This is a genomic window from Chitinophaga sp. MM2321 (assembly GCF_964033635.1).
Lineage (GTDB): Bacteria > Bacteroidota > Bacteroidia > Chitinophagales > Chitinophagaceae > Chitinophaga.
The window spans coordinates 346029-461371 of the sequence record NZ_OZ035533.1 but is presented as its reverse complement, the minus strand read 5'-3'; the positions used below and the strand labels follow the sequence as shown (position 1 = coordinate 461371).

Below are 115343 nucleotides of genomic sequence, written 5' to 3'. Positions count from 1 at the left end.
TGCGGCTACACGTAATGGAATGGTTTCTGTTTGCGGTGCATTACAGAAATTCGTATCTACGAGTGTAAGTGTTACGTTATAAATACCCGGGCTTGCAAATTGATGTGGGTAATCCATTTTTGGTGGTCCAACATATTGAGGTGGGGTACCATCTCCGAAATCCAGGATGAAAGAACTGTCTGTGAATACGCCGTCCGGCTGGTCTGGATGTGAGCTATTCGTAAAAATGTAGGACAGCGATTCGCAAGGTGGCTGCCTGTGCGGAGTAAACGCCAGCGTAGCCCTGTTGAGTCCCAGTTTCACTTCTGTATATACCGTATCGGTGCCATTACAACTGGCCGCATCAAACTTCACCAGCCGGACGGGATAAGTTCCTACTGCTGCGTAAGTGTGCGTCATGGTGGGCACTGTGGTGGTAATATTACCCGTGCCGTCTCCGAAATTCCATTCCCACTTATCACCATGCGTGCCGGTGGTATCTTCAAAAATAATCGCTTCCGGGAAGCAGTAATTCTTTCTGCGATCCTTTGTTTTAATACTGGCTTTCACACCATCCAGGTTGAACGCAATTTTCAGTGCACCGAAATTACATCCCTGCGGCGGCGTACTGGAATAGGCGCCCGGCGTGGTAGGATACCGTGGCTTGCTGCCATTGTTGCTAACATTACACCAGGCACAAATACCCTGGTAAATGATACCGTTACGGTCAAAGCGGCTAGTACCGCCATCCACGTGTTCGTATAAACCGGCGCCACCGAAATAGCTGCCGAATAAGATATCTGTTGCATCCCGTTGCAATACAAAAAAGTAAAAATCCATCCCGTCGGTAGTACGTTGCAGTGGATTTTTTATGGGCATACCCGCAGTACCTGAATTAGGATAATGCAGGGAAGTATTGATACCGCCCCCCCATCCGGATACATACACATTTTCGCAGCGGTCTACCAGGAAGGCCGTAGGTGAAATAGCCGGTGTTCCAGCCACATTACGGCTCTTGCCAAAAGTGGTGGAATATACCAGCGCAGAGAGGTCCGGTTGCAATTTGGTAATGAATTGTAGTGATTTATCATTATAAAAAGTGCTGGTACCGGCAGGCTGTTTTGAAGGCCAGGTACCTTCCGTAGTACCCATTACATATACAAACCCGTTTCTATCCAGCTGAATACCGTACACCTGGTCGGGAGACGGATCATCAGACCCGATGTAGGTACTTTGCAAAATGGAACTGCCATCGTTGGCAATATGCGCAATAAAGCCATCGCAAACACCACCACGGTAAGCCGGATATACTGAATTACCCTTCATCGGAAAATTTTCACTGGCCGTACCACCCGCTACGTATAATGTATTTAGACCGTTCAGCGCAATAACATAGGCAGCATCTTCTTTGGCACCGCCGAGGTAACTGGCCCATACAAGGCCCTGGCACATGGGGTTGATCTTCATCACCACGCCATCCTGTGAACCACCGGGAGCGGGTTGAAAAACCCCGGCTGTTACCGGAAAATCTGTTGAGCGGGTACAGCTGGCCACATAAATATAGCCGGCATTATCTATCACTACCTCGCTGCGGGCATCATCGCCGTAATTACGTAACAGCACCCAATCGCCACCTTCACGGTTATCTCTCATATTCACGCCATCATCCCCTGAACCGGCTATTACCAGCGAACCGATAATACCTGTACCGGTGGCATTCAGTTTGGTAACGATAATATCCCATCCTCCCCTGTTGCCAATAACATGATCATTGGGGAAATTGCTGGAGGTAGTTCTGCCTGAGATCACGAGGTTGCCCTGCGGATCTACAAACAGGCTATGCGGCTGCTCTACGCCGGTACCGCCCAGGTAAGTGGCATACAGCAAACGGCTTCCGTTTGGCGAAAATTTGGAGATGGCGATATCGAATTTGTCGCCACCAAAAACACTTTGTACGGCACCCGGTGTAACCGGGTAACCGTTATTGAATACGATACCGCCGCCATAAAAGTTGCCGGCATCGTCATAAGTAGCGGTAAAGCCCCAGTTATCTGCCCGGGAACCGGAAACGGTGGAAAAAACGTACACCGGGTCAATGACCAGCGGATAAGCAGGGTTGTAATCACCGGATATCTTAAAGCCCAGCCTGGTCCCGTTTAAACGATAGGAAACTTTCACCGGAACCCGCTGATTATTAACATACTGATAAGCAAAAGGCAGTTGTTCTATTACATCGCCAACGGATGTACGCACATACAGTTGTCCTTTTTTCAATTCCAGCCCTGTAGCGCCTTCATACGACAGTTGGATCTTATCGGGGTTGGCGCCGGGTTGTAAAATGAGGTCGTATTTCAACTGGGAAGCATCAGAATAAATGTGTGCATCAATACCGGGGTAAAGCGATTTATAGAACACTCCCTGGTAAGACTTAACGCCTGAAGCCCATTTGCTCCGGTCGTTTCCGATAAAGTAATTACTGATAACTTCCTGGGGTTTGTCCGGTGTTATTTCAGGGTTTTCATTGGCATTGAGAAACGTTACATTGTAGGCATGCCCTCTTACATTTGGTGCGGCGCCCGGCCTTGGTGGCGGTTTCTCTCCGGTAGAACGGGTGTCACCGCCTTTATATTTCTTTATTTCCACCAGGGTGGTATCGGTGCCGCCGTGAGAATGACCATGAACATATTCATTCAAAGCATACATATCATTCTTGTTAAAAACCAGGAAAGTAAACCCTGATTTTTTCAGATAGATAGCAGCGCCGTCAAGTTCTGTTTTGTATAAGACCTGCTGATCCCACTGTCCTTTATTTTCAACAAATTTCAATGGTGTAAAATTCGTTGATTGTTGCGCCAGAACGAGGTGTCCGGTGAACAACAGCAGGATAATCATTCCAATAAGGCCGGTCGGGAAAGTAAATTTCAACGGGATCAGATTTATTTTTATGCTTAAAAACTAATATACCATTATAAACGCAGAAGCCTGTCAAATTGTTACGGGTGCGCGCATAATAACACTGCTGTTATTGTACAGTTCAAGCGTTATACTAAAATATCAGACTGTATAAATTAATAAACGTTAAAAAGGTCAGGAAATTTTACTCCATTGAGATTTACTTCGCTGGGCAGCTAAAAAATCATTTAAGGCTTGATTCTCAGGCAACATGAGATCTGTATCCTCTTCCAGGATCTTTTCCGCGCTGGCACGGGCGGCATCCAGGATCGCCTTGTCATTGAGGATATCAGCCAGTTTAAAGTCCAGTATTCCACTCTGACGGGTACCTTCAATATCACCCGGCCCCCGGAGTTCCATATCTTTCTCAGAGATAATAAATCCGTTGTTGGTTTGTACCATTACATTAATGCGTTCTTTTGATACCTGGCCCAGCTTATTGCCGGTCAGGAGGATGCAAAAGGATTGTTCCGCCCCCCTGCCTACGCGGCCACGCAACTGGTGCAACTGGGAAAGCCCAAACCGCTCCGTGCTTTCTATCACCATAACAGACGCGTTCGGTACGTTCACCCCTACTTCAATCACCGTGGTAGCCACCATGATATTTGTATCGCCGGATACAAAACGTTGCATATTGGTTTCGCGCATCTCCGCCGGCTGACGACCATGCACCATGCTGATGTAATAGTGCGGTTCGGGGAAAAAAGCTTTTACTTCTTCATAGCCCTTCATCAGGTTTTCATAGTCCAGTTTTTCGCTCTCCTCAATGAGGGGATAAACGATATATGCCTGTCTGCCTTTCTTCACTTCTTCCTTAATAAAATCCATCACCTGCGGGCGCTGGTATTCTGTACGATGTACGGTAGTAATGGGTTTGCGGCCGGGCGGCATTTCATCTATCACAGAAACATCCAGGTCCCCGTAAATGGTCATGGCGAGTGTACGCGGAATAGGCGTTGCTGTCATTACCAGGATATGCGGTGGAATATCATTTTTTTCCCATAGTCGTGCCCGTTGTGCCACACCGAAACGGTGTTGTTCATCCACGATGGCCAGGCCCAGGTTGCGGAAGGCAACGCCTTTTTCCAGCACGGCATGCGTACCTACCAGGAAATGGATACTGCCATCGGCTACGCCTTCCAGTATCTTTTTGCGGGCCTTACCTTTGATGCTGCCGGTAAGTATGGCAATGCCTACCGGCATATGTTGCAATAATTCGGAAAGTCCTTTGAAATGTTGCTGGGCAAGGATTTCAGTAGGCGCCATCAGGCAGGCCTGGAAACCATTATCCATTGCCAGCAGCATGGCAAGCAGTGCTACCATGGTTTTACCGCTACCCACATCTCCCTGCAACAGGCGGTTCATTTGCCGGCCATGTACAGTGTCCATCCGTATTTCTTTCAACACACGCTTTTGTGCGCCGGTCAAACTGAAAGGAAGGTGGTTGTTATAGAAGTCATTGAATGATTCTCCGACCGCCCTGAAAATATAACCATGCGATTGTTTGTGTCTTTTGATTTTTAACCGGCAGATACGGATCTGTGCTATAAACAGTTCTTCAAATTTCAGTCGGCGTTGTGCCAGCTGTGCTTCTTCCTCGTTGCCGGGCTGGTGTATTTTAAAATATGCGGTAGACCTTAACATCAACCGGTACTGCTGTAATATGCCCACCGGAATATTTTCCCTGATTTCAAGGGGAGATAATTGTTCGAGTAATGTTTTGGTTAATTTTCCTATAGCCTTCGCCGTTAGTCCGCGCGCTTTCAGTTTTTCAGTAGTATAATAAACAGGTTCCAGGAATTGTTTGCCGGTAGCCAGTTCTTCTGTGAGCAGGTCCATTTCCGGGTGTGCCAGCTGCGGTATCCCGTTAAATACGGAGATCCGGCCAAACACCAGGTAGCCCACATTTTCGCGCAGTGATTTCTGCATCCATTGCCACCCCTGAAACCATACCAGGTCAATAGTGCCTGATTCATCTTTCAGCGTGGCCACTAATCTTTTCCCCCTGTTTTCACCCACTACATCCATGCGGATGATCCGTCCGCGGATCTGCACAAAGTCTTCGTTACCACTCAGGGAAGCAATCTTGTCTATCTTGGTTCTGTCTACATACCGGAAAGGGAAATATTGCAACAGGTCGCCGAACGTATGTACACCGATCTCTTTACGCAACAGTTCTCCCTTCTGCGGGCCTACGCCCTTCAGGTATTCTATCGGATTTGATAATATGGTCGTGAAAGTAGAAATAGGTGTTAAATTTTTGACCAGGATTAAATGGATTTAAATGATTCGCCTGATTGAACTTTTGTTATTCAGAGAAGATAAACTATCTATCCCAACAAAAGTTCAATCAGGCGAATCATTTAAATCCATTTAATCCTGGTTTTATTCGGCGATGGCATCCACCTTTCCTTCTACAAATTGTTTCATCCATTCGGTGGTAACAGATTTTGGTCTTTCCAGGGAAAGTCCCAAAGCTCTGTCCCAGCACAGGGAAGCCAATACACCTAAAGCACGGGATACGCCAAATAATACGGTATAGAATTCATATTCTACCATGCCATAATGCACCAGTAAGGAACCGGAATGTGCATCAACGTTAGGCCATGGATTTTTTACTTTTCCCAGTTCTTTCAAAATCGGGGGAACTGTTTCATACACCATCCACACAATTTTCACCAGTTCATCATTCGGCAGGTGTTTCTTTGCAAACTCCATCTGAGCGGTGAAGCGGGGATCTGTTTTACGCAGTACTGCGTGACCATATCCGGGTACTACTTTACCTTCAGACAATGTTTTGCGAACGTATGCTTCGATCTGTTCTTTGGTTGGCATTCCACCACCCAGTTCTTCGCGCATACTGAGTATCCATTTGATCACCTCCTGGTTGGCCAAACCGTGGAGAGGACCTGCCAGCCCATTCATACCGGCTGCGAATGACAGGTATACATCACTAAGGGCAGAACCTACGAGGTGCGTCGTGTGTGCGCTCACGTTACCACCTTCGTGGTCGGCGTGGATCACCATGTACAGGCGCATCAGTTCTTTGAAGCCTTCGTCGGAGTAACCCAGCATGTGTGCAAAGTTAGCACCCCAGTCCAGCATGCCATTAGGCTGAATATGTTGTCCACCTTTATATTTGCGGCGATATACGTAAGCAGCAATTCGGGGTAAGCGTGCAATGAGGTTCATCGTGTCCTCGTACGTATAACTCCAGTAATCTTTTTTATTTATTCCATTGGAATATGCCTGTGCAAAAGACGATTCTGTTTGCAATGCCATAATACCAACGTTGAACATCGTCATGGGGTGAGCAGTAATGGGCAAAGCCTCTATAGCAGCAAATACGTGGTTGGGTACATGAGAACGACGGCCCCACATGCTTGACAGATACTGCACATCCGCTTCGGTAGGCAGTTCTCCAATCAGCATCAGGTAAAACAAACCTTCCGGTAATGGTTCTGCGCCTCCCGGCGCCTTTGGCAGATGCTCTCTCAATTCAGGAATTGAATATCCGCGAAAACGGATACCCTCATTTGCATCCAGCAGGGAAGTTTCAGTTACCAGCCCGGTAATACCGCGCATACCCTGATACACCTGTGATACCGTAACGTCATCAACTTTTTTTGATCCGTGATTCTTTATCAGGTCCTTTACGTCAATGTTAAGTTCATCTGCTTTAACCTTGAATTTTTCTTTTATGTACCCCATTTTACTGCTATAGTTTATAAAAATGAAAACAAAATCGATCAATTGCCAAAAGTAATGATTTGTTAACGAAGTTACCACCATTTCGTGTTATTTAATGCCAATTTAACAACTTTTAAGGGGGTATCAACCAGTCAGATACACGTCACAACATACATATTAAATACCTGATCTGCAAATCATTAAATATGCAAATTAACAAATAACCACCTACCCTTTGTGGAACGTATTTTTTTCAGAATGAATTGAAAATATTGAAACCAGGATTATATGGATTATAAAGATTTATAGGATTTAACTGGAAGATTAGAGCGAAAATATTCGCATCATTCTTCCAGTTAAATCCTATAAATCTTTATAATCCATATAATCCTGGTCATTTGGGCGCACGTCTGTACAGGTACAGTGCCAATCCCCCGAAAAGGAAGTTGGGGATCCATACGGCCAGGAGTGGGTTCAGGTCTGCCTTTACGGAGAAAACGGTGGTAAACTGCATCAGGATGATATAGCTGGCGCTGATCACTATGCCTACAGCAAGATGCAGGCCGCTGCCACCCCGTACTTTTTTGGCCGCAATGATACCGCCGATGAGTGTAAGTATTACTACAGCCGCAGCAGCAGCGGTTCTACGATAATATTCAACCCAGTATGTATTTAGTCCTTCGGAACCGCGGATGGATTCACGTTTGATATATCTCCTCAGGTCGGGGGTGGTCATGGCTTCCTGGAGATTCTTAACATCTACCAGGTCTTTGGGCGACAGCGCCATTTTGAGCAGGGTATCCTGGCGGCTGACCCACGTTTCCTTTAACCCGTTCATGGTGCGCACCGACACATAATCCAGGCGCCACGATTTGGCTACAGAATCCCAGGTAACCCGGTCGGCCCTGATCTTCAACGTCATATTCTGTGCATCCACTTTCTCCAGCGTAAAATTGCTGCCACTCCTGTAATTCGGATCATAGGTACCAAAAGTGACGTAGGTAAAACTATCGATACGGCTGGTGCGGTCATATTGCGACTTCTGATCATCCGGTGTGCGGATCCGGGTATTTTCAAAAGTGGTCCGTATCCGGTTGGCATTGGGTACTACCCAGAAATTAGCCAGCCACAACAGGCCGCCAAACAAAAAAGCACCTATCCAGTAAGGGCGCAGAAACCGGCGAAAGCTCACGCCAGCACTGAGGATGGCAATGATCTCCGAACGGTAGGCCATTTTGGAGGTGAAAAATATAACGGAGATAAAAATAAATAACGGGAACAGCAACGCAGCGATATGCGGAATAAAACCAAAATAATAGTCCACGATTACATCATGCAGCGATATATGATACTTCAGGAAATCATCTATCTTCTCTGTAATGTCGATCACCACAGAAATGACCAGCAATATCATGAGCGAATAAATGAAAGTGCCAATGAGCTTGCGTAAAATGTACCAGTCTATTTTAGTCATGAACCCAAAGATATTCGTTTATTTTATAGTCTGAGTTTTTAGAGGCGTGTTTTCAACTGGTTCACCATACCGGTTTTCCAGGTAGCAAAGGTACCGGCCAGGATCTGACGGCGGGCTTCCTTCACCAGCTCCAGGTAAAAGGCCAGGTTATGGATACTCGCCAATGTCATGCCTAATATTTCACCGGCTACAAACAGGTGACGCAGGTATGCCCGGGAATAATCGCGGGTAGCAAAGCAGGGACTATTTTCATCGATCGGGTTGAAATCAGTTGCCCATCTCTTATTACGGATGTTGATCACTCCATTCCAGGTAAACAGCATCCCATTGCGGCCATTACGGGTAGGCATTACGCAGTCAAACATATCTACCCCCAGGGCAATATTTTCCAGGATATTCCAGGGTGTGCCCACTCCCATCAGGTAGCGGGGCTTTTCTTTGGGAAGGATATCACATACCAGTCCGCACATTTCATACATCTCTCCTTCCGGCTCTCCTACGCTCAAGCCACCAATGGCATTACCGGCGCAATCGCTGGAGGCGATGTACGCAGCAGAGGCCGCACGCAGATCTTTATAGGTACTACCCTGTATAATGGGGAACAGCGTTTGTTCATGGCCGTAAGCAGGCTGTGTGTCCTTTAACCGCTGAATACAGCGGTCCAGCCAACGGTGTGTCAGCTCCATGGACTTGCGGGCATAGCGGTATTCTGAAGGATAAGGCGGGCATTCATCAAAGGCCATAATGATATCGGCCCCGATGGTGCGCTGAATATCCATCACATTTTCGGGTGTAAACAGGTGGCGGGAGCCATCTATGTGCGACTGGAATACCACGCCTTCCTCTTTGATCTTGCGGTTGGCGGCCAGTGAAAACACCTGGTAACCACCACTATCCGTCAGGATAGGCTTGTTCCAGCCATTAAATTTATGCAGTCCGCCGGCAAGTGACAACACTTCCAGCCCGGGCCGTAAATACAGGTGATAGGTATTGCCAAGAATGATTTCTGCCTTCACCGCATCATGCAGCTGCTCCTGTGTAACAGCCTTTACGCTGCCCACCGTACCCACCGGCATAAAAATCGGCGTCTCTATTTCACCGTGGGCAGTGGTTATTTTTCCTGCCCTGGCATTGCTGCCACTATCTGTAGTAATCAGTTCAAAATTCAAAGTCGTAAATTCAGCGTGCAAAGATACCGGATTCATTTTGGGATTTTGGAATTTTGGTATTTAGTTATTTGAAATGCAGCGAAGATTTTCCGGTCTTCACTACATTTCAAAACCCAAAATCAAAAAATCGTAAATCGTACATCCCTAAATCATTATTTTATTTTACAGATAATAAAAATATTATATTTTTGCCAGCATTATGCTTGACCATCTGGGTGAAATTGCCTTATACTTTTTTGCTGCCGTAGCAGGGATTCAGACCATATACTTTCTATTTGTCTTTTCCCGGGTAGCCTTTTATCGTCGCAAATTTGACCTGGACCATGCGCCTGACGGCCCATTTTCTGTGATCATCTGCGCAAAAGACGAAGAGCTGAATCTACAGAAAAACCTGCCAGGCGTATTGCAGCAGCGATATCACAACCATCACACACCTGAATATGAGGTTATTGTGGTAAATGATAATTCTGAAGATGATACCAAATACTACCTGCGCTCTATTGAGCCAGGCTACCCTCATTATCGCCATATTGAGATAAAACAGGCGGCGAAATTCATTCCCGGCAAAAAATATCCGTTATCTATCGGGCTGAAAGGTGCGAAATATGAGCATGTACTGCTCACCGATGCGGATTGTAAGCCAGCCAGCACCTACTGGCTGTCGCTCATGAGCCAGGGATTTAATAATGATAAAAGGGAAATTGTGCTGGGCTACGGCGCCTATCATAAAAAGCCAGGCTTTTTGAACAAGCTCATCCGGTATGAAACATTTTTCAGTGCGTTGCAACATCTCTCCTTTGCCATGAGCGGCATGCCTTATATGGGTGTAGGCCGTAACCTGGCCTATAAAAGAGAACTGTTCTTCAAACACAAAGGCTTTACCGGCCACCAGCACATCGCCAGCGGAGATGATGACCTGTTTGTAAACGCGGCTGCCAACAGAAAAAATGTAGGCGTAGTCATTGATAAGCAGGCATTTACCTATTCTGAGCCCAAAATGAGCTGGAAAAGCTGGTTCCGGCAAAAGACCCGGCATATGTCTACCGGCAAACATTACCGTTTTATCCACAAATTTGTGCTGGGACTCTTTTCGCTCACACATTTCCTCTTTTATCCGGCATTTATACTGGCACTGTTCTTTCCACCGCCCATCCTTTGGTATGCATTAGCCATTTTTGGCGGTAAGCTGCTGGTACAAACCATCATCAATTTTGCCGCCATGCGCAAACTGGACGAACGCGATCTTTTCAAGTACAGCTGGCTGATGGATATATTCATGTTCCTGTACTACATTATATTTACGCCCGCACTGTTATTCCGCTCAAAGAACAAGTGGTAACTGACCAGGATTAAAGGATTAATAAGATTTACCGGATGGGTGTTTTGTTGTTTGATTTTTTTAAAGATTTTATAGAAAGAAGTCCTGCCGTAACAAAGCAGGACTTCTTCTTTCTTAATAATGAAATAAATTTTTAATCAGACAACAAAACACCCATCCGGTAAATCTTATTAATCCTTTAATCCTGGTTAATCTTGGTTATTTTTGCGCCATGGAAATTATTTTAAAGTATTTCAGCGACTTCTCTGATGTACAGCTGGCACAATTCACGGCATTAAAGGACTTATACCAGGAGTGGAACGAAAAGATCAATGTTATATCCCGCAAAGATATTGAGGCATTATATGAAAAACACGTTTTACACTCGCTCAGTATAGCTGCCATAGCCGATTTCCAGGCAGGCACCCAGATACTGGACCTGGGTACCGGTGGTGGGTTTCCCGGCATTCCACTCGCCATTTTCTTTCCTGAAGTACAATTCCATCTCGTAGATTCTATCGGTAAAAAAATAAAAGTAGTGCAGGGCGTGGCAGAAGCGTTGCAATTAAAGAACGTGACCACTGCACACAGCCGCGTGGAAGAGATCAAAAACCGTAAATTCGATATCGTGGTATCCCGTGCAGTGGCGCCTTTGGGCGATTTATGGCGCTGGAGTAAGCCGGTACTGAAGAAATCTGTTGTACCCGGCAAAAAATTCGAAAAGGGGCTGATCTGCCTGAAAGGTGGCGACCTCGCCCAGGAAATCTCCGATAGTGGCGTAAAGCCAAAACTGCTGGACATCTACGACATCTTCCCGGAAGAAAGCTTTAAAGAAAAATATATTGTAATGGCCAAAAGCTGAGCTGACAACCCTTCTCCCGGTGTTTTAGGATCTCTCCAGATATTTTTTTAAAAAAATAAAATATCCGCATCCCTGTTTCGTCATCCTTATTACGATGAAACAGTTGCTCCTCACAAACAGCATTATGGCCCAAGAGCAAAACGAGCGCATACAGGCAACCGTAAAGCAAGAACGTAAGCGTTTACTGCACTTTATCAGGCAGCGGGTAAATAATGCATCGGATGCAGAGGATATTTTACAGGATGTACTGTATCAGTTTACAGAATACCTGCGGCTGGGCAGTCAGATAGATTCTATCACCGGCTGGCTGTTTGCCGTAACCCGCAACCGGATCACCGACTGGTTCCGCAAGAAAAAGGAAACACCTTTCACTGATTACATCCGCGAAATAGAAGGCGAAGAAGTGCTTTTTTTGCCCGAAATCCTTTCTGATGACGCCTTACAGGCTGATACGCCCATGGTGCGCAAAATCATGTCTGAAGCCATCATGCAGGCAGTAGATGATTTACCGGCAGAACAACGGCAGGTATTTTTACAACATGAACTGGAAGGAAGATCTTTTAAAGAGATGAGCGAAGAAACAGGGGTCAGTGTAAATACCCTGCTCTCGCGCAAACGGTATGCAGTATTGTATTTGCGCGAACGGTTGGCAGAACTTTACCGCGAACTTTTAGATAACTGAGAAAATTAAAATATTAAGATATGAGACATCAAAGAGATAGTAAAAGGGTGCTTAAAAAAATCGGGTTCGCTTTCATGGGCCTGGCATTTTTTGCCCTGGTCATCTTCGTCACCATGCTGCTGTGGAACTGGCTGATCCCTGAAATTTTCCATGGCCCGGTGATCACTTACTGGCAGGCATTAGGACTGTTGTTGCTCGGCAAACTGCTTTTTGGCTGGCATAACCATCAACGCGGTTTTGGCCCCTGGGGACAGCGCGGACAGTGGAAAGAAAAGATCAAGGAACGCATGGCCAATATGTCGCCCGAACAGCGTGAAAGGATGAAAGAACACCTGAGGAATCATTGTGGTCCCGGCAGGTTCAACAGATGGAACAACCATGCAGATCCTTTTGATGAACAGGACGAAACGCACAAAAATGCGCCTGAAAAAGAAAAAGATTCACTTTAAAACTATCCTGCCATGATAGGTATCTTCAAAACCAATATAATCAGCCAACAGGAACGGCAACAGATGATCCATGCGATTGAAACCAATTTTGAGGTAGGCACCTGCCATGTAGATCTTGAAGATTGTGACAGGGTTTTACGCATTGCGGATCTGAATGTAGAAGAAAATACTATTATTAATTTCGTCAGAACACAAGGCTTTTTATGTGAAGTGCTGGAATAATTTCAAAAAAATCCAGCATAAATGACCTGACCCGATCATTTTTCACTATAATTTATATATATTTTTTTTCGATATATCTTTTTTTATTGGAAACGTCGCAAATCATACGTAACTTCAGTACGAATGCAATGGCCCGGGTATATTGATTATTAAAGCGCGAGGTTTTGTGTTTTCTGCACCCTTTAAATCATACTCCTATGTACCTGAACCAGCACGAGATCCAATCTTTGTTGAATAAGAGTTTCGATAATTTTGTTGATTTCATCCGTACACTACCGGATCACCGCTTTACAGCGTCGCCATATGGGAAATGGTCAGCAGGACAGCAACTTCACCATCTTATAAAAGCTGCCAGGCCCGTTAGCACTGCTATGAGCTATCCCCGGTTCATGCTGCACTACTTCGGTGCCGCAAAGCAACCCTCACGCCCATACGAAGCAGTGGTAACCCAATACCAGCTATTACTGGCAAAAGGAGCTAAATCCACCAAAGCATATCAGCCGGGTGTGGTATATCTCCCACAACGCCCCGTATTAGTACAGGACTTCATCAAACAAAAAAATAAATTAGAGAAATGCCTCTTGAGCTGGTCTGAAAATGAGCTGGATAAATATCGCTTACCGCATCCGTTGCTGGGCAAAATCACCATCCGGGAAATGCTTTATTTTACGGCCTATCACAACCAGCACCATTTGCAGCGTCTGAAAGACCATGAACTGCAAAGCCATACATGGGAAAATCAATTACAACAACTTATTTTCTAGCATAATTATATCATTGATAACGGATCAGGACTATAACCAGTTTTGATCCGTTTTTTTTATCACCGGATTTTGTAAATTGTAGGGAAGATATTGCCGGCACCTCATCTTTCACCAACCCGGCAATACATCTTTATAAACACCCCTAAACGATTGTCATGTCTAAAACTGCTTTATTGATCAGCGGTGGCGGAGTCCGTAGTGCCTTCACCGTTGGCGTACTTAAATATCTGCATGAAAAACGGCCCGATATACAATTTGATATGCTCGTTGGCACCGGCACCGGTTCATTAATTGTACTCCTGAATGCATTGAAGGAAACAGACCTGCTGGAAAAATTTTACACCTCGCTCAACACAGCCGATATCATCAACACAGGAAATCCTATTCAAAGATTTACCAACAATAACTCCCTCTATAACACCACCCCGCTCAAACATAAAATCAACTCCATCATTACGGAAGCCCGCTTTAAATCGTTTATGGAAACAGATAAAGCGGTTTTCATAGCAGGGAGATGCCTTCAAACAAAACGCACCACTTTTTTTTCCAACAAGCAAACAGTTACGCCGGATAAAGACTATGATGTAGTGCAACTATCCGGTACATCCGCTTTGCGGGAAGCAGTGGCAGCGTCTTTCAGTCAACCGGTATTTATGTCGCCCGTTGAGGTAACCGCCGCATCAACTGAACCGCTACAGTTCATGGATGGCGGAGGCCCCTCCTATACTCCAATACAACTGGCTATTGACAATGGCGCCACCGATATTTATGTGGTATTACTCACCCCCGAAATACCCGAAGCCAATAACTTTTTATTCAAGCGTGTAATAGATTCCCTGGAAAGAACCACAGACTGGGCCACCAGCGATATTGCCCTGCACGATATCCGGATTCCACAGTTATACAACAAGGCCCTGCATTACCTCGATGCGGTAAAAGATAATATGAAAGCTGCCGGTATTTCTCCTGCAGATATAGATCAATACTTTGAAACCCCCGATGCAAATCCTTTCAAAGGAAAAGTGAACCTTAATATTCACGTCATCCGGCCGGAGAGGCCGCTGGGTAGTACTATGGGGGGAATGGAATTTAATCCGCGAAATATGAAAGCGATGGTTGAAGCCGGCTTACAGATCAAATTATAACTGACGCGATCAAAATAATAATCCGGATGGCTTTTTTGAAACACCACCCGGATTATTACATAAAACGATGAAAACTAGCGTTTGTTATTGCTTCTGTCCACATCCGCCAGCCGCTGGCTTGGGTCTATTTCCATCTCTTTAATATCAGATAATGGCATATTCACTTCAACTTCGTATGTGGGATTTGTCCAGTACCAACCGGTATCGACTATACGTTTTATGGCCCGATACTCATTTGGTTTTTCTCCGAACATGATCGACAACGGGATGTAGTGCAGCACTTTATTTCCCTTGGTATCAGTGATCATGAAGTCGACCGGCATCGGCATCAAACCAATACGGCGCAGGCGCACAATTGTTTTATTATCCTTTTCATATACACTGTCGATACCATAATCCACATGTTTGGTGGAATTGATAAAATATTGTTTGTACCAGTCCAGTTGAATACCGCTTTCTTTCTCCATCACGCGAATAAAATCATTCATATTCGGATGTTTGAAACGCCATTCATTGTAGTAGCGTATCAGGCCACTATCACGGTTATCAGCCCCGATTACATAACCGAGTTGCTCCAGGAAAACGGCGCCTTTGGAATAAGCAGTAAGACTATATCCGTAGTTGGTATTGTAATGATCGGCATGCGTAGAAGCCGGTTCTTCAAACGGACTATTTACCAATGCAAAATATCCTGCGTAAGAGCTGGCATGTGGACTCTTCACATTTAGTGAATCGGTGGTATAGTGAATGATATTATTCTGTCCGAAGGTGGTAAAACCTTCATCCATCCAGGGATACAGGCTTTCATTGGTAGCCAGCACTCCCTGGTACCAGCTGTGCATCCATTCGTGGATAGCTACACTGTATAAGCCGCTCATAGAGCCGTTACCAACAATAAGTGTGGCCATCGGATATTCCATGCCACCATCTCCGCCCTGAATAAAGGAGTACTGTTTGTAAGGATAGGCGCCGTAATGCACTTTGATATAATCGTAAGCAGCAGGGATCATTTTAGCCAGCTTAGGCCATGTTTCGCGGGTGGTATCATTTTCGAGATACAGGAAATGCGCCGTAAAACCATCCACCTGCTGTGTAATGTGTTTATAGTCCGGATCAGCCGCCCACATGAAATCGTGTACTTTTGGCGCGATGAAATGCCAGGTGAGTGTTTTGCCTGCGGGCCTGTTTACTTTTGTACCGGGTGTTTCATAGCCATAACCGATCTGGTTAGGGTTTTGCAGGTAGCCGGTTCCGCCAAGAATATATTTTTTATCGATGGTGATCTTTACATCATAATCGCCCCATACACCATAAAATTCACGGGCGATGTAAGGAGTAGGATGCCAGCCTTCGTAGTCATATTCACACATTTTAGGATACCACTGCGCCATGGAGAAGTCAACCCCCTCGGCGTTACTTCGGCCACTGCGGCGGATCTGCACAGGTACCTGGGCTTCAAAGTCCATATCAAATACGGCTTTTGTATGCGGCAGGATCGGTTTATCCAGCGATACTTCCAGGATGGTTTCCACTACTTTATACTTTTGCGGTTTACCATCGCGTTTCAGTGAAAGCACTTTCTGGTAGCCTATTTCATCAGGCCCCAGTTGGGAGATCCTGTCACGTACACGGCTATCCCAGTCATAGCGGTCGTTTCCACCTTTATCTTTCCCCAGTAATATTTTCCCCAGTTCCCTGCTGCGCACATCCATCATGCTGTTAGGCTGAAAGGCGTTCCAGTACAGGTGATAAAATACTTTTTTGAGTGTATCGGGGGAGTTATTATAATATTCAAGATGTTGTTGACCGCTGAATTTATTGGCAGGTGCATCCACTGCCACATTCATGGTATATTTTACACTTTGTTGCCAGCGATCTGACTGTGCCTGTAGCTGTAACCAACTGCCCGCCAGCATAGTAATAGCGAAACAGCTTCCTAGTACCCAATACTTCATTTCCGTAAAAAAATTTGATTCAGGGTGCTAAATTAAGCTTTTAACTTTTAGTGGTGGATGTGGGGAAATATCAGGCTGCACCCTGCACGACTACAACGATTTCGCCTTTCACGCCTTTTTCTTTGAAATAGTCGTGGACCTCCTGTAAAGTACCGCGTTTATTTTCTTCAAACATTTTGGTGAGTTCACGGCTCACGGAACAGGGGCGGTCTGCACCGAAATACTGGATGAGGTCTGCCAGTGTTTTCACCAGCCGCATGGGGGATTCGTAAAAAACGATGGTACGTTCTTCTGTTGACAGTTGTGTAAAAAGTGTGTGGCGGCCTTTTTTAAGGGGTAGGAAGCCTTCAAAGATAAAGCGGTTCAGGGGAATGCCGCTGTTCACCAATGCGGGTACAAATGCGGTGGCGCCAGGCAGACATTCCACGGGTACGCCCGCACGAACGCATTCACGCACCAGTAAAAAACCAGGATCAGAAACACCGGGGGTACCGGCGTCTGTGAGCATAGCCATGCTTTTGCCACCCTGCAGCTGCTCCAGCAGGTGCTGTACTATTTTATGTTCGTTATGCTGATGATAGGGCGTAACTGGTTTATTGATCTGATAATGCCGTAAGAGTACACTCGATGTACGGGTATCTTCCGCCAGGATCAGGTCCGCTTCCTCCAGCACTTTTACAGCCCTGTAGGTCATATCGGCGAGATTGCCGATGGGAGAAGGAATGAGATATAATTTCATTTTGGAATTTTTTGATTTTGGAATTTTGGAATTCTGTTTCTAATAGTTATTCTCCTTGGAAGGAAGATGGCCATTTGAAACAAAATCTCAAAATTCCAAAATTCCAAAATTTATTATTGTATTTGTACTTCAAAAGATTCCATTACCTGGTTAGCCAACAGCTTCTGACAGGCGCTTTCAGCAATCTGTTGCGCATCTTCCTTGCTGGCGGCTTCAATTTGCAGGGTAATGTGTTTTCCAATCCGTACATCTTGTACCTGGCCCATGCCAAGGTTTTTGAGACCACTCATCACCGCTTTACCTTGCGGGTCCAATAATTCTTTCAGTGGCATCACATTGATATGTGCAGTAAAAGTCATTGTGCTAAAAATTTTGCCGCAAACCTACATCAAAAATTACGATTTACGAATTAGGCGGGGCGATTAATGATAATATTATATAAGAAATGAATACAAATGGTACGGTGGCAAAGCCCAGAAAAGGAATACTGACGAGTGTTACGGCAATCAACAAAAGCTTGGGCCAGTTTGATTTCAGTGTCTTGTCTTTAATCTTCAAGCTCATCATGGGTATTTCCGCCACCATGAGATAACAGAGTACTGCAATGATGGCATAAAGCATCCATATATTCTGTAACCAATGCGCCAGGTTATAAGGATTATACAGCACAATTAAAGGGAAAGACGCTACCAGCAAGCCTACTGCGGGAGTAGGCACCCCGATAAAACTAACCGTTTGCCTGGTATCCAGGTTGAATTTTGCCAGTCTGTATGCAGCAAAGCACGGAACCAGCAAAGCCGGCGCCAGGTTTACAATAGACACGTCAAACACATCAGGTTGCTGGAAATAAGCACTGCGCAACAGGCGATACAGCATCATACCGGGTACTACGCCAAAGGTCACCACATCAGCCAATGAGTCCAGCTCCTTACCCATAGGCGACTGCACTTTTAATAACCGGGCCACAAGGCCATCAAAAAAATCAAAAACTGCGGCCAGCACCACCAGCGCAGATGCCCAGTATACCGGTTCAGGACTCACAATCGTATAGTCGGTACCGTTAAACTCAGCCCGGAACTCCGGCGCATACAACACGCATATGATAGCCAGTGCTCCACAAAAAAGATTACATAGGGTAATAATATTGGGTAATTGTCGCATTCAAGTGATTTGTGAACAAAATAGACATCATTTTTTGATTTTGAGATTTTTTGATTTACGGATTTAGGGATTTGAAATGCAGCGGAGACCTGATCAGATAATCTCCGCTGCATTTCAAATCCCTAAATCAAAAAATCTCAAAATATTCCCTACTTCATCAGGGCTTCTATTTCATCCGCCGTAATAGGAATGTTTTTCATCAGGTCTACATTACCAGCGGCAGTGAGCCAGATATTATTTTCTATGCGGATACCCATTTTTTCTTCTTCAATATAAATGCCTGGTTCGATGGTCATTACTGCACCTTCAGGAACAGGTTTATGAAAAGAGGGACCCAAATCATGTACATCCACACCCAGGTGGTGGGAGATGCCATGGTACAGGTATTTGCGGTAAGCCGGTGTTTCAGGGTCCTGGTTTTTGATGTCGGCACCTGTGAGCAGGCCCAGCTTTACAAATTCTTTTCCGGCTTCCACGCCCACCATTTCGTGATATTTTGCAATAGTGATACCGGGACGGAGAATAGCTTTTGCATAGTTATGCAGGTGCAGACAGGCATCGTATACCTGGCGCTGACGGGCGCTGAACTTCCCGTTTACGGGCACTGTGCGGGTAAGATCGGCATTATAACCACCGTATTCCGCACCAAAATCCATCAGGATCAATTCACCATCTTTACACTCCTGGTTATTGGAAACATAATGCAGGGTGCGTGCACGGTCGCCGGAAGCGATGATAGAGCCATAAGCCTCACCGGCAGAGCGATTGCGCAGAAACTCGTGTACGATCTCTGCATGAATTTCATGCTCCCATACACCTGGTTTTATAAATTGCAGGATACGACGGAAAGCTTTCTCCGTAATATCCATCGCCACCTGCATCACAGCTATTTCTTCCGCCGTTTTTACGGCACGCAGTTCTTTAAAAAGAAGGGCCGCACGCACATAATTGTGTAATGGATAACGCGCTTTCATTTCCTGCACATAACGGTAATCCTTTACAGGTACCAGGCTGCCTTTGCGGTTATTTTCATTGGAATTAAGGTAGATGTTGGCAGCGTCATTGATCCATTGCTGGAGCAAAGCATCCAGGCTATCGAGCCATACTACCGTAGACATACCGGAAACAGCAAATGCTTCTTCCCTGCGCAACCGGTGTCCATCCCACTTTTCCTTTAACTCGTTGGGACGCACCAATACCAGCACTTCACGGTATTTGGGATCCGGGTTATCCGGAAACAATACCACCATCGTATCTTCCTGGTCAATACCTGTGAGCCAGTACAGGTCTGAGTTTTGTTTGAATTTATACAGCGCATCACCATTGCTCGGCAATTCATCATTGGAATTGATGATAGCTATAGATTGCGGCTGCATTTTAGCCACAAAACGCTGGCGGTTTTTAACAAACAGCTGCGGATCCAAGGGCAGATTCTTCATATCTTCTTGATTTCAAATGAGGCTTCAAACCTAGGTAAATTTTGGGATTTAGAAATGTGAGAGAAGGAGGAACTGCTAAATCGGTTAATTTCAACGGCACTAAATCGCAAGATCGTACTAATATCACATGATTAATACTTAATGTTATATTAACACATTTAGATTTTAATATCCTGCAAGGAAAAGTCCGCTAACTGTACATTCATCAAAAAAACACACTAATACTATCTCATTCATCTAAATTTTGCTGGTACAACACCGATAAAATTAGATAATATCAAAAAATCACTAGTTTTGCCTTTTACACCAAAACAATCTTGCGTTTATGCAAATGAGTAGCGTAAGGAACCCTGTTTCCGATTTACGGGAACTTGGCATAGAGAACACGACGAATGTATATTATCAGCTCTCGCCCGGGAAGCTGGAAGAACAGACGATAGCCAGAAAACAAGGCGTAATCGCGGATAGCGGCGCATTGGCTGTCAATACCGGTGAGTATACAGGCCGTTCCCCCAAAGACAGATTTATTGTGGAAGATGCTATGACGGCGACTACCATCAACTGGAATGACTTCAACCTTCCTATTTCAACAGCATTTTTTGATCGTTTATACCGCAGGATCACCGGTTATTTTGCCGGTAAAGATGTGTGGGTACGCGATTGTTATGCCTGTGCAGATGATGATTACCGTATCAACATCAAAGTGATCACGGAAACGCCCTGGTCAAGCCTGTTTGCATACAACATGTTTCTTCGCCCTACAGAAGAAGAACAGGATTATATGCATCCGGAATGGACCGTGATCCAGGCGCCCGGCTGCCTGGCAGATCCGACTACTGATGGAACCCGTCAGCAAAACTTCTCTGTCATCAACTTCTCCCGGAAAATTATCATCATAGGCGGCAGCGCCTATACCGGAGAAGTTAAAAAAGGCATTTTCACCATCCTGAACTATGTTTTACCGCATAACAAGCAGGTGCTGAGCATGCACTGTTCCGCCAACCAGGGCGATGATGGCGATACTGCTATATTTTTTGGTTTGAGTGGTACCGGCAAAACCACGCTGAGTGCAGATCCTTCCCGCAAACTCATTGGCGACGATGAACATGGCTGGACTGCTTCCGGTGTATTCAACTTTGAAGGTGGCTGCTATGCAAAATGTATTGACCTCAGTGAAGATAAAGAACCACAGATTTTTCATGCAGTACGCAAAGGCGCGCTGCTGGAGAATACCCGCTTCTTCCCCGGCACCAACACCGTTAACTACGCAGATAAAAGTATTACGGAAAACACCCGTGTATCTTATCCATTGCACTATATTGATAATGTACTGGAACCCGCTGTTGGCGGCATTCCTAAAAATATTTTCTTCCTGACCTGCGACGCTTACGGTGTATTGCCACCCGTTTCAAAGCTATCTCCCGGTCAGGCGATGTACCAGTTCATTTCCGGTTATACCGCCAAGGTAGCGGGTACAGAAGCCGGCGTTACCGAACCTAAATCCACTTTCAGCGCCTGCTTTGGCGCACCGTTCCTTCCGCTGCATCCTGCGCAGTATGCACAGATGTTGGGTGAAAGAATGCGCCTGCATAAAGTAAATGTGTGGCTGATCAATACCGGCTGGACAGGTGGCGCCTATGGTACCGGCAACCGTATCAAACTGGCGTATACCCGCGCTATGATTGCGGCGGCACTGAAAGGCGAACTGGATCATGCGGCTTTCCATCCGCATCCGGTATTCGGTTTTGCTATTCCGGATACCTGTCCCGGTGTACCGGAAAACATACTGAACCCACGCAATACCTGGGAAAATAAAGCCGCTTACGATGAACAAGCCAGGAATCTGGCCAACCAGTTTATCCTTAATTTCGAAAAATATGCTGCCGCTGCCGATGCTGAAATATTGGCCGCTGCCCCTAAACTATAATATAAAATATCATAATATCATGTGATCTGAGGCCGCTTGTTGCAAGTGTCAGCAAGATGACCTATATTTAAACCTTGCCTTATAACTTCCACTAAACGCAGGTTCTGACGGGCGCAATGCCTGAGCAAAACAAGAGCTCCCCAGAGAGCACTTGTTTTGCTGGACCAGCGACCATTAAACATTTAGGGATTTTTTGATTTACGAATTTAGAGATTTTGTTTCCGAGACAGACGTGCTGCTGAAACAAAATAGCTGAATACCAAAATCAAAAAATCCCCAAATGATTCTTACCTTTGCACATGCAAATTTTAGACGGTAAACTAGTTTCAGAGGCCATTAAGGCCCAATTAGCCGCTCAGGTGGCTGAATTAAAGGCCGCTGGTAAAAAATTGCCCCACCTGGCAGCTATACTGGTGGGTAACAATCCGGCGAGTGAAACCTACGTAGCATCCAAGGTTAAATCATGCGCGCAATGCGGATACAATTCTACCCTGCTCCGCTTTGATGCACAGATTTCAGAAAAACACCTGCTCGATCAGATCACCTTACTCAATGAGAATACGGATGTAGATGGTATATTGGTGCAATTACCCTTGCCTAAACACATCAACGAAGAACTGGTGATCAACACCATTGATCCAAGCAAGGATGTAGATGGTTTTCACCCGATGAATGTGGGTAAAATGGTAAGCGGGTTACCTGCTTTCATTCCGGCTACCCCATATGGTATTATGCTGATGCTGGAACATTACCAGATTCCTACCAAAGGCAAACACGCCGTGGTAATAGGTCGCAGCCATATTGTAGGTACGCCGATGAGCATTTTACTGAGCCGCAACACGTATCCCGGCAACTGTACCGTAACGCTTACACACTCACAAACACATAACCTGGCTGAAATCTGCCGGCAGGCGGATATTATTATCGCAGCTATCGGCAAACCTGATTTTGTGACCGCTGACATGGTGAAAGAAGGTGCTGTAATTGTGGATGTAGGGATCAACCGTGTAGAAGATGCCAGCAAAAAGAGCGGTTTCCGCCTCAAAGGTGATGTGAAATTTGATGAAGTAGCGCCCAAATGCAGCTACATATCACCGGTACCCGGTGGTGTAGGTCCTATGACCATCGCCGCATTGCTGAAGAATACCTATCATGCAAACATTGGCCTGAAAGGAAGTATGAATTAAAAAAAGTTCCGGCCAAAAACCGGATCTTTGTGAAGTAAGTCATGTCTGTAATAACAACAAATATTAATACCACTACCCTTCCGGTGATGGAACGCTTTTACACTATTCAGGGTGAAGGATTCCATCAGGGAAGGGCTGCCTATTTTGTAAGACTCGGCGGCTGCGATGTTGGCTGTCATTGGTGCGATGTGAAAGATAGCTGGGATGCTGATAAACATCCGCAGGTTGCTGTTGATAATATCATCGGTGAAGCAGCGAAATATCCGGCCCGCATTGCTGTCATCACTGGCGGTGAGCCACTGATGCACAACCTGGATCTCCTGACCAAAGCACTGCATAAACAAGGTTTTCAAACCCACATAGAAACTTCCGGCTCCTCTCCTCTCAGCGGAAACTGGGACTGGATCACCTTATCTCCCAAAAAATTTAAGGCGCCGCTCCCCGACATCTGTAAAGCAGCTCATGAGCTGAAAGTGGTCATCTTCAACAAAGCAGATTTTGCCTGGGCAGAAAAATATGCTGCGCTGGCAGGAAAGCACTGTAAATTATACCTCCAACCCGAATGGGACCGCAGTGCGCAAATGACACCACTGATCATTGATTATATCAAAGACAACCCACAGTGGACGTTATCGATGCAAATACATAAATACATCAATGTTCCCTGAGTAAAATATTTTGAGATTTAGGAATTTACGAATTTATGTATTCGGAACGCATTGTGCTATTAAATTGCCCCCTCCCAACCTCCCCCGAAGGGGGAGGAGAAAGGAAAGTGGTCTTATTTTGACCTTTGATTACAACCATTTTACGGATAATACGGGAGTATCTTATGTGGCCAGATGACATAATATTACCTACCTACATTAGATAGCCACCTCAACGACGAAAATAAGCCCTCGTTTTCTTTCTCCTCCCCCTTCGGGGGAGGTTGGGAGGGGGCAATTTAATAGCACAACGCGTTACATAAATAAACAAATGGCTATATATTTTATTCCGGGTTATATTTACATTGTGAATACATACTATGAAAAAAACCTTCCTGATAATATTGAGCTGTTTATTGTTTGCCAGCCTGCAAATGCGGGCACAGACCGTCACGTACGAAACCGCCCCTAAAAAGGCAAAAGCCAGCTTTGACCGTGCCGTGGATGCGGTACGTACGTATCATACCAAAGAAGCCATCGGTTTCCTTCAGGATGCATTGAAAACAGCCCCCACCTTTACAGATGCTTACGGACAAATGGGTTTATGCTATGTGGAACTGAAAGACTATGCCGCTGCTACCACCGCCTTCGATAAATTAAAACAGCTGGATAGCACCGCTATCAAACCTGTGATAATGGCCTACTCCAGGGCGATGGCCGGAACCGGAAATTTCGTAGGGGCGTTACAGTTAATCACTCAATATCTTTCTACCATAAAATCAAAAAATAATACTGCTGAAAAGCTCAGGGCCAACTATGACTTTGCCGTGAATAAAAGCCAGCAGAAAGTGCCCTTCCATCCGGAGAACCTGGGTGATCCTATCAACAGCAAGGACCCTGAATATTTCCCATCCCTTACCATCGACAGTAAAACACTCATCTTTACGCGGCGTGTAAATGGTCGCAACGAAGATTTTTATATTACCTACCGCGACAGCAGCGGCTGGTCGCCCGCACAAAACATGGGAGAACCGGTGAACACCTCCTTTAATGAAGGCGCGCAAAACATATCGCAGGATGGCACCATGCTCGTTTTTACCGGCTGTGAATTTCCGGAAGGAAAAGGGAGCTGCGATATTTATTTCTCCATGAAAACGCCATCCGGCTGGACAGCACCACAAAACATCGGCGCACCCATCAATACCCGCGACTGGGAATCACAACCCTGTTTAACAGCCGACAAACAAACACTTTATTTCGCAAGGGAAACACCTGACAACGGTGCGGATATATTCACCAGCAAACGCCTGGAAAACGGCCGCTGGAGCACTCCTGAGCGGATGGGACCCAATATCAATACCAGCGGCAGGGAAACAACACCTTTCATTCACGCCGACGGACAAACGCTGTATTTTTCTTCCAACGGACATCCCGGTTACGGCGGACTGGATATATTTTATTCCCGCCGCCAACCCGATGGCAGCTGGGGACCAGCCACCAACCTCGGCTACCCCATCAACACCATTGATGAAGATGCTTCACTCGTAGTGGAAGCCAATGGCAAAACCGCCTACTTCGCCTCCGACCGTTCCGATACCCGCGGAGGACTCGATATTTACAGCTTTGAATTGTACCCGGAAGCAAGACCCCTGCAAACGCTGTATGTAAAAGGATTCGTGTATGATACCATCACACATGATCGCCTGACAGCTAACATAGACGTCATTGATCTGCAAGGTGGCTATCATATTGCAGCCGTAAAAACCGACGACAACGGCGACTTCCTGGCGCCGCTACCCGTAGGAAAAGATTACGCCTTCCACGTCAATAAAAAAGGATACCTGTTCTACTCCGATAACTTCTCGCTGAAAGATCATAATCCGGGGCTGCCTTTTGAGAAAAATATACCCCTGCAACCACTGGCTGCAAACGCCAGTATCATCCTCCATAATATCTTCTTCAACAGTAAACAATACAACCTGGAACCCGCCTCTGTAGTGGAGTTGGACAAACTGGTCAAACTGTTGCAGGATAACCCGTCTGTAAAAATAGAAATCGCCGGACATACGGATAATGTAGGCAGTGATAAAGACAATCTACTGCTGTCAGAAAACCGGGCTAAATCCGTGGTGACTTATTTAACAGAAAAAGGGATCGACGCGAAACGTCTCACCGCCATAGGTTATGGCGAAACCCAACCCATTGTCACCAACGATACAGAAGACGGTCGTGCCGCAAACAGAAGAACCGTGTTTAAGATAATAAGCCTCTAAATATTTACGGATTTTTTGATTTACGAATTTAGAGATTTGAAATGCAGCGAAGATCTGATTTTTGATAATCTCCGCTGCATTTCAAATCTCTAAATTCGTAAATCAAAAAATCCGTAAATATTATTGTAATTTAATGGAAACATGTTTGTTATGCCCCAGGAATTAATGTATCAGATTGCATTAACCCGTATTCCATTGATTGGTGATGTAATTATTAAAAAACTGCTGGAAACATTTGGTAGTGCCGGCAATATTTTCCGTGCAAAAAAGTATGAACTGGAAAAAACAGAAACTGTTGGCGCTGTGAGAGCTGCCGCCATTCATCATTTCCGCGATTTTGCCGCAGTGGAAAAAGAAATAGCATTTATAGAGAAGTACAGGATCCGGCCTTTATTCCGGACAGATCCGGCTTATCCGCAACGGCTGCATCATTGTTATGATAGCCCGGCGCTGCTGTATTACAAGGGCAATGCTTCCCTGAATCCACCACGCATTTTGAATATTGTAGGTACACGTCATCCTTCTGTTTACGGGAAAACGGTTTGCGAGCAATTGGTAAAGGACCTCGCAATGGCCAATATTACCCTCGTAAGCGGCCTCGCCTACGGCATTGACATTCTGGCCCACAAAACAGCATTGGCGACCGGTATGCCTACCATAGGCGTCCTGGCGCATGGCCTGGACCGTATTTACCCACAGGCACACAAACAGGTAGCGGTACAAATGCTGGAACAGGGTGGCCTGTTAACGGAGTTTATGAGCCATACGGAACCGGACAGGCAGAATTTCCCCAAGCGGAACCGCATTGTAGCAGGCATTTGCGATGCTACGGTGGTCATTGAAAGCGGCATACAGGGTGGTTCTCTCATTACCGCCGACCTGGCATTTGGGTATAACCGGGATGTTTTCTGCATTCCGGGGCGTATTCATGATGCACATGCCGCCGGTTGTCATCACCTGATAAAAAATAATAAAGCGATGCTGGTAACAGGTGCAGCCGATATCCTGCAGGTAATGGGCTGGGACGAAGCTATTAAACCCGTCCCCACTGTACAAAGGGAGCTTTTTTTGCAGTTGACGGAAGACGAAAAACAGATCCTGGCCCTTTTCCGGGAAAAGACGCAGCGGCATCTGGAAGAATTGTATCTTCAAACCTGTTTATCCGGCAGCCAGGTGGCCACAGCGGTATTTAACCTGGAAATGCAAAGTGTGCTCAAAAGCTTACCCGGACAGCGTTACGAGCTGGTTTAACTACATTTAATGTTTTCTTAATTTTATTTATTGCGTAAATAAACCTAGATTTGCGTGCAATTATTTTTTCACTGATTAATAGTTGCATCATGCCTGCGGGAAAATCTAAACCCAAATTTGTAGCTGACGGACTTACATTTGATGATGTGCTCCTGGTTCCGGCCTACTCTGAAGTTCTGCCTAAAGAAGTAAATCTCTCTACGCAACTAACAAAAAACATACGGCTGAATATACCAATGGTATCCGCAGCGATGGACACTGTTACGGAAGCCACTTTGGCGATTGCGCTGGCGAGGGAAGGCGGCATAGGTATTCTCCACAAAAACATGAGCATCGAGCGACAAGCCGAAATGGTAAGACGCGTAAAACGTAGCGAAAGCGGTATGATCATAGATCCCGTTACGCTGAAAATAGACGCTACTATCGGTGAAGCACTCCGGCTCATGAAAGAAAACGGCATCGGTGGTATCCCTATCATTGATGACAACAACAAACTGGTAGGTATCCTGACCAACAGGGATCTGCGGTTTGAAAAAAATAAAAAACGCCTCGTAAAAGAAGTGATGACGAGCGAAAATCTCATCACAGCTCCCGAAGGTACCGATCTGAAAAAGGCGGAAAAAATTCTCCAGCAATATAAAATCGAAAAGTTACCGGTTGTTAACAAGCAAGGCAAACTGGCAGGACTAATCACTTACCGCGACATCCTTCAGCTGACCAGCTTCCCTAACGCTGTAAAGGACGAATTCGGCCGTTTACTGGTAGGGGCAGCACTTGGCATCACCCCCGACTTACTGGACCGCGCACAGGCGCTGATCAATGTAGGTGTGGATGTAGTTTGCCTGGATAGCTCACATGGTCATTCTATTGCGGTATTAAACAACCTGAAGAAATTAAAGAAAGCTTTCCCCAAACTACAGGTGATTGCCGGCAACGTAGCCACAGCAGAAGGTGCACTGGCACTGGCGCAGGCAGGTGCCGACGCGGTAAAAGTAGGTGTAGGCCCCGGCTCTATCTGTACTACCCGTATCGTAACAGGCGCTGGTTTCCCGCAACTGTCTGCTGTAATGGAAGCAGCCAGTGCACTGAAAAAACTGGGTATCCCGGTGATTGCAGATGGCGGTATCCGTTATACCGGTGATATGGTAAAAGCCCTGGCCGCAGGCGCTTCCACTATCATGGCCGGTTCCATCTTTGCAGGTGTGGAAGAAAGCCCCGGAGAAACGATCATCTACGAAGGCCGTAAATTCAAGTCATATCGTGGTATGGGTTCTATTGAAGCCATGCAGGAAGGTAGTAAAGACCGTTATTTCCAGGATGAAGATGATATCAAGAAACTGGTACCGGAAGGCATCGTAGGCCGTGTTCCTTACAAAGGCAACCTGTCTGAAATTATCCAGCAATTTGTAGGCGGTCTTCGTGCAGGTATGGGACTTACCGGTTCCAAAGATGTAAAAGCATTACAAGGAGCACAGTTTGTAAAAATCACTGCCGCCACCGTAAAAGAAAATCACCCGCATGATGTGGTGATCACCAAAGAAGCACCGAACTATAGCAGATAGGCCCCGGTTACAGATTAGGAATTACGAATTACAGTGTTGTGGGGAGATGTAAGTAGGTTATCTTATCTTCGCTCCTGTTCGCAATCTGCCATTCGTAATTCATAATTTTAGATGAAGATTTTATTTTTTCTGCTAAGCATACTCAGTAGTGTAGTTCTTTGGTTAGCCTGGCCTACCATGCCTTTCACGCCGCTTATATTTGTGGGATTTATACCCTTGCTATATCTCACAGAAAAAGTACATCACCGGCTGAAATATTTCGGGCTGATCTTCTTCTCTTTATTGCTATGGAATGTGGCCACCACCTGGTGGGTAGGCAATACTACTTTACCCGCCAGCGGCGTATTTGCCAACAGCTTCAACGCCCTGTTGATGAGCATTCCCTGGCTGGCATATAAAAACACCCGCCGGAAATTACCTGAAATAGTATCTTATTTTTCACTGATCGTATATTGGTTAACGTTTGAATATATTCATCAGACCTGGGAATTCAGCTGGCCCTGGCTGGTATTGGGAAATGCATTTGCATTAAGACCAGGATGGATACAGTGGTATGAAATCACCGGCGCCAGTGGTGGTACTTTATGGGTACTGCTGGGCAATATCACCATTTACCAGGTATGGAAACGGGCACGCATATACGATCTTACCTGGCCGCAGGTATTGCGTTATGAAATATGGAAACCAGCGGCTGTAATAGTACTTCCCTTAATATTATCTGTCTTCATTCGTCCAACACCCGACAATCCTGCACACAAAACAGGTATTGTGATTGTGCAACCCAATATTGATCCGTATGATGAGAAATTCAATTCCGGTTCCGCTATGCAGCAACTGGAAAAGTTTATGCAGCTCACCGAACAAAAAGCGGATAGTGATACCCGTTATATCATCTGGCCGGAAACAGCCCTGTTTCCGCAAGGCGCCTGGGAACATCAGCTGAACTACCAGCAGGAGGTGATCTCGATCCGGGAAATGCTGCGCAAATATCCCAAAGCAAAACTGATCACAGGTGCCGTTACCATGAAGCAATATACCGGCACCGATGAAGTACCGGTTACTTCCAGGCAAACAAATGACGGCGTCCGCTGGGATGCGTTTAATACCGCCTTGCAGATAGACACTTCCCAACACATCCAGATCTATCATAAATATGAGCTGGTGCCGGGTGCAGAACTGGTGCCCTATGTGCGCTACCTGGCGTTTATGCAAAGCGTGGCGCTCGATTTCGGCGGTATTACCGGCAGCTATGGCCGTACCCCCGGTGTTGAAATGTTTACCAATCCGGCAGACAGCATTAACATCTTCCCAACTATCTGTTACGAATCTGTTTTCAGCAATTATGTAGCGGGAGGCGTTAAACCGGGCGCTAATCTTTTAGTGATTATAACCAATGACGGCTGGTGGGGCAATACAGAAGGCCATCGCCAACACGTACAATACGCCCGGATCCGTGCCATTGAAACCAGGCGCTGGGTGGCCCGCAGCGCCAATACCGGCACCTCTGCAGTGATTGACCCCGCTGGTAATATTTATCAACCCCAACCTTACTGGCAAGAAGCTGTTATTAAGGCAACTGTAACACCGCGGTATGATATTACGTTCTACGTAAAAAATGGGGATCTCCTTTCAAAAGGAGCACTAATATTTTGTATCTTGTTATTGGTACATGCTTTTATTTCACGATTTATTCCCGGTTTAAGACATGCGGAACACAATCAATGACGGAACCCACGGATACCAGGATGAAGGACAAGGTCCGGTAGTAGTGTTGATTCACGGATTTTCAGAAAACGGTAGTTTATGGGAGATACAACAGGCTTATCTCAGGGATGAATACAGGATCATTACCCCCGATTTGCCAGGAACAGCGGCCGTTGCGTTTGCTACGCCGCTCACCGTTGAATCAATGGCTGACTACGTGTATGCGATACTGTTAGCCGAAAATATTGAACGCGCAGTCGTGATCGGCCACTCTATGGGAGGCTACGTTGCGCTGGCGCTGGCGGAAAAATACCCAACACTGATAGCAGGGTTGGGACTCTTTCATTCTACCGCAACAGCAGATAGCGAAGAGAAAAAAGAAGCCCGCCGCAAGTCCATAAAATTAATGCAGCAATATGGTGGAGAAACATTTCTAAGGCAAACATTGCCTAATATGTTCAGCCCCGTGTTCAAACCCCGGGAACCAGCCCGGGTAGAAGCTTATGTAGCAATGGGCATACAGTGCAGCACGGAAGCAGTAGTAGCCTGGTATGAAGCCATGATGCAACGCCCCGACCGTACAGCATTGCTGAAAAATTTGCATGTTCCTGTTTTGTTTGTAATAGGGAAAGATGATAATGCGGTTCCACTGGATGTCATATTACCACAGATTACATTACCCCGGGTAAGCAGCATTCAAATTTTTGAAGAAGTAGGCCACATGGGTATGTGGGAAGTATTTGAGGAAAGTAATATGATCTTAAAACAATTTATTTCTTTTTGTCAACTTTAATCTAATCTAAACCAAGGCCGCTTTGAAAAAGATCCTGTTCATCCTGGTATGCCTGGTATGCACTGCTTCAGTGTATGGTAGCCATATTATAGGTGGACAGATATACTATACGTTTAAGGGAAAAACTGGCAACATGTATACCTACCGGGTATCCATGAAACTATACCGCATCTGCGAAAGCGGCGAAAGGATCGCAGAAATGCCAAGCACTATCATCCTCGCATCATTTGACAAAAGTAATAACAGCAAGGTAAGCACCTATACGATCGGGAGAACAGACTTCCAGGTTAAGAACCTTGCACAGGTAGACCCTTGTATCGTGAATCCCCCACCCGTATGTTTCCAGGTAGGCTTGTTTGAAACAGACATCACACTCCCTCTCAATGCGGAAGGATATGTGATTGCCTTTCAGAGTTGCTGCCGCGATGCATTTATGGTGAATATCGTATCTGATCCTATTTCCGGCACCCCAAACGACCGCGGTACTGGTGCTACTTATTTTACAGAAATACCGGGTAGTAACAGCGGTGCAGCAGGTAATTCCAGCCCCATTTTTAATAAAGAAGAAGCCACCCTCGTATGTGCCGGCAAGAAGTTTACTTATGATTTTTCTGCCAAAGACCCTGATGTGGCAGACGAACTTAGCTACGAATTTTGTGATGCTTACAAAGGCGGATCAACAACAGACCAGTCAGGGATTCCACCTGCCGCAGTAAATCCGCCGTACAGCTTTGTACAATATACCAGTCCCTTTACCGGCCAGAGTCCATTGGGACCGGATGTGAAGATAGATCCCAAAACAGGTATCATATCAGGCATTGCACCAGCAGCCGGTAAATATGTGGTAACCGTTTGTGTAAATGAAATGCGTAACGGGAAAAAGATCGGCACATTGCGAAAAGATTTTCACATCAATGTAACCACCTGCGTGAAACAGGTAACCGCCGCCATGCCTGAAAAGTATGCCGACTGCTCCAGCAGGACGATCACTTTCACCAACACCAGTACGCCCGGAAAGCCTTACTTGTGGGACTTTGGCGATGGCACCACTTTGCCAACCAACAGTACCGCCCCTGTTAATCATACTTATGCCAATGATGGCACCTATACTGTAAAATTATATGTAGATAAAGAAAGTAACTGCGGCGATAGCGCCACCGCTATCGCTTACGTATATCCTGTATTCAATCCTGATTTTACCACATTAGGCGCATGTACGCAAAGACCAACCGTTTTCACTGATCGCTCCCGTGCTACCGTAGGATCAATTGAATATTATAAATGGGACTTTGGCAACGGAGACACCTCCAATGCCAAGGATACAATTTATCAGTACAAAGCACCGGGCACCTACGAAGTAAAGCTGTTTGCCCGTTCTACCGTTGGTTGTGAAAAAACGATTGCCCATTCACTGACGGTCTACGATAAGCCACCTTTCAATGCTACAGCAGATACGTTGCTTTGTTTAAAAGACAGTCTGCAGATGTGGGCTGCGAGCAGCTTACCCGGCACGTTTAAATGGACTCCCGACGACTATAAAATCCTCCGTCCCAATACGGCGGATCCAATTGTTTTCCCGACAACAGATACCAGCTATAACGTAACCTTTACGGATAGCCAGGGCTGTACGAATGATAAAAATATTTTGGTAGATGTAAAAGATACCCTGCTGCTTCATACCATCCCCGATAGTACGGTGTGTACCAATGATGAGATCCACCTGCTTTCACAGTCAGATGGCGCTTATGAATACCGTTGGACGAACCTGGATAACAGTGTGGTTGTAAGCAATAATGCAGATGCTTTTGTAACACCTGCACCACCCCGGCAATCATACGAGGTCAGGGCATCGCTGGGAAAATGTCATACAGCCGATACCGTTACCCTGAAAGTAGTAGATCCACCCATGGCCACAGCCGCACCTGATACAACGATCTGTTTTGGCACACCGGTAACGCTGCGGGCCGGTGGCGGCGCCTATTACCGCTGGTCGCCACCTTTTTATACAGATCATCCGTCGCAGGCAATTACCGTAGCACATCCTCCCGACACCACGCTTTACACAGTAACGGTAACGGATACACTGGGATGTCCCAAACCGATTACCGCTACAGCACTGGTGAAGGTAGTACCACCGGTACCCGCCTTTGCCGGCAACGATACCATTGTGATGCTGAACCAGCCATTCCAGTTGCATGCAACCGGCGGCGTACACTATACATGGTCGCCCGTGAGTGGCCTCGATAATGCAAACCTTCCCAATCCTGTTACCAATTATAACCGGGATATCACCTATACCGTTACCGCCTATACGCTGGAAGGTTGTTCAGGTCAGGACAATATTTTCGTGCGGTTCATCGTAGGACCGGACATCTACATACCTAACGCATTCTCTCCCAATGGAGATGGTTTAAATGATCTCTTCCGCCCATTGCCGGTGGGCATTGTAAAAATGGATTTCTTCCGGATATTTGACCGCTGGGGAAAAATGATGTACAGCACCACCGCCTATCTCCAGGGCTGGGACGGGCGCATAAATGGCGAACCCGCCGCCGTGGGTACCTATGTATGGGTAGTACAGGGGCAGGATATCCATAACAAAACCATCATCCGCAAAGGCACCGTTACACTCATAAGATGATTTAGAGATGTAGTTGTTTGATTGTTTGATCATTGCGTTTTTAGCCAAATAATCAGACAACAGACTGAACAGGATCTGCTCTTTATTTGTTAATTCAGGGAGCAGTACCACCCCGTCATGAAGAGAGCTGTTTTACTGGTATTGAGCTGCTGTTTGTTCAACCTCTTTGCAGCTGGATACCACATCATTGGTGGCGAAATTTATTATAAGACGATAGGAATGAATGGAGATAATACCCGCTACCGTTATCTCATCACACTAAAATTATACCGCGACGCAGACTTTACCTGCGGCGACCGCCAGGGTTGTATCGACAGGTTTGAGAATCCGGTAACTGCAAATGTGTATAGTGCCAGCGGAACAAAGATCCTGTCAGCAGTATATCTCTATATAAGTAATGTACAACCACTCATTGATACGCTAAAAAACCCCTGTCTTGCGCCACAGGCACAACACCTGGAAGTTGCTTTTTACACCGCTACCATAGAGCTGGAACCCGCTGCGGGCGGTTATTATGTATCATCACAACGATGCTGCCGCGGTGAAAAGCTGACGAATATCTACGATTCAGAACATGAAGGATCTACTTTCTACACCGTTATTCCCGGTATAGGATCACGGCCTAATAATAACAGTGCTTTCTTTGACAAGGATACTGCTATTGTTATCTGCAATAAACTGCCATTTGCTGTTGATTATGCCGCGTATGATGAAGATGGTGATAGTCTCACCTATAATTTATGCAGCGCACTCACGGATGGCACCATCACCAACGAAACCAATTCCAGCACACCACCGCCTTATACTTCCACCGTACGGTATATTCCGCCTTATTCGGGTAATAATCCCATGGGCGGCAGTCCGGCCATCTCCATTTCGCCCAGCGGCATGATCACCTGTACGCCGGACCGGCCGGGAAAGTATGTAGTCACGGTATGCGTAAATGAATATGACCGGCCCACCAAGCAATTTCTGGGCACACACAGCAAAGATATCCTGTTGACAGTTTTCGACTGCCAGACGAAAATCACAGCGGACTTTCCGTCTGTGCTGCGGAACTGCGGGGAAGATCCTTCGCTGGAGGTAGCGATGCCCAATTACAGTATTTCCGGCTTCACCTCTACTTACCGCTGGACGTTTGGCGACGGGACTGATACCATCACGGATAGCAAAACCATCTTCTTTCACCAATATCCTGATACCGGCGTATACCAGGTAAAACTGGTGGTAAATCCTTCGCTGACCTGTACCGACAGTATTACCGGCGAAGTACATAACTACCCGGGATTAAAAGCCGGTTTTATCAGCACCGGTTTTTGCAAAGGAGATCCTGTTGATTTTGAAGATACATCTTCCTATAAATACGGAAATATTACCAGCCGCACCTGGGATATCGGTCTCACAGACAGTATCGTGGCGCCCGGCAATACGCGCGACATCCGGTATACATTTCCTAAAGGGACGGTGTACACGGTTTCGCTGACACTTACCACAGACAAACAATGTGAGAAGACGGTCACGAAAAACATCCGCATCTATGAAGTAAATCCGTTTGCCGGCAATGATACCATACTGGCGAAAGGGCAACTGCTCACCTTGCAGGGTAGCGGCGGCGACTTCTATTCCTGGCAACCCTCCGATGGTTTGAGCAACCCCATGATTGCTAACCCGTTACTCAATTACAACAAAGACATCTCTTTTGTACTGCGTGTATCCAACCAGCAGGGATGCTTTGGCTTCGATACCATCAGTGTAAAATATTACACCGGCCCTGAAATGTACATCCCCAATGCCTTTACACCAAACGGAGATGGCGTGAATGACCGCTTCCGGTTTATCCCGGTAGGTATTACCACCTATAAATTTTTCCGGATCTTCAACCGCTGGGGCCAGGAAATTTATTCCTCCACCGATTTCCGGAATGGGTGGGACGGTACCTACAAAGGGATGCCAGCCCCAATAGACACTTACCTGTGGATATTGCAAGGCACTGACTTTACCGGAAAAGAGATGATGAAGAAGGGAACGGTAACATTAATCAGGTAAATCCTTAAAAATCATGTTAATCCTGGTCTGATTCGTAATTTTACAGCATTATCTTAAATCATTCTAATGGGTATAGTTCTTATTACAGGTGCTACTGCCGGTTTAGGCCAGGCATGCGCAGCAACATTCGCTGCCAAAGGTTATGATGTGATTATTACCGGTCGCCGGAAAGACAGGCTGGATGCACTGCAAACGCAATTGACACAGGAATATGGCGCGAATGTACTGCCATTGCATTTTGATGTGAGAGATGAAGCCGCTGTAAAGGCTGTACTGGGTAATATTCCTGAAGAATGGAAAAAAATAGATGTGCTGATAAATAATGCCGGGCTGGCTGCCGGTTTAAGCACTATTGACGAAGGCGATACCAGCGACTGGGATGCGATGATAGATACGAATGTAAAAGGGCTGCTATATGTATCCCATACCGTGATTCCCTGGATGCGCTCCCGGACTACCGGCCATATTATTAATATCGGCTCTACAGCGGCCAAACATGTATATGCCAAAGGCAATGTGTATTGCGCCACCAAAGCCGCCGTGGATGCTATTTCGCAAGGGATGCGTATAGATCTGCTTTCCTACCGGATCAAAGTAACTGCTATTCATCCGGGCGCCGCCGAAACCGAGTTTTCACTGATCCGCTTTAAAGGCGACGAAGCAAAGGCGAAAGAGGTGTACAAAGGGTTTATCCCTTTAAGCCCCCAGGATGTGGCTGACGTGGTATTCTATTGCACCTCCCTGCCGCCTCATGTATGTATTAATGACCTGGTGCTTACCCCCCTGCAACAGGCAAATGCCTACTATACGGATAAAAATTAACACTTAAATGTTATTACATAGTTAAAATTTTCAATCTATATTTGGAGACATTTATATCTTTTCTGCGCAACTTACCTCTTCGTTCGCAGAAAAGGTATACCGATGCCAGCTAACTAATTTAGAATACCTATACTATCCTTTAATGAAACCTTATCCCTATGCTTACATTCTTAACTATGTACTTACTGCGACTGTACTACCCAAGGTGGAAAGACCAGTGGCGCTATTATTTTGACAGCTCCCGCAGAGGCAACTACGGCCGGTGGGCAGCCCGTAAAAGCTGGAACGGCCAGAGTGGTTACTCTTTGGGTTACAGTTAAAAGATTTTTAAATGGCCGTCCACGGTGGACGGCCATTTCTTTTTAAAGTTCCACTAACTGATACAACACTTCTCCCACATTGCCGTTCCTTCCTGTATAGGCCACCAATACCTGTCCGTTGCGCAAAGCTCCCGTCACCGGGAAAGTAGCATATGTACTATCTGCAGTAAGATGACCGGTTTCCAATGTCTTTCCATCCGGCGATTTATGCAGGAATCCTATCCTGCTCATGAAATCCTGTTGCCATTTCACCGGTTCATCCCATACAATCACAATATCATTATTGGCGGCAGTAACTATCTGCGGATGCTTCGCCATCGGCGCTTTACTCAAAGACTCCTTTTGCGTATAGGTGTTGCCGTTATCAGCAGACCGGGCGTAAAAAACACCTTGTCCGCCGCCCATTGTAAACCAGGCAAAATGAAGCCCCTGGTTGTTAGCCGTCAATGCAGGGCCGGTATGCGGACAACCATTCACCACCCAGTTATCAGCACTGATGCGTACGGGTTTGCTAAACGATTTACCTCCGTCTACAGATACCTGGTGTACCATATCCCGGATTGAATCATTGATAATATCGCGGTAGGCCACATGGATATCCCCATTGTCTGCCACATACATTTTGGTGCGGCAACACTGACAAACTGTTTGCGCCAACGGCCTGGCTTCTCCGAAGCCCGCCCTGTCGGTAGTAACCGCAAAGTAAAGCGTAGATCCTTCGGCGTTCGTATTCTTTCTGTTGTCCAGCCAGATAGCCGCGGCTTCCCCATCAGGTAGCAATGCCAGGTCAAAATAACGCTGATCATAGCCGGCCGTATCGGTTACCAGCGGCAACGCCTCCGTCCATGTTTTACCATTATCCGGTGAGCGCGCATACATCACCTTCCCTGCATATTTATTGCGCAGGTCATGCTGCTCCACACCAAACAACGCGATCACTTCCCCATCCGGTTTAAACAGCAACTTGGGCATATTTTCCGCATGTGGAAAAACACCCTGGGTAACCGGTATAACTACCGGGTCCGAAAACGTATGCCCGTTATCGTTAGATACCGCGTAATACATCACACCGGTATCTGCCGCCGTATCCTTTTCCACCCAGCTGACCACAGTACCACCTGTTGCACTTTTTGTAATAAAAGGACAGGAAGCATCCGCACCTTTATGGGACAGCCGCGCTGGGATTCCCTGCTGCACGCCATTCTGGCGGCACGACAGCAGTCCTGTTATCATCATCATCAAAACAATTACCTGCTTCATGTCATTATTTTTTTCCTGTGAATGTATAGGCCACCCCGAAATTGAATGTTTGCCGCGGACCCACCCGATAGGATTTACCATAGGCAGATTTTTCAGCTGTAGTGGCATACAACTGATCCCCCACATTCAACCAGTTGATCCAGCATTCTATGTTTTTAAAAACATATCCTGCGCGGGCATTAAATAAATTATACCCCTTATACATGGCTGTATTGGCTGCATCCATAAAATAACTGCTGATATACTGCCATTCCCCAGCCAGCCGGAAACCCTTCAGGAACAAAGGTTTCCACACCACTTCTGTATTCGTGATCCATTTAGGTGCACCATTCATCTGGTTATTATTATAGGTCTTCCCATTCTCCGTATAGGCGTTGAAGATATGAGATGCATAGGTACCGCTGGTACGTACAAAAATACCCGGCAACGGTGTATATTTTACATTCCATTCTACACCCCGGTGCGTGGTGGCGCCGGCATTACGGTTCTCGTATGCACCATCCGCATCACGCACACTCACAATTTCATTGGTGCCTTTCATCTCATACACACTCACATCCACATAGCCTTTATCTTTTGCAAAGCCAAGCCAGCCACCCACTTCATAGTTATCATACGTAGCGGATTGCAATACCGGCACCTTTACACCTCTGTATAATTCAGAGATATTGGGTGGCGCAAACCCACGGCTGTAATTGGCATACAAGCCACGATTGTTACCCAACTTGTAAGTAAGGCCCAGCTTGGGTGTGAGCGCATTAAAATTATTGCGTTCACTCGGTGCACCGGTAAATGCCGACGGCGTAAGATGATTATCAAAATCATAATCCATCCTGTCGTAACGCAATGCGGCTACTACGCGCATATCTGCTATAGGCGAAAATTCAAACTGTGTATAAGCTGCTGTATTAAATAAACCGACGTGATAGCTTGTCAATACCGAATCTGTTTGTTGATAACCGGTATAATAACCGGCAGCATCCTTTGTAATATCAATATAGTCTGCTAAATAGGTAGCCGGACTATAGTCCGCACTCACGCCGGCTATCAGCGCCGCACGTTTCCAACCGAACTCTTTTTTATGCTGCGCTATCACACCATAACTCTGAAAGGCATCACTGTTTATTTCCCCCCTCGCTGTCAGGGTATTAGCCACATCTTTAATAGCATAAAAGGGATTTTGTCCGATAGTACTGTGACGAAAGAAAGCTGTCACGGTGGTGTGGCTGCTGCTATTCCATTCATGATCCAGCGTACTGCGGATCCGCAAAGCCTTTACCTCCCGGTAGCTGAACGTCTGAAAATTACGGTAGTCCTTTGCATAAAAGTGCGCACTGTCCAATCCTCCGGTCTGATCTGTTTTGTAGTTGACCAATGTTGCGGCAGTAGTCCATTTACTTTTTTCATTCAGTTGATAATCCACCCTGGCCGTAAGCGCCAGCTTGTGAAAGTCGCTGTGATCCATGTAACCATTACTTTGATTAGCATAATAACCACCAACGATAAACCCCGCTTTTCCGCTGGTATTAGACACACTGAAATCAGTGCGCTTATATCCCCAGTTACTTCCTTCCAGCTGTACTTTAGCGGTAGGTACCAGTGTTGGAGCAGCCGTAATAAAATTCACAGCACCGCCCACTGCTTCGCTACCATATAAAGAAGAAGCGGGACCCCGGATCACTTCAATATTCCGTAACGCAGCCATATTTATTTCTATCAGTGCATTATGATTGAAGTCGCCGATAGTGCGGATAGGAATACCATCTTCCAGGTAAAGAAACAAGCTCTTGTAGCCAATTGGCTGCCGGATGGCCATGGTATGTTGTTCATTGCCCAGATCCACCATATATACCCCGCTCACTTTGTTCAGCACCTTATCCAGTGTGGTGGCTTTTGTTTCCTGTAACGTTTGTGGTGAAATAGTACTGATGGCCATCGGGGCATCTGTACGGTATTGTTTATCCCGCGAAGAGGATACGATAATTTCATTCAGATTGGTAGCAGCAGGTTGCAGGTAGATGACCGGCATTTTTTGCGCAACTATTACTGCCACCTTTTTTGTTATATAACCGAGATAAGAAATTTGTAAGGAGTCCGATGTTATTGCCCGCAATTCGTAGCTGCCTTGCTTATTTGTAGTACATCCTTCCTGTGCCTGTAATAACTGTATATTCACACCTGGTAAAGCTTCCCGGGTTTGTGCATCTGCTATCCGTCCCTTTAACTGCTGGGCATGACCTATCTGCACAATCATACAGGCAATGATGAGTAAACAACATTGTTTCATGTATCAATTGTTTGTCGTTTGCCATTGGCAAACACATTGGTTCTTGTAGAAATAATAAGAAAGGAGAATCCGGAAAGATGAGGAACGCGCATAGCAATAGCATCTAACTGTAAACAGCTACGCATTATCATCTTTCAGAAAAATCTTAGTAAACCTATGCCTGTGGCGGGTGGAAGATAGAATGTACAGGGGTATCAAGGAAAGGGTCTCTATAAAATACTGTGAAAGAAACCTGATCAGGAGCAGGCGTGGTTAAAAAGGAATGCAGGTCTTCAACAAACATTACTTCAAAACGTTCCTTTCCACTATTAGTATTTTTTTCTTGTTGGGTATTCCTATCAAGTTCTTTTTTGAGATAACACTTTCCATCGCAATGCATTTCAGGCTTGCTTTTGTTTTCACAAAGCACCTTTGCAATGTAATCCTGATTCCTCCGGAACTGCATCACAATGAAGCTCTGGCTGAAGTTTTGCAGCAGGAGCCCAAGGAAAATGCATATGATGAGGAGATATTTCACGGAACAAAGGTAGAGAAAAATCTTTTTAGATTTTTTGATTTAGTTATTTAAAAATGCAGTGAAAATTTTCGTGAAGCTATTCCCACTATACCGGAAAATTTATATATTTAACATTTAACATTACCCCCTATATGAAAAGAAGTATTCCCCCGTGCCTATTAATCACGTTTTTGATTATTACCTCTCCCATGTACGCTTTTTCGCAGGGCGCAGGGTCATTCAGCAAGCTGTTTGAACCATCTTCCTTATTTACATTAGCAATTGTGATGGTGATTATCGGGATTTGCAATTACATTAAAAAACAGCAGCAACACCGGATCAATCAATCGCTACAGGATGTGGCCGCGGTTAACGGCATAAAAGTAATAGCTATAAAACCATACAGATATGTGACGCAAGCGTCTGCACTCAATGGTTATGACATTACTATAAAAAACAAGACAGTAACAGAGGTGAAGGAAAACAGAAGTTATTCCTACACCACCGCGCAGGCCTGGGAAATCACGCTCCGTAACGACAGCCAGGCGTCCTGGAACCAAATCTGGTTTCAGTATGGCGAATATGACCAACATGGCAGGATACGGGAAGGTGAATATAAACAGGAAGCAGTCAGCGACATTCGTCCGGGCGAAACCTTTACAGCAACTATTCAGGGGAGGAAGCAATACGACCTTGTACTGGAAAATTTATACTTCGTCCATTTTGGACAGTTCGGAGAAAATTCCCACCACGCTACCTTCCCGGTCAACCTTAACATGCCGAAAGGAAAAATCATACAGTTTCCGGTATGGATCATTACCGTCTGTATCGCCGCCGGTTTTTGCATGGTCGCATCAAATGTGTTTCTCATCGTGATGGCAGTAGTAGCTGTTATCACTGCGCTTTTAACTTTCATGTTAAGCACATTGGGAAGCACGATCATGCCATTGTTGCTATATGCCGCCTTGACGGAAGGTCTCACGGTGACGGCTATACTATGTGGTTTGTTTCTGGGACTCGACTGGTTCACCAAAAAATCCTGGAAAGACTATTTTGGCGCACATAGTGCATCATGAATAAACATTTGAATATACTCAGTAATTAAAATTCCTGTACGTTATGATTTATAATCTGTCGCTATCTTATTGGCAAGCACTTCTTATCGGCATTGGAATGGTCGCATTTGCCATTTACCGCAAAAGCGGGTATAACCAACGTCTGCGGGCCTGGCTTCAATCTTTGCCCGCCGTTAACGGCATTCACATAAAAAAAGTAAACGCGTACCAATACTTCGCATCCTATAAGGCTGTCAGCGGACATACTGCTACCATGCAACCAGGTATAGACGATATCTTTAACACCACAAGAAAAGTTACCATTGATCAGCACGAAACGCTAGGTTACACATCGAAACCTGTCTTTGAATTCAAAATAGAAAATACCGGGAATATAACTTATAAGCGGGTTACTTTTTTCTACCAGGAACATGACAAGCACGGACCTGTGCATGTAAACCAGCTGCTGGGTTACTTTATTGAAGACCTTCGCCCCAAAGAAAAAAAACAACTACTGGTGCCCCACCTGAATAGTAAGAACAGGCTTGTACTGGATAGCATTGAGCTAGTAGATACCAATAATCGGTTGGTAAACAGTATTAAACCGGATAAGGAAATGATGCCCCCACCCTATCGCGATATAATTCCTTTTTCATTAATTGTATTACTTGTCACCGTGCTGGCAGCGATAGAAACTTTCAGATTTGGTGTAAACGGAACATGGGCTGTTTTATTTCTGCTTTCCTTTTTTCTATTGACGAGAAGTATGGGGGGAGCCATTTTTACTTTGCTGGCATTAGGAATCGGTGTATTTTCCTTCCTACTTGGATCAAATATAGTATTCCTCCTGTGCATGCTATACGTGGCGCTGGCCTGGGGCAGGCTGAAATCGCCGGTCGCTTTGTTGAGTCCCAGTCTGGCCAATACACGCTTTTAAGCGGGCATCTTTATCCATGGCAAGGATCTTCATAGAAACTATAAGGGCTGATCTAATGATCAGCCCTTATTTATGTCAAAAAAACCTAAATATTTTCTACTGCGAAAGCACAAACCTGAACGTAATCCCTCCTCTCGTATTGGTGATTGGATAGGCCGTAGAAATAACCGGTATGGTTTGTCTGCGGTCATAGAAGAACCGGAGGTTCAGGCGATTATTCACCACATAGTCAATAGATGGCGCTATGCCTACTACTTTCTGTCCGCTGGTAGGAATAACCAGATCGGCATCCAGCCGGTTGTTGGCGGTTTTATCATCGCGGAGGCTCAGATCCAGCCGGAAGTTCAGGTCATTCTGTAATTTTTTGTTGCCGCTTTTATTGATAGCAAAAGGCAATTGCAATCCTCTCACACGATAACCGGCGCCCACCACAATTTCACTGGAACGCAACTCTGTAAGTTGGTAGTCAATGAGACTCAGGCTGAGTGAACGGCTTTTCCTGAATTCAAAACGCGCATTCAGACTGTTTGTAAATGTCAGATCAATACCAATTAAAGGCGAAAACTGTTCCGTAAGCGTGAGGTTAGGCACCAGGAAATACGGATAGTAGTTGCCTGATATCGTATCCCTGAACGCCGGATAACCTGCCAGTCTTGGGTCTTCGAAGTACATGGAAGTATTGTACGAGTTCATACTCAACGAACCAACATACGCGTGCGTAACTGTGAAGTTGGTCAGGAAACTACGGAATGGTTCCAGTTTTGTCAATCCGTTATAAGTAAGACGCCAGTTAGGTTTTGGGAAGAAGTTACTGAAAGGATTACTTTTCACATTATCATTTCCTTCCTTCAATAATCCAACCTTATCAGGACTCTTACCGGTGTAAGCTGCCAGGAATGCAGGTATCAGCACATCCTGTGCATATCGCGTATAGCCGTAACGGTAAGTAGGATCTTTAGGATCATACACTGGTACATTCGGATCATTATTATATGGATTGGCGGCACCCAGTCTTTTTGAAATTGAATTACGATAGGCTTCAAAATTGCGGAAGGTCTGGGAGATACCATCTCTGGTATTGATTTTCCCGAACATCGTTTTAATAGCGATATAAGTGATTTCAAAACCGCCTGCATCATAAGGGCTCAGGTGTTGGAAACCGGAAGTATCAGACAATGATTTAAACAGCTCCGTATGCGTTTTGGTAAACGATTTCGTCATGTTCAGATCAATACGCAGATCATTGAATGGCTCCAGCTGTGCCTGTGCATCCCACCGTTGTGTAAACTGCTGTTGCATTTGTATGTTAAACAACGTATCCGGTGTAACGAGTCCTTTTTTAGAGAAGTTGTCCAACCATTTTTTATCCGGCTGATAGCCAAATACGAAGTTAAGGCCCGGCGCCAGGGAAGCCCAGTTCATACCAAGTACTTTAGTACTGTCTATATAACCGGGTAAGCTGGTACCTGCATTTTCATTGTAGTTGAATCCTATACGTTTCAGCATCATGATAGGCTTCAGCAAGCCTTTCACCCACGGCGATATATCACTTGTAGCAGCGGCTTGCGACTGGTTCACCGCGGCTTTATTGTTGTTTGCATTGTCATTTTTATTCTGCTGGTTATTATTATTGTTTTGCGGTTTACGCGCATTTACTTGTCGCAGGAATTTAGATTTGTTATAGAGATCAACAAATTTAAATTCTGCTGTCAGCGTTTTCTGTTGTGTATTTTCTATTGCGTTACCGAGATAAATAGCCAGCCTGGAAGCACCTGTCCACCTGTATTCCGTGCTATAGCCGAAAGCGATGTTTGTCCAGCTTAAAGCCGGGAATTTAGCGGTAGGCAACGTATAGGTAAAGTTTGCATTGTGCATGTAATTGGTGGTACGTCCGCCTTTGAAGAAGTTGGTACGCACAGTATCTTTTTTATCGGCGTTGTTGATACGGCCATTCGGTTCATCAATGCGGGCATTGTTTACCGCATTAAATTCAATGTTGATACTACGGGTAAGATCCCATTTCAGTGTATAGTATCTATCGAACGTAAAGTACTTATCATACGTTTCCGGCAGCTGGAATTTAACATCCCCACCTACGTTGCGGATACGCGAAGCTCCGAACTGCCTGGTTATATCCGCCCGGAAACTCACGATGGCCGGTACGTAGTTTATATTCATGTCCCGGATCAGATCCAGCCAGTGCGTTTTACTTTTGAGCAGTTTCTTAAACGGCTCCAGGTAATGTGGCTGTCCGGCATAGTTGTATCCCAGGCCACCACGGTGTTTGGTGAGCTGATCATTTTGTATGAGCGGATTATGCCGGTTGATCTTGGAGAAGGAATAGCTGACATCAAAATTTTCGATATCCCATATATGTTTTTTACCAGGACGCAGATTGAGCTTACGCACATTGGTAAAATTAAGACTGGTGATAGATGTAAAATCCTGCGCATCTTTTCGGATAGAATCCTTTTCCCGCGTCGACCTTGCCAATGCAATTTTATCTTTCAACTTAATATCCAGATCATAAGGATCATATTCAGGATTGCTGGAAGACTGTGAATAACCGGCATATACAGGAATAGAGATACCTGCTTTTTTGGGTAACAGCTTTCCAAGATCAAGGTTGGCAGCTGCATCGTATTGCAGGAAGTTATCGCGGAAACGTTCATTTACACGCTGGTCAATATTTCCAAAGCCTGCGGTGTGCATATTTCCTGAAACCGATACCGTTCCCAGATCGGACAATTGGATATCCGCTCTCGCCAATGCTGCATAGCCGCCCTTTTCATCAAAATCAGATAACCGGAGTTCATCCAGCCATACTTCCGCACAACGGGGCTGTCCATCATCCTTTGGATTCAGGATACCAATCATCATGGTACGTGCATCACCCAGACTCGGGTTACCCACTACCGACATGAAATTACCAAATTCATCGGCTACTGCTGTTTGCGGATATGGTAACAACGGAGAACAGGAGTCGCACATGTTACGCAATTGTTTCAGCTGACTAAGCTTAGACATCACCAGTTGCAGGTTATTTCCTTCCGGCCATATTTCTGTAGCTGCCCTGGAATTCCATGGTGTTACTTTCAGGGGAATGCGGTATTCGTAGTAGTTGCTTACAAAATCGCTACCGATACGGATCACCGCCTGCACCTGTCCATCTTTCAGAGAGGTAGCCGATTCCACTGCTTCCGCGTGGATATACATCTCCATCTTTTTATACTGACGCAAATCCAGGTTCAGTGTTTTGTATAGCGCACGGATTTCACCATCTTTCAGGTTACAGAGCTGCAAGGATAATGATTGCTCATTTAGTTGCAGGGTGGTATTGTTGGTACTGATCGTTTGCTGACGCACAACACCTGCCGGCAGTACGTATGGAATAGGTGTGCGCGAAGAGTTTTCTTCAATATTTACAGCCGATGAATTGAAAGTAGTTGACTGATCCAATGGAATAGGATCACCCGGCCGCAACTCATACATATAACGGCGCCACTGGTTACGTACCAGCTCAAGCTTGGCAAAACGCACGACCACCGGATCAGTGAAATTAGTCAGGAACATACGCATGAAGCGGATAGATTTAAAATCCGGGATGTTGCCTACTTTATTATTAAACTGGTTCAGTGGTACTTTAAACTGGTACCATGCTTCCGTCGTTTTCTGTCCGTTTGGCAGATCTACTTTGGCATCTATCTTATCCACAATAAAGTTACTACCTACTACCATGTTAGGTTTGAGGTCTACCCGGTATTGAAAGTATTCCTCTGTTTCATTCATGGTATTATCTCTATTCAGATCTTCTGACTCAGGAATATTGGTGGCAGCAGTAGAGTATTGTGATTTAGGATCAGATACCGGTGAGTTGCCTTCGGGGTTGCTATAATTTTTATAACGGCCCAGGATGTCGGTATGTTGAACATCATAGCTGGAATTGCGGTAGTGTACATAATCATCCAGCGATGGATCTTTCCTGGCCTCATCCATTACCGGTGATCCGGCGAAGTTCATGTTCAGGGTATCCATATAGCTTTTGAAGAAGGCGGCTTCATCTGCTGATTTCAAACCATCATAACCTACGTCCTGGTAGTTGCGGATATTAGGGTCATTGTCGAATGCCTGGGTAATCTGCTGCTGGAACTTAGGCTGACGGCCCCATTTGGATGAATCGATCTTATTCGGGTCCTGGTTGGGATCGGGCATACCGTTTTCAAAAAACTTCTTGGAATCCTTGAGGATATCCTCAGAAACGTTACCCAGGTTGAAATAGAGCGATCCGCCGGTACTATTCGGTTGTTTGATAAAAGGATCCTGTATCCAGAATTCGATGTATTCGATATTAGCCGTTTCAAAATCACTGTTATCAATGGCGCGCATGATACCGCCCCATTTGGCCTGTGGTCTTGCCAGGACCCCATTACGATCCATTGCCGTAGGGCTGCTGGTAAAGTTGTAAGGACCTCTTTCAGTAGGATAATAGGCCAGATCGAGGGTGCTGAGCTGACTCTGTCCGAAATCAGTAGACCTGTTCTGGAATACTTCTTTCTGGTACACAAGCCTTACACGCGGATCTGACTGATCATCTATACTTATACCTGGTGGCAGGTTTGGCGATCTGGGTAATTGCAGCGTAGGCTCAATAATATACCACGCCAGTTTAGCCCTGTTTTTACCGTATTCAAGCAGGTTACTCAATTCTGCTTCAGGGAACATTACTGTTCCACTGGCGTTGGTAGCGCCTTTTGGCGTAGATGCCAATGCCCAGCTGGTAGCAGGGAATTTGAGATCGTATCCACTCTTCACGCCTTCAAAATCATCGATATAAGCTGTTCCCTGCTTGCTGCCCGGCTCGTTAATCAGCTTACTGTGACCCGGAAACAACCGCGCCACCTCACCGGTAAACAGGATACTGGAGGGAGATGCAGTGGTATAGTTGGGGAGCTTATCGAGTATGCGTGACAACCCTTTCCATTCGGAAGCATAGTTCGCATCCAGTCCTACCATGGTGTTCTTGATAGGATCTTCGCCGTAGTTCACCTTCTGATAATAAGGGCGCTCGCTCATCCGCACTACGGTACCGCCCAGGCTCAGTTTATCATTCACCAGATAATCCAGCCGCGTACCAAAATAGTTACGGACCTGCTGTCCGAACATCGCATTGTTTTCAAACTGCACATTGATGGGCACACCGGAGTTTAACACACCACTGTTAATAATTTTGAGACGGCCCAGGTTATAATCGATAATAAAATCCACGTTCTCCCGCAGTTGTTGACCTCCGGCGGTAACGGTTACTGATCCTGGTGGAATGGTAATACCACCGCCCAGGTTGATTTCAGAAGAGTTAGCCGATTTATAGGACCCGCGGATAACATAGCGGTTTAGCTGCGGAAACTGTTGCGCCACCACTTTGATGGAGTCATACAAAACATTGTAGAGATATTGTTTTTCCAGGTTGACATCGCCACCGAAAGCCTTTTTCAGGCCCTGGGAAAAGGGTTCCAGCACCGGGAACATGATCTTGCCCTGCAGGGAGTTGATCGTATAGCCTTCCACGTAGTCAAACACACCATCCGGTTGTGGATCGAGCTGGTTATTAAGCCGGTCCAGGTTCAGTACCGTGATGATAGGAGCGCCTTCGAATTCGCCTTTGGCATCGGGGAGGTAGCGTTTATCACTGGGGGGCCTGCTTTCAGCGCCGGGATCTTTATAAAATACGTCCATGCGGAAGTCTTCCTTATTGAGCTGGAAGCCGCCGGTGGAATATACGTTCTTCATCATCAGGTCCCACACCGGGAGTGTAGGGCGTGCAGAAGTAGCTTTCAGCAATTTCAGGAACAGCACCGGCTGATTGGCGCTGTTATTCTGATCCGGTGGTACATCCTGCGAAAACTCACCCACCTGGTAAGTCCTGCCGTTGCTGGTATATTGATAGGCTACGGCCAGTACTTCATCCGGTTGTAATTGTTGATTAAGGGAGATGAAGCCCAGTTGTTTATTGACATAATATTCTGTAGAATCCAGTTTGCGGGCGAATGTTTTCTCAAACTCCGATACCGGCTGCAATCCCAACGCCAGCAATCGGCTCACAACAGTACCGGTATTACGGCTGGCCGGATCGCTCACCAGGTTACCGTACAGGTCATTGGTTCCCCTGTCTGGCAGTTTCGAAGTGGTATTAACGTGAATATTAGGGTTATAGGGTTTGTATTCTGCCAGATCCATCAAACCTACGATATCACGGGTTTGGGTGGTAGCGCCGGTTTTATTGGTTACCCATACTTCCACCCGGTTGATATTGGTGAGGGAACGGATGATAGGCAGGTTAGACATGGCATAGTTAAATGTATCGCGGAAGAACTGTGCCAGCAGGAAATGCCTGTTGTCTTCATATTCATCGGCGCGGATATTATAATCCTGTACCATGGTACCACCTTTCAGCATGAGGTTTTGCTTCTGTGACTTCTGATTGGAGAGTACACTTGTTACCGTCAGGCGGCCAAACTGTAATTGTGTTTTTACCCCAAACAGCGACTGGATCCCCGATATGAGGGAACTGCGTAACGGGAAGCTCACATTACCGGCTTCAATTTTCTTGATAATTTCGTCGTTATAGCCGGTATATTCCAGTTTTACCTGGTTTTCAAAGTCGAAAGTTGACTGGGTATTGTAGTTGGTGATCAGTTTGAGCTTCTCCCCAATTTTACCGGTTACGTTCATGTTGATCCCCATATCAAAATTGAAGCCGCCGTTCTTACGCGCCTGTTCTACCAGCACGGGGTTTTTGATATTCTGTCCCTGGTAGCCGAAAGTGAGGTCCAGGCTACCTTGTGGCCGGATATCCACTTTGCTGCCACCGAAGATGCGGTCAAAGAGGTTATTACCGTTGTACAGGTTGGGACCATTGCCGCGCTGGTTGAGGTTACCCAACATGCTGGCCCTTTTCTGCCAGTAATCCTGTTCACTTTGAGTGGACTGCAACTTATAGAACTCGTCAAAGTTCATATAAGTAGGGTTACGATAATATTGATCGCCGATTTTTTCGGTAACGGTATATTGTTTGGTAATGGGATCGTATTCTACTGTTTTGTTGATATTTGACGGATCTTTCAGATCAATAGCATTCCTGGACGTTGGATCCGTAATGGTGGGGCCACGTCTGTCCTGGATGGGATATTTTAAGGTATCTTTTTTCCCGGAAGTATCGATTTTGGTATTACCCGTAATTGAGGTGTCTGCCTTCCAGCTCTGCTGATGTAATAACTTGCGATTTCCCGAACGATCCCTTGCGGCAGTGTCAACAATGATAAAAGATACAATTCCTATTACTGCAAAAGCACCATAGTAAGTCTTTCTTGCCAAGAAAAATAGGTTTTATAGAGGACATTTATAAATTATAAACTTTTCAAGGCCTTCTTTATCAGCTCTTCCAAGTTTTGTAATAATGGTTCGTTTTTCATAACTCTCCGGATCGCCGAATCCGCCATATTCCTGGCTATTCCAAGTGTTACCAGTGCATTTAACGCATCTTCATGAATTGTATTGTTTGATGCTACAGATAAATGTGTACCGGTATCCTTATGCTTTCCCAGTTTATCTTTCAGTTCCAGTATGATACGTTTGGCTGTTTTAGCCCCGATCCCTTTCACACTTTCCAACATCTTCTCATTTTCCATCATGATAGCCCGTTGAATATCTTCCGGTTGCAGAGAAGACAACATCATACGCGCTGTGCTGGCGCCTACACCTGATACCCCTAATAACAGGAGAAACAAACTTCTTTCTGCATCTTCAAAAAAACCATACAAAGTATGCGCGTCTTCCTTAATCTGAAGGAAGGTTAACAATTTACAGCTTTCCAGATCCTGGATACGGGAATAGGTATTCAGACTAATCTGTACTTCATATCCTATTCCATGCACGTCTATGTGAACAAGAGCCGGGGATTTGTAAGTTAATTTTCCATTCAAATAAGCGATCATAGAAGGTAAAAGGTTCGGTAAATTACTTAAACTTACGAAAAATGATTAAAAATGTATTTCATTTAACAGTCGCAAAGATGCTAACTTTTAGCGGATTGGCAATTCTTTAAGTGGATCATATGGGAGTTTTTTAGGAAATATTCGTTTATATCGTATTTTTACGCCTCGTTTTAAACACATATTAGTTCATATGAATAAAATAACGGCCGCCATTACTGCGGTGGGTGGGTATGTTCCCGATTACGTGTTAACTAACCAGGAACTAGAAAAATTAGTAGAAACAACAGATGACTGGATATTGACCCGTACCGGGATTTCTGAGAGAAGAATTCTGAAGGGAGAAGGGAAAGGTACCTCCGATCTGTGTGTTCCGGTAGCCCTCGAAATCTGCAAAAAAAGAGGCATTTCCCCGGAAGAAATTGACCTGCTGATTGTAGCTACTGTTACCCCGGACATGACATTTCCAGCTACAGCCAACGTTGTAACGGATAAGATCGGCGCTAAAAACGCTTTTGGCTTCGATATCAGTGCTGCCTGCTCCGGCTTCCTCTTCGCACTGGAAACAGGCGCCCGTTTCATTGAAAGTGGCCGTTACCAAAAAGTAATGGTAATAGGTGCCGATAAAATGAGCTCCATTATTGACTATACAGACAGAACTACCTGCATCATCTTTGGCGACGGCGCCGGCGGTGTATTGCTGGAACCAAATACAGAAGGTTACGGTCTTATCGACAGCATCCTGAAAAGTGATGGCCACGGCCGCGAATACCTGCACATGAAAGCTGGTGGCTCCGTAAAACCAGCCAACCTGGAAACGGTTAATAACCGGGAACACTATGTACACCAGGAAGGTAAAATGGTATTTAAATATGCCGTTGCCAACATGACCGAAGCCGCAAACGGTGTGCTACAACGCAATAACCTCCGCTCCGAAGATATTGCCTGGCTCGTTCCGCATCAGGCCAACAAACGCATTATCAGCGCCACTTCCCAATACATTAACCTCCCCGATGAAAAGGTAATGATGAATATCCACCGCTATGGTAACACCACTGCCGGTACTATTCCTTTATGCCTGTGGGATTATGAAAAGCAACTCAAAAAAGGCGACAACCTGATCATGGCAGCCTTTGGCGGTGGCTTCACCTGGGGTGCCAACTACATCAAGTGGGCATATGACGGGGATAAAGTGGGTAAATAAAATTTAGGGATTTCTTGATTTTTTGATTTAGAGATTTTGTTTCAGTAACAGATTTTGCGCTGAAATAAAATCTCTAAATCAAAAAATCGAAAATTCTTTCCCTTTCCGGACTATATCTCAAACACAAGTCCTTTTCTCATCAGGGTGGCGTATTTCTCTGAATCAAAACGATACAGGTGTGCCCCTTTCTTGGAAGAAGTTTTGTCTTTTTCTTCCAGTTTCTCCATTACATCCAGTGAAAGGATCTTTTTCCGGAAGTTACGCTTGTCAAGCGTTTTCTGATATATTTCTTCGTATAGGCTACGGAGTTGTGACAGCGTGAATTTCTCCGGCAATAATTCAAAACCAATAGGATGGAACTTGGCATTATTGCGGAGTTCTACCAGAGCGTCTTCTATCATGCGGTTATGATCAAAGATCAGGGCAGGAATTTCATGCAGCTCCAGCCAGTGCGCACCGTGTTCCTGGGCCAGCGGGCGGTCATGATCCCGGATACGTATCAGGGCGTAGTAGGCAACAGAAATAACCCTGGCGCCCGAATCACGGGCTACTTCGCCATAACAGTGCAACTGATCCATGTAGATATTTTCCAGGCCGGTGGTGTGGGTTAATACCCTTCCCGCTGCTTCATCCGTGCTTTCCTCCTCTTGCACAAAACCTCCTACCAGCGACCATTCGCCAGCCATGGGAGCGACTTTTCGCTTCATCACCAGTAACTTTAACCGGCCTTCATCGAAACCAAAGATGATACAATCTACTGCCACCAGGTGCCTGGGGGCTTTTGCATAAAAAGAAGCAGCATTCATAATGGAACTTTAGCAGGATCTACGGTAAAAATAATATAAAACAGCCTATTTTCTGGGTTTATAATGCCGGTAGTCCGTAGCCGGGAATTTATTGACCCCCAGCTGCCGCAGCATATGCACCAGTTGTCCGCGGTGAAAAGTACTGTGATTGAAAACATGCATCAACAATACCGACACCTCTATTTTATAGTGTTCACTTTTTTGGCGCGTGTAGGCAATTGTATGGTCCAACCTCGCCAGGGTGGCGCTCTGCGCCCATTCCCGGAATTGTAAAGACTGCTGTAGCCATGCCTCGCATGCAGCTGCAAAGGCCCCTGTAAAACCGGTGGCAGGATCTATGGGCCGCTCTATTAACAGCAACCGCTGGTACCAGATACTTTCCACAGTCCATAAATGAAGGACGGTATTCCGGAGTGTGGAAAAACTCCCGCCCAGGTCACGATCCGTTTGCTCCTCATTCAGCTTCAACAGCATCGCTACCAGTTGCTGGTTGGCCCAGTGGTTATAGGATGCATACCGCACCAGTATTTCTTTCATGTACAAAAAAGATTAGTGAGATTCTCCTGCAATCAGTAACAAATTACAATATTGTTTTTCAATTTACCTTGCGATCTTTGCGGGGGTAAGCACAATTTTAATTATTTTACTACTTGCCCGGAAAGCGGGTAAAAGACCGGCTTTGTTGAAATGTCAGGCCGGTTGACCAGATTTAAAATACAAAAACATGCAGGATATAACGTTAAGGGTTGCACGAAAAGAAGATTGTCCGCGGTTGCTGGAACTTATCCGGGAACTCGCTGAATTTGAAAAAGCACCGCAGGAAGTAACGGTGAGTCTCGCACATTTTGAAGATGCCGGTTTTGGTTCCAACCCGGTATGGAAAGCATTTGTTGTTACTGATAATAAGGAGATGATTGTTGGATTTGCCTTGTACTACATCCGCTACTCTACCTGGAAAGGAAGCCGGATGTACCTGGAAGATATTATCGTCACAGAAAGCTGGCGTGGTAAGGGTGTGGGCAAACTGCTGTTTGACCAGCTGATCGCGGAAGCAAAAGAAAAACATTTCAATGGCATCGTATTCCAGGTACTGGAATGGAATGAACCCGCGATAAAATTCTACAAAAAATATACAGATAAATTTGATGCAGAGTGGATCAATGTAAGTGTTGAATTACAATAACTTTTCCGCTCATAAAAATCTGTCGTGGTATGTCATCAATCATCATTAATATTGATGACATACTTTACGTTTATGATCATCCTCCACGATTTCCGTGATCTTCGCCACGTATCTACAGAAAGTATCTGCCATACTTTCAATGAAGCCTTCAGTGATTATATCGTACCGCTGCACCTGACACCTTCTATCCTGGAACAAAAGATCAAAGGCGAAAACCTGCAACGGGCCTACTCTGTTGGCGCTTTCCACGACGATACCCTCAGCGCATTTATGTTGCATGGAACAGATCATGATAAAAAGCCACGGGTATTATACAATGGTGGCACCGGCGTAATGCCGGCCTACCGCGGACAACATCTCGTACAAAAGATGTATGATAAATTCATCCCGGTTTATCAGCAAAAAGGTATCAGGAAGATCCTGCTGGAAGTGATCAGCACCAATCTGCCTGCTATCAAAGCGTATACGAACAGTGGTTTCCACAAAACACGCACGTTCCATGCTTACAAAGGCACTGTGCAGATAGATAAAGCAATGGCAGGCATCTCCATACAAAAAAATACAAATCCTGACTGGACTATCCTCTCTCCTTTCATGGATATGCAACCCGCCTGGTCTAATACACCCATGTCCATTCAGCGGGAACAGGCACTCACTATCACCTGGGAAGCCTTTATTGACGGGCAGTTAGCCGGATATATAAGCGTACACAAAGAAAGCCGGCGTATCCGGAACATCGCCATACATCCCCGTTTCCGCAGAAAAGGCATCGGCAGCGCACTGCTGCAACACGCCGCTGTTGCGCTTAACGGCCCTATGAGCATTATTAATATCGATGAAAAATTTCCGGAAATAGGACACTTCCTGGAACAGGCGGGATTAAAACAATACTTATCGCAGTACGAAATGGAATTAAATATTTAGGGATTTTTTGATTTACGAATTTAGGGATTTGAAATGCGGCGGAGATTTAATTGATCACTTCCGCTGCATTTCAAATCCCTAAATTCGTAAATCAAAAAATCCCTAAATATTAATTGATGCCGTTTACAACCGTTTCTTTATTGATTTTCTGGATGAGTCCTTGTAATACTTTACCAGGGCCCACTTCGGTAAATTCCTTACCGCCGTCTGCTACCATGGCCTGAACGGATTGCGTCCATTTTACAGCGCCGGTCAGCTGATCAATCAGGTTTTGTTTGATCTGTGCCGGATCAGTAACGGCGGTTGCCACCACGTTCTGATAAATGGGGCATAATGGTGTATTGAAAGTAGTTTCTTCAATAGCAGCTTTCAGCTCTTCTTTGGCAGGCGCCATCAGCGGAGAGTGGAATGCACCACCCACAGGCAATATCAGGGCTCTTTTTGCACCTGCTGCTTTCATTACTTCGCAGGCGATTTCTACACCTTTGAGGCTACCGGAAATAACCAGTTGACCGGGACAGTTATAATTAGCAGGAACAACAATCTCGCCGGTATCTGCTGTTACTTTTGCACACAGCTCTTCCACCTTTGCATCATCCAGCGCCAGTACAGCCGCCATAGTAGATGGTTGCACCTCACAGGCTTTCTGCATGGCATTAGCTCTGATAGCTACCAGCCGCAGGGCTGCTTCAAATGACAACACGCCATTGGCTACCAGTGCGGAAAATTCTCCCAGCGAATGACCAGCCACCATTTCAGGTTGCGCATGTTCTGTACACAGAAAAGCAATGACCGCATGCAGAAAAACAGCCGGCTGTGTAACTTTTGTTTGCTTCAGGTCCTCATCTGTACCCGTAAACATGATATCAGAAATGCGGAATCCTAAAATTTCGTTGGCTTGCTCAAACAGCTCTTTTGCTTTTGCATTGGTGTCATACAGGTTTTTGCCCATGCCCGGAAACTGAGATCCTTGTCCGGGAAATACATATGCATGCTTCATGTTGGTTATGTTGTATTGTTGATGTCAAATAAAAAACAATTCAAATATACAATCAATTAAATTTTAATATAAAAAAGATTGGTATTTCGAATGCAAATAAAAACAAAAATGGTTTAACCAGCAGCTGGCTAAACCATTTTTTATAATAACGGGTTCCCCCTACTTACTGATCAGTTTCATGAATTCACTCCGGGTTCTGCCATCTTCAAACTGGCCGCTGAAGGCAGAAGTGGTGGTCAGTGAGTTCTGTTTTTGTACGCCCCGCATCATCATACACAGATGCTGCGCTTCTATCACTACCGCCACCCCTAACGGTTGCAGCGTATCCTGGATAGCATCCAGCACCTGGTGCGTCATGCGTTCCTGCACCTGTAAACGGCGGGCAAACACTTCCACAACACGGGCTATCTTGCTCAGGCCAGTGATATAGCCATTGGGAATATAGGCCACGTGCGCCTTTCCGAAGAATGGTAACATATGATGCTCACACAACGAATACAATTCAATATCTTTTACAATCACCATCTCGCTATAAGCTTCTGTAAACTTTGCACCATTCAGGATCTCTTTCGCATCCTGTTGATAACCTTGTGTAAGGTACTGCATCGCTTTCGCTACGCGCTCAGGTGTTTTCAGCAGTCCTTCCCGCTCCGGATCCTCGCCCAACAATGCCAGACTGTCTTTGTAATTGGTAATAAGACCGGACGTGATCTCATCATCATAACTTTCAACCTTATTATACGCCATCCTTATATGATTTTATCAAATTCCAAATCTGATTAATGCACTTTTCTTCGGCACAACGTCATATCGATCTCCGTCACTGGCCGGATGAACGGCCTTCATCCTACCCCTTACCGTTTTTTATTTACCACCGTAGTATTCTACGTATATGCGTGGTGTTTCATACAACTTGATGCAATGCAACTGCACTTCTGCAGGCAGATGCGGGGCCAGCTGGTCCCATATGGCGATAGCCAGATTTTCAGCAGAGGTAAACTTACCTGCCATAAAATCCACATCCAGATTCAGGTTGCGGTGATCTATCTTTTCGATCACTACATCCTTTACAATTACACCCAGTGTTTTAGCATTGAATACAAAACCCGTTTCAGCATCGGGATTGCCTTTTATGGTAACGTGCAGTTCGTAGTTATGACCATGCCAGTTAGCATTGGCGCATTTTCCAAAAACTTCTTCATTCTTTTCTATGCTCCAGCCCGGATTAGATAACTTATGCGCTGCATTGAAGTTTTCTACGCGCGTTAAATAGATCATTATAACAAAAAATTTTTGCAAAAATACCATTATTCCATGAGTTCGTCCCTATTTATCCTTATTCCTGTCAATTGTTTTACACGGGGAACAACCATTTTTGATGTAATTTTGCCCCATGAAATTATTGGTTACCGCGGCTACCACACTGGAAATACAGCCATTTATGGACTTCCTGGACCAACATAGCCAAGCCGTATCTGCCCACCAATACCGCCTGGCCAACTGCGATATTGAAATACTCATTGCCGGTATCGGCATGATGCACACCGCGTTCAGCCTGGGAAGGTACCTGGCGGCCCACCGCCCGGATATGGCCATTCAGGCCGGCATTGGCGGCTGTTTTCGCCACGAATGGGAACTGGGCACGGTAGTGATGGTGGAAAAAGAATACCTCGCCGACCTCGGAGCGGAAGACCATGATCAGTTTAAAGATTTATTTGATATTCAGCTCTGGCAACCTTCACAGCCACCTTTCACGGGCGATAGTCTTGTAAACACCTTCGCCGGACTTCCCCACCAGCCTGCATTACAAAGGGCCACAGGCGTTAGCGTGAATATGGTCAGCGGCAGCCTGTCCACCATTGCCCGGCTGGAAAGCAAATACGCACCCGACATAGAAAGCATGGAAGGCGCCGCCTTTCACTACGCCTGCCTGCTGGAAAATATTCCCTTCCTCCAGCTCCGCAGCTTATCCAACTACGTGGAAGTAAGAGATAAAAGTAAGTGGAAGATCCCGGCTGCCATTAAGGCACTCAACAATGAATTGATCAAAACAGCAGAGACACTGTCTCTTATCTGATTATAAATAAAATTTTGATAGTATATGCATTTATCTATTGGCTTTTCACCTTGTCCGAATGATACTTTCATTTTTGACGCAATGGTAAATAACAAGATCGACACGCAGGGCTTTACATTCGACACACAACTGGAAGACGTGGAAACGCTCAACAGATGGGCGCTGGAAGGCAAGCTACCCATTACCAAACTGAGCTTCGCCGTATACCTGAAAGTAAGTGCGCAATACGACCTGCTCAACAGCGGCAGCGCACTTGGCCGGGGTTGCGGGCCACTGCTCATCGCTAAAAAAGATTACCCTAAAGAAGCTATCAAAAACCTGAGAATAGCAATCCCCGGTGAAAACACCACCGCCAATCTCCTCTTCTCTATTGCCTTTCCGGAAGCTCAGCACAAACAGGTGATGCTGTTTTCAGAAATAGAAAACGCCGTGCTCAACGGCGATGTAGATGCCGGCGTGATCATTCACGAAAACCGCTTCACCTACCAGCTGAAAGGACTCGTAAAACTGATGGACATGGGCGAATACTGGGAGCAAACCACCGGAAATCCTATTCCGTTAGGCGGCATCTTCATCCGCAAAGATATACCCGCCGAAACGCGCGCCCAGGTAGATACACTCATTCATAAAAGTTTGCAACACGCCTATAGCGAATATCCACAGCTGTCTGATTATGTAAAATCACACGCACAGGAAATGGATGAACAAGTGATGCGCCAGCATATTGATTTATATGTAAATGATTTTAGTCTCGACCTCGGCGCTGAAGGGGAAGCAGCCGTGAAGGCATTAATGGATGCCGCTACTTTGACAGCAGGGAGTAAAAATCGTATATAGGTCACCGTTACTTTCTATAACGTCTCTCTTTTCAAATATTTCCGGACCCATTTTTATAACATGCCTTCGTGAAGTATTTCGTGCAGGATAGCAGCAGTGGCGTTGCCATAGCTGCTATCGCGGAAGAGGCCCACCCAGCGTATACCGTAGATGGCATTGGTTAAAAAGATTTCATCTGCATTTTCCAGGTCTTCTACCGCAAGTGGTTTTTCTTCTACTTTAAAATTCAGTACTGTTTTAAGCAGGTATTTACGCATCACACCACATACACATCCTTCTGATAAAGGTGGTGTATAGATTGTTTTATGATGCACCACAAATATATTGGCGATTGTACTGTCTGCTACGCGGCCATATTGATTCAGCAGCACAGCTTCATTCAGCTGATGTTGTTTTGCATACATCGCAGCCATTACATAAGGCAAACAGTTATTGGATTTGATGGAAGACAATTTATCACAACTCTTTTTCACATCCGGAAAAATATCCATGACCAGGCCGTTTTCATTCAGCTCCAATACGCCGGGGCTCAGGTCCCACGACTGGATCACGAAGTTGGGTAAATTATTGATAGGGTCGTACAACCCGCCATCAGAGCGAAATACCGCAAACCTCACCCGCGCCATGGCAGACATGTTATTCTTGTTGCACAGATCAATAATGTGCCCGATAAAAAAAGCTTTGGTAAAACTGGCAGGGATATCAAAGTGCAGGAGGTTAAGACTGGCGAGTAATCGCTCAAAATGTAAATCCGCCAGCAGTACATTCCCCTGGTATACTTTCAGGGTTTCAAAACATCCATCTCCATAACGGAATGAACGATTATCTGCAGTAAAAATCGGGTCAGCAGCGGGGACATATTTACCGTTATAACAAAGAAAACCAACTTGCACCTCGGACATTTTTTAGCAAGTTGTAAGTTACCCAATAATTTTGTCATTTCTTTATTTATAGATGCAGATATTTTGTTTCAATGCAGCATGTATTATTGAAACAAAATATCTGCATCTATAAATAAAAAAACATCAAAATCATTTCCGTTTCTGCAGGCCACCAAACCTGATCCCAAGGAATCCATCGACCTGGTGAGAAGAACCGAACAGGGCGCTCAACACACTGCCCGAACCAAAGAACAACGGACCAACACGTACGCTGGCGCCGGCATTCATTTTAGTTAATGCATTGTAACTAACAGGCAGGAAGAAACCAAATATACGGCCATCATAACGTGGTGTAATACTGAATCCACTGTAATATTGGGTGTTGTAAGGTTTGTTTTCACCCGAAGTTAAAGCCAGTTGTACACCCACGTTTACATAAAATGAATGATGGATATGATAGTCGCCATCCAGTTGCAAAGTTGTAGGTAAACTGATGGAATAGCCGGTATTGCTGTTGTCGCTATCAGCTGTAAAATACTGTGGATACTTCGCCAGCTCAGTATTGTAATTATCCAGCTGTACACCTTCCAGGCTGCTCATATAAAAGTTCTGGTTGGCAGGAATGTTGATCGCATAGCTTCCACTGCGCGACATATCCTTTTCATATTTAATCTTGCCAAAATCTACCAGCGACAAGCCAAAGCGGAATTTATATTTGTTTAATCCTTTGTTGGCACTGATTTCACTGTCAGGACGATATTCATATACCAGACCCAGATCGGCGCCAAAACCGCGGCCTGTAGTGCGTGTAACATCTTCCACTTTGAAATCGGACATATTGATGCCGGAAAAATTCATACCAATGCGACCCGAAGCGTTGGTCAGGTAAGTATCCTGTTGTGCTTCATCTACATCCATGGTAGCGTGCAGCCGGTCAATATTTATACTACCGCTACCAGCGCCTGCCAGGTACTTCAGGGTAACGCCCGCTTTCAGGAAGTGTGGTCCTGCACTGATCACTTCACGCGCAGCAGACACGCCATACTCAGACCAGGCATTTAATGCAATGCGCATATTGCTGTTGGATGCAAGGGTGTAAGGAAACGCATCAGGATCTATATCGGAGAAGTCGTTCATTACTTTGTCCGCAAGTTTACCATCTATGTCCGTAACATTGGCTACCACGCGGGCACGGGAAGTAACAGCAAAAGACATCTTACCTACATTGAACATGAAAGATGGTACATTCACCGTTACATTTACCAGGGCGCGTGTCAACCCTTTGCTCTGACCAAAGAGCTGGCTCTTAAGGGTGTCTTCACCAAAAGCGTTGCCCACATCTCCCAGGCTATATTTCAGCTGGTTGTTGGATACACCCACGTTTAAGGAAACCAGGTTTACATCCCAGCGGTAACGGCTGTCGGCGATGTTGGCCGGGTTGGAAAAAACACTGTTTACCCCGGCATAATTACTGGTACGGAACCCGGCAAAATCCTGGGCATACAACGACAGTGTACTGCATGACAGTAACAGGAAGGTAGAAATTCTCTTCATAGGTTGTGTTTAGTTATAAGGATCTGTTTGGAATTAACGATTTATTATGCAAGATTATAAATATTTAATTTATAACGCAAGCGTAAAAGTACGTTTCCTTAAAAAATAAACACCTCGATAAGAATTTATCACAAAACCATTTCAGGAATTTCTCCTGCTATGATCAGTTTTCCGGCAGTTTTTGATTTGATTTCTTCTACGCTCACACCCGGCGCACGCTCCAACAGCTTAAAGCCATCCGGCGTAACTTCCAGTACTGCGAGCTCGGTGACTATTTTCTTTACGCAGTTAACGCCGGTCAGCGGCAGCGTACATTGGGGTAATAGTTTGCTTTCACCTTTGGGGTTGGTATGCATCATGGCTACAATGATGTTCCGGGCAGAAGCTACGAGGTCCATAGCGCCGCCCATTCCTTTCACCATCTTACCAGGAATTTTCCAGTTGGCAATATCACCACGCTGAGATACTTCCATAGCACCGAGTACGGTGAGGTCTACCTTACCGGCGCGGATCATTCCAAAACTTTCGGCAGAGTCGAAGAAGCTGCCACCAGGTAATAAAGTAACCGTTTCTTTGCCGGCATTGATCAGGTCAGCATCGATGTCTTCTTCCAACGGATAAGGACCCATGCCCAACATCCCGTTTTCAGACTGCATCATAATAGAAATACCTGCGGGAATATAATTGGCTACCAGGGTAGGAATACCGATGCCCAGGTTTACATACATACCATCCTGTAATTCCTGCGCGATTCTTTTGGCGATACCATATTTATCAAGCGACATAAAAACTGATTTTGAGAGATGGAAATTGGTGGACTTTTGCTGCATTGTAATAGTGCGCTATTACATCTTCACGGTTTTACGTTCTATCCGTTTTTCATAATTACTTCCCTGGAAGATGCGGTGCACATAGATCCCGGCCACATGGATCTGATCCGGGTCCAGCTCACCGGGTTGTACCAGCTGTTCCACTTCAACAATAGTAACCTGCCCTGCTTTGGCCATGGAGGTACTGAAGTTGCGGGTAGCCTTCCGGAATTGCAGGTTTCCCATGGTATCGCCTTTCCAGGCTTTCACAATGGCGAAGTCTGCGTGCAGCGCCATTTCCATCAGGTATTGCTTGCCATCAAATTCACGTGTCTCTTTGCCTTCGGCAATTTCGGTTCCATAACCGGCGGGGGTAAAAAAAGCGGGGATGCCCATTGCGGCCATCTGGATACGGGTGGCTAAAGTACCTTGTGGAATCAGGTCTACTTCCAGTTCTCCGGCCAGTAACTGCCGTTCAAATTCGGCGTTTTCTCCTACATACGATGACATCATCTTCCTGATCTGCCGGGTCTTTAAAAGAAGGCCCAGTCCAAAGTCATCCACACCTGCGTTATTGGAAATACAGATAAGATCTTTCGAACCTTTATCTACCAGTGCATGGATACTGTTTTCAGGAATACCACATAAACCAAATCCTCCCAGCATTATCACCGCGCCATCTTGTATATCATGTATGGCTTCAGCTGCATTTGCGAATACTTTGTTCATGTTTCGGTGTTTTTATTTTACAAGCGCCCGTTTCACGAAAGGCCGTATAGTATCGGTTCTCGGCAGGGCGATAACTTTTTCTGCATATGGGAATATACTTTTCAAACGGAATAGTAATGGTGCGTTTTCGTCGATTGGATTGCCCAGTTTATTTTTTCTTGCGCTGATATCTGCCTGTACCACCTGGAATACATCTCTCAATTTATCCGGATGACTTTCATAGTAAGCATAGCTGGTTGTAAATTCTTTTATACTTACTTTATGAAGATCCAGGATCTGTTTGTAAAACACCTTTACCTTTTCCTGCCGCAATGAATCAGGAAGTCGCAGGGCCTGCACCATTAATTCGTTGCTATAGGCGTCTGCCAGCGTCATATCCACCAGGATCGCGCTCATCTTTTCTTTGCCGATGATGTTGCGTGGCACACTATCTCCCTCACCACAGGAAAATAAAAACAATAATAAGCCTGTGAGGAGCCTTGTTATATTCTTCATCTTTTTCTCTTTTGGCAGCTATTAGCTTTTAGTAGCCGTTTGTTGTTTCCTGATGATCGTTATTATTTTTTACTAAAAGACAAAAAGCTTTACTTCATTTGCTGGTACTTCTGCGCATTGGGTACATCCATCTGTGACAGCAATTCCGCCGCCCTGCTCTTTTCCTGCGGCATTGCTTTGGAAAATATCTTCTGTAATTCATCTGCCTTGGCAGAAAAAAATGTCTGTAACAGCATGGAGTTCGGAATATCCTGGTGAATAGCGAACAACAGGTTCAGACAATTCATGATAGTAGCGCGGCCTTTGTTCACATCGTCATACATCACGTCCATTCCCATGCGGTGATACTGGTACATTACATCATGGAAGTTATTGAATTTTACATTCAGTAAATTATCCTGCAGCCAGTAGCGGTTACGCTGGCCTTCAAATGCTTTCCAGCCGGAAATATCTTTCCCATCCGGTGCATTACTTACAATATTAAGCGCCTTTTTGTAATAGGGATCGCCACCACGTGGTGCAAAAGAGTCATAGTCCAGGCCCAGGATAATGTACACATAATAGGCCATGATGGCGGTGAGATTGGATGCCAGCGGATCATTGCCTACTACCCTGTTATCGCTGAATTCCAGCGGCTGGAACTCCGCATACCGGAACAGGACATTATTATCCTGTGTATTCAGCAGGCTGGTGACATAGCTGCTGTTATAAACCGGGCGGGTGGCCTGTATCGTGAGCGTAGCTCTAAAAGTATTTTCAGCGGTTTGCCCGGTTACATTCAACAGAAAATTACACTCAATCCTTTCTGCCGGGGTAAAGGCATCATTTGCCCAGTGTCGGTTGTTCAGAAATTCTTTGAGGGAAGTCTGCAGCGTCGTGAATATTTTTTTATCCACGCCCTGCACCTGGCTGGCGACCACGGTTACGTTGGCCCTGATCTCCTGGGCATGGGCAGGACGGCAGCACAATAAAATAATGGCGCCTGCCAGCAGCACCACGTAAGGGAAACGGTTATGCATGTTGCAGTTCGATTATAGCAGAAACAATATCCTTGGCAACAGCCTGTTTTGACTTCAGCGGAAGACTGTTTTCATTTCCTTTGCTGTCAAACAGGGTTACTTTGTTGGTATCATAGTTAAAGCCGGCGCCGGCATCTGCCAGGGAGTTCATAACAATCATGTCGAGATGTTTTTCGCGCAGCTTTTTCAGGGCGTATTCCTTTTCATTATTTGTTTCCAGGGAAAAACCGATCAGTAGTTGATGCGGCTTTTTGTTATTACCGAGGGTACGTAATATATCGGTTGTTTTTTCCAGGGAGATGCTGAGTGCCTGTTCCGCTTTCTTGATCTTCTTATCTGCCACCTGAGCCGGGCGATAGTCTGCCACGGCAGCGGCGGCCACCACGATGTCTGTCTGCGGGAATATTGCCAGCACACTGTTATACATATCTTCGGCTGATTTTACCGGTATAATGGTAATGCCGGGATGTTGCGTAGTGAGGTGGGTAGGCCCGAGTACAAGCTGTACCTGTGCACCGGCATCTGCGAGGGCTTCTGCCAGGGCGATGCCCATTTTACCACTGGAGTGGTTGCTGATAAAGCGTACCGGATCAATATGTTCGATGGTGGGACCAGCGGTAACCACAGCGGTTTTCCCGTTCAGTGGTCTGTTAGTTCCGCCGGCCTGGCTGAAATGTTGTTGCAGCAGGGTGATGATATCTTCAGGTTCCGCCATGCGGCCTTCGCCGACGAGGCCACTAGCCAGTTCACCGGAAGCTACCGGGATTTGCTGGTGCCCGTAGCTGCGGAGCTTTTCCAGGTTAGCGCGGGTAGCGGGATGATGCCACATGTCTTCATCCATGGCCGGTGCAAATAAAACCGGGCAGGTGGCAGACAGGTATACGGCCAACAGCAGGTTATCACATAAGCCCAGGGCCATTTTAGCCATGGTATTGGCAGAAGCGGGTGCAATCACCATCACGTCGGCCCACCGGCCCAGCATGACGTGGTTGTTCCAGCTGTTATGATCACTGATATTCAGGGGAACCTCATTTTTGGAGAGGGTGGCGAGGGTGAGCGGGGTGATAAAACCGGTCGCTGCCGGTGTCATCACTACTTTTACAATCGCTCCTTCCTTCACCAGCAGGCGGGTCAGGGTAGCGGCCTTGTAGGCGGCAATGCTGCCGGAAACTCCCAGCAGGACCTTTTTTCCTTGTAGCATCTTGGTAGCGTCCATGGATATATAAAAACAAAAGCGGCAGAAATGCTTCTGCCGCCATGAAATTAATATTTTTATTTTTCGCAATCGCGTACCTCACAAAATAATGTGTGGCGGGATTAGCTAAACAGATCGTCGTCGTTCTTGCGGTGATAAATCTTGTTGTCCAGGAATTCCTGTGTGGCCTGGATAGCAGGATTTGCCAGTCTTTCGTAAAAACGGGAAATCTCTATCTGTTCTTTATTTTCGTGTACTTCTTCGAGGTTGTCAGTATGACTGGCAAACTCTTCCAGCTTGGAATGGAGCTCCTCTTTCACGGAAATATTGATCTGATTGGCACGTTTGGCTATGATGGCAATAGATTCATATAAATTACCGGTACGGTTCTTAATATCGGTAGTGTTTCTTGTTTCTACCCAGGGATTAAGACTACTGGTTAGACTTCGCTTTATTTTGCTCATTATCCAGGGATTTTATATTGTTTTGCGCTAAGGTATAAAATTTTTCGGCTTCAGGCTTCAATTTGCTGGTCGGATAGTGGTCTGCAAAGTCCAGATATTCGCTCAGAACGGTTTCGTAGCGTTCTTTCTGCTTGCCTTCCACACTATTCCGGGCATAATTAAAATAAGACCTGATGGCCATTATCTTGTAACCATCGCTTTTATCAGAGTCGGGGTAATTGCGCATCAGGTTTTTGAAGGCAATACCCGCGGCTTTATAAAAGCCCAGGTTATAATACAGTTCAGCACTGGTAAATTCTTTTTTCTCCAGTTTGCGGCGGCACAGTTCTATTACCAGGTTGGCTTCCGCTACTTTTTCCGCCTGGGGGTAGTTGTTAATGAAGGTTTGCATGGCAGCGATCGCCTTCATGGTATTGGTTTGATCCAATGACACTTTGGGTGACAGCTTATAATAGCAATAGGCCTGCATGTAATCAATTTCCACCGCTCTCGGGCTGTTGGGGAATACGTCCAGGTAGTTTTTAAAATGAAAGCCTGCCTGCGTATAATCCTTTACATAATAGGAACAGTATGCGTAATTGTAATACAGGGCCTCAAACTTCTCCGTTCCCTTATACACCTGTAACAGGTCCTGGTAAAGTGTTTGCGCCGTATTGTATTTTTTCTTCTGATACAACTGATCGGCATATGCCAGCTTCTTTTCGAAGTTGTTGCTTTTTTCTATCCTCCTCAGCTCCTTATTACAGGAAGTGGACACTATAAGCGCAAGAACACTGATGTACAATAAAAATTTCCGCATAAAAGAGTGGCAAAATTAAGAATTAAATGTAAATGTAAGGCAGAGAGATTTTCATTGCTGTTAAAATTTTGTAAAAGAGGCAATTAAATCGGCGAAGCCCGCATTTTTATCCAGCAACCGGTTTTTCCCTTTTCTGTGTTGCCAAACCTTTGAAACAGATGCGCTGCGGGACTTTCCCGGTGATAGGCTCCCCTATCTGTTACGGTATCCCATTGAAAACAGCTGCCGTCAAAAATAAAGAAATGACAGCAGAAAGGCAAAAAAGGTACAAAGAAGTTGGGGCGGCAGCCCGAATCTGAAAAGGTAAAACGGGGAAAAAGTGTCAAACGATGCTAAAAAGGTCATCAAATTAAAATATTTATTCACATATAATTTTTTCTCCGGTAAAATTCCTCACCCGGCTATAGCTGCCGGGCAGCGGTACAAATAACAGATATGACAGATACACACATTCACTCCGCTTATATTAACACATTATCAACATATATCCATACGCAATACACATAGCAGGTGAATAAATGGCAGTCAAACTCCCTCCATTGGCTCTTTTCTTTCTGTGGAAAAAATTTATAAAGTATTTTTTCGTTAAAAAGTGGGAAAAAGTGTTATTTTGTGTTAGAAAATGGATTTTCATTTACTTTGCCCCATGGTATGACAGGTTTTTTAGGTGAATATGAAGCAACGCTGGACGCAAAAGGACGCTTTTTACTACCTGCCGGATTCAAAAAGCAGTTAGTCGAAGGGGCCGGAGGACAGTTTGTGATAAACCGTGGATTTGAGAAATGCCTGTCATTGTACCCCATGAATGAGTGGCAGCCCATTTTTGAACGTGTCAGCAAGCTGAATGATTTTGACCCGAAAGTTAGGGAATTTAGGCGCTACTTCTTAAACGGTGCTACGATACTGGAATTAGATAGCGCGGGAAGACTGCTGGTACCGAAAAACCTGCTGTCGTACGCCAATCTGGAAAAAGATATTGTGCTGGCAGCAGCATCCAATAAAATCGAGATCTGGGATATAGGTAAATACCAGGAGTTCTTTGAAAATTTCTCACCGGGAGCCTTCAGTGATCTGGCTCAACAGGTAATGGGAGGAGGAGATAATAATATTTCAATTTAAACTGGAGCACATGGGCGAACAACAATATCACCTACCCGTTCTGCTGCAGGAAACAATAACATTGCTAAACATCCACCCGGAAGGGATTTATGTAGATGCAACGTTTGGAGGCGGAGGTCATGCGAAAGCCATACTGGAGAAACTGGGCGAAAAAGGACGGCTGATCGTATTTGATCAGGATGAAGATGCATATCGTAACAGGATTATAGATGAACGCGTAACATTTGTGCAACAAAATTTCCGGCATCTGCAACGCTTTCTGAAATTTCATAAAGCAGAACAGGTTGACGGCATACTGGCAGACCTGGGCGTTTCATCGCACCAGTTTGATACAGCAGAAAGAGGTTTCAGTACCCGCTTCGAAGGCGATCTGGACATGCGGATGGATACGAGAACAACACTTACGGCTGCACAAATACTGGCAACCTGGGGTGAAGCAAGGTTACAACTGATTTTCCAGGAATACGGAGAAGTAACCAATGCCAAAACCCTGGCACAAACCATTGTAAAGCTGCGGAAAGCACACCCCATGCGCACCATCACAGATTTTAAAGCTGTGATCCAGCCCATCGTAAAAGGTAATCCGCAGAAATATCTTGCACAGGTTTTCCAGGCTTTACGTATAGCCGTTAACGATGAACTGGGCGCCTTAAAAGATTTACTGACCCAGTCTGCCAATGTATTAAAACCAGGAGGACGACTGGCCACGATCACCTTTCATTCGCTGGAAGACAGACTGGTAAAAGGTTTTATGAAGACAGGCAGTTTCGAGGAAGCACAGGAAGATCCGTTTGCAATGGAAACACCCCCTAAATTGTTCAGATTAATCACAAAAAAACCGGTTACCGCCAGTGATGCAGAATTAAAGATCAACAGCAGATCGAGAAGCGCAAAACTGCGGGTAGCCGAAAAAACATCGTGATACGGTATTACGCCGCCTCACAAGATCCTATCCTTATCCTATATACACATCTGTTGTGATTGGCTTCAATTTTATATTGTAAGATTTTTAAAAGGCATTGCGCGTGTTGAAGGAAGAAAATATAGAGACAATCCAGGAATCGCCGGCAGCAGAAACAACTGCTCCCCGGGAACCGAAAAGAGAATGGCGGTTACGCATCAACTACAGCGCGTTGGTACAAAACATGCCCTTCATCGGATTCCTGTCGGTACTGGCTTTGATTTATATCGCCAATAGTCACCTCGCTGAAAAGAAAATCCGCCGTATTAATAAGCTTGGCAAAGAAATAAAAGAGCTGAAATGGGAATACATCAACGTGAAAAGTGAGCTCATGTTTCAAAGTAAGATGAGTGAAGTCAGCAAGTCTGTAGAGCCGCTGGGCCTTAAACAACTCAGCTCCCCTCCACAAAAGATTGTGTTGAAAAAGGAAACTGACAAATGATTTTAACATTGATACCTGATGCTGCCCGCCTGCATATCATGGCAGGACGGGGATGCTGCTAAATTCAACATGGCAAGCATCTCATAAAAAACGCAGCCAGTATCAGGTATCTCTTTATAAAGCCTTTAGCTAAACATACGTGGATGTAAAAAAGGACATATTGTGGCGGGTTTATCTATGCGTAATTGGCATGGTACTGTTTGGCGTCGCCATCCTGGCAAAGGTATTTTATATACAGAACGTAAAAGGAAACTACTGGCGTAGTATGGCTGACAGTCTCCATACCGGCTACGTAGCCCTGGACGCTGAAAGAGGCACCATCTATTCGGAGGAAGGCAGAATGCTGTCTACCTCCATTCCGTATTTCGATATCCGGATAGATTTTGCCGCCGATGGCCTCCGTGATAAAGGTGGAAAAGCATTTAAAGAAAATGTCGACTCACTGGCGCTGAACCTTTCACAATTGTTTGGTGACCGCAGTAAAGCCGGCTATAAACAAATGTTGCAGGAAGGATACAAATCAAAGGACCGCTACTTCTTATTAAAAAGAGATGTACCCTTTAACCAGTATCAGCAACTACGCAACTTCCCGATGTTCAGACTGGGGAAAAATAAAGGCGGTATGATCGCGGAAACAAAAAGTAAGCGCATCAATCCCTTTAAACTGCTCGCCAACAGAACAATAGGACTGGCACGCGAGAACTCCCAGAGCGTTGGACTGGAAAGAACATACAACGAATACCTGAAAGGCGTTACCGGTAAAAGACTGATGCGCCGCATCGCCGGAGGTACCTACGTACCGGTGGAAGGATATGATATAGAACCGGAAAATGGCCGCGACGTGATCACCACCATCGATGTAAATATGCAGGACATCGTGGAAACCGCCCTCATGAACATGATGGTGCAAAACGAAGCAGACCATGGTACCTGTATCCTCATGGAAGTGAAAACAGGCAAAATAAAAGCAGTAGCCAACCTCGGACGACAATCCGATGGCGGATACTGGGAAGATATGAACTACGCATTGCAGGTAGGCGAGCCCGGATCAACATTCAAGCTCGCCACCGTTATTGCAGTACTGGAAGATAAATATGCTACCATGAATTCCATGGTGAACATGGATGGTGGCCGCTGGCAGGTAGGACGCAGAACGGTATTCGATTCCGAACCGCATCCGGGCCCGCAGAATGTAACGATCAAACATGCATTCGAACTCAGTTCAAATGTAGGCATGGCCAAACTGGCCGTGCAGTTTTATGGAAAACAACCCAACAAATTTGTATCCCATCTCAAAAGACTGAGACTGGATCAAAGTACGGGGATCGACCTGGTAGGCGAAGGACGCCCGGTGATTAAAACCACCAGCTCCAAAACCTGGAGCAATACTACGCTACCCTGGATGGCATTCGGGTACGAAGTGCTGATAAGCCCGCTGCAAACGTGCATGTTGTACAATGCAGTGGCTAACAACGGTAAAATGATGAAACCCTACCTCGTCAATTCTGTCATGGAATATGGCCAGGTAGTTAAACAGTTTGAGCCCACCGTATTGCTGGACAGCATTTGTTCAAACAATACACTCAAACAGGTACAGGCGATGCTGGAAGGTGTACCCATAGATGGTACTGCAAGAAAATTGCGTACCCCCTACTACAACTTCGCAGGTAAAACAGGTACCGCCCTGGTTGCAAACGGCAACCGCGGTTATGCAGACAAGATCTACCAGGCCTCATTTGCCGGTTATTTTCCGACAAATGATCCGCAGTATACCTGCGTGGTAGTGATTAAAAACAAACCCCACGCCTTGCGCTTTTATGGCGCAAACGTGGCCGGACCGGTGTTCCGCGAAGTAGCAGATAAACTGTTTGCCACTGCTGTGGAAAAACAACAACCCATGCAGGCAACCATGCAACTGGATACCATGCTGGCACTGAAAAACGGAAGAGGACAGGAATGGAAACAAATCCTCGGCACCTTACAACTGCCCTGGAATGGCACTGTTGCCAATAACAGCTGGGTAAGCGCCAAAGTAACCGACCGGAAAATTGATTTCCAACCGGTTGCCCAAACAAAAGGCGCCGTACCGGATGTAACAGGAATGGGATTGAAAGATGCGCTGTACCTGCTCGAAAATGCAGGACTGCGCGTAGTGGTAAAAGGAGCCGGCAAAGTGAAAGTACAATCACTTCCCGGCGGAACTAAAATAGGAAACGAACAAACGATAGTAATAGAACTGAGTTAGATGAAGACGCTGCGTGACATATTGTATAATGTAAGCATCATAGCTGTTCATGGTAATACAAGCATTACCGTAAACGCATTGAGCATTGATTCCAGGTCCGTAGGATCCGGAGATGCTTTCATTGCGGTGAAAGGCGTACATGTGGATGGCCACCTGTACATAGAAAAAGCGGTAGCACAAGGCGCTGCGGCGATCATATGCGAAACATTACCGGCACAGTTATCAGATGAGGTATGCTATATCCAGGTAGATAACAGCGCCAATGCCAGCGGTATTATGGCAGGTAACTATTATGATAACCCTTCGCATAAAATGCAACTGGTAGGGGTTACCGGCACCAATGGTAAAACCACCATTGCTACCCTGCTGTTCCGTTTATTTACCAGGCTCGGTTATCAATGTGGATTATTATCTACCGTACAAAACCAGATAGGCGACAACGTTATACCGGCCACGCATACAACACCGGACCCTATCAACCTGAATGCCCTGCTGGCAAAAATGGTAGACGAAGGTTGCCTCTATGCATTTATGGAGGTTAGCTCCCATGCTATCCACCAGCAACGTATTGCAGGTTTAAAATTCGCGGGAGGCATCTTCAGTAATATCACACACGATCACCTGGATTATCACAAAACATTTGATGAATATATCCGGGTGAAGAAATCATTTTTTGATAACCTGACAGCACCGGCATTTGCCCTCACCAACCTCGATGATAAACGTGGTAACGTGATGCTGCAAAATACCAAAGCGAAGAAAGCCACCTATAGCCTCCGCACCCTGGCCGATTTCAAGGGTAAGATCCTGGAAAATAATCTTACCGGTCTGGTAATGCAGATAGGCGATGTAGAAGTACACTTCCGCCTGATAGGTGAGTTTAATGCCTACAACCTGCTGGCTGTTTATGGCGCCGCCATATTGCTGGGCAAAGAAAAAGCGAAAGTATTGCAGGCGCTCAGTGACATACAAGGCGCTGAAGGCAGGTTTGATTACATCGTTTCAGACCAGGAGCAGATTATCGCTATCGTGGACTACGCACATACGCCGGATGCATTAAAAAATGTACTGGCTACGATTAAAAACCTGCGCAAAGGATACGAAAAGGTGATCACCGTAGTGGGCTGCGGTGGCGACAGAGATACAGCGAAACGCCCTGTAATGGCGGATGTAGCCGCAGAAAATAGTGACCGTGTAATCCTGACTTCCGATAATCCCCGCTCAGAAGACCCGGCGGCGATCATTCATGAAATGGAAGCAGGCGTTCCCGTTCACCTTAAAAAGAAAGTGATATCCATTACCGATAGGAAAGAAGCGATTAAAACCGCAGTCACCCTCGCCGGCAAAGAAGATATCATCCTCGTGGCAGGAAAAGGCCACGAAAAATACCAGGATATAAATGGGGTGAAACATCCCTTCGACGATAAACAGGTGCTGCTGGAGATGATGAAGATGATGGATAAATAATTTTTCGAAGAACTGATACTTAATAACTCAATGACTTAACAGCTACGATCCGCATATGGCGGGCCGGACAGCTTCGACTAAAACGTATGTTATATTATTTTTTAAATTACCTGAAAACAGAATTTAACTACAGCATCGTTGGTGGTGGAATGTTTCAGTTTATCACCTTCCGCGTAACGATGGCACTCCTGCTCTCGCTGGTTATCTCCTTGTTATTGGGTAAACGTATTATAAAACTCCTGCAACGCAAACAGATCGGTGAAACGATCCGTGAGCTGGGCCTTCAGGGTGAAAACACCAAGAAGGGCACACCTACTATGGGGGGGCTTATTATACTCGCTGCTATCATCATCCCTACTTTACTTTTTGCGCAGATCGCCAATGTATATATCTGGCTGGTTTTATTATGTACCGTTTGGCTGGGGCTGATCGGATTCCTGGACGATTATATCAAAGTATTTAAAAAGAATAAAGAAGGATTGGCCGGCAGGTTCAAAATACTGGGACAGGTTGGTCTTGGTTTGATCGTAGGATCTACCCTCTATTTCAATACCGATGTGGTAGTATCCCGCGAGGTAATTGGCGCCAAGAAACTGGCCCCCTACGAAAGACAGATGACCAATCATCCGGAACGCGTTACTAAAGACGGACACCGGTTTGTGGATGTGAAAACGCCCATCACCACTATTCCTTTTGTAAAAAATCATGAGTTCAATTATTCCAAACTGATCTCCTGGATACCCGGCGCAGAAAAATATACGTTCGTCATCTATATACTGATCGTCATCTTTATCATCACCGCCGTATCCAACGGCGCAAATATAACGGATGGATTGGATGGCCTGGCAACAGGAGTGTCGGGCATAATCGGAGTATGTCTCGGCATTTTTGCTTATGTATCGGGCAACATCCAGTTTGCAGAATACCTGAACATCATGTACATCCCTAACCTGGGAGAGCTGTCTATTTTCATTGCGGCTTTCGTAGGTGCCTGTGTAGGTTTCCTCTGGTACAATGCTTATCCGGCGCAGGTGTTCATGGGAGATACCGGCAGCCTGGCACTGGGAGGCATCATTGCTGCACTGGCCTTCATTGTGCGGAAGGAATTGCTGATCCCGATTTTCTGCGGCGTATTCCTGGTGGAACTGTTGTCTGTGATGTTGCAGGTGTCTTACTTTAAATACACAAAGAAGAAATATGGTGAAGGCAGACGTATACTGAAAATGTCGCCGCTGCATCACCACTATCAGAAGATTGGCTATCATGAAAGTAAAATATCCGTACGCTTCTGGATCGTGACCGTGATGTGCGTGGTATTTGCTATTGCAACATTTAAAATGAGATAATCACAAATATTCATAACGAAGAAAAAAAATGAAACACAAACTCATCATATTAGGAGCCGGTGAAAGTGGAATAGGCGCGGCCTTGCTGGGAAAACAGCAGGGGTATGATGTGTTCGTATCCGATGGCAGCATTATAAAAGATAACTATAAACAGGAACTGGCGGTAAACCACATCTCTTTTGAAGAAGGACATCATTCCTGGGATGTGATCCTGGGGGCAGACGAAATAGTAAAAAGCCCCGGCATCCCCGAAAAATCGGAACTGATGAAAAAGGTACGCGAAAAAGGTGTACCCGTGATTTCCGAGATAGAGTTGGCCTACCGTTTCTCGACAGGTAAAAAGATTATTGCCATCACCGGCAGCAACGGCAAAAGCACTACTACGGCCCTCACCTACCACATCTTTAAGTCTGCAGGACTCGATGTGGCCATGGTTGGCAATATTGGTGTAAGCTATGCCAGGCAGGTGGCGACCGCACCAGCGGAGTATTATGTGATTGAAATCAGCAGCTTCCAGCTGGATGACATAAAGGAGTTTAAACCCAATGTGGCCATCCTGCTGAACATTACGCCTGATCATCTGGACCGCTACGAGTACAAAATGGAAAACTATGCAGCGGCCAAATTCAGAATCGCCATGAACCAGACGAAGGAGGATTACTTCATCTATTGCATGGACGACCATGAGATCATGCAGCATTTAGCGCAGCAACCCATTTATTCAACATTAATACCTTTTACCATCATGAAACCACTGAAAGAAGGCGGCTTTATTGCCAACGACCAGGTGCACATCGAGGTCGATGGAGAACCGGTAATCATGTCCATGTATGATCTGTCATTAAAAGGCAAACACAATTTATATAATTCGATGGCAGCAGGAATTGCAGGCAGAACCATGGATATACGAAAAGAAAAGATCCGAGAGAGCCTTACGTCATTCAAAAGCCTCGAGCACCGGATGGAATATGTGGCTACCGTGAAAGGCGTTGATTTTATCAACGACAGCAAAGCCACCAATGTTAATTCCGTATGGTTCGCCCTCGAAAGTTTCGACAAGCCGATCGTACTGATCATGGGCGGTGTAGACAAAGGCAATGACTACAATGCTATCCGTGATCTGGTGAAGGAAAAAGTAAAAGCCATTATTTGCCTGGGCATAGATAACACACCGATAGCAGCAGCGTTATCGAAAGATACGCCTGTCATGATCAACACCAGTAGCATGGAAGAAGCCGTAAAGGCCGCTTTCGAACAGGCTACCAAAGGTGATATCGTGATGCTTTCACCGGCTTGTGCCAGCTTCGACCTGTTTAAAAATTATGAAGACAGGGGACGCAAGTTCAAAGAAGCAGTGATAGCATTGTAGTAAAAGGTAACAGGTTGAATAACGGGTAAGAATAAACGAAAAGTTGACAGCCATTAGCTGAAGACTAAAAACAAATAAATGAACTCATTGCTCTATAGGACAAAAGGCGATAAAGTTATCTGGACGATAGTATTTTTTCTATCGCTGGTTAGCTTGCTGGCTGTATATAGCGCCACCGGTTCACTGGCCTACCGCGAACGTGGTGGCCACACAGAATATTATCTGCTGAAACAGCTCACGGTACTGGTAATGGGTTTGCTGATCATCTACTTTGCACACCGCGTAAATTATACCATTTACGCCCGTGTGGCACAGATAGGCTTCCTGGTATCCATACCGCTGCTGATATATACACTGGCATTCGGTTCGAATATCAATGAAGCCAGCAGATGGATCAGGCTACCGATCATCAACCTTACCTTCCAAACATCGGATGTGGCCAAACTGGCCTTATTCATGTATGTAAGCAGGCAGTTGTCAAAAAAACAACACGTGATCAACGATTTTAGAAAAGGATTCCTACCGATCATTATTCCGGTAGGTATCATCTGTGTACTGATCATGCCCGCCAATATGAGTACCGCATTACTGCTGGGCGCCAGCTGTATGTTGCTGTGTTTCATCGGCAGGGTACCCGTAAGGTTCCTCGCTTCCATGGTTGCAGCAGGAATGGTACTGATAGTGCTCATGTTCTTTGTAGCAAAAATGACAGGCATGGAGATGCGTACCAAAACATGGGAAAAACGTATCGACAACTTTGTAAATAATGAACACAGTGAGATGCCCTACCAGGTACAACAGGCCAACATCGCGATTGCCGGTGGTGGTGTGCTGGGTAAAGGCCCCGGTAACAGTACGCAACGCAACTTTTTGCCACACGCCTACTCTGATTATATCTACGCAACAATCATTGAAGAGTATGGCATGTTTGGCGCATTCCTGATCCTGGCCGCCTATATGCTGTTGCTGCTGCGGAGTATCAGGATCTATAGAAAATGTCCTTATGCTTTTGGTGCATTCCTGGCAGTAGGATTAAGTGTAACACTGGTGATACAGGCGTTAACCAATATGGCGGTAAACGTACAACTGTTCCCGGTTACAGGAGTTACCCTTCCACTGGTAAGTATGGGTGGCTCTTCTGTATTATTTACCAGTATGGCCATCGGTATCATCCTCAGTGTAGCACGTAATGTGGAAGAGATGGAAGGTAAACAGGCAGAAAAAGAACGTTTGGAAAAAGTAATTGCGCAGACAGAAAACGCTGCAGTCGCTTAATACGTATTTATAATAATCAATAACAACAGGTACAACATGCAACGCAAAGTGATAATAGCAGGTGGCGGCACAGGAGGACATATCTTCCCTGCGATAGCTATTGCTAATGCGTTGAAAAAAATTGAACCGGATATAGAAATTCTCTTTGTAGGTGCCCTCGGTAAAATGGAAATGGAGAAAGTGCCACAAGCGGGTTATCCTATCAAAGGACTGGAAATAGCCGGCTTCAATCGCAGTAATATCTTCAAAAATATACTGCTGCCTTTCAAAATCTGGAAAAGCCTGAGACAGGCAAAAGCAATACTGGAAAGCTTCCGGCCGGATGCTGTAGTAGGTGTAGGTGGCTACGCCAGCTTTCCTATGTTGAGAAAAGCACAACGGAATGGTATCCCGACATTGATACAGGAACAGAACTCTTTTGCCGGTAAAACCAATAAGATACTGGGTAAGAAAGCAAAAAAGATCTGCGTGGCATATGATGGTATGGATAAGTTTTTTCCTGCCGGCAAACTGGTGTTCACCGGCAACCCGGTGAGGAACAACATCACACAGTCTGCCGTGAGCCGGGAAGATGCCCTGCAACATTTTGGACTAAGCCATACAAAGAAAACAATATTCGCCGTAGGCGGAAGCCTCGGTGCGAAATCGATCAACGAAGCATTACAACCTTTGCTGGAAACAATTGTGCAGAAAGATCTGCAACTGATCTGGCAAACAGGCAAACCATATTACGAAACGGCAAAAGCAGCAGCAGCGCCTTTTGCGGCAAATATAAAGGTGCATGAATTTATTAATGTCATGGACTTTGCCTACAAAGCTGCTGATGTAGTGCTGTCGCGCGCAGGCGCGCTGGCCATCGCAGAATTATGCGTAGTGAAAAAGCCGGTGATCTTTGTGCCCTACCCTTTTGCGGCAGAAGATCATCAAACTTCCAACGCGATGAACCTGGTAAATAAAAAAGCAGGACTCATCATTAAGGATGAAGAAGTAAGGACGCAACTGGGCAACGTATTATTTAACCTGTTACAAAACAGGGCGCTGATGGAACAATTGGAGCAACATATCGGCAGTTTGGGGAATCCAAACGCAGACATGATGATCGCGAAAGAAGTGATCAGCATTTTTTGAAACAGGCATATTGAGAAGAAGTTATTGTAGATAGATATATGGATTTGAACAACATACAACGGGTTTATTTCATCGGCATCGGTGGTATTGGCATGAGCGCCATTGCACGCTTTTTCAACGAAAAGGGCGTGCAGGTAAGCGGTTATGACCGTACTTCCACCCCACTCACCAGGCAACTGGAAGCGGAAGGTATGCAGATCCATTATACAGACGACATCAATATATTAGATCAGGCAACTAACCTGGTCGTATATACGCCGGCTATCCCGACCACACATACAGAACTGCAATGGTACCGTGGTCATAACTTTGAAGTGGTAAAACGCAGCGACGTATTGCAGGAAATTACCCGGTCCATGTTTGCCATTACGGTAGCAGGCACCCACGGTAAAACAACCGTTTCCACCATGATAGCACACCTGCTCACCGACAGTGGATATGGCTGTAATGCTTTCCTGGGCGGGATCAGCGTGAACTACAACAAGAATTTCTGGAGTAGTGAAAAAGCGGTAGCAGTGATTGAAGCAGATGAATACGACCGTTCTTTTCTGAAATTAAGTCCGGATATAGCGGTGTTGACTGCCATGGATGCAGACCACCTGGATATTTATGGTACAGCAACGGCTATGGAAGATGCTTTTATTGAATATACACACAATATCAAACCTAATGGCACGCTGATTGCCAGGTTCGGCCTACATCGCAATAATGAGCTGAATGCAACAAATAAATTGTTGTATAGTATACAGAACGATGTTGCCAATGCATATGCAGCCAACATACGCATGATAAACGGTGGATATGAGTTTGATGTGATGCAGCAGGATTGGATGATCGATAACATTCAAATGCACCTCGGCGGCATGCACAATGTGGAGAATGCAGTAGCTGCCATCACGGTAGCACACCTGCTGGGAATAGGCGCAGATAAGATAAAAGCGGCCATGGCCAGCTTTAAAGGTATCAAACGGAGGTTTGAATACGTCATCAAAAATGAGCAACAGGTATATATAGACGACTACGCGCATCATCCGGAAGAACTGCGTGCACTGATCACCAGCGCAAAAGCATTATTCCCCGGTAAAAAATGTACGGTAATATTTCAACCGCATTTATTTACCCGCACCCGTGATCTGGCAGATGGTTTTGCAGAAAGTCTTTCCCTGGCCGATGAAGTGATCTTACTCCCGATCTACCCGGCACGTGAACTGCCTATTGAAGGAGTAACCAGCGAAATACTCGCTGCAAAGATTACAGTGCCGGTACAGATCTTACAAAAAGAGGAAGTGCTGGAATGGATAAAGAAAAATGATGTGTCATTACTTATCACCGCCGGCGCCGGAGATATTGATCAGTTAAAAGAACCGATCAGTCATCTACTTAAATAAAACAAACAACAAAACACAATAAAATAAAAAAATAACTAAATAAAAGAATGTCTAAAACCAGCACCATATTAAAAAAGCTTGCTACCGTCCTGTTGTGGGGATTGGTTATGACAGGCTTTGTGGTATTGCTGGCAGCGGCTATCCAGGATAAAGATGCAGGCAAATGCAAAAGTATCCAGGTAAAATTTGATGGAAAGGATGATAATTTTTTTATTGAAGCGAATGATATTAAATCACTGATTACGAAAGATAAAAAACTGAATCCCGTTGGCAAACCTGTTGGTGAGATCAACATCGGTGCGCTGGAAAATATTGTAGACCAGGACCCATGGGTAAAGAATGCAGAGATCTATTTTGACAATCAGCAAAACCTGCATGTCAAAGTGACGCAACGGGAACCTGTTGCGCGTGTGTTTACTTTTTCAGGTAATAGTTTTTACCTGGACGAAACAGCAGACCGCATTCCGGTGTCGTCCCGCTATGCAGCCAGGGTGCCTGTTTTCACCAGCTTCCCCACTGATGCGGAAAAGCTGCAACAAACAGACAGCCTGTTAACTGCACAGATAGTGGATATGGGAACTTTCATCGGCAAGAACCCTTTCTGGATGGCACAGGTAGAACAGCTGATGATTACCGGTGATCGCAGGTTTGAATTTATTCCTAAAATGGGTGACCAGGTGATCGCATTCGGAGAAGGAACTGATATTGAAAAAAAATTTACAAAACTGTTGGCTTTTTATAAAGAAGGATTGAATAGAGTAGGCTGGAACAATTACACGCGCATCAACATCGCATTTGAAAACGAAGTAGTGTGCACGCGTAAAGATGGCGTAACTCCTTTGCAACCAGAGATCCGGCGCGACAGCCTGAAACTGGCCATTGCAGATGAGCCACCCATTGCAGACAGCGAGGACCCCCCGGAAAAACCGCCCGAAACGAAAGCGGAGCAACCGGTAGCTGTGAAACCGGTAGCAAAACCGGTGGCTACAGTAAAAGCAAAGGCTAAAACGCAAAAAGAAAAACACGTGACGAAAGAAAAAGCAGCAGCGCCGCCTAAGCAACAACCTAAAGCAGTATATAAGCCAGGGAATAAATCTGTTAACACATCAAAAAAACAAAAAACGCCATGAATCAGGAAGCTCCCATCATTGTAGGCCTCGACATAGGAACTACGAAGATTGCTGCGATTGCAGGACGGAAGAATGAATACGGGAAACTGGAAATCCTGGGATTCGGTAAAGCTACATCGTTTGGTGTGCAGCACGGTATGGTGCTGAACATTGATCAAACGATCAAGGCTATCAGGCAAGCCCTGGAAAATTGTTATGCATCCAACCCCAACCTGGAGATTAACGAAGTATACGTAGGCATAGCCGGTCACCATATCAAAAGTTTGCAAACCCGCGGAGATATTGTACGCAACGACACCGATGCGGAAATATCCCAGAAAGATATTGATCAGTTAATCAACGATCAGTACAAGACCGTTATCCCTGCCAGTGATCAAATCATTGATGTCATCCCGCAGCAATACATTGTGGACAGTTTGCAGAATATCACCTACCCCATTGGTATGTCGGGGGTGAAGGTGGGTGCAAATTTCCACATCATTACCGGCGATAAAAATGCCATCCGCAACATTAACCGCAGCGTAGAAAAATCAGGTCTCAAGATCCGCGACCTGGTGCTTCAACCCCTGGCATCTGCCGCCGCTGTTATGTGCGACATGGACTTTGAAGCAGGTGTAGCCATTGTAGATATAGGTGGTGGTACCACTGATCTGGCAGTGTTTTACGAAGGTATCCTCAAGCATACTGCGGTGATCCCCTACGGAGGCGAAAATATCACCAACGATATCAAGAACGGCCTGGGTGTATTGAAAACACAGGCGGAACAGATGAAGGTACAATTCGGTTACGCACTGGCAGATGAAGCCAAAAGCAACGCTTATATTACCATCCCCGGTTTACGCGGTCAAAGTCCCAAGGAAATCTCTGTGAAAAACCTGGCCCATATCATCCAGGCGCGCATGAGCGAAATCCTCGATTTTGTTGTGTATCATCTCAAACAGATCGGCATGGATAATAAAATGCTGAATGGTGGTATTATCCTTACCGGTGGCGGTTCCCAGCTGAAACACCTCATTCAGCTGACAGAATATACTACCGGCGCCAGCGCACGTATCGGTTTCCCGAATGAACACCTCGCAAGTGGTCACATAGATGAATTAACCAAACCTATGTATGCTACCTGTGTCGGCCTGATCCTGAAAGGCTACAACGATTTCGAAAATGATCGTACAGCACTGGAAGAAAATTATGTAAAAATTAATACAAGCTACCTGGCTAAAGAACAGGCCTCCCAAACGTTTTCCCAACAGGAAGGCTGGTCAGATGAAGACATCCCCTCAAGCCAGGAAATTCAGGACAGGAAAGCAAAAGAAAGGAATGCATCGCTCAAGAATTTCCTTGACAAAATGAAAACAAAGATCATCGACATGTTTACAGAAGAAGAAGATGCAAAACTGTAAATACGAAGTGGCGCAATTGTTGCAAAAAACAAACGTTTATTAAACAAGTAAGAATTAAGACGATAATTAATAATGACAGGACAAATGAACCATAATAACAGTAAAGCATACACGCACTTAATTCTTAATCGTTCATTATTAATTATTCGTACTAACCCATAAAAGTATAGAGTCATGATACACTTTGATCTTCCTAAGGAAAAATCTTCTATCATCAAAGTCATTGGTATTGGTGGCGGTGGAAGTAATGCGGTGAATCATATGTATAACCAGCGCATTGAAGGGGTGAATTTTATCATCTGCAATACTGATGCTCAGTCTATTGCTAATAGTCCTGTGCCCAACAAAATACAGTTGGGGCCACACCTTACGCAGGGACTGGGAGCCGGCGCCAATCCAGAGATTGGTAAACAGGCAACGGAAGAATCCTTTGAGGAAATCAAAAAGATACTGGAGGTGAATACCAAAATGGCATTCATTACAGCTGGTATGGGTGGTGGTACCGGTACAGGTGGCGCTCCTATTATCGCGAAGATCTGTAAGGAGCTCGGTATTCTCACTGTGGGTATTGTTACCACCCCGTTTTCTTACGAAGGCAAGAAAAGGATGCTACAGGCCGATGAAGGCGTAAGCCGTCTGAAAGAGTATGTAGATACCCTGCTGATTATTTCCAACGATAAATTAAGGCAGAAATTCGGTGACCTGAAATTCAAGGCCGCCTTCGAAAAAGCAGATAATGTCCTCGCTACCGCCGCTAAATGTATCACTGATGTGATCAACTCTACCGGTCAGATCAACGTCGATTTTGCGGACGTTTGTACCGTTATGCGTAACGGTGGTGTGGCTATCCTCGGTGCTTCCCTCGCTGAAGGTGAAAACCGCGCACAAAGAGCAATCGAAGATGCACTGACTTCTCCATTACTGAACGACAACGATATCCGCGGCGCCAAATGGATCCTGATCAACATCTCTTCTTCTGAAGGTGAGTTCGAACACACACTGGATGAAATGGATGTTATCCAGGCATACGTGCAAAGCCAGGCCGGCGAAGATTGCGATGTAATCCTCGGTGTGGGCTACGATCCAACACTGGACAGAATGCTGGGCGTTACAATTATTGCCACCGGTTTTGAACAAAAACCCATTCAGCAACAAAAGCTAACGTCTACTAACACTGAAAACTCGGAACCTAAAATTGTGATGCAATTAGGTAAGGATGGTGACGAAAAAAAAATGAGCGCACAACAGGCCCAGGGACTTTTGTTCCAGGAGCCACAGGACCTGATGGCCCCACGCCTGATGGAACCGGTGATCGTTCATCCTGAGCCTATCATGGCTTATACACCACCCCAGCAATCGTATCAGCCACAACAGCAGGCGCCCATAGCACCTGCCCGTCAGAACTATGTGCTGAACATTCAACAGTTGCCGGCAGAACCGCAATCACAACCGCAGCCACAGCCGCAACCGCAACCAATGACAGCGGAGCAACTGCTGCAACAGCAACAACAACAGATCCAGCAGCAAATGCACCAGATGCAGCAGCAACAACTGCAACAACAGCAGCTGCCGCAACAGCCATCTGTTCATCAACCACAACAACCCAACGTAAACGTGATTCAGCCACAAGCTGGTAACGGTGCAGGCGGTTACCTCAACAGACCAGCACATATTTATGTGGAACCAGGCAGCACACCGCCGCCACCTGAAATGAAAATGGTGTACAAGGAAGAGGAAGAAGAAGTAACGCCGCCACCACCACCACCCGCACCACCTGAAGTGTCTATGCAGCATTCATATGAAGAGCTAGAAGAACAGAAACGCAAACAGGCGGAAAGAGTGGCAAAACTGCGCAGCATCAGCTTCAATGTGAAGAACATGGATAACAACACAGAAATAGAAAATGTGCCTGCTTATCTGCGTCGCAATATAAACCTGGACAATGGTGCCGGCTCTGCCGAACACCTGTATTCCAACTATACAGTAAGCGATCCGGGTCAGAACAGTCACACCGAAATAAATACTATCAATACCTTTTTAGATGGGAAAAAGCCCGATTGACGAACTTGATTGTTTTTTAGTTGTGTTAAAAAAAAGTCCTCCGGTTCTCCGGAGGACTTTTTTTATGCGGAAGTATTTTAGAATTTGTTCAGTGTTTCTTTTGCTTCACTCAGCATAGCCGCTGCCGGCGTTGTTTTCAGGGCATCTATATCAAAAGGTGCCAGCATTTTATCCAGTCTCTTCAACGCCGCTGTATTATTCGTTTTGGAGAATTCAGCGCGCAATATCCTGATTTTCTCATAGTCCTGGATACCTTCCACCAGTCTCTCAAAACGGATAGAAGATCTCGGTCCCGGATATACGAAATAGGTATCGCCGGCTGCCCAGGCACGGAACCGGGAATCCTGCAATGGTGCTTTTACCCAACAGTTATATGCCCAACGCAGATAACCCGTATAGCCTTTGGAGGCCGAATGCCATCCCATCCACGCAGCTTCCGCAGTTGGAGAGAAAGTGAATGTATTCGGAAAACCTTCTGTACAGCAGGTATAAAAAGTAGTTGGCAATCCCTTTTCTACACGGGCTTTCATCACATCCGCAGGAAATGCTTCTTTGGAGGCAATACTGTAATCATAAATTTCAGTAGCAAGTGGTTCGTGATAGCTGCCTGCCAGAGATACTTTAAAGTCCTTATCCGCTTTTCTGATAATGGTTAATGCCTGTTGCATATCTTTCATAGGTCTTTCATCCATTGCGATGGCAGTGATGTTGAACCAGCCTTTTGCTTTCAGGTGCTTTACAAAATCAGACAGCATAGGCTGCCAGTGTGCAGTATATTCAGGTGTGCCTGGTTTTGCTACAATAAATGTATCTTTTCCGGCAGCTTCATCGTAATAATAAAACTTCAGATTCCATGGAATCATGCTGTAGCAGTTGATTCCCTTGTTAATACCAAGGTCCATCATGAACTGCACCCATTTATCAAAAACAGTATAGTCGTAGGTCCAGGTACCATTTTTCTTTTTGGTCCATTTCACCATCGTACCATAAACATCTTCTGTCTGGCTGTTCCATGGATCATAAATAATAGCCGCAGTAATAGCTTTTTGTCCGGCAGCTGCCAGCATTTCCATGTAAGGCTTCATGGCCTTGAAATGAGCATCGCTCCAGGGTTTTACATTGTACATACGTGCCACTGCGTCAGGACTCTGCCACAGATCAAGATGGAACTGCCAGTCTTTAGGAGCCGGAAGGGTACGATTAAGCACCTCTATTGAATAAGGCATGTTAATGGTAACCGCACCTTTTTTCACCTGTATATCGCCTTTATAAACCCCCGCAGGCGTATTGGCTGGCACCTGTATACTAAGCCATACCGGTTGGGTAGTACGGGCAGCGAGTTCTCTTTTGTTGATGATATCAATACCATCTGCAACGAGAGAAGAGTCGAAATCACCTGGTTTACGGAAACCACAGCCACTGCCATCTTTATTCAGTTCATCTGTTAGCACATATCTCACAAAACCGGTAGTTACTGCACTGGCAGCAATCCTGTCGCCTTTGCTGTTTACCAGCGGTGTTGTCTCTAAACTGAGAGCCGTTTGTGGTTGTTTACTCCAGATGACTAGTTGTGTATGCACCCGTTCACCTTTCCAGGCTTTGGTCGTCCATGTTTTTGAGAGACCGTTATTATCGGGAGCGTTCCTTTTTTCATAACGGGTATCAGCAGTACCAAAAGCTACACGAAGCTGGTTGTCTTTTACAGCATCCCAGGAAGCCTGATTAACAGGCCGTGGGTCGGGCAGTTCCTGGTAGTCGCGGGCAGGAATAGATTGTGCCCATAGGTTTTGTTGCAGTGCCAGCAGTACCAGCATGCCAAAAAATTTGTTCACCATACGAAAATTTAGAGATTCAGATATTTTGGAATTTAGCTGATAAATCCCAATTCCTTAAACCTCAATATCTATAAAAAAAATGGATTTTCGGAACAGAAACAAAATTCCTGCATCTCTGAATAACCAAATTCCTACATTAATGTACGATTCTTTTTAGTTGAAGATTTGTTACGGGTGCTACTACCAGCGGGTATTTCTCGATGGTCACATAACTGGAGTCCAGTCCGAAACCACGTTCTTCCGATAAGCTGATTTTTTTCAGGAAGAAATACATTTTCATGATCATCCTTTCGTACAGGGGTAAATCATTATCGTGCGAGAGGAATTTCTCCATTACAATAAACTGGAAATCGCCTACCACATTGTTTTTACTCAGCGATTCATAGCGGCTGGTGATATTCACTTCCTTGTTGCGCACCATATCTTCCACCACCATCCTGAACATCAGGTTGATACGCTGTTCCACTTTAAAGCCAAGGCGGAACTCCACCCGGATCACTTCATTGGGGATGATCGTTTGCACGGAATATTCACTTAAATAAGGTTCATCTACCACATCTACGTGTACAAACCAGTAAATATCTGCCCGTTTGGGTTTTTTGTTGAGGATAGAATAAATGATCTTATGTTCTATTTCTTTCGGGTTGTCGGCACTGCTCATGTACACAAGGTGTGTAGCATATTTGGGGATAGTGGTATCATTGCTCAGCTCCTGGATAATAGGCAGATAATCTTCCAGCCGTACAAATTCCACGTACCGGTTCTTGATTTTCCGGGATTTAAACCAGGCTATCATAACGATGAACAGTCCTCCTGCTACCACTACTGTTACATAACCACCGTGCATAAATTTCACCAGGTTAGCAAAGAGGAAAGAAAATTCTATGGAGAAATAAACCACCAGGTAGAGCAGGATCCACCCTACCCATACCCTTCGGGTATATAGATAAAAAGCAAACAGACAGGAAGTCATGAGCATACAAATGGTAATAGAAAGGCCGTAGGCAGCCTCCATATGCGACGATTCCTGGAAGAGGAGTACGATGGCCGTGCATCCTACAAATAACATGGTGTTGATGCCGGGAATATATAACTGACCCCGCATTTCAGTAGGGTAATTCACCCGCATCTTAGGCCAGAGGTTGAGCCGCATGGCTTCTGCAATCAGGGTAAATGATCCGGAGATCAATGCCTGGCTGGCAATGATAGATGCCATCGTGGCTATTAATACACCAAAGATGACGAACCACTCCGGCATAATGGTAAAGAACGGATTCTGGTCTTTTGGAAGAATCTGTCCTTTTTGGGTAAGTAACCAGGCGCCCTGTCCGAGATAATTCAAAACAAGACAAGATTTAACGAAGATCCAGGAAACCCGGATATTGCCTCTGCCACAGTGGCCAAGGTCAGAATATAGTGCCTCCGCTCCCGTTGTACAGAGAAATACGGCGCCCAGGATTAAAAAGCCTTTAGGGTAGGTTGTCAGCAGTTCTATGGCATAATGGGGGCTGAATGCCTTGAATATGCTGATATCGTCGGCAATGTGCGAAATACCGAGAATACCAAGCATAGAGAACCAGAGTACCATGATAGGGCCAAACATACGGCCGATAGACACCGTACCGAATTGCTGCATGATAAAGAGGCCACTGATAATCGTAAGAACGATTTTTACAATGGTTATCTGGCTGAGATCTTTAAAAACTTCCAGGGTACGAAGCCCTTCAATGGCGGAAGTAACGGTAATGGGAGGAGTAATGATGCCGTCTGCCAGCAGAGCAGCGCCGCCGATCATACCGAATATAACGGTCCATCTGGCGTGGCGGCGAACGAGCGCATAGAGGGAGAAGATACCACCTTCTCCTTTATTATCTGCCCGTAAGGTCAGAATTACATACTTAACCGTGGTTTGTAGGGTAAGTGTCCATATAATACAGGAGATACCGCCGATAACGAGTAGGTCACTGATGGGGTTTCCGCCTACAATGGCTTTGAAAACGTAGAGCGGAGAAGTTCCGATATCGCCGTAAATAATACCCAGGGCTACAACTAAACCTGCCAGGGATACCCTGTTAATGTTTATTCGCACGTTAAAGTAATTGATTAAAAAGCCTCCAAAATTAGGGGTAAATATTGAGAACAACAATAAATCATATAACAGCCATTTTCGTTGTTGTCAATAAAAAAAGCCCTCTCCCGGCTAAGCGCGGGAGAGGGCCAGAATTATCATCTCAATGAGGGATACTTATTAGTTAGCAGGAGCTAAGTCAACAGTACCAGACTCACCAGGAGTATTTTGTTTGATGAAACGACCGCGATCGATTCCTTGTTTGTCGGCCAGGTAGTCGATAACTGAATCAACACGACGGCTGCTCAGATCAACACCACCTTTTTTACCTTTAGCACCTGCGTGACCGGTAACCAGTACGTTGCAGGAAGGATTGGTTTTCAGGGTAGCAGCAACACTTGACAGGATAGCTTCCTGATCTTTTGAAATTTTAGTGGAGCTACCTTTGAAAGATACGCTTGGCAGAACCAGGGTAGCACAAGAAGCTTGTACACGGTCCTTGCAGCATTCAGGATCCGGGCATTTACCAACACCATCAGCATCAACTGGCTGGCAATAAGTAGGCGTGATCAGCTGTTTGTCTTTGTAGTCAGGAACACCATCGCCATCAGTATCTTTAGCTACACCATGAACATCAACAGGAGCACCTGCTGGTGTGTTAGGCTCGCGATCGAACTGGTCAGTAACGCCATCACCGTCAGCATCAGGCAGAACAGGAGTAGGCAGTTTCATGTGACGTGGGTTGCTCAGCTCGCTGTAAGCATATTCCAGTGGGTTGATCCACCATAATGGCTGTACGCGTTTAGCTGGGTTACCCAGGTTGAAGTTCAGACGAACACTGGTGTAAGAATAGAAGTCTTTGCTAGCACCGCCGGGACCAGCAAGGCCGTCCAGGTATGCGTCGAAAGGCATAGTAACTTTTTCTTCAATACCGATGTTGAAACGTTTTGACACTTTGAATGCAACGCCGGTACCCAGATCCAGTGCGTGACGGAGCAGCTGGTTGTCGTTGTTACGACCGATAGCAATTCTGTTACCCTGAGAAGGAGCATTCTGTTCGTACTTCTTGTCTCTCAGATTGTTCAGTTGTTTTCTGATGTCACTACGTTTAGCACCAAAATTGATGGAGCTGTAGTCATAACCGTTACCGCTAGCATTTAACGCATCAACGTCAACGTCAGCCATTACGATAGAATAACCACCCAGTAAGTACCAGTTAACTTTAGGTTCTGCTCTGTAGAACAGGATGTTGCTTAAAGATGCGATTACATCCAAAGACAACTGGTGGTTCTGAGATTTGTAATTAGGTACAATCATACCACCATTGAGTGCTGCAGTCTTAGCCCATGGGTTAATCCCACCTACTAATCCTGGACTAGGGCGTTTTTTGTAGTCCTGACCTTTATCAATGGAACCGATGTATTCAGCTCTTAATGAAAAAGTGTGTCCCAGTGCTTTTCTCAGGGAGATACCGCCACCAAAACCTGGTTGAGCCGGAACAGTTCCGCTGATCACATGTAAACCGCCGCTGAAACCGAGTTCCCACTGATCCCTAGGTTTAGCAGGGAAATTCGACTGGTGGTTCAGGAAGTTATTTTGTTGTACCAACCGCTTGCCTGACACTTTGGATGAATCCAGCGCATCATAGCCGGTGGGTTGAACCTGTGCAAAACCAGAAGATGCTGCTAGTAAACTCACAGCGCCTGCCAGTAATAAGTACTTTTTGCTTGCCATAATTGTGTTTTTATTTAAAAACTGTTAAAAATTTACTAATAACCCGTTTTTTACCTAGCAAAGGTAAATATCATAAATGAATATACAAATTTTTCTTGCAATATTATTTTCATTGATAAGTCCTTCAATATGAAAGCTTAACTGAAAGTATTTATATACCTTATTTACCGGTTACGTTAAGGGTTTCTATAAGTCCTGTTAAAGGATCCTTTAAATCCTGTTAAGAGAATGTTATACTCTCTATACAAATTAAAGGCCAAAATGTTAAAATATGCCATTTATACCCTAGCTTAGCAAACCTTTTTATTTAATACATGGACGATATAAAGCACCTGATAGGTAAGGAATTACAGGATTTTGAAAATAAGTTTGCGGATTCAGTAAAAAGTCATGTACCGCTGCTCGACCGGATCATGCATTACATCGTGAAGCGTAAGGGAAAGCAGATAAGACCCATGTTTGTTTTATTGTCCGCCAGACTTTTCAGCGAAGAAATCCAGGAAAGCACCTACCGTGCCGCCGCATTGGTAGAATTACTACATACTGCCACCCTGGTGCACGACGATGTGGTGGATGACGCCAATCAACGCCGTGGCCTCTTTTCCATCAATGCCCTGTGGAAGAACAAGATAGCTGTACTCGTAGGTGATTATTTACTATCTAAAGGTCTGTTGCTGTCCCTTAACAATAATGACTTCCGATCTTTACAGATATTATCCGAAGCCGTAAAGGAAATGAGTGAAGGAGAACTGATGCAGATTGAAAAAACCCGTAAACTGAATATCACGGAAGCCGTTTACTTTGAGATCATTCGCCGCAAAACCGCATCACTGCTGGCTTCCGCCTGCGCTGCCGGCGCATGGAGCGCCAGCAACGACGAAAACTCCACCGAACAAATGCGCCTTTTTGGCGAAAAAGTAGGGGTGGCCTTCCAGATTAAAGATGACCTTTTCGATTATGGGGCTGCCAAAATTGGTAAACCGACAGGAATTGACATCCGGGAAAAAAAGATGACACTACCGCTTATTTACACCCTGGAACATGCCACACCCGAAATCCGTAGAAAAATCATCAACATAGTAAAAAATCATAATACTGATAAGGACCGTGTAGAAGAAGTCATTCAATTAGTGAAATCCTCCGGAGGAATTGATTACACCAAACAAAAAATGTTAGCATACCGCGACGAAGCACTTACCATCTTACACCGCTTCCCGGAAAATGAGATCAGAAACGGATTGGAATCACTGGTCCGATTTACTACAGACAGGACGTTTTAAAAAGAAAAAAATGTAAAATGTAAAATAATAAATGTAAAATGTAAAAGTAAAATGCAGCAGCAACGCAAAACTACCTTTACATTTTACGCTTATCATTTTACATTTTTAATCTGTTTCTCCTTACCTGAAAAAATATAATGCAAAAACGCTGGACAGTAAAAGCACATCAACCGAATCAGGAAAAATTACTTCAGTCGTCCCTCCGCATACACCCTTTGTTATGCAGACTGCTGGTGCAACGTAGTATACAAACCTTTGAGGGTGCCCGGCAGTTTTTTCGCCCTACCCTGGCCGATTTACATGATCCATGGCTAATGAAAGACATGGACAAGGCTATTTCCCGTATTGAACTGGCTTTATTCCGGCATGAAAAAATACTGATATATGGTGATTATGATGTAGATGGCACAACGGCAGTAGCTACTGTGTACGCTTTTCTACATAACTTCTACACCAACATCGAATTCTATATTCCCCATCGCTACCGGGAAGGATACGGGATCTCTATACAAGGCATTGATTATGCCAGGGATCACGATTTCAGCCTGGTTATTGCACTGGACTGCGGCATAAAATCAATCGATCATATTGCCCGCGCAAAAGAACTGGGCATAGATTTCATTATCTGCGATCATCACCTCCCCGATGCCATACTGCCACCGGCTGTAGCCATCCTGAACCCAAAACAATATGACTGCCCCTACCCCTACAAGGAACTAAGCGGCTGCGGTATTGGCTATAAGCTGATCTGCGCCTTTGCACAAAAGAGAGGCATCCCCGCAACTGCAGCCAATAAATACCTCGATCTGGTAGCTACCAGTATCGCTGCGGATATTGTACCCATGACAGGGGAAAACAGGATACTGGCTTTCCACGGACTTATAAAAGTAAATGACGACCCTTTACCGGGCATCAAAGCACTGATCACACTCAGCGCCCTGAAAGAAAGGCTCACCATCGCCAACCTCGTATTTGTGATTGCGCCCCGTGTAAATGCGGCCGGCCGCATGGATGATGCCAGAAAAGCAGTAAATCTCTTTATTGAAAATGACCTGGAAAAAGCAGCGGCCATCGCCGAAGTGTTGCATGCAGATAATTTTGACCGCAAAGAAATAGACAGTACCATTACCCAGGAAGCCATCCTGCTGCTGCAAAATGACGCAGCCATCGGTGAGAAAAAATCTACAGTATTGTACCAGGCCCACTGGCATAAAGGCGTAGTGGGAATTGTTGCTTCCAGATTAATAGATAAACATTATTATCGTCCTACTATTATTCTTACGCAGTCAAACGATAAGGTGGCGGGATCTGCACGTTCTGTGATGGGTTTCAATGTATATGAAGCCATTCATCAGTGCAGGGATCTGCTGGAAAACTATGGCGGACACTTCTATGCTGCCGGTATGACACTCAAAACAGAAAATGTAAAGGCCTTCCAGGAAAGATTTGAAGAAGTGGTTGCCAACTCTATTCTCCCCGATCAACTCATCCCGGAAATAGTGATTGACTCCGAAATTTACTTCTCTGATATTACCCCTGCTTTTTATAATATCCTGAAACAATTTGAACCATTGGGACCGGATAACCTCCGCCCCGTCTTCCTCGCCAGAAACCTCACTGACACCGGCTATTCAAAACTTGTAAAGGATGATCATATCAAGTTTTCGGTTAAACAAGGCCGGTCGGGTCCAACCATGTCCGGTATCGGTTTTTATATGGCAGAGAAATTCCCCATCATCGCCAGTAAAAAGCCATTTGATATCGTTTTTAATCTCGATGAAAACGAGTGGAACGGTCAAACCACCCTGCAAATGAAAGTGATTGATATAAGAGCAAATAGCAACTAGTTTTCAGTCGCTGACCAAAAACCAATTGCTATTTACGAATATTGTTATTTGTTTATTTTGTTATTTACTTATGCTGTTGCAATAACCAGGTATACAGTTCCGGGGTAGCATAAGCCCTTGTCCATGAATCATGACCACCATCAGGATATTCTGTATATTTTACATTGCCTCCGATTGCTTTCAGTGCATTCACCATATCACGTGAACCATTTACGCTTACGGTACCATCATTTGCAGAATGGAAAGCCCATACCGGTGTATTCTTTATCTTGCTAACCTGTTTCACATCTCCGTTGCCGGCAATCGGGATAATAGCTGCAAAATGTTCCGGATGCGCTTCTGCCCAGGACCATGTCAGCATTCCGCCCATACTTAAACCAGTAAGATATACCCTGCTTGGATCAATACGATACTTAGCCATGATGGCTTTGTAAAACACTTCCAGTGCATCGGCATTCCACCAGTTGCTGCGGCATTGCGGCGCTACCATAATAAACGGTTTACCCTTTACTACTTTTGGTAATCCAGTGTTTCTTACAACATTAATGTCAGAACCTATTTCCCCTACTCCATGCAGAGATATAACAATAGGCCATTTGTCCTGGTTCTCATTATATCCATCAGGGATATACAGGAGATAGTTGGTAATATTGGCCCCTCCCGAGTTAACATCCTGCACCGTGATTCCGTTCGTTTGCGACGGAAGGGTGTCTTTAACCGGTGGCGGCGTTGGCTTTGCCACGGTATCAATTGGTGTTGCCGGTGGGACAACAGGAATAAGTTCACCTGTTTTAGAACAGGAGAAAAGTGCTAGTGTGCTCAGCACAAAAACATGGCTAAAAAGTTTAATTGCTCTTTTTTTCATATAACTACTATAAACTAAAAAGTCCTCCAGCTTCATGCCGGAGGACAGGTTTCTCAATATTTTTCTCCTGCGTCTTGGTTAGAGTCCGCAGCTAGGGGGTGCTGCAAATAAAAACTAAAAAACAGGAAAAGGAAAATATTTTTTTATTGTGTAGTTACATTATTTTATTTTTTTCCTGCAGATAGCAATTCCACGCTTCTGTTTACAAATGCGGTAAGATCTGCACCTGTTAAAAGATTCTGCGATAATAATGCCAGATCCGCGAGATTCTTTATTTGCTTCTGTTGCAATCCGTTATCTTTTTCATCCAGGATCTGCAGGTACACAGGATGGTTCGCATTTACCGTCATGTTTATTTCATCAGGCATAGCTGCATACCAGTTCATTCCGCCACCGCCCATAGCTACCATATCTTTCATACGACGCATTAATTCAGGACGGGTAACGATCACTGGTTGCGCATCTGCACTCAATCCTTTCAACTCTACTTTTATATTGGGCTGCGTGATCTGTGTACCAAAAATTTCTTTCAATACACCTTCCTGCTCTGCTGATAATACGGTAGTGGCGTTTTCATCTTTATTAATCAGGTTATCAGCGATATCCGCATCCACGCGGGTAAATTGTGCCTTCTCCCACTTCACTTCTATATTGTTGATGAAAGCTGCATCTACCAGTGTTTCCATTTTCACCACAATGAAACCTTTACTTTTTGCAGCCTGTACATAGCTGTCCTGCTGCACCGGGTTGGTAGCATAAAGGATTACCAGCTTTTCTTCACTGTTGGTTTGCAATGGAGCCGCGGCGGCGCGGTATTCTTCCTGGGTATAGAATTTACCACCATCCACATCTTCCAGCAACAGGAACTTATTCGCCTTGTCCATGAACTTGTCGTCTGTCATCATGCCGTACTTCACGAACAATCCGATGGATTCCCATTTCTCTTCAAATTCTTTGCGGTCATTGCGGAATATTTCGTCCAGTTTGTCTGCCACCTTTTTCGTGATATGGGCGTTGATCTTCTTCACATTAGGATCACCCTGTAAATAGCTGCGGCTCACGTTCAGCGGAATATCCGGACTATCAATCACGCCATGCAGTAACATCAGAAATTCCGGTACGATATCTTTTACTTCGTCCGTTACATATACCTGGTTGGAATACAGGTTGATTTTATCTTTCTGTATTTCATGACTCTTGCTGATCTTGGGGAAATAAAGAATACCGGTGAGACTGAACGGATAATCCACATTGAGATGTATCCAGAACAACGGCGCTTCTGCAAACGGATATAATTCTTTATAAAAATTCTGATAATCTTCTGTTGTCAGTTCGCTGGGCTTTTTAGTCCAGGCCGGGTTGGTATTGTTAATCTGCTGATCTTCAAATTTTACGGGTACCGGCAGGAACTTACAGAATTTTTCCAGGATGGTACGTATGCGGCCTTCGTCCAGGAACTCTTCACTTTCTTCATTGATATGCATCACGATTTCAGTGCCTCTTTCTTCCTTGGTTACCTCTTCCAGCTGGTATTCGGGGCTTCCATCGCATTCCCAGCGAACAGCGGTTGCATCTTCTTTCCAGGACTTCGAAAATATTTCCACTTCACTGCTCACCATAAATGATGAATAGAAACCAAGCCCGAAGTGCCCGATTATATTGGTGCCGTTTTCCTGTCCTTTATATTTTTTCAGAAACTCTTCCGCACCTGAAAATGCAACCTGGTTAATGTATTTGTCAACTTCTTCCGCCGTCATTCCTACACCATGATCGGCAATGGTGATCGTCTTTTTCTCTTTATCCAGTCTTACTTCAATATCAATATTGCCCAGTTCTCCTTTGTACTCACCTACACTGGCCAATGTTTTCAGTTTCTGCGTAGCATCTACTGCGTTGCTTACCAGTTCACGGATAAAAATTTCATGGTCTGAATAAAGGAATTTCTTGATGATTGGAAAGATATTTTCCGTTTGAACACGTATTGCGCCTTTTTGCATTGGTTATCTGATTTTTTTATGTTTTTTTTCAAAGTGTGTGCCAGCAGGGTTTAGCTGACAAGATGACAAGCCATCATCTCTAAAAATATAGCATATAAAGTTATCACTCAAACAATTTAAATGACATTAAGTTAAAACACAATATCAACAACCCTGTTAAATTAACAAATAGTTCATATAAAACAGCTGGCGATCTGCTACAATTCAGTAGATTTATTTAACCAAAATACTGAACACCCCACCCATCTAAAACCATACTATGAAGAAAATCCTACTCTCCTTATCATTGCTATGTATTACAGGCTGGTACGAGGTTTCGGCGCAAACAAATCCTGCTGCCCGGCCACTGCCTTTTCAGCAGGACTTTGATGACCTGCCTGCAGCTGCCACTGCCTACCCGGATGGCTGGCAGGGCTGGTTGTTAGATGGCGCTCCTTCCGGCAATTTTAACACGTTGCCGCCGGCAGCAGATAAAGCGTTGATAGCCAATGGCAGCGCATCTTCCACGGGTAACGGCGTATACAACTATAGTGGCAAAACCGGATTCCTCAACAGTGGCAGCGCAGACAATGCACTGGTACTGGCGCTTAACACCAGCGGTCAACTGAATGTAACAATCAGCTATGATGTAATGACGATCAGGAATCCTTACGATAGTACCTCCAATACACGCATTAATGAAGTAATATTACAGTATCGTATAGGCGACACCGGTAGTTTCATAAATATCGGCGAAACAGCATATCAGAATAACCTGGTGAAGCAAACCGGTTCCGGTATCACTTTACCACAAAACACGGTTAACAAATCAACGATGCTGCCATCAGATTGCAACAACCAGTTGCTGGTGCAACTCCGGTGGGTAAACAGGCAAATCAGCGGTGCCGGCTCCAGACCCGGCTTTGCCATAGACAATGTAAAGGCCGCCGGTTCGGGAAAAGACAGCACCGCACCGGTTATCAGCAGCCTCGTTCCGGCCGCAGCAGCCACCGGTGTTTCTCCTGTAACACAGATCAGCGCCATCTTCAGCGAAAACATACAGGCAGGCAGTGGTCACATTATTCTGCACAACAGCAGCAACGGCGCAACGGATACGTTTGCCGTAAACAGCGCGGTAGTACAGATCAACAACAATATGCTTTCACTAAAAAAGATACTACAACCCCATCAACAGTACTTTATTACAGCCGATAGCGCCGTGGTGAAAGACTTCTCAGGTAATGATTTTGCGGGTATTGCAGACAGCTTGCAGTGGTATTTCAGCACCGGCAGCCAGGAGCTGAATGTGAACTTTAACGACTGCACACCCAATGGCAGCAGTGAATTGAGCGGCGGTTTTACACAATACAGCGTGAGCGGCTCACAACTATGGGGCTGCACTACCTTCGGACAAAATAACAGTAATGCCGTACAGATAAACGGTTTCAGTGGCGGCGCCGTTGAAAATGAGGATTGGCTCATCTCTCCTGCCTTTGATCTTACCGGCTTGCAGTTTCCGCTGTTGCACTTCAGCAGCAGAACCGCTTTCACGGGTCCGGCGCTGTCCCTGCGGGTATCCGATGACTATACCGGCGTAGGCGATCCCCGCCTGGCTACCTGGCATACCATCAATGGCCGCTTCCCGGATGCAGCCAGCGATATATGGACAACCACGGATCAGGTCAACCTCGCAGCGTTTAAACAGGCTAATGTGTACATCGCATTTGTGTATACCTCTTCGCCTGCCCAGCAAGCGGCAAGATGGACCATTGACGATTTCGGTATAACAGATACCACCGCAGCACCGGCGCCTTCACTAACCAGTAGTCCGGCAGCACTGGACTTTGACTATGTGAAAAACATGCAGCAATCAGCGCCACAGGGCATCCGTTTCTGGGGCAATGATTTCACCGGCGACCTGCACATCACCGCCCCGGCGGGTTTCCTCCTGTCGCGTGATAGCAGCAGTTATGGCAGTAACGTAAGTTTCTCCCTGGCAGAAATAAATGAAGGTCCGCAACAAGTATGGGTGAAATTTGCCCCCACAGCCGCAAACCAGGCTTACAACGGCGCCCTTGTCTTCAACGCTCCCGGCTTTGCAGACAGTCATATTATACTCTCCGGCACCTCTCTCCGTTCGCTGAAAGTTGTAAACTGGAATATAGAATGGTTTGGCAGTCCCGCGCAAAACCCCGCCAATGACAGCTTGCAGCAGGCCAACGTGACCACCATCCTGCAAACACTGGATGCCGATATTTTTGCACTGGCAGAAGTAGTGGACACCGCCCGGTTCCGCGCAGTGGTGAGTCAACTGCCCGGCTACAGTTATGTGATGTCAGACTTCGGCTCCTATGCCGATAGCTTAACAGATGCGGACTACGTGAGTGCACAGAAGCTGGCCTTTGTATACAAAACATCGGTGATCCGTAAAATCCGCACCTATGGCGTACTACGGCAGGGAGGTAGTACTACCTCCTATTACAACTGGTCGTCCGGAAGGTTCCCTTACCTGCTGGAAGCCACGGCACGGCTGAACAACGACTCCGCCCGGATTCAGTTTGTATTGCTGCATGCCAAGGCCAACACGGGTACCAAACCGGAAAAGATCACGTCATGGAACCGGCGTAAAGATGGTTTGAAAGAGCTGAAAGACTCGCTGGATCTGCAATACCCATACAGTAATATTATTATGTTGGGCGATTTTAACGATGATCTCTCGAAAACCATTACCACAGAACTGGCGCCCGATACTACGACCTCCTACATAGATTTTATGAACGACAGTACGGATTACAGACCATTAACACTGCCACTGAGCCTGGCCGGTCAAAGATCTACCGCCAGTTATGCTTCTGTAATAGATAATGTGATCGCATCCAACGAAGTGGGCGTGGCTTACGTGCCGGCATCTGCGCGGATACAAACGCAGGTGGAAAGGCTGGTGAGCAGCTACAGCAGCACTACTACAGACCATTACCCGGTGATGAGCCGTTACAACCTGTCAGTCCTGAGCACCCCCTTGCCCTTGTCAGGATTTGACGCCAAAGCCGATGGCGGCAAGGTGCAGCTGACATGGCATACCCCTTATGAAATTAACAGCGCCTCTTTTGTGATAGAGCGTTCCCGTAATTTCCGGACTTTTGAGGCGGTGGACACCATACCTGCCCATGGCAGCACCAGTGAGGCTTCCAGCTATATGGCGTATGATGAGCGGCCGTGGCCGGGATTTGCACAATATCGCCTGAAGCTAACGGCGCTGGATGGCGGTATTAAATACAGTGCAGTAAAAACGGTGCTTTTAACGGATAAAGACTATTGGCTGAAGCTACTCTGGACGATACTGGGGCATCAGCTGCAGTTTTGGGTGGATTGGGCCAGGAGTGGGCCTGCCAGTGTACAGTTAATAGATGTACAGGGACGGATCCGTTACCAGGGTAAAACAGATCTGATCAAGGGAAGGAACTACAAAACATTAGATATTAACAACCTGCCGATGGGTATTTATTTCCTGAGAGTGCAGTCCGGCGATCAGGTACGGGTTAGCAAAGTGCTTATTAATCATTAAAACTGTCTGAAAATGTTGATAATATATCACTGATAATCAATATGATATATATCATCAGCTAGAAAAGACGAGATATTTAAGGTTTTATGGGTATTGGGAAGTGGAAATTGGGAATAGTTCTGTATCTTTGCGATCCAATTTTTTTTAATTAAAACCATTTAAAACAGGGAATTTATGAACTACGAATTGATGGTGATCTTTACCCCTGTGCTTTCTGAGGATGACTACAAAGCCGCTCAGAAGAAATTCGCCGATATCATTAAAGATAACGGTGGAGAAATCACGCACGAAAATCCCTGGGGATTAAGATCACTGGCGTATCCGATCCGGAAAAAGACTACAGGAATGTATGTTGTTCTGGAGTACAATGCGCCATCCGACCTCAATGAGAAGCTGAAAATCCAGCTGAACCGCGATGAAAACGTATTACGCCACATGGTAACTGCTCTCGACAAGCATGCTGTAGCGTATAACGGTCGCAAGAAACACGGTGTAAACGCTGAATCTAAAACCACTGAAGCTTAAAATTATGGCAGTTAAACCAAAAAAACAGGAAATTAAGTACTTAACAGCCGTAAAAACTGAGAAACGTCAGAAGAAATACTGTCGTTTCAAGAAAATGGGCATCAGGTACATAGATTACAAAGACGGTGAGTTTTTGAAGAAATTTCTGAACGATCAGGGTAAAATGTTACCCCGTCGTATCACAGGCAACTCCCTGAAATTTCAGCGTAAAGTAGCCCAGGCTATTAAGAAAGCTCGTCAAATGGCTTTATTGCCTTATGTTACTGACCTTTTAAAGTAAGAAGTTATGCAAATTATCTTAATACAAGACGTAGATAACCTGGGTCAAAAGAATGAACTGGTTAACGTAAAAAATGGTTACGCCAGGAACTTTCTGATTCCCCAGAAAGTTGCAGTAGAAGCTAGCCCTTCCAACATGAAGCAACTGCAGGAACGCCTGAAAGTGCAGAAAGTAAGAGAAGAAAAACTGCTGGCTGAAATTGCGAAAGTAGTGGAAGTGCTGAGTGCATCTCCTGTTAGAATTGGCGCTAAAACCGGTACTTCCGGTAAGATCTTCGGTAGCGTAACTGGTGTTCAGATTGCCCGTGCAATTAAAGAACAGAAAGGTTACGAAATTGACCGTCGCCGTATTCACATCCTTGATGATGTTAAAGAATTAGGTACTTACAGAGCTCGCCTGGATTTCGGTAAAGGCAACGAAACCGAACTGCAGTTTGAAGTAGTAGCTGAATAATATTTCAACGTTGTTGAATAAAAGAATTTCCCGGGCTGATTCAGTCCGGGATTTTTTTTGAAAAAAAACCGGGCGTTTAGAAGCTGTTAACAAAAGCCATTTTTTACGTAGTTATTTTTGGGGTATATTTGTAATGTAACACAATGAAACCACAAGAAAACATATCAAAGCCTGATCCTAAAATCGTCGCGATTCTGAAGAAGATGATAGAGGATAAGAAATTGATTCATGATTACATTACGAACGGTCGTGATTTATCTGAATTAAAATCTAAAGGCATTAAGTTTGTTCAACCTCTATAAACTTTCTGAGCTAAAAAGCGGATTTTATGAATTCACAACGGAGCAAAACGTTGTGTATGCTGTCTATTTTGGAGATGGGCAAAGCTATTTTCATGATTATCCCGAATTCTCCGGAGAAGTACTCACTTTCGGGTTCGATAGAATCACGGAAACCGGAAAACCCAGGCTGGATATAAATGTAAGATTTACTATCACCTGGCTTATCATTCATTACCTGCAAAACAATCAGGACAAAATACTATTTTTTGTTTGTGACAGTGCCGACAGCAGAGGAGCAGGTAGAAAGAAAATATTTGAACAATGGTACAGGCATCTCAAAGTTGATTATATAGAAATGCACAACGAATCCATTTATACCGGGGATATGGACATCCATTGTTCTATCCTGCTCCACTCCCATAACAGCATGAAGGAGTACATCATTTCCTCCTTCCGGGACCTCAGCCATGCTACTACACAAAAACTCAAATCTTATTAGTATTTTCATACTCATATTATACCGCCGTATGAAAAAATATTTTTATTGTTTGCTGATACCTGTACTCATCACCGCATGCAGTACCAATAAAAACAAACAGGCCGGGCCCCTGCGTTTAACGACCATCACCATACATGGTGATACGATTCCGCAATACACTTTCCGGTACGATAGCGACGGACATCTCGTAGAACTGGTAAAACACAACCAGGAAAATGATACAAACACCACCACTTTCACCTACGACAGCTCCAACCGTATTACAGGTATGGTAGCCACTCACCAGGATAACAGGCGTCAACAGATACAGCAACGTGCCACCGTAAAAACATGGGATAAACACGGCAATGTTGAAGAAGTACAATATTATGATGGCACCGACAAACCCGTAAGGACAGCTAAGATCAGCTGGCAGAAAGGATTACCGGTAGCTATGAAGTACTCTGATTCCACACAGGCCATCAGTTGGGATTATACAGATGGAAATCCCAATTGGAAAAACCTCTGTACTGACTCTGTAACCGGCGGAAATAAAGATACCAGCATCTTTGTACGCAGCGCCAATTATGAATGGGATACTTCTACCAACCCCTTACGCCCGCTTGTCAACCAACTCCTGTTGGGCCCAGGAATTTCTCCGGTACCCGTTGCTGGCCCCTTTGCCGATATTACTTACATGTTGCTGCACATCAGTGCCAATAATCCTACCCTCATTAAAGTAGCCGAAAAGGAAAAATCGGTGTACAAACAATATGCACAGGAATACCAGCGACAAACAACCATCCAGTTCTTTTATGCATATAACAGAAATGGTTATCCCGAAAATGCAAGGGTACACCTGCATACAGAAGGATATACGAAGTTGGGGACGGATACACAGCTCACACTCGATTACTTATACCAATAACACAACGCCCCTTTCGCTTTCAGGAATAATCCGTAACTTTTAGTGAATGGATTTCAGTGCCCGACTCAAAACAATGCCCATAACTCTCCTGCTGATTGGGATGAATGTGATCGTATTCCTGCTCACTACATTAACGGGTATGGATATATGGTGGGGAAACGGCGAACAATTGCTCCACTGGGGGGCCAACTATTGGCCGCTTACCATGCATAGCCAGTACTGGCGCCTGCTTACCAGTATGTTCCTGCATGCAGGATTATGGCACCTCTTTACCAATATGCTGGGGTTATTTATAGTCGGCATGTTCTTGGAACCGGTGCTGCGCCGATATAGATTTGTAATTACCTATCTATTGACGGGTATCCTGGCAGATTATGCCAGCATCTGGTATCATAAAAGTGCAGTGGGCGTAGGCGCATCCGGCGCTATTTTCGGGCTCTATGGCGTGTTTCTCGCATTATTAACCACCTCTCTTTTCCGGCCTTCCGCACGTAAAACCCTCCTGGTTAGTATCAGCCTGTTCGTGGCATTGAATTTTGTAGCTGCCCTCTTTGCGGTAGGAATAGACAATGCTGCACATCTCACCGGATTTCTGAGCGGCATCGTAGCCGGATATATTCTCTTCTTCACTCTCACCAAAGCAGATGGGGCCAGGCTACCAGGGTAATCATCTCCCCATATCATTATTACTTACATTTTTGGCCCTAAATATCATTATACAATGATGAAAAACTATTGCCGGATGATGCAGCGCCAATGGATTGTTTATGGCTATTTAGTATATTTAGATAGCAGTAAACTAACATAAATCCACACCACATATGAAAAAACTGATCGTATCTCTGTTGCTATTATCAGCCATTTGTTCCGTGGTATATGCTGCGAAGATCAGCACGGAATGGCAGGCTCCTACCATGAACATAGAAGGCACCGCTAATTCCATTCTCAGCAAACTGGATAAATCACTTTTTCTGACAGACAAACAAAAACCAAAACTGCTCCCCATCATTAGCCGTTACCTCCAACAAAAAATAGCCCTCCAGCCATTACAACACAGCAATGAAACCGCCTATAAAACCAAGGTAAACAGCATGCAACACGGGCTACAGACAAAACTAAAAGCACTGCTCACCCCCACACAATACACGGAGTTCATGGGATTAAAGCCCAAAACATACGATGAAACCAACGTGTTATCGCAATTGTATTATTAGACCAGGATTAAAGGATAATAGGATTTTTAGGATGGGCGTTATATAATGATCGCGAAGATTATTCGCTAATATCACATATATAACGCCCATCCTAAAAATCCTATTATTCTTTAATCCTGGTTAAATACTAAGTTGTCTGTCCCTCGCTACAATCCGCCAGGTGCCGATGCAGGAATTATTTTCAGCCACATACGCCCTTTCATATAAGGCTACTGTCGGACAAATATGCAGCGGTACCCCATAGAACACAGTGCCTACAGGATATTGCGAAGCGTCTGTTACTTCCACCACCAGGTGTTCTTCACTTTGCGATACTGGTTGCGCCGCTGGTACATTCAGAAAATATACACGCGGTTGCGGGCTCTCGGCAGCGATGGATTTATGTCCAAGGTCAAGGCATAAGTGGTGTTCATCAATAACAGAAATCACTCTCGTAATAACTACGGCGGCCCAGTTAAAGGGTTGTTCCGGTAGGTTGTTGGCATATCCCCAGTCCCAGAATACGAATGTGCCGGGGCTGCACTGAATGCCTGCCCGCTGCGCATGTATAGGAAATGTAGGTGAGCCTCCTGCAATGATCTGCGGTTGTGGCAGGCCACTGTCAAGAATAGCACGGGACAATTCCGCTACAGGTGCGTATGCTTCGTCGCAATGTTGTTTTCGTATAGCCATATCCGTTTCATGCAGATGGCCATCGTATGCATGCAGTCCGGCCGGTGTAATACCCGGTAAGGTGTGCAGGTATTGATACAATGCCAGTGCATCCTTTCCCGGTTTGATACCGGTGCGGTTCATGCCTACATTCAGGTCTATGTAAACAGGCAGCCGACGGGACTGTGCTGCAAACACTTTACTGATAGCCTCCGCAGTGGTGCGGTTATCTACCAGGCAGGAAAAAGCAGTACCCGGATATTTTTGTACCAACTCCAGCAAACGCACCACCTTGGGGCCTACGGGTTGATACGCCAGCAATACATCTGCCGCTGCCAACATCCCCAGCATTTCAGCCTCCGCAATGGTGGCACATTTGAAACGTTGAATACCTGCATCCTGCATCATTTTCACTACTTCCGCAGTCTTATTCGTTTTTACGTGGGGGCGTAACCGTTGTACATCATCTATCATCGTCGTTAAAAGACGGATGTTTTCTGCTACCCTGTCCTTATACATAACAATAGCCGGAGAATCAATCTGGTCTATGTTTGTAAGCTGATACCACTCCATGCTGTTTTGTATTTTTATGATGGAAGATGGATAATTACGCCAGTTCAAACAAGGCTTCTATTTCTACCGGGATATTATCCGGCAAAGAACCAAAACCCACTGCACTGCGCACGCCTATTCCATTCTCTTCTCCCCATACCTGGGCAAACAGCTCGCTGCAACCATTGATAATATACGGATGACGTTCAAACTCAGGAACACAGTTTACCATGCCCAATACTTTGATCACACGTTTTATTTTATCCAGGCTACCGAGGTTGGCTACCAACGTAGACAGGATGGTCAGGCCCACCTGACGGGCGGCCAGCTTGCCTTCCTCCATGGACAGTTCCCTTCCTATACGGCCGATGATCAGACTTTTATCATCCTGCACAGGGCCATGACCCGATGCATACACATGTTTGCCGTCTATCAGCACCGGCTTGTATACGCCTGATGGAGCGGGTGCTGGTGGCAGCTTCAGCCCTAAAGCCTGGAATCTTTCTGTTGGTGTCATATTATTCGTTTATATGTTTACGTTATACAATCATACTTAAAAGTAAAGTACCTGCCAGCCCCGTTACAGAAACGATGGTTTCCATTACCGACCAGGTTTTGATGGTGTCTTTCACCGACAAGTTAAAATATTCCTTGAACATCCAGAAACCGCCGTCATTCACGTGCGAAAACATGAGACTGCCGGCACCGGTAGCCAGCACCATCAAATTGGGGTTTACACCGGAAGAAATAATCATGGGCGCCACAATTCCTGCGGTAGTAAGACCCGCTACCGTAGCGGAACCAATACATACCCGGATGATTGCCGCTATGCCCCAGGCCAGCAACAACGGATGCAGGTGCATATTCTGTAAAGTAACGGCTATATAATCACTTACCTTACTGTCGTGCAACAGTTGTGTCAATGCACCGGAGCCACCTATCACCAGGATGATCACGGCAACATCGCGTACCGCATCATCCATGATCCCCATTACTTTTTTCACCGGCATCTTTCTTCTCAGGCCCAACAGGTACATCCCGTTTAATACCGCCAGCAGCATCACGATCAACGGATCGCCCAGCCAGTTGGCAATACTATAAAAAATACTGGCTTCCGGAATAAGCATTTTAGCAATAGCAGTGAATGCCAGCAACAATACAGGCAACAATGCCGCAAAAAGACTTACACCCATGCCCGGCAACTGATCTTCCGGCATGGGTTCCACCACAAACATTTTTGACGGTGAAGTATTATAATGTTTGAGAAAACGTGAAAACACAGGCCCCGCCAGGATAATCGCCGGAACAGCAACGATAAAACCATACAGCAACGTGAGCCCCATACTGGCATGAAACTGTTGCACCAGTGCTGTAGGCGAAGGATGTGGCGGCAAATAACCATGTGTTACGGATAAAGATGCCAGCATAGGAATACCGAGATATACCACCGGCAGCTTGGTTTGTGCAGCCACCGTAAAGATCAGCGGTACCATCAATACAAAACCGATGTTGTAAAACAACGGAATACCTACAATAAAACCTGTCAACATTAATGACCACTGAATATAACGCGGCCCAAACATATTCATGAGCACACCCGCAATCTTCTGTCCCGCACCGCTTTCTGCCACTAACTTTCCCAGCATACTGCCAAAAACGATGACCACAATAAGCGACCCCAGTATTTTACCGATACCGGTGGTGATGGATTGCGTAATATCCATGATATTCATGCGCAACGCAAGGCCCATGAGCAATGACACAATCAGGAAAGACAGGAAAGTATTCAGGCGGCACCAGGTAACCAATATTACCAATAACAGAATAGCCGCAATAACAATCAATAAGGGCATATAACTTGTCTTTTACATAACGATGGAAAAGAACAAGATAATAAATTGATTTTGGGATTTTATCATTTAGCGGTTTATTCGTACCGCAATGCGATGATAGGGTCGAGTTTAGATGCCTTATAGGCGGGGTAAATACCGGAGACTAAGCCAACAGCTGCGCAAAGACTTACGCCGATAAGAATCCATAGCCAGGGGATTATAAACGAGGATTTAAGCAATGCAGATACAATGTTGCCCAGTAACATTCCCATGAATACACCTATCAATCCGCCCATTACACTAATGATAATGGCTTCATACAGGAACTGGGTACGGATAGTATGGCTGGTGGCGCCTAATGCTTTGGTAACGCCTATTTCACGGGTTCGCTCCGCTACAGATACCAGCATAATATTCATCAGTCCGATAGCAGAACCAAAGAGTGTGATAAAGGCAATAGCGATGGCAAAAAGGTTTACTTTACTCAGGCTGGCAAACAACATTTCTGCGATGCTGTCACTTTTACTGATCACAAAATTATCTTCTTCATTAATAGCCAGTCCCCTGATAATACGGAAAGCGCCGGTGGCTTCTCCCTGTGCCGCATCCATCTGCTTGATATCTTTAACGGCCACACCTATCTGATAACTGGCATTGGGTCGGTCAAAGACCCGCCGGGTGTTATTCACGGTAGTGATCACCACATTGTCCGCACTCATAATGTTGCTGCTGCCTTTGGTAGCCAGCACCCCCACCACGCGGTAACGGATATCCCCTACCCGGATGGTATTATTGACGACATCTTTCAATTTCTTCCCGAATAGTTTTTCGGCCACATCCTTACCAAGTATAGCCACATTACGACCGGATTCCACATCAAGTGAATTGAAATTACGTCCCGCTGAAATCTCATAATTGGAAATATCCAGGTAGCTTTCATCTCCCCCGATCACCTGTACATTCGGATTGGTTTTCTTATCATCTTTATACACGGTAGCAATACCGGAGGCCCGGAAAGAAATGCTCACTGTAGCCGGGAACTTATAACGTTGTTTGAAAAGCAGGGCTTCCTGGTAACGAATGGGTTTATAACTATTGGATTTTTTTACTTTTTTGACATTCTTGTTCCCTTTGGATGCCTTCTCATTATCATCGCCTATATGCACCTGCATGTCCCTGTTGCGGAGGGAGAAACTATTGGCGCCCATACTGGCAAAGCTGGTATAGATGCTATTTTTCATGCTGTCTATCGCCGTAAGGATGCCCACCAGTACTGTGATCCCTACAGCAATGATAGCCACTGTAAGGCCCGTGCGCAGCCTGTTGCCACTCACAGAACGATATGCCAGGGAAAAGATATCCAGAGATTGCATACCAATAAAGTTAACATAATAAGTATTTGGGTATTTATTTATTTTTTGATTTATTTATTTTGTTTCAGCGGTATATCTTCCTTTGAAACAAAATAAATAAATCAAAAAATAAATAAATCTCTAAATATTATAAGTGGCCTATTAGTAAGTTAGGGAACAATCCAAGCACCAGCACGATAGCTACTGCCAGGATCAGCGCAGCTTTGAAGCCGCCGGAGATATTTTCAACTTCGGGATCACCTTGCTTGAAGTACATGGCGATGATCACGCGGAAATAGTAGTATACACTGATAGTAGCGCAGAGTACAGCTATAATCACCAGCCAGAGCAGGTTACCCTGCTGTATGGCGGCAGCCAGTACAAAATATTTGGCGAAGAAGCCGGCGGTAGCCGGAATACCTGCCAGTGAAAACAGGAAAATAGTTACTGCCAGCGCCACCAGTGGCTGTTTGCGGGCAAGACCATTAAATCCTTCAAAAGTGTAGTCTTTTAGTTTCATCAGCACGGCAAATACGCCGATAGTAGCCACACTGTAAGCAGCTGCGTACAGGATAATGCCCTGTGTTGCCATATTGTTCATCGCCACAACAGCAAACAGCATGAAGCCCGCCTGTGCAATACTGGAGTAAGCCAGCATACGTTTTACACTTTGCTGGAATACGGCGCTGAAATTACCCACAATCAGGGTAAGTGCTGTAATGATAGACAGGATCAGTGTCCAGTGTTCGCTGATAGCACCACCCGCAAAACTCACATGGAACATCCGCAGGAAAGCGATGAATCCACCTGCTTTCACGATGGTAGCCATAAAAGAGGTAAATACGGTGGGAGAACCATCGTATACATCTGGTGTCCAGAAATGGAAAGGAGCAGCAGATACTTTGAAAGAGAGCGCAAATACCATCAGGATGATACCGCATAACGACAACGGATGCACGGTTTCAGAGCCGAGTCCCAGTTCTGTTATATTGAAAGTACCGGCAGCACCATAAATAAGGGTAATACCCATCAGCATGATACCGGTAGAGAAAGCACCCATCAGGAAATATTTGAGGGATGCCTCATTGCTTTTCAGGCTTTTCCGGTCGCTACCCGCGAGGATATACTGCGGGATAGACATAATTTCTATCGCCAGGAACAACATCAGCAGGTTGCTGAAAGTGGAGGCCATCGAGATCCCTGCCAGGATAAAGAATATCAGGGCAAAATAGTCTGCCACATGCTCCCCTACTTTTTCAAATTCACTCCCCGACAACAGGAAATATACCAGGGTTAGTCCCAATGCTACTGCATTGAACAGCACGCTGAATTTGGTCACCTCAATCATGCCGTATACGGTATAGCCGCCTAGCTCCACGGATGGATACTGCGCCAGATTAGCAATAAATGCTATTATGATGGCCGCTATGGCAAAGAATTTAATATGCTGCTTATTGCGTACAAATAAACCAACAAACATCAGAACAACGCCCGATAAAGCAGTAGAAATTAGTGCATTCATATTTTTGCGTTACAAAACCCGTTTAAATTTTTCATTTGCATATTTTCAGATTTAGTTATTTAGATTCCGATACTAAATCCCAAAATAACTAAATAAACAAATCTCAAAATACTTTGCCTACCAGATCCAACATCAGTTTGGGATAAACGCCCAGCACCATGATCATGATCACAATCAGGCTTAATGCCAGGGTTTCACCCGGCTGTAAGTCTGTAGTGGTATCCGTTAATTCATTCTTCTCTCCGAAAATCACTTTCTGGATCATGTTCAGGGTATATATTGCTGCCAGGATGATGCCCAATCCCGCAAACGCCATAAACCAATGATTATACTGGAACAATCCGCTGAACATCAGGAACTCCCCGATAAAACCGTTGGTGAGTGGTAAACCGATATTAGCAAGACTGATAATAACGAGGAAGATAGCCATCCGTGGCGCTTTCTGCGCAATACCGCCCAACTGGTCCATATTCTTCACGCCCAGGCGGTTCTGTATAAATTCTATGATGATCCACAAACCAATGATGTTGATACCATGGTTAAACATCTGTACCATTACCCCCTGCATGCTTTGCTCATTATTGGCAAAAATCGCAGCGCACATCAACCCTACGTGGGCGATGGAAGAGTAAGCGACCAGTCGTTTCAGATCATTCTGTACCATGGCTATACACGAAGCATAGATGATACCGATAACAGACAGCACGATAGCCACATCAGACCACATGGCAGCGCCTTGCGGCAGCACCGGGATCAGCCAGCGGATCACGCCAAACAAACCCATCTTCACCATTACACCTGAAAGAATCATAGTGACCGGTGTAGAAGATTGTTCGTAAGTATCCGGCTGCCAGGTATGGAAAGGGAATACCGGCATCTTGATGGCAAAGGCCACAAAGAACAGCCAGAACAGCCATTTCTGGTCTTCTACATTCAATTGCAGGCTGGTAAAAGCTATCCAGCTGAAAGAATGATCAGGTGTCTGGAAATACAGGTAGATAATACCTACCAGCATCAACAATGAACCCAGGAATGTATAAATGAAGAATTTAAAGGTAACGGCTATACGTTTTTCACCTCCCCACAGTGAGCAGAGGAAATATACAGGTATCAGCGCCAGTTCCCAGAAGATGTAAAATTGCAGGGCATCAAAAGCGGTGAAAACACCGGTCATACCAGCCTGCGATAATAACATCAGGCCATAAAAGCCGTTGGAACTTTCGTAGTTGCGGTTATAGATAGTAAGAAAAACAAGGAGAAAAGCAATGGCCGTGAGTAAACACAGCATCATGCCCATTCCGTCAACCCCTACGCTGAACTGACTTCCCAGTTGCGGAACCCAGCTGGCAACAAAAGAAAGACTGTCAGGAGCCGTATGCAAACGGCATGCTGCTGCTATTGCTACCGCCACCGTTGCCAGGGACGAAATCATGCCCAGCACTTTAGGCCCGGACCCCTTCAGACCAAATGCAATAAGGCCCGCCAGGAGAGGAATCAATATTAATAAAACTGTCAACATAATTTATCTGCGCTTGTAACTTCCGCTATTGGTTTATAATAAGAATCCGATCACAAATAATAAGATCATACCGATCACCATGGCAAAGATGTAAAATCCTACCTGCCCATTCTGCACAAGGCGGATCTGCTGGCTGCCCCATTGTACACTGCGCCCTACTCCATTTACAAGCCGGTCTATCCCTGCTTTTTCAACGGTATCACGGAAGAAGCGGGAAAGCTCCTGCAGTGGTTTTACAATGATTGCATCATACAGTTCATCTATATACCATTTGTTTTCGAGCACTTTTGCCAGACCGGTATTCTCCTGACCCTTCTCTTCATAAGCGGCAAATTTCTGACGCGCCAGCAATATGAATACAATCACCAGCACACTACTCACACCCATCAGTAACCATTCTGTTGTGTGTGACAGGTGATGTTCCAATACAAAAGGAGCAGACGGCGCAAAGATCGGTGACAGGTATTCTGCCAGCGCATTCTTCACACCAAATACTTCGGGTAAACCAATATAACCACCAAAGATGGATAATACAGCCAGGATGATCAAAGGAATGGTCATCGTAGCAGGACTTTCATGCAGATGATGTTCCTGTTCATGGGTACCACGGAATTTACCGGAAAAAGTAATGTAGTATAAACGGAACATGTAAAAGGCGGTCATCAGTGCGCCCAGCAGTCCCAGTACATACAGTACAGGGTTGTTGGCGTAAGCATGCGCCAGTATTTCATCTTTGGAAAAGAAGCCGGAGAACCCCGGAATACCGGCAATAGCCAGGCATCCTACCAGGAATGTCCAGTGCGTGGAAGGCATGAACTTTTTCAGGCCACCCATCTTACGGATATCCTGTTCGCCACCCATGGCATGAATAACAGAACCGGAACCGAGGAACAATAAAGCTTTGAAGAAAGCGTGCGTCATGACGTGAAACACGGCGGCAGAGTAAGCACCTACACCCAGGGCGAGGAACATATAACCCAACTGGCTCACCGTAGAGTAAGCCAGCACTTTCTTGATATCATTTTGTTTCAGTGCAATAGAAGCCGCAAACAACGCAGTAGCCAGACCAATGATCGCAATCAGCGTCTGGATATGGGGCGCCAGCGTATAAAGCACGTTACTGCGGGCAATCATATAGATACCAGCGGTAACCATCGTAGCCGCGTGGATCAGTGCAGATACCGGCGTAGGACCCGCCATCGCATCAGGCAGCCAGGTATATAAAGGAATCTGTGCAGATTTACCCATCGCACCTACAAACAGCAGGATCGCTATGGCTATAATCGTTGGATTGTTGATACCCAGCGGCGCTGCTTTGGCAAATACTTCCGGAAAAGTAACCGTGCCGAATTGCAGGATCATAAAGAAGATCCCGATCAGGAAACCAAGATCGCCGATCCGGTTCATCACGAATGCTTTTTTAGCCGCGTTATTATAACTGTTATTTTTAAACCAGAAACCAATAAGCAGATAAGAACATAATCCTACCCCTTCCCATCCAATGAACATCATTACATAGTTGGCGCCTAACACCAGGATGAGCATGGAAAAAATGAAGAGATTGAGATAAGCGAAATATCTCGCAAAACTCTCATCGCTTTCATCATGCATATAAGAGGTGGAGTAAATATGGATCAGTGTACCTACGCCGGTGATTACCAGGAGAAATAAAACACTGAGCTGATCTATCTGAAATGCAAAGGGAATGTGTAGGGTGCCTACAGAAATGAAATCAAACAGGTGTACTACCTGTGCCTGAAATCCAGGTTCTTTTACCTGCAAAAATATCAATACGCTTACCACGAAGGAAGCCAACACGGTGCCGCTTCCAATAAATCCTACCAGGGACTTGGACAAAAATCTGCGCCCCAATCCATTTATCAGGAAACCCAATAACGGTAAAAATGGTACCAGCCAAACTAGATTAATCATTTATCAATTCTATTTACGACGTCGAAACAATTAATAATTAAGAAGAAAGAACTATTAATTCTTCAGCCTGTTAAGAATATTTATATCTACGGAGTGTGTATTTCTGTAGACCATTGTAATAATTGCCAGCCCCACTGCTACTTCTGCAGCTGCTACCACCATAATGAAGAATACAAACAATTGTGCCGACCCTGCATCTACTCTCCCGGCATCAGCCCACATCTTGGAAAATGCCACCATCAGCAGGTTTACCGCATTCAGCATCAGCTCTATGCACATAAATATGATGATCGCATTACGACGCATCAGCACACCCATCACACCTATGCAGAACAAGGCGATACTCAGGAATATGTAATATTGAACAGGCATAATAATTTTGAGATTTTTTGATTTTGAGATTTTATACCGAACCCCGTCTTAATCTTTTTTACCAATAACAACTGCACCTACCATTGCACTGAGAAACAGGATACTGCTCACCTCAAATGGTACTACATATTGTTTGAATAATGTTTGACCCAGATTTTTGATCAGTCCTACATCTGTCGCTTCAGGTCCTAATGCCGGCATACTCGCATCACGCAGGGCGGCTACCAATACCACCAGCAATGCACCGCCACTGATAGCGCCGGCATATTTCAACCAGTTACGCTTTTGTGGTTCCAGGTCAGCATTCATGTTCATCAACATCATCACATAAAGGAACAATACCATGATGGCGCCCGCATATACGATGATATGCACCACAGCCAGGAACTGGGCATTCAGCATAATATAATGCCCTGCTATGGTAAAGAAGGTTACGATCAGGCACAATACACTCGTCACGGGATTCTTGCTCAACACCACGCCCAACGCCGATACCAGGGCGATGAACGAAAGCACCATGAAAATTATTTGTTGTATACTCATTCCCATCTCTGCTATGTTTGACTATTGTATTTTTTAGCTAATGTGCGCTGTGAATAATATTATTTACCCTGCTCTTTCGGATCAGGAATCAGTAAATCATCTTTTCCATAAATAAACCCTTTACGCTGATAGTTAGATGGAGCAAAGGTTTCAGACATGTAAATCGCATCTTTGGGACAAGCCTCTTCACAAAATCCACAGAAAATGCAACGCAGCATATTAATCTCATACTTCGCTGCATACTTCTCTTCTCTATACAGATTTTCTTCTCCCGGCTTTCTTTCTGCCGCTTCCATCGTAATCGCTTCCGCCGGACATGCTACGGCACACAATCCGCAGGCAGTACATCTTTCACGTCCTTCTTCATCCCGGTTCAATACATGTAACCCACGGAACACCGGGCTGAAATCACGTTTTTGCTCAGGGAAACTAATGGTTGCCTTACGTTGAAAAAGGTGCTTTATAGTCACCAACATTCCTTTTGCAATAGCAGGAATATATAGTTTCTCCATGAAGCTCATCGGTCTTCGATCTACTGCTTTCGCCCTGTTTGTTAATGCTTGCATAGTAAATGCTTTATATAGACCACACTTTTCAGTGTGTATCAGGTAAACAATTAATTAGTGTTGACGCATCAGTACCACTGCTCCGGTAATCAGCATATTGGCCAGCGCCAAAGGAATCAGGATCTTCCAACCCAAACGCATCAGCTGATCATAACGGAATCTCGGAACGGTCCAACGCACCCACATAAAGAAGAATATAAACAAGAGTGTTTTAATAAACAACGCCAGGAAACCCAGTATTGTCAGCATGTTCGGACTCAATCCCAGACTGTCCATAAACGGGAAGGCATAGCCGCCGAAGTACATGGTAGCAATCAGTGCGGAACTGATGAACATATTGATATATTCTGCAAAAAGGAAAAAGCCCAGTTTCATGGAAGAATATTCCAGGTGATAACCACCATTTAATTCATTTTCTGCCTCCGGCAGATCAAAAGGCGCCCGGTTACATTCTGCAAAAGCACAAACCAGGAAGATAAAGAAGCCCAGTGGCTGATACACGACGTTCCACAAGCTATGGCGTTGCTGTTCCACGATTTCTTTCAGACTCAGGGTACCTGTGAGCATCAGCAATGCGATCAGGGCAAGCCCCATCGGCAATTCGTAAGAGATGATCTGGGAAGCCGCGCGTACAGAAGCCAGCAGGGAATATTTATTGTTGGAAGCCCAG

The 115343-nt window shown here is 45.3% G+C and carries 94 protein-coding genes (2 of these 94 cut by a window edge); 50 read left to right on the top strand and 44 right to left on the bottom strand.

Going from position 1 to position 115343, the window contains the following annotated elements:
* From ABQ275_RS01780 to tgt, 5 genes are all read right to left on the bottom strand, one after another.
* Positions 1-2904, bottom strand: partial view of a PKD domain-containing protein gene (locus tag ABQ275_RS01780; RefSeq protein WP_349316550.1) — the 5' portion only. Its footprint begins 762 nt before the window's first position; 2904 of the gene's 3666 nt are visible here — the first part of the coding sequence; the start codon lies at positions 2902-2904; its stop codon lies off the left edge, out of view.
* Between the two features lie 162 nt (positions 2905-3066).
* Entirely contained in the window at positions 3067-5103 is a 2037-nt protein-coding gene (gene recG / locus ABQ275_RS01775) for an ATP-dependent DNA helicase RecG (RefSeq protein WP_349316549.1), read from the bottom strand.
* A gap of 213 nt (positions 5104-5316) precedes the next feature.
* On the bottom strand, positions 5317-6642 hold the full coding sequence (locus ABQ275_RS01770; RefSeq protein WP_349316548.1) for a citrate (Si)-synthase, eukaryotic: 1326 nt from the start codon (positions 6640-6642) through the stop codon (positions 5317-5319).
* Between the two features lie 373 nt (positions 6643-7015).
* The gene (locus tag ABQ275_RS01765; RefSeq protein WP_349316547.1) at positions 7016-8095 is read right to left on the bottom strand and encodes an LptF/LptG family permease; all 1080 of its coding nucleotides are present in this window, start codon (positions 8093-8095) and stop codon (positions 7016-7018) included.
* Positions 8096-8133: 38 nt separating this feature from the next.
* Positions 8134-9300, bottom strand: coding sequence for a tRNA guanosine(34) transglycosylase Tgt (gene tgt, locus ABQ275_RS01760; RefSeq protein WP_349316546.1), 1167 nt, complete (start codon positions 9298-9300; stop codon positions 8134-8136).
* A gap of 163 nt (positions 9301-9463) precedes the next feature.
* Here tgt and ABQ275_RS01755 point away from each other — a divergent pair, with 163 nt between their 5' ends.
* The 7 genes from ABQ275_RS01755 to ABQ275_RS01725 all read left to right on the top strand — a co-directional run bounded on the left by ABQ275_RS01755 (position 9464) and on the right by ABQ275_RS01725 (position 14706).
* Complete coding sequence (locus ABQ275_RS01755; protein WP_349316545.1) at positions 9464-10603, top strand: glycosyltransferase; 1140 nt, start codon at positions 9464-9466, stop codon at positions 10601-10603.
* A 211-nt stretch (positions 10604-10814) separates the two neighbouring features.
* Positions 10815-11444, top strand: a complete 630-nt coding sequence (rsmG, locus tag ABQ275_RS01750; protein WP_349316544.1) for a 16S rRNA (guanine(527)-N(7))-methyltransferase RsmG — start codon at positions 10815-10817, stop codon at positions 11442-11444.
* 94 nt (positions 11445-11538) lie between these two features.
* On the top strand, positions 11539-12126 hold the full coding sequence (locus ABQ275_RS01745) for an RNA polymerase sigma factor (protein WP_349316543.1): 588 nt from the start codon (positions 11539-11541) through the stop codon (positions 12124-12126).
* 20 nt (positions 12127-12146) lie between these two features.
* A complete protein-coding gene (locus ABQ275_RS01740; RefSeq protein ID WP_349316542.1) occupies positions 12147-12575 on the top strand; it encodes a hypothetical protein in 429 nt (142 codons plus the stop codon).
* 12 nt (positions 12576-12587) lie between these two features.
* A complete protein-coding gene (locus ABQ275_RS01735; protein ID WP_349316541.1) occupies positions 12588-12797 on the top strand; it encodes a hypothetical protein in 210 nt (69 codons plus the stop codon).
* Between the two features lie 197 nt (positions 12798-12994).
* Positions 12995-13561 carry a DinB family protein gene (locus tag ABQ275_RS01730; RefSeq protein WP_349316540.1) on the top strand — a complete coding sequence of 189 codons (567 nt, stop codon included), beginning with the start codon at positions 12995-12997 and terminating at the stop codon, positions 13559-13561.
* Positions 13562-13716: 155 nt separating this feature from the next.
* Positions 13717-14706 (top strand): patatin-like phospholipase family protein, encoded by a 990-nt coding sequence (locus ABQ275_RS01725; RefSeq protein ID WP_349316539.1) that lies wholly within the window; start codon positions 13717-13719, stop codon positions 14704-14706.
* 74 nt (positions 14707-14780) lie between these two features.
* On the opposite strand, the gene ABQ275_RS01720 is transcribed toward ABQ275_RS01725, so the two are convergent.
* From ABQ275_RS01720 to ABQ275_RS01700, 5 genes are all read right to left on the bottom strand, one after another.
* Positions 14781-16661, bottom strand: coding sequence for a M1 family metallopeptidase (locus tag ABQ275_RS01720; protein ID WP_349316538.1), 1881 nt, complete (start codon positions 16659-16661; stop codon positions 14781-14783).
* 70 nt (positions 16662-16731) lie between these two features.
* The gene (rsmI, locus tag ABQ275_RS01715) at positions 16732-17400 is read right to left on the bottom strand and encodes a 16S rRNA (cytidine(1402)-2'-O)-methyltransferase (protein WP_349316537.1); all 669 of its coding nucleotides are present in this window, start codon (positions 17398-17400) and stop codon (positions 16732-16734) included.
* 113 nt (positions 17401-17513) lie between these two features.
* The gene (gene purS / locus ABQ275_RS01710; RefSeq protein ID WP_349316536.1) at positions 17514-17759 is read right to left on the bottom strand and encodes a phosphoribosylformylglycinamidine synthase subunit PurS; all 246 of its coding nucleotides are present in this window, start codon (positions 17757-17759) and stop codon (positions 17514-17516) included.
* 43 nt (positions 17760-17802) lie between these two features.
* Entirely contained in the window at positions 17803-18561 is a 759-nt protein-coding gene (locus ABQ275_RS01705; RefSeq protein ID WP_349316535.1) for a CDP-alcohol phosphatidyltransferase family protein, read from the bottom strand.
* A gap of 149 nt (positions 18562-18710) precedes the next feature.
* Positions 18711-20000: an aminopeptidase P N-terminal domain-containing protein gene (locus tag ABQ275_RS01700; RefSeq protein WP_349316534.1), complete on the bottom strand. Its 1290-nt coding sequence runs from the start codon at positions 19998-20000 to the stop codon at positions 18711-18713.
* 325 nt (positions 20001-20325) lie between these two features.
* Between ABQ275_RS01700 and pckA the strand changes: the two genes are divergently transcribed.
* The 12 genes from pckA to ABQ275_RS01640 all read left to right on the top strand — a co-directional run bounded on the left by pckA (position 20326) and on the right by ABQ275_RS01640 (position 37173).
* The gene (gene pckA / locus ABQ275_RS01695) at positions 20326-21927 is read left to right on the top strand and encodes a phosphoenolpyruvate carboxykinase (ATP) (RefSeq protein WP_349316533.1); all 1602 of its coding nucleotides are present in this window, start codon (positions 20326-20328) and stop codon (positions 21925-21927) included.
* A 299-nt stretch (positions 21928-22226) separates the two neighbouring features.
* Positions 22227-23114 (top strand): bifunctional methylenetetrahydrofolate dehydrogenase/methenyltetrahydrofolate cyclohydrolase FolD, encoded by an 888-nt coding sequence (gene folD, locus ABQ275_RS01690; protein WP_349316532.1) that lies wholly within the window; start codon positions 22227-22229, stop codon positions 23112-23114.
* Between the two features lie 41 nt (positions 23115-23155).
* Positions 23156-23782, top strand: coding sequence for a 7-carboxy-7-deazaguanine synthase QueE (locus tag ABQ275_RS01685; protein ID WP_349316531.1), 627 nt, complete (start codon positions 23156-23158; stop codon positions 23780-23782).
* Positions 23783-24141: 359 nt separating this feature from the next.
* Entirely contained in the window at positions 24142-26034 is a 1893-nt protein-coding gene (locus ABQ275_RS01680) for an OmpA family protein (protein ID WP_349316530.1), read from the top strand.
* 150 nt (positions 26035-26184) lie between these two features.
* Positions 26185-27285, top strand: a complete 1101-nt coding sequence (gene dprA / locus ABQ275_RS01675) for a DNA-processing protein DprA (protein WP_349316529.1) — start codon at positions 26185-26187, stop codon at positions 27283-27285.
* A gap of 89 nt (positions 27286-27374) precedes the next feature.
* Positions 27375-28847 (top strand): IMP dehydrogenase, encoded by a 1473-nt coding sequence (gene guaB / locus ABQ275_RS01670; RefSeq protein ID WP_349316528.1) that lies wholly within the window; start codon positions 27375-27377, stop codon positions 28845-28847.
* Positions 28848-28958: 111 nt separating this feature from the next.
* The gene (lnt, locus tag ABQ275_RS01665) at positions 28959-30572 is read left to right on the top strand and encodes an apolipoprotein N-acyltransferase (RefSeq protein WP_349316527.1); all 1614 of its coding nucleotides are present in this window, start codon (positions 28959-28961) and stop codon (positions 30570-30572) included.
* Positions 30553-31344: an alpha/beta hydrolase gene (locus ABQ275_RS01660; protein ID WP_349316526.1), complete on the top strand. Its 792-nt coding sequence runs from the start codon at positions 30553-30555 to the stop codon at positions 31342-31344. The genes lnt and ABQ275_RS01660 overlap by 20 nt, the downstream gene beginning before the upstream one ends.
* A gap of 22 nt (positions 31345-31366) precedes the next feature.
* Positions 31367-33985, top strand: a complete 2619-nt coding sequence (locus ABQ275_RS01655; RefSeq protein WP_349316525.1) for a PKD domain-containing protein — start codon at positions 31367-31369, stop codon at positions 33983-33985.
* A 117-nt stretch (positions 33986-34102) separates the two neighbouring features.
* Complete coding sequence (locus ABQ275_RS01650) at positions 34103-36031, top strand: gliding motility-associated C-terminal domain-containing protein (RefSeq protein ID WP_349316524.1); 1929 nt, start codon at positions 34103-34105, stop codon at positions 36029-36031.
* Between the two features lie 66 nt (positions 36032-36097).
* Positions 36098-36853, top strand: coding sequence for an SDR family NAD(P)-dependent oxidoreductase (locus tag ABQ275_RS01645; RefSeq protein WP_349316523.1), 756 nt, complete (start codon positions 36098-36100; stop codon positions 36851-36853).
* A 158-nt stretch (positions 36854-37011) separates the two neighbouring features.
* Positions 37012-37173 carry a hypothetical protein gene (locus ABQ275_RS01640; RefSeq protein WP_349316522.1) on the top strand — a complete coding sequence of 54 codons (162 nt, stop codon included), beginning with the start codon at positions 37012-37014 and terminating at the stop codon, positions 37171-37173.
* Between the two features lie 42 nt (positions 37174-37215).
* Here the strand turns inward: ABQ275_RS01640 and ABQ275_RS01635 are convergent, their stop codons facing one another.
* Positions 37216-38433, bottom strand: coding sequence for a sialidase family protein (locus ABQ275_RS01635; RefSeq protein WP_349316521.1), 1218 nt, complete (start codon positions 38431-38433; stop codon positions 37216-37218).
* A 4-nt stretch (positions 38434-38437) separates the two neighbouring features.
* The gene (locus tag ABQ275_RS01630) at positions 38438-40720 is read right to left on the bottom strand and encodes a TonB-dependent receptor (protein ID WP_349316520.1); all 2283 of its coding nucleotides are present in this window, start codon (positions 40718-40720) and stop codon (positions 38438-38440) included.
* A 262-nt stretch (positions 40721-40982) separates the two neighbouring features.
* On the opposite strand from ABQ275_RS01630, the gene ABQ275_RS01625 reads away from it, so the two are divergent.
* The 3 genes from ABQ275_RS01625 to ABQ275_RS01615 all read left to right on the top strand — a co-directional run bounded on the left by ABQ275_RS01625 (position 40983) and on the right by ABQ275_RS01615 (position 43208).
* A complete protein-coding gene (locus ABQ275_RS01625; protein WP_349316519.1) occupies positions 40983-41288 on the top strand; it encodes a hypothetical protein in 306 nt (101 codons plus the stop codon).
* 137 nt (positions 41289-41425) lie between these two features.
* The gene (locus tag ABQ275_RS01620) at positions 41426-42292 is read left to right on the top strand and encodes a hypothetical protein (protein ID WP_349316518.1); all 867 of its coding nucleotides are present in this window, start codon (positions 41426-41428) and stop codon (positions 42290-42292) included.
* Positions 42293-42335: 43 nt separating this feature from the next.
* Entirely contained in the window at positions 42336-43208 is an 873-nt protein-coding gene (locus ABQ275_RS01615) for a hypothetical protein (RefSeq protein ID WP_349316517.1), read from the top strand.
* A 96-nt stretch (positions 43209-43304) separates the two neighbouring features.
* On the opposite strand, the gene sprA is transcribed toward ABQ275_RS01615, so the two are convergent.
* Both sprA and ruvA read right to left on the bottom strand, forming a co-directional pair.
* Positions 43305-50579: a cell surface protein SprA gene (gene sprA, locus ABQ275_RS01610; RefSeq protein WP_349316516.1), complete on the bottom strand. Its 7275-nt coding sequence runs from the start codon at positions 50577-50579 to the stop codon at positions 43305-43307.
* A 32-nt stretch (positions 50580-50611) separates the two neighbouring features.
* Positions 50612-51199 (bottom strand): Holliday junction branch migration protein RuvA, encoded by a 588-nt coding sequence (gene ruvA, locus ABQ275_RS01605; RefSeq protein WP_349316515.1) that lies wholly within the window; start codon positions 51197-51199, stop codon positions 50612-50614.
* 190 nt (positions 51200-51389) lie between these two features.
* Between ruvA and ABQ275_RS01600 the strand changes: the two genes are divergently transcribed.
* Entirely contained in the window at positions 51390-52400 is a 1011-nt protein-coding gene (locus ABQ275_RS01600; protein ID WP_349316514.1) for a beta-ketoacyl-ACP synthase III, read from the top strand.
* 110 nt (positions 52401-52510) lie between these two features.
* Here the strand turns inward: ABQ275_RS01600 and ABQ275_RS01595 are convergent, their stop codons facing one another.
* Together ABQ275_RS01595 and ABQ275_RS01590 are read right to left on the bottom strand one after the other, a co-directional pair.
* Positions 52511-53206 carry an NrtR DNA-binding winged helix domain-containing protein gene (locus tag ABQ275_RS01595; protein ID WP_349316513.1) on the bottom strand — a complete coding sequence of 232 codons (696 nt, stop codon included), beginning with the start codon at positions 53204-53206 and terminating at the stop codon, positions 52511-52513.
* A gap of 45 nt (positions 53207-53251) precedes the next feature.
* Positions 53252-53743: a DinB family protein gene (locus tag ABQ275_RS01590; RefSeq protein ID WP_349316512.1), complete on the bottom strand. Its 492-nt coding sequence runs from the start codon at positions 53741-53743 to the stop codon at positions 53252-53254.
* Positions 53744-53930: 187 nt separating this feature from the next.
* On the opposite strand from ABQ275_RS01590, the gene ABQ275_RS01585 reads away from it, so the two are divergent.
* Both ABQ275_RS01585 and ABQ275_RS01580 read left to right on the top strand, forming a co-directional pair.
* A complete protein-coding gene (locus ABQ275_RS01585; protein ID WP_349316511.1) occupies positions 53931-54389 on the top strand; it encodes a GNAT family N-acetyltransferase in 459 nt (152 codons plus the stop codon).
* Positions 54390-54443: 54 nt separating this feature from the next.
* Positions 54444-55313 carry a GNAT family N-acetyltransferase gene (locus tag ABQ275_RS01580; RefSeq protein ID WP_349316510.1) on the top strand — a complete coding sequence of 290 codons (870 nt, stop codon included), beginning with the start codon at positions 54444-54446 and terminating at the stop codon, positions 55311-55313.
* A 109-nt stretch (positions 55314-55422) separates the two neighbouring features.
* Here the strand turns inward: ABQ275_RS01580 and fabD are convergent, their stop codons facing one another.
* The 3 genes from fabD to ABQ275_RS01565 form a co-directional block, all read right to left on the bottom strand.
* Entirely contained in the window at positions 55423-56313 is an 891-nt protein-coding gene (fabD, locus tag ABQ275_RS01575; protein ID WP_349316509.1) for an ACP S-malonyltransferase, read from the bottom strand.
* Between the two features lie 159 nt (positions 56314-56472).
* Positions 56473-57060 carry a GTP cyclohydrolase I FolE gene (gene folE, locus ABQ275_RS01570; protein WP_349316508.1) on the bottom strand — a complete coding sequence of 196 codons (588 nt, stop codon included), beginning with the start codon at positions 57058-57060 and terminating at the stop codon, positions 56473-56475.
* A gap of 117 nt (positions 57061-57177) precedes the next feature.
* On the bottom strand, positions 57178-57591 hold the full coding sequence (locus ABQ275_RS01565; RefSeq protein WP_349316507.1) for a 6-carboxytetrahydropterin synthase: 414 nt from the start codon (positions 57589-57591) through the stop codon (positions 57178-57180).
* A 115-nt stretch (positions 57592-57706) separates the two neighbouring features.
* Between ABQ275_RS01565 and mqnB the strand changes: the two genes are divergently transcribed.
* Entirely contained in the window at positions 57707-58390 is a 684-nt protein-coding gene (gene mqnB / locus ABQ275_RS01560; RefSeq protein ID WP_349316506.1) for a futalosine hydrolase, read from the top strand.
* 24 nt (positions 58391-58414) lie between these two features.
* The gene (locus tag ABQ275_RS01555) at positions 58415-59227 is read left to right on the top strand and encodes a 1,4-dihydroxy-6-naphthoate synthase (RefSeq protein WP_349316505.1); all 813 of its coding nucleotides are present in this window, start codon (positions 58415-58417) and stop codon (positions 59225-59227) included.
* Between the two features lie 53 nt (positions 59228-59280).
* Here the strand turns inward: ABQ275_RS01555 and ABQ275_RS01550 are convergent, their stop codons facing one another.
* The 9 genes from ABQ275_RS01550 to bamD all read right to left on the bottom strand — a co-directional run bounded on the left by ABQ275_RS01550 (position 59281) and on the right by bamD (position 67172).
* Positions 59281-60129, bottom strand: a complete 849-nt coding sequence (locus ABQ275_RS01550; RefSeq protein ID WP_349316504.1) for an aminotransferase class IV — start codon at positions 60127-60129, stop codon at positions 59281-59283.
* Between the two features lie 129 nt (positions 60130-60258).
* Positions 60259-61662, bottom strand: a complete 1404-nt coding sequence (locus ABQ275_RS01545; RefSeq protein WP_349316503.1) for a DUF5723 family protein — start codon at positions 61660-61662, stop codon at positions 60259-60261.
* A gap of 128 nt (positions 61663-61790) precedes the next feature.
* A complete protein-coding gene (locus tag ABQ275_RS01540) occupies positions 61791-62447 on the bottom strand; it encodes a CoA transferase subunit B (RefSeq protein ID WP_349316502.1) in 657 nt (218 codons plus the stop codon).
* A gap of 60 nt (positions 62448-62507) precedes the next feature.
* A complete protein-coding gene (locus tag ABQ275_RS01535) occupies positions 62508-63200 on the bottom strand; it encodes a CoA transferase subunit A (RefSeq protein ID WP_349316501.1) in 693 nt (230 codons plus the stop codon).
* Between the two features lie 12 nt (positions 63201-63212).
* The gene (locus tag ABQ275_RS01530; protein ID WP_349316500.1) at positions 63213-63695 is read right to left on the bottom strand and encodes a DUF4296 domain-containing protein; all 483 of its coding nucleotides are present in this window, start codon (positions 63693-63695) and stop codon (positions 63213-63215) included.
* 89 nt (positions 63696-63784) lie between these two features.
* Positions 63785-64714 carry a DUF4835 family protein gene (locus ABQ275_RS01525; protein WP_349316499.1) on the bottom strand — a complete coding sequence of 310 codons (930 nt, stop codon included), beginning with the start codon at positions 64712-64714 and terminating at the stop codon, positions 63785-63787.
* A complete protein-coding gene (gene coaBC, locus ABQ275_RS01520; protein WP_349316498.1) occupies positions 64707-65915 on the bottom strand; it encodes a bifunctional phosphopantothenoylcysteine decarboxylase/phosphopantothenate--cysteine ligase CoaBC in 1209 nt (402 codons plus the stop codon). The genes ABQ275_RS01525 and coaBC overlap by 8 nt, the downstream gene beginning before the upstream one ends.
* 116 nt (positions 65916-66031) lie before the next feature.
* Positions 66032-66373, bottom strand: coding sequence for a DNA-directed RNA polymerase subunit omega (locus tag ABQ275_RS01515; RefSeq protein WP_349316497.1), 342 nt, complete (start codon positions 66371-66373; stop codon positions 66032-66034).
* The gene (gene bamD, locus ABQ275_RS01510; protein WP_349316496.1) at positions 66342-67172 is read right to left on the bottom strand and encodes an outer membrane protein assembly factor BamD; all 831 of its coding nucleotides are present in this window, start codon (positions 67170-67172) and stop codon (positions 66342-66344) included. The genes ABQ275_RS01515 and bamD overlap by 32 nt, the downstream gene beginning before the upstream one ends.
* 651 nt (positions 67173-67823) lie before the next feature.
* Here bamD and mraZ point away from each other — a divergent pair.
* The 13 genes from mraZ (at position 67824) to ftsZ (ending at position 84503) form a co-directional block, all read left to right on the top strand.
* The gene (gene mraZ, locus ABQ275_RS01505) at positions 67824-68291 is read left to right on the top strand and encodes a division/cell wall cluster transcriptional repressor MraZ (RefSeq protein WP_349316495.1); all 468 of its coding nucleotides are present in this window, start codon (positions 67824-67826) and stop codon (positions 68289-68291) included.
* Between the two features lie 10 nt (positions 68292-68301).
* Entirely contained in the window at positions 68302-69213 is a 912-nt protein-coding gene (rsmH, locus tag ABQ275_RS01500; RefSeq protein ID WP_349316494.1) for a 16S rRNA (cytosine(1402)-N(4))-methyltransferase RsmH, read from the top strand.
* A 103-nt stretch (positions 69214-69316) separates the two neighbouring features.
* Positions 69317-69694 (top strand): FtsL-like putative cell division protein, encoded by a 378-nt coding sequence (locus ABQ275_RS01495; RefSeq protein WP_349316493.1) that lies wholly within the window; start codon positions 69317-69319, stop codon positions 69692-69694.
* Positions 69695-69884: 190 nt separating this feature from the next.
* Complete coding sequence (locus ABQ275_RS01490) at positions 69885-71939, top strand: penicillin-binding protein (RefSeq protein ID WP_349316492.1); 2055 nt, start codon at positions 69885-69887, stop codon at positions 71937-71939.
* Positions 71940-73406: a UDP-N-acetylmuramoyl-L-alanyl-D-glutamate--2,6-diaminopimelate ligase gene (locus ABQ275_RS01485; protein ID WP_349316491.1), complete on the top strand. Its 1467-nt coding sequence runs from the start codon at positions 71940-71942 to the stop codon at positions 73404-73406.
* An 86-nt stretch (positions 73407-73492) separates the two neighbouring features.
* Complete coding sequence (gene mraY, locus ABQ275_RS01480; RefSeq protein ID WP_349316490.1) at positions 73493-74752, top strand: phospho-N-acetylmuramoyl-pentapeptide-transferase; 1260 nt, start codon at positions 73493-73495, stop codon at positions 74750-74752.
* Positions 74753-74780: 28 nt separating this feature from the next.
* The gene (gene murD, locus ABQ275_RS01475; protein WP_349316489.1) at positions 74781-76121 is read left to right on the top strand and encodes a UDP-N-acetylmuramoyl-L-alanine--D-glutamate ligase; all 1341 of its coding nucleotides are present in this window, start codon (positions 74781-74783) and stop codon (positions 76119-76121) included.
* Positions 76122-76199: 78 nt separating this feature from the next.
* On the top strand, positions 76200-77396 hold the full coding sequence (locus ABQ275_RS01470; protein ID WP_349316488.1) for an FtsW/RodA/SpoVE family cell cycle protein: 1197 nt from the start codon (positions 76200-76202) through the stop codon (positions 77394-77396).
* Between the two features lie 36 nt (positions 77397-77432).
* Positions 77433-78524 carry an undecaprenyldiphospho-muramoylpentapeptide beta-N-acetylglucosaminyltransferase gene (gene murG / locus ABQ275_RS01465; RefSeq protein ID WP_349316487.1) on the top strand — a complete coding sequence of 364 codons (1092 nt, stop codon included), beginning with the start codon at positions 77433-77435 and terminating at the stop codon, positions 78522-78524.
* A 38-nt stretch (positions 78525-78562) separates the two neighbouring features.
* The gene (gene murC, locus ABQ275_RS01460) at positions 78563-79912 is read left to right on the top strand and encodes a UDP-N-acetylmuramate--L-alanine ligase (protein ID WP_349316486.1); all 1350 of its coding nucleotides are present in this window, start codon (positions 78563-78565) and stop codon (positions 79910-79912) included.
* Positions 79913-79959: 47 nt separating this feature from the next.
* Complete coding sequence (locus tag ABQ275_RS01455) at positions 79960-81042, top strand: hypothetical protein (RefSeq protein WP_349316485.1); 1083 nt, start codon at positions 79960-79962, stop codon at positions 81040-81042.
* Positions 81039-82442 carry a cell division protein FtsA gene (gene ftsA / locus ABQ275_RS01450; protein WP_349316484.1) on the top strand — a complete coding sequence of 468 codons (1404 nt, stop codon included), beginning with the start codon at positions 81039-81041 and terminating at the stop codon, positions 82440-82442. Before ABQ275_RS01455 ends, ftsA begins: the two co-directional genes overlap by 4 nt.
* 174 nt (positions 82443-82616) lie before the next feature.
* The gene (gene ftsZ, locus ABQ275_RS01445) at positions 82617-84503 is read left to right on the top strand and encodes a cell division protein FtsZ (RefSeq protein ID WP_349316483.1); all 1887 of its coding nucleotides are present in this window, start codon (positions 82617-82619) and stop codon (positions 84501-84503) included.
* Between the two features lie 77 nt (positions 84504-84580).
* Here the strand turns inward: ftsZ and ABQ275_RS01440 are convergent, their stop codons facing one another.
* The 3 genes from ABQ275_RS01440 to ABQ275_RS01430 all read right to left on the bottom strand — a co-directional run bounded on the left by ABQ275_RS01440 (position 84581) and on the right by ABQ275_RS01430 (position 90140).
* Entirely contained in the window at positions 84581-86338 is a 1758-nt protein-coding gene (locus tag ABQ275_RS01440) for a glycoside hydrolase domain-containing protein (protein ID WP_349316482.1), read from the bottom strand.
* A gap of 136 nt (positions 86339-86474) precedes the next feature.
* Positions 86475-88427 carry a KUP/HAK/KT family potassium transporter gene (locus ABQ275_RS01435; RefSeq protein ID WP_349316481.1) on the bottom strand — a complete coding sequence of 651 codons (1953 nt, stop codon included), beginning with the start codon at positions 88425-88427 and terminating at the stop codon, positions 86475-86477.
* Between the two features lie 159 nt (positions 88428-88586).
* Positions 88587-90140, bottom strand: a complete 1554-nt coding sequence (locus ABQ275_RS01430; RefSeq protein ID WP_349316480.1) for an OmpA family protein — start codon at positions 90138-90140, stop codon at positions 88587-88589.
* A 314-nt stretch (positions 90141-90454) separates the two neighbouring features.
* Here ABQ275_RS01430 and ABQ275_RS01425 point away from each other — a divergent pair, with 314 nt between their 5' ends.
* Positions 90455-91420 (top strand): polyprenyl synthetase family protein, encoded by a 966-nt coding sequence (locus ABQ275_RS01425; protein WP_349316479.1) that lies wholly within the window; start codon positions 90455-90457, stop codon positions 91418-91420.
* A gap of 137 nt (positions 91421-91557) precedes the next feature.
* A complete protein-coding gene (gene recJ, locus ABQ275_RS01420) occupies positions 91558-93267 on the top strand; it encodes a single-stranded-DNA-specific exonuclease RecJ (RefSeq protein ID WP_349316478.1) in 1710 nt (569 codons plus the stop codon).
* Between the two features lie 64 nt (positions 93268-93331).
* Here recJ and ABQ275_RS01415 read toward each other — a convergent pair whose 3' ends face one another.
* A complete protein-coding gene (locus tag ABQ275_RS01415; protein ID WP_349316477.1) occupies positions 93332-94132 on the bottom strand; it encodes a prolyl oligopeptidase family serine peptidase in 801 nt (266 codons plus the stop codon).
* A 164-nt stretch (positions 94133-94296) separates the two neighbouring features.
* Positions 94297-96129: a molecular chaperone HtpG gene (gene htpG / locus ABQ275_RS01410; RefSeq protein ID WP_349316476.1), complete on the bottom strand. Its 1833-nt coding sequence runs from the start codon at positions 96127-96129 to the stop codon at positions 94297-94299.
* 259 nt (positions 96130-96388) lie between these two features.
* On the opposite strand from htpG, the gene ABQ275_RS01405 reads away from it, so the two are divergent.
* From ABQ275_RS01405 to ABQ275_RS01370, 8 genes are all read left to right on the top strand, one after another.
* Positions 96389-99673: a T9SS-dependent choice-of-anchor J family protein gene (locus ABQ275_RS01405; protein WP_349316475.1), complete on the top strand. Its 3285-nt coding sequence runs from the start codon at positions 96389-96391 to the stop codon at positions 99671-99673.
* A 174-nt stretch (positions 99674-99847) separates the two neighbouring features.
* A complete protein-coding gene (gene rpsF / locus ABQ275_RS01400) occupies positions 99848-100198 on the top strand; it encodes a 30S ribosomal protein S6 (protein ID WP_349316474.1) in 351 nt (116 codons plus the stop codon).
* 4 nt (positions 100199-100202) lie between these two features.
* Positions 100203-100478 carry a 30S ribosomal protein S18 gene (gene rpsR / locus ABQ275_RS01395; protein ID WP_349316473.1) on the top strand — a complete coding sequence of 92 codons (276 nt, stop codon included), beginning with the start codon at positions 100203-100205 and terminating at the stop codon, positions 100476-100478.
* Positions 100479-100484: 6 nt separating this feature from the next.
* Positions 100485-100931, top strand: coding sequence for a 50S ribosomal protein L9 (gene rplI / locus ABQ275_RS01390; protein WP_349316472.1), 447 nt, complete (start codon positions 100485-100487; stop codon positions 100929-100931).
* Positions 100932-101216: 285 nt separating this feature from the next.
* Positions 101217-101711 (top strand): DUF6169 family protein, encoded by a 495-nt coding sequence (locus ABQ275_RS01385; protein ID WP_349316471.1) that lies wholly within the window; start codon positions 101217-101219, stop codon positions 101709-101711.
* A 28-nt stretch (positions 101712-101739) separates the two neighbouring features.
* Positions 101740-102618 carry a hypothetical protein gene (locus ABQ275_RS01380; protein ID WP_349316470.1) on the top strand — a complete coding sequence of 293 codons (879 nt, stop codon included), beginning with the start codon at positions 101740-101742 and terminating at the stop codon, positions 102616-102618.
* 73 nt (positions 102619-102691) lie between these two features.
* On the top strand, positions 102692-103285 hold the full coding sequence (locus ABQ275_RS01375; RefSeq protein ID WP_349316469.1) for a rhomboid family intramembrane serine protease: 594 nt from the start codon (positions 102692-102694) through the stop codon (positions 103283-103285).
* 154 nt (positions 103286-103439) lie between these two features.
* Entirely contained in the window at positions 103440-103832 is a 393-nt protein-coding gene (locus ABQ275_RS01370; RefSeq protein ID WP_349316468.1) for a hypothetical protein, read from the top strand.
* 120 nt (positions 103833-103952) lie between these two features.
* Here ABQ275_RS01370 and ABQ275_RS01365 read toward each other — a convergent pair whose 3' ends face one another.
* The 11 genes from ABQ275_RS01365 to nuoH all read right to left on the bottom strand — a co-directional run.
* On the bottom strand, positions 103953-105056 hold the full coding sequence (locus ABQ275_RS01365; RefSeq protein ID WP_349316467.1) for a D-TA family PLP-dependent enzyme: 1104 nt from the start codon (positions 105054-105056) through the stop codon (positions 103953-103955).
* Positions 105057-105090: 34 nt separating this feature from the next.
* Complete coding sequence (locus tag ABQ275_RS01360) at positions 105091-105552, bottom strand: RidA family protein (protein WP_349316466.1); 462 nt, start codon at positions 105550-105552, stop codon at positions 105091-105093.
* A 22-nt stretch (positions 105553-105574) separates the two neighbouring features.
* The gene (locus ABQ275_RS01355) at positions 105575-106888 is read right to left on the bottom strand and encodes a gluconate:H+ symporter (protein ID WP_349316465.1); all 1314 of its coding nucleotides are present in this window, start codon (positions 106886-106888) and stop codon (positions 105575-105577) included.
* A gap of 74 nt (positions 106889-106962) precedes the next feature.
* Positions 106963-108240: an ABC transporter permease gene (locus tag ABQ275_RS01350; protein WP_349316464.1), complete on the bottom strand. Its 1278-nt coding sequence runs from the start codon at positions 108238-108240 to the stop codon at positions 106963-106965.
* Positions 108241-108367: 127 nt separating this feature from the next.
* A complete protein-coding gene (locus ABQ275_RS01345; RefSeq protein WP_349316463.1) occupies positions 108368-109741 on the bottom strand; it encodes an NADH-quinone oxidoreductase subunit N in 1374 nt (457 codons plus the stop codon).
* 103 nt (positions 109742-109844) lie between these two features.
* Positions 109845-111260, bottom strand: coding sequence for an NADH-quinone oxidoreductase subunit M (locus ABQ275_RS01340; protein WP_349316462.1), 1416 nt, complete (start codon positions 111258-111260; stop codon positions 109845-109847).
* Positions 111261-111293: 33 nt separating this feature from the next.
* Positions 111294-113192, bottom strand: coding sequence for an NADH-quinone oxidoreductase subunit L (nuoL, locus tag ABQ275_RS01335; protein ID WP_349316461.1), 1899 nt, complete (start codon positions 113190-113192; stop codon positions 111294-111296).
* Positions 113193-113246: 54 nt separating this feature from the next.
* Positions 113247-113564: an NADH-quinone oxidoreductase subunit NuoK gene (gene nuoK, locus ABQ275_RS01330; RefSeq protein WP_106527262.1), complete on the bottom strand. Its 318-nt coding sequence runs from the start codon at positions 113562-113564 to the stop codon at positions 113247-113249.
* Positions 113565-113612: 48 nt separating this feature from the next.
* Positions 113613-114107, bottom strand: a complete 495-nt coding sequence (locus ABQ275_RS01325; protein WP_349316460.1) for an NADH-quinone oxidoreductase subunit J — start codon at positions 114105-114107, stop codon at positions 113613-113615.
* A gap of 59 nt (positions 114108-114166) precedes the next feature.
* The gene (gene nuoI / locus ABQ275_RS01320) at positions 114167-114673 is read right to left on the bottom strand and encodes an NADH-quinone oxidoreductase subunit NuoI (protein WP_349316459.1); all 507 of its coding nucleotides are present in this window, start codon (positions 114671-114673) and stop codon (positions 114167-114169) included.
* Positions 114674-114727: 54 nt separating this feature from the next.
* Positions 114728-115343, bottom strand: partial view of an NADH-quinone oxidoreductase subunit NuoH gene (gene nuoH, locus ABQ275_RS01315; RefSeq protein ID WP_349316458.1) — the 3' portion only. 428 nt of this gene lie beyond the right edge of the window; 616 of the gene's 1044 nt are visible here — the last part of the coding sequence; its start codon lies off the right edge, out of view — the gene reads right to left on this strand; it ends in the stop codon at positions 114728-114730.

What these genes read in the sequence shown, in the direction of transcription:
- ABQ275_RS01770 (WP_349316548.1), bottom strand. Translation starts at nt 6,642, where the DNA reads ATGGGGTACATAAAAGAAAAATTCAAGGTTAAAGCAGATGAACTTAAC.
- ABQ275_RS01765 (WP_349316547.1), bottom strand. Translation starts at nt 8,095, where the DNA reads ATGACTAAAATAGACTGGTACATTTTACGCAAGCTCATTGGCACTTTC.
- tgt (WP_349316546.1), bottom strand. Translation starts at nt 9,300, where the DNA reads ATGAATCCGGTATCTTTGCACGCTGAATTTACGACTTTGAATTTTGAA.
- ABQ275_RS01755 (WP_349316545.1), top strand. Translation starts at nt 9,464, where the DNA reads ATGCTTGACCATCTGGGTGAAATTGCCTTATACTTTTTTGCTGCCGTA.
- rsmG (WP_349316544.1), top strand. Translation starts at nt 10,815, where the DNA reads ATGGAAATTATTTTAAAGTATTTCAGCGACTTCTCTGATGTACAGCTG.
- ABQ275_RS01745 (WP_349316543.1), top strand. Translation starts at nt 11,539, where the DNA reads ATGAAACAGTTGCTCCTCACAAACAGCATTATGGCCCAAGAGCAAAAC.
- ABQ275_RS01740 (WP_349316542.1), top strand. Translation starts at nt 12,147, where the DNA reads ATGAGACATCAAAGAGATAGTAAAAGGGTGCTTAAAAAAATCGGGTTC.
- ABQ275_RS01735 (WP_349316541.1), top strand. Translation starts at nt 12,588, where the DNA reads ATGATAGGTATCTTCAAAACCAATATAATCAGCCAACAGGAACGGCAA.
- ABQ275_RS01730 (WP_349316540.1), top strand. Translation starts at nt 12,995, where the DNA reads ATGTACCTGAACCAGCACGAGATCCAATCTTTGTTGAATAAGAGTTTC.
- ABQ275_RS01725 (WP_349316539.1), top strand. Translation starts at nt 13,717, where the DNA reads ATGTCTAAAACTGCTTTATTGATCAGCGGTGGCGGAGTCCGTAGTGCC.
- ABQ275_RS01720 (WP_349316538.1), bottom strand. Translation starts at nt 16,661, where the DNA reads ATGAAGTATTGGGTACTAGGAAGCTGTTTCGCTATTACTATGCTGGCG.
- rsmI (WP_349316537.1), bottom strand. Translation starts at nt 17,400, where the DNA reads ATGAAATTATATCTCATTCCTTCTCCCATCGGCAATCTCGCCGATATG.
- purS (WP_349316536.1), bottom strand. Translation starts at nt 17,759, where the DNA reads ATGACTTTTACTGCACATATCAATGTGATGCCACTGAAAGAATTATTG.
- ABQ275_RS01705 (WP_349316535.1), bottom strand. Translation starts at nt 18,561, where the DNA reads ATGCGACAATTACCCAATATTATTACCCTATGTAATCTTTTTTGTGGA.
- ABQ275_RS01700 (WP_349316534.1), bottom strand. Translation starts at nt 20,000, where the DNA reads ATGAAGAATCTGCCCTTGGATCCGCAGCTGTTTGTTAAAAACCGCCAG.
- pckA (WP_349316533.1), top strand. Translation starts at nt 20,326, where the DNA reads ATGCAAATGAGTAGCGTAAGGAACCCTGTTTCCGATTTACGGGAACTT.
- folD (WP_349316532.1), top strand. Translation starts at nt 22,227, where the DNA reads ATGCAAATTTTAGACGGTAAACTAGTTTCAGAGGCCATTAAGGCCCAA.
- ABQ275_RS01685 (WP_349316531.1), top strand. Translation starts at nt 23,156, where the DNA reads ATGTCTGTAATAACAACAAATATTAATACCACTACCCTTCCGGTGATG.
- ABQ275_RS01680 (WP_349316530.1), top strand. Translation starts at nt 24,142, where the DNA reads ATGAAAAAAACCTTCCTGATAATATTGAGCTGTTTATTGTTTGCCAGC.
- dprA (WP_349316529.1), top strand. Translation starts at nt 26,185, where the DNA reads ATGCCCCAGGAATTAATGTATCAGATTGCATTAACCCGTATTCCATTG.
- guaB (WP_349316528.1), top strand. Translation starts at nt 27,375, where the DNA reads ATGCCTGCGGGAAAATCTAAACCCAAATTTGTAGCTGACGGACTTACA.
- lnt (WP_349316527.1), top strand. Translation starts at nt 28,959, where the DNA reads ATGAAGATTTTATTTTTTCTGCTAAGCATACTCAGTAGTGTAGTTCTT.
- ABQ275_RS01660 (WP_349316526.1), top strand. Translation starts at nt 30,553, where the DNA reads ATGCGGAACACAATCAATGACGGAACCCACGGATACCAGGATGAAGGA.
- ABQ275_RS01650 (WP_349316524.1), top strand. Translation starts at nt 34,103, where the DNA reads ATGAAGAGAGCTGTTTTACTGGTATTGAGCTGCTGTTTGTTCAACCTC.
- ABQ275_RS01645 (WP_349316523.1), top strand. Translation starts at nt 36,098, where the DNA reads ATGGGTATAGTTCTTATTACAGGTGCTACTGCCGGTTTAGGCCAGGCA.
- ABQ275_RS01640 (WP_349316522.1), top strand. Translation starts at nt 37,012, where the DNA reads ATGCTTACATTCTTAACTATGTACTTACTGCGACTGTACTACCCAAGG.
- ABQ275_RS01635 (WP_349316521.1), bottom strand. Translation starts at nt 38,433, where the DNA reads ATGAAGCAGGTAATTGTTTTGATGATGATGATAACAGGACTGCTGTCG.
- ABQ275_RS01630 (WP_349316520.1), bottom strand. Translation starts at nt 40,720, where the DNA reads ATGAAACAATGTTGTTTACTCATCATTGCCTGTATGATTGTGCAGATA.
- ABQ275_RS01625 (WP_349316519.1), top strand. Translation starts at nt 40,983, where the DNA reads ATGCAGGTCTTCAACAAACATTACTTCAAAACGTTCCTTTCCACTATT.
- ABQ275_RS01620 (WP_349316518.1), top strand. Translation starts at nt 41,426, where the DNA reads ATGTACGCTTTTTCGCAGGGCGCAGGGTCATTCAGCAAGCTGTTTGAA.
- ABQ275_RS01615 (WP_349316517.1), top strand. Translation starts at nt 42,336, where the DNA reads ATGATTTATAATCTGTCGCTATCTTATTGGCAAGCACTTCTTATCGGC.
- ruvA (WP_349316515.1), bottom strand. Translation starts at nt 51,199, where the DNA reads ATGATCGCTTATTTGAATGGAAAATTAACTTACAAATCCCCGGCTCTT.
- ABQ275_RS01600 (WP_349316514.1), top strand. Translation starts at nt 51,390, where the DNA reads ATGAATAAAATAACGGCCGCCATTACTGCGGTGGGTGGGTATGTTCCC.
- ABQ275_RS01595 (WP_349316513.1), bottom strand. Translation starts at nt 53,206, where the DNA reads ATGAATGCTGCTTCTTTTTATGCAAAAGCCCCCAGGCACCTGGTGGCA.
- ABQ275_RS01590 (WP_349316512.1), bottom strand. Translation starts at nt 53,743, where the DNA reads ATGAAAGAAATACTGGTGCGGTATGCATCCTATAACCACTGGGCCAAC.
- ABQ275_RS01585 (WP_349316511.1), top strand. Translation starts at nt 53,931, where the DNA reads ATGCAGGATATAACGTTAAGGGTTGCACGAAAAGAAGATTGTCCGCGG.
- ABQ275_RS01580 (WP_349316510.1), top strand. Translation starts at nt 54,444, where the DNA reads ATGACATACTTTACGTTTATGATCATCCTCCACGATTTCCGTGATCTT.
- fabD (WP_349316509.1), bottom strand. Translation starts at nt 56,313, where the DNA reads ATGAAGCATGCATATGTATTTCCCGGACAAGGATCTCAGTTTCCGGGC.
- folE (WP_349316508.1), bottom strand. Translation starts at nt 57,060, where the DNA reads ATGGCGTATAATAAGGTTGAAAGTTATGATGATGAGATCACGTCCGGT.
- ABQ275_RS01565 (WP_349316507.1), bottom strand. Translation starts at nt 57,591, where the DNA reads ATGATCTATTTAACGCGCGTAGAAAACTTCAATGCAGCGCATAAGTTA.
- mqnB (WP_349316506.1), top strand. Translation starts at nt 57,707, where the DNA reads ATGAAATTATTGGTTACCGCGGCTACCACACTGGAAATACAGCCATTT.
- ABQ275_RS01555 (WP_349316505.1), top strand. Translation starts at nt 58,415, where the DNA reads ATGCATTTATCTATTGGCTTTTCACCTTGTCCGAATGATACTTTCATT.
- ABQ275_RS01550 (WP_349316504.1), bottom strand. Translation starts at nt 60,129, where the DNA reads ATGTCCGAGGTGCAAGTTGGTTTTCTTTGTTATAACGGTAAATATGTC.
- ABQ275_RS01545 (WP_349316503.1), bottom strand. Translation starts at nt 61,662, where the DNA reads ATGAAGAGAATTTCTACCTTCCTGTTACTGTCATGCAGTACACTGTCG.
- ABQ275_RS01540 (WP_349316502.1), bottom strand. Translation starts at nt 62,447, where the DNA reads ATGTCGCTTGATAAATATGGTATCGCCAAAAGAATCGCGCAGGAATTA.
- ABQ275_RS01535 (WP_349316501.1), bottom strand. Translation starts at nt 63,200, where the DNA reads ATGAACAAAGTATTCGCAAATGCAGCTGAAGCCATACATGATATACAA.
- ABQ275_RS01530 (WP_349316500.1), bottom strand. Translation starts at nt 63,695, where the DNA reads ATGAAGAATATAACAAGGCTCCTCACAGGCTTATTATTGTTTTTATTT.
- ABQ275_RS01525 (WP_349316499.1), bottom strand. Translation starts at nt 64,714, where the DNA reads ATGCATAACCGTTTCCCTTACGTGGTGCTGCTGGCAGGCGCCATTATT.
- coaBC (WP_349316498.1), bottom strand. Translation starts at nt 65,915, where the DNA reads ATGCTACAAGGAAAAAAGGTCCTGCTGGGAGTTTCCGGCAGCATTGCC.
- ABQ275_RS01515 (WP_349316497.1), bottom strand. Translation starts at nt 66,373, where the DNA reads ATGAGCAAAATAAAGCGAAGTCTAACCAGTAGTCTTAATCCCTGGGTA.
- bamD (WP_349316496.1), bottom strand. Translation starts at nt 67,172, where the DNA reads ATGCGGAAATTTTTATTGTACATCAGTGTTCTTGCGCTTATAGTGTCC.
- mraZ (WP_349316495.1), top strand. Translation starts at nt 67,824, where the DNA reads ATGACAGGTTTTTTAGGTGAATATGAAGCAACGCTGGACGCAAAAGGA.
- rsmH (WP_349316494.1), top strand. Translation starts at nt 68,302, where the DNA reads ATGGGCGAACAACAATATCACCTACCCGTTCTGCTGCAGGAAACAATA.
- ABQ275_RS01490 (WP_349316492.1), top strand. Translation starts at nt 69,885, where the DNA reads ATGGTACTGTTTGGCGTCGCCATCCTGGCAAAGGTATTTTATATACAG.
- ABQ275_RS01485 (WP_349316491.1), top strand. Translation starts at nt 71,940, where the DNA reads ATGAAGACGCTGCGTGACATATTGTATAATGTAAGCATCATAGCTGTT.
- mraY (WP_349316490.1), top strand. Translation starts at nt 73,493, where the DNA reads ATGTTATATTATTTTTTAAATTACCTGAAAACAGAATTTAACTACAGC.
- murD (WP_349316489.1), top strand. Translation starts at nt 74,781, where the DNA reads ATGAAACACAAACTCATCATATTAGGAGCCGGTGAAAGTGGAATAGGC.
- ABQ275_RS01470 (WP_349316488.1), top strand. Translation starts at nt 76,200, where the DNA reads ATGAACTCATTGCTCTATAGGACAAAAGGCGATAAAGTTATCTGGACG.
- murG (WP_349316487.1), top strand. Translation starts at nt 77,433, where the DNA reads ATGCAACGCAAAGTGATAATAGCAGGTGGCGGCACAGGAGGACATATC.
- murC (WP_349316486.1), top strand. Translation starts at nt 78,563, where the DNA reads ATGGATTTGAACAACATACAACGGGTTTATTTCATCGGCATCGGTGGT.
- ABQ275_RS01455 (WP_349316485.1), top strand. Translation starts at nt 79,960, where the DNA reads ATGTCTAAAACCAGCACCATATTAAAAAAGCTTGCTACCGTCCTGTTG.
- ftsA (WP_349316484.1), top strand. Translation starts at nt 81,039, where the DNA reads ATGAATCAGGAAGCTCCCATCATTGTAGGCCTCGACATAGGAACTACG.
- ftsZ (WP_349316483.1), top strand. Translation starts at nt 82,617, where the DNA reads ATGATACACTTTGATCTTCCTAAGGAAAAATCTTCTATCATCAAAGTC.
- ABQ275_RS01440 (WP_349316482.1), bottom strand. Translation starts at nt 86,338, where the DNA reads ATGGTGAACAAATTTTTTGGCATGCTGGTACTGCTGGCACTGCAACAA.
- ABQ275_RS01430 (WP_349316480.1), bottom strand. Translation starts at nt 90,140, where the DNA reads ATGGCAAGCAAAAAGTACTTATTACTGGCAGGCGCTGTGAGTTTACTA.
- ABQ275_RS01425 (WP_349316479.1), top strand. Translation starts at nt 90,455, where the DNA reads ATGGACGATATAAAGCACCTGATAGGTAAGGAATTACAGGATTTTGAA.
- recJ (WP_349316478.1), top strand. Translation starts at nt 91,558, where the DNA reads ATGCAAAAACGCTGGACAGTAAAAGCACATCAACCGAATCAGGAAAAA.
- ABQ275_RS01415 (WP_349316477.1), bottom strand. Translation starts at nt 94,132, where the DNA reads ATGAAAAAAAGAGCAATTAAACTTTTTAGCCATGTTTTTGTGCTGAGC.
- htpG (WP_349316476.1), bottom strand. Translation starts at nt 96,129, where the DNA reads ATGCAAAAAGGCGCAATACGTGTTCAAACGGAAAATATCTTTCCAATC.
- ABQ275_RS01405 (WP_349316475.1), top strand. Translation starts at nt 96,389, where the DNA reads ATGAAGAAAATCCTACTCTCCTTATCATTGCTATGTATTACAGGCTGG.
- rpsF (WP_349316474.1), top strand. Translation starts at nt 99,848, where the DNA reads ATGAACTACGAATTGATGGTGATCTTTACCCCTGTGCTTTCTGAGGAT.
- rpsR (WP_349316473.1), top strand. Translation starts at nt 100,203, where the DNA reads ATGGCAGTTAAACCAAAAAAACAGGAAATTAAGTACTTAACAGCCGTA.
- rplI (WP_349316472.1), top strand. Translation starts at nt 100,485, where the DNA reads ATGCAAATTATCTTAATACAAGACGTAGATAACCTGGGTCAAAAGAAT.
- ABQ275_RS01380 (WP_349316470.1), top strand. Translation starts at nt 101,740, where the DNA reads ATGAAAAAATATTTTTATTGTTTGCTGATACCTGTACTCATCACCGCA.
- ABQ275_RS01375 (WP_349316469.1), top strand. Translation starts at nt 102,692, where the DNA reads ATGCCCATAACTCTCCTGCTGATTGGGATGAATGTGATCGTATTCCTG.
- ABQ275_RS01370 (WP_349316468.1), top strand. Translation starts at nt 103,440, where the DNA reads ATGAAAAAACTGATCGTATCTCTGTTGCTATTATCAGCCATTTGTTCC.
- ABQ275_RS01365 (WP_349316467.1), bottom strand. Translation starts at nt 105,056, where the DNA reads ATGGAGTGGTATCAGCTTACAAACATAGACCAGATTGATTCTCCGGCT.
- ABQ275_RS01360 (WP_349316466.1), bottom strand. Translation starts at nt 105,552, where the DNA reads ATGACACCAACAGAAAGATTCCAGGCTTTAGGGCTGAAGCTGCCACCA.
- ABQ275_RS01355 (WP_349316465.1), bottom strand. Translation starts at nt 106,888, where the DNA reads ATGCCCTTATTGATTGTTATTGCGGCTATTCTGTTATTGGTAATATTG.
- ABQ275_RS01350 (WP_349316464.1), bottom strand. Translation starts at nt 108,240, where the DNA reads ATGCAATCTCTGGATATCTTTTCCCTGGCATATCGTTCTGTGAGTGGC.
- ABQ275_RS01345 (WP_349316463.1), bottom strand. Translation starts at nt 109,741, where the DNA reads ATGAATGCACTAATTTCTACTGCTTTATCGGGCGTTGTTCTGATGTTT.
- ABQ275_RS01340 (WP_349316462.1), bottom strand. Translation starts at nt 111,260, where the DNA reads ATGTTGACAGTTTTATTAATATTGATTCCTCTCCTGGCGGGCCTTATT.
- nuoL (WP_349316461.1), bottom strand. Translation starts at nt 113,192, where the DNA reads ATGATTAATCTAGTTTGGCTGGTACCATTTTTACCGTTATTGGGTTTC.
- nuoK (WP_106527262.1), bottom strand. Translation starts at nt 113,564, where the DNA reads ATGCCTGTTCAATATTACATATTCCTGAGTATCGCCTTGTTCTGCATA.
- ABQ275_RS01325 (WP_349316460.1), bottom strand. Translation starts at nt 114,107, where the DNA reads ATGAGTATACAACAAATAATTTTCATGGTGCTTTCGTTCATCGCCCTG.
- nuoI (WP_349316459.1), bottom strand. Translation starts at nt 114,673, where the DNA reads ATGCAAGCATTAACAAACAGGGCGAAAGCAGTAGATCGAAGACCGATG.